Annotated in this window: 104 protein-coding genes, 5 tRNA genes and 2 pseudogenes (1 of these 111 only partly in view); 69 read left to right on the top strand and 42 right to left on the bottom strand. The window is 55.1% G+C overall.

Annotation, left to right across the window (positions count from 1 at the left end):
• Positions 1 to 58: 58 nt before the first annotated feature.
• Both bamC and purC read left to right on the top strand, forming a co-directional pair.
• The gene (bamC, locus tag YERSI8AC_RS18575) at positions 59 to 1,042 is read left to right on the top strand and encodes an outer membrane protein assembly factor BamC (RefSeq protein WP_022522118.1); all 984 of its coding nucleotides are present in this window, start codon (positions 59 to 61) and stop codon (positions 1,040 to 1,042) included.
• A gap of 32 nt (positions 1,043 to 1,074) precedes the next feature.
• The gene (gene purC, locus YERSI8AC_RS18570; RefSeq protein WP_022522119.1) at positions 1,075 to 1,791 is read left to right on the top strand and encodes a phosphoribosylaminoimidazolesuccinocarboxamide synthase; all 717 of its coding nucleotides are present in this window, start codon (positions 1,075 to 1,077) and stop codon (positions 1,789 to 1,791) included.
• Positions 1,792 to 1,806: 15 nt separating this feature from the next.
• Here the strand turns inward: purC and tsaA are convergent, their stop codons facing one another.
• Positions 1,807 to 2,544, bottom strand: a complete 738-nt coding sequence (gene tsaA, locus YERSI8AC_RS18565; protein WP_022522120.1) for a tRNA (N6-threonylcarbamoyladenosine(37)-N6)-methyltransferase TrmO — start codon at positions 2,542 to 2,544, stop codon at positions 1,807 to 1,809.
• A 140-nt stretch (positions 2,545 to 2,684) separates the two neighbouring features.
• On the opposite strand from tsaA, the gene YERSI8AC_RS18560 reads away from it, so the two are divergent.
• A complete protein-coding gene (locus YERSI8AC_RS18560; RefSeq protein ID WP_022522121.1) occupies positions 2,685 to 3,209 on the top strand; it encodes a GNAT family N-acetyltransferase in 525 nt (174 codons plus the stop codon).
• 3 nt (positions 3,210 to 3,212) lie between these two features.
• On the opposite strand, the gene nadC is transcribed toward YERSI8AC_RS18560, so the two are convergent.
• Complete coding sequence (gene nadC / locus YERSI8AC_RS18555) at positions 3,213 to 4,067, bottom strand: carboxylating nicotinate-nucleotide diphosphorylase (RefSeq protein WP_022522122.1); 855 nt, start codon at positions 4,065 to 4,067, stop codon at positions 3,213 to 3,215.
• Between the two features lie 112 nt (positions 4,068 to 4,179).
• On the opposite strand from nadC, the gene ampD reads away from it, so the two are divergent.
• The 8 genes and pseudogenes from ampD (at position 4,180) to YERSI8AC_RS18515 (ending at position 14,108) form a co-directional block, all read left to right on the top strand.
• Positions 4,180 to 4,761, top strand: coding sequence for a 1,6-anhydro-N-acetylmuramyl-L-alanine amidase AmpD (ampD, locus tag YERSI8AC_RS18550; protein WP_022522123.1), 582 nt, complete (start codon positions 4,180 to 4,182; stop codon positions 4,759 to 4,761).
• A gap of 532 nt (positions 4,762 to 5,293) precedes the next feature.
• Positions 5,294 to 7,966: a pyruvate dehydrogenase (acetyl-transferring), homodimeric type gene (gene aceE / locus YERSI8AC_RS18545; RefSeq protein ID WP_159180195.1), complete on the top strand. Its 2,673-nt coding sequence runs from the start codon at positions 5,294 to 5,296 to the stop codon at positions 7,964 to 7,966.
• A gap of 58 nt (positions 7,967 to 8,024) precedes the next feature.
• Positions 8,025 to 8,214, top strand: a pseudogene (locus YERSI8AC_RS18540) (biotin/lipoyl-containing protein); the annotation flags it as partial.
• Between the two features lie 38 nt (positions 8,215 to 8,252).
• The gene (gene aceF / locus YERSI8AC_RS18535; RefSeq protein ID WP_159180194.1) at positions 8,253 to 10,298 is read left to right on the top strand and encodes a pyruvate dehydrogenase complex dihydrolipoyllysine-residue acetyltransferase; all 2,046 of its coding nucleotides are present in this window, start codon (positions 8,253 to 8,255) and stop codon (positions 10,296 to 10,298) included.
• A 446-nt stretch (positions 10,299 to 10,744) separates the two neighbouring features.
• Positions 10,745 to 11,398, top strand: a complete 654-nt coding sequence (gene adk / locus YERSI8AC_RS18530) for an adenylate kinase (protein ID WP_009287421.1) — start codon at positions 10,745 to 10,747, stop codon at positions 11,396 to 11,398.
• 133 nt (positions 11,399 to 11,531) lie between these two features.
• Entirely contained in the window at positions 11,532 to 12,230 is a 699-nt protein-coding gene (gene tsaB, locus YERSI8AC_RS18525) for a tRNA (adenosine(37)-N6)-threonylcarbamoyltransferase complex dimerization subunit type 1 TsaB (RefSeq protein WP_022522127.1), read from the top strand.
• Entirely contained in the window at positions 12,227 to 12,946 is a 720-nt protein-coding gene (locus YERSI8AC_RS18520; protein ID WP_022522128.1) for a class I SAM-dependent methyltransferase, read from the top strand. The genes tsaB and YERSI8AC_RS18520 overlap by 4 nt, the downstream gene beginning before the upstream one ends.
• Positions 12,947 to 12,986: 40 nt before the next feature.
• Positions 12,987 to 14,108 (top strand): phospholipase D-like domain-containing protein, encoded by a 1,122-nt coding sequence (locus YERSI8AC_RS18515; RefSeq protein ID WP_159177291.1) that lies wholly within the window; start codon positions 12,987 to 12,989, stop codon positions 14,106 to 14,108.
• A gap of 49 nt (positions 14,109 to 14,157) precedes the next feature.
• On the opposite strand, the gene YERSI8AC_RS18510 is transcribed toward YERSI8AC_RS18515, so the two are convergent.
• A complete protein-coding gene (locus YERSI8AC_RS18510) occupies positions 14,158 to 14,817 on the bottom strand; it encodes a YecA/YgfB family protein (protein WP_022522130.1) in 660 nt (219 codons plus the stop codon).
• Positions 14,818 to 14,880: 63 nt separating this feature from the next.
• Between YERSI8AC_RS18510 and YERSI8AC_RS18505 the strand changes: the two genes are divergently transcribed.
• The 3 genes from YERSI8AC_RS18505 to YERSI8AC_RS18495 all read left to right on the top strand — a co-directional run bounded on the left by YERSI8AC_RS18505 (position 14,881) and on the right by YERSI8AC_RS18495 (position 18,511).
• Positions 14,881 to 15,429, top strand: coding sequence for a SprT family zinc-dependent metalloprotease (locus YERSI8AC_RS18505; RefSeq protein WP_027958146.1), 549 nt, complete (start codon positions 14,881 to 14,883; stop codon positions 15,427 to 15,429).
• 193 nt (positions 15,430 to 15,622) lie between these two features.
• Positions 15,623 to 17,572, top strand: coding sequence for an acetate--CoA ligase (gene acs / locus YERSI8AC_RS18500; RefSeq protein WP_159177290.1), 1,950 nt, complete (start codon positions 15,623 to 15,625; stop codon positions 17,570 to 17,572).
• 276 nt (positions 17,573 to 17,848) lie between these two features.
• Positions 17,849 to 18,511, top strand: coding sequence for a response regulator (locus YERSI8AC_RS18495; RefSeq protein WP_007113812.1), 663 nt, complete (start codon positions 17,849 to 17,851; stop codon positions 18,509 to 18,511).
• 38 nt (positions 18,512 to 18,549) lie between these two features.
• On the opposite strand, the gene YERSI8AC_RS18490 is transcribed toward YERSI8AC_RS18495, so the two are convergent.
• The 4 genes from YERSI8AC_RS18490 to YERSI8AC_RS18475 form a co-directional block, all read right to left on the bottom strand.
• Positions 18,550 to 22,491 carry a hybrid sensor histidine kinase/response regulator gene (locus tag YERSI8AC_RS18490; protein ID WP_027958145.1) on the bottom strand — a complete coding sequence of 1,314 codons (3,942 nt, stop codon included), beginning with the start codon at positions 22,489 to 22,491 and terminating at the stop codon, positions 18,550 to 18,552.
• 106 nt (positions 22,492 to 22,597) lie between these two features.
• Positions 22,598 to 23,107 carry a hypothetical protein gene (locus YERSI8AC_RS18485; RefSeq protein WP_022522135.1) on the bottom strand — a complete coding sequence of 170 codons (510 nt, stop codon included), beginning with the start codon at positions 23,105 to 23,107 and terminating at the stop codon, positions 22,598 to 22,600.
• Between the two features lie 135 nt (positions 23,108 to 23,242).
• The gene (locus YERSI8AC_RS18480) at positions 23,243 to 25,024 is read right to left on the bottom strand and encodes a sodium:solute symporter family protein (protein ID WP_009287414.1); all 1,782 of its coding nucleotides are present in this window, start codon (positions 25,022 to 25,024) and stop codon (positions 23,243 to 23,245) included.
• Between the two features lie 6 nt (positions 25,025 to 25,030).
• The gene (locus YERSI8AC_RS18475; RefSeq protein WP_007113808.1) at positions 25,031 to 25,291 is read right to left on the bottom strand and encodes a DUF4212 domain-containing protein; all 261 of its coding nucleotides are present in this window, start codon (positions 25,289 to 25,291) and stop codon (positions 25,031 to 25,033) included.
• A 708-nt stretch (positions 25,292 to 25,999) separates the two neighbouring features.
• Here YERSI8AC_RS18475 and YERSI8AC_RS18470 point away from each other — a divergent pair.
• The 3 genes from YERSI8AC_RS18470 (at position 26,000) to ttcA (ending at position 29,537) form a co-directional block, all read left to right on the top strand.
• Complete coding sequence (locus tag YERSI8AC_RS18470; protein WP_159177289.1) at positions 26,000 to 27,847, top strand: DUF294 nucleotidyltransferase-like domain-containing protein; 1,848 nt, start codon at positions 26,000 to 26,002, stop codon at positions 27,845 to 27,847.
• A 5-nt stretch (positions 27,848 to 27,852) separates the two neighbouring features.
• Entirely contained in the window at positions 27,853 to 28,506 is a 654-nt protein-coding gene (locus YERSI8AC_RS18465) for a DNA polymerase III subunit epsilon (protein ID WP_159177956.1), read from the top strand.
• A gap of 110 nt (positions 28,507 to 28,616) precedes the next feature.
• On the top strand, positions 28,617 to 29,537 hold the full coding sequence (gene ttcA, locus YERSI8AC_RS18460) for a tRNA 2-thiocytidine(32) synthetase TtcA (RefSeq protein WP_159177288.1): 921 nt from the start codon (positions 28,617 to 28,619) through the stop codon (positions 29,535 to 29,537).
• On the opposite strand, the gene fnr is transcribed toward ttcA, so the two are convergent.
• From fnr to ccoN, 11 genes are all read right to left on the bottom strand, one after another.
• The gene (fnr, locus tag YERSI8AC_RS18455; RefSeq protein WP_159177287.1) at positions 29,530 to 30,276 is read right to left on the bottom strand and encodes a fumarate/nitrate reduction transcriptional regulator Fnr; all 747 of its coding nucleotides are present in this window, start codon (positions 30,274 to 30,276) and stop codon (positions 29,530 to 29,532) included. The genes ttcA and fnr overlap by 8 nt on opposite strands.
• Before the next feature lie 84 nt (positions 30,277 to 30,360).
• Positions 30,361 to 31,794: an oxygen-independent coproporphyrinogen III oxidase gene (gene hemN, locus YERSI8AC_RS18450; protein ID WP_159177286.1), complete on the bottom strand. Its 1,434-nt coding sequence runs from the start codon at positions 31,792 to 31,794 to the stop codon at positions 30,361 to 30,363.
• A gap of 78 nt (positions 31,795 to 31,872) precedes the next feature.
• A complete protein-coding gene (locus tag YERSI8AC_RS18445; protein WP_159177285.1) occupies positions 31,873 to 32,565 on the bottom strand; it encodes a sulfite exporter TauE/SafE family protein in 693 nt (230 codons plus the stop codon).
• Entirely contained in the window at positions 32,562 to 32,807 is a 246-nt protein-coding gene (gene ccoS / locus YERSI8AC_RS18440; protein WP_022522224.1) for a cbb3-type cytochrome oxidase assembly protein CcoS, read from the bottom strand. Before ccoS ends, YERSI8AC_RS18445 begins: the two co-directional genes overlap by 4 nt.
• Positions 32,804 to 35,284 carry a heavy metal translocating P-type ATPase gene (locus tag YERSI8AC_RS18435; RefSeq protein WP_159177284.1) on the bottom strand — a complete coding sequence of 827 codons (2,481 nt, stop codon included), beginning with the start codon at positions 35,282 to 35,284 and terminating at the stop codon, positions 32,804 to 32,806. The genes ccoS and YERSI8AC_RS18435 overlap by 4 nt, the downstream gene beginning before the upstream one ends.
• On the bottom strand, positions 35,281 to 35,814 hold the full coding sequence (locus YERSI8AC_RS18430) for a FixH family protein (RefSeq protein WP_009287410.1): 534 nt from the start codon (positions 35,812 to 35,814) through the stop codon (positions 35,281 to 35,283). Before YERSI8AC_RS18430 ends, YERSI8AC_RS18435 begins: the two co-directional genes overlap by 4 nt.
• A gap of 6 nt (positions 35,815 to 35,820) precedes the next feature.
• Positions 35,821 to 37,257, bottom strand: coding sequence for a cytochrome c oxidase accessory protein CcoG (gene ccoG / locus YERSI8AC_RS18425; RefSeq protein ID WP_159177283.1), 1,437 nt, complete (start codon positions 37,255 to 37,257; stop codon positions 35,821 to 35,823).
• A gap of 221 nt (positions 37,258 to 37,478) precedes the next feature.
• Positions 37,479 to 38,408, bottom strand: coding sequence for a cytochrome-c oxidase, cbb3-type subunit III (gene ccoP, locus YERSI8AC_RS18420; protein WP_159177282.1), 930 nt, complete (start codon positions 38,406 to 38,408; stop codon positions 37,479 to 37,481).
• Positions 38,405 to 38,629 (bottom strand): CcoQ/FixQ family Cbb3-type cytochrome c oxidase assembly chaperone, encoded by a 225-nt coding sequence (locus YERSI8AC_RS18415; protein ID WP_022522227.1) that lies wholly within the window; start codon positions 38,627 to 38,629, stop codon positions 38,405 to 38,407. The genes ccoP and YERSI8AC_RS18415 overlap by 4 nt, the downstream gene beginning before the upstream one ends.
• Before the next feature lie 3 nt (positions 38,630 to 38,632).
• Positions 38,633 to 39,241 carry a cytochrome-c oxidase, cbb3-type subunit II gene (gene ccoO, locus YERSI8AC_RS18410; protein WP_022522228.1) on the bottom strand — a complete coding sequence of 203 codons (609 nt, stop codon included), beginning with the start codon at positions 39,239 to 39,241 and terminating at the stop codon, positions 38,633 to 38,635.
• 19 nt (positions 39,242 to 39,260) lie between these two features.
• Complete coding sequence (ccoN, locus tag YERSI8AC_RS18405) at positions 39,261 to 40,685, bottom strand: cytochrome-c oxidase, cbb3-type subunit I (RefSeq protein WP_159177281.1); 1,425 nt, start codon at positions 40,683 to 40,685, stop codon at positions 39,261 to 39,263.
• Positions 40,686 to 40,849: 164 nt separating this feature from the next.
• On the opposite strand from ccoN, the gene YERSI8AC_RS18400 reads away from it, so the two are divergent.
• From YERSI8AC_RS18400 to YERSI8AC_RS18375, 6 genes are all read left to right on the top strand, one after another.
• The gene (locus tag YERSI8AC_RS18400) at positions 40,850 to 41,617 is read left to right on the top strand and encodes an alpha/beta fold hydrolase (RefSeq protein ID WP_159177280.1); all 768 of its coding nucleotides are present in this window, start codon (positions 40,850 to 40,852) and stop codon (positions 41,615 to 41,617) included.
• A 71-nt stretch (positions 41,618 to 41,688) separates the two neighbouring features.
• Positions 41,689 to 41,764: transfer RNA gene (locus tag YERSI8AC_RS18395), tRNA-Val, on the top strand.
• Between the two features lie 73 nt (positions 41,765 to 41,837).
• Positions 41,838 to 41,914 (top strand) — tRNA-Asp (locus tag YERSI8AC_RS18390).
• A 40-nt stretch (positions 41,915 to 41,954) separates the two neighbouring features.
• Positions 41,955 to 42,031 (top strand) — tRNA-Asp (locus YERSI8AC_RS18385).
• A 66-nt stretch (positions 42,032 to 42,097) separates the two neighbouring features.
• Positions 42,098 to 42,173: transfer RNA gene (locus YERSI8AC_RS18380), tRNA-Val, on the top strand.
• A gap of 77 nt (positions 42,174 to 42,250) precedes the next feature.
• A tRNA-Asp gene (locus YERSI8AC_RS18375) sits at positions 42,251 to 42,327 on the top strand.
• Positions 42,328 to 42,437: 110 nt separating this feature from the next.
• On the opposite strand, the gene YERSI8AC_RS18370 is transcribed toward YERSI8AC_RS18375, so the two are convergent.
• From YERSI8AC_RS18370 to glcD, 4 genes are all read right to left on the bottom strand, one after another.
• Positions 42,438 to 42,842 carry a heme-binding protein gene (locus tag YERSI8AC_RS18370; RefSeq protein ID WP_022522231.1) on the bottom strand — a complete coding sequence of 135 codons (405 nt, stop codon included), beginning with the start codon at positions 42,840 to 42,842 and terminating at the stop codon, positions 42,438 to 42,440.
• A gap of 85 nt (positions 42,843 to 42,927) precedes the next feature.
• The gene (gene glcF, locus YERSI8AC_RS18365) at positions 42,928 to 44,160 is read right to left on the bottom strand and encodes a glycolate oxidase subunit GlcF (protein ID WP_041158886.1); all 1,233 of its coding nucleotides are present in this window, start codon (positions 44,158 to 44,160) and stop codon (positions 42,928 to 42,930) included.
• Positions 44,161 to 44,174: 14 nt separating this feature from the next.
• Positions 44,175 to 45,269: a glycolate oxidase subunit GlcE gene (glcE, locus tag YERSI8AC_RS18360; protein WP_159177279.1), complete on the bottom strand. Its 1,095-nt coding sequence runs from the start codon at positions 45,267 to 45,269 to the stop codon at positions 44,175 to 44,177.
• Between the two features lie 74 nt (positions 45,270 to 45,343).
• The gene (gene glcD / locus YERSI8AC_RS18355) at positions 45,344 to 46,843 is read right to left on the bottom strand and encodes a glycolate oxidase subunit GlcD (RefSeq protein ID WP_027958133.1); all 1,500 of its coding nucleotides are present in this window, start codon (positions 46,841 to 46,843) and stop codon (positions 45,344 to 45,346) included.
• A 205-nt stretch (positions 46,844 to 47,048) separates the two neighbouring features.
• On the opposite strand from glcD, the gene glcC reads away from it, so the two are divergent.
• A complete protein-coding gene (gene glcC, locus YERSI8AC_RS18350; protein WP_159177278.1) occupies positions 47,049 to 47,828 on the top strand; it encodes a transcriptional regulator GlcC in 780 nt (259 codons plus the stop codon).
• A 40-nt stretch (positions 47,829 to 47,868) separates the two neighbouring features.
• Complete coding sequence (locus tag YERSI8AC_RS18345) at positions 47,869 to 48,393, top strand: gamma carbonic anhydrase family protein (protein ID WP_022522236.1); 525 nt, start codon at positions 47,869 to 47,871, stop codon at positions 48,391 to 48,393.
• Between the two features lie 95 nt (positions 48,394 to 48,488).
• On the opposite strand, the gene YERSI8AC_RS18340 is transcribed toward YERSI8AC_RS18345, so the two are convergent.
• Positions 48,489 to 50,180 carry an L-lactate permease gene (locus YERSI8AC_RS18340; RefSeq protein ID WP_022522237.1) on the bottom strand — a complete coding sequence of 564 codons (1,692 nt, stop codon included), beginning with the start codon at positions 50,178 to 50,180 and terminating at the stop codon, positions 48,489 to 48,491.
• A 378-nt stretch (positions 50,181 to 50,558) separates the two neighbouring features.
• On the opposite strand from YERSI8AC_RS18340, the gene YERSI8AC_RS18335 reads away from it, so the two are divergent.
• The 3 genes from YERSI8AC_RS18335 to YERSI8AC_RS18325 all read left to right on the top strand — a co-directional run bounded on the left by YERSI8AC_RS18335 (position 50,559) and on the right by YERSI8AC_RS18325 (position 52,591).
• A complete protein-coding gene (locus tag YERSI8AC_RS18335) occupies positions 50,559 to 51,251 on the top strand; it encodes a glutathione S-transferase family protein (RefSeq protein ID WP_159177277.1) in 693 nt (230 codons plus the stop codon).
• 113 nt (positions 51,252 to 51,364) lie between these two features.
• Positions 51,365 to 52,054: a glutathione binding-like protein gene (locus YERSI8AC_RS18330; protein ID WP_022522239.1), complete on the top strand. Its 690-nt coding sequence runs from the start codon at positions 51,365 to 51,367 to the stop codon at positions 52,052 to 52,054.
• Positions 52,055 to 52,234: 180 nt separating this feature from the next.
• Positions 52,235 to 52,591: a phasin family protein gene (locus YERSI8AC_RS18325; RefSeq protein ID WP_022522240.1), complete on the top strand. Its 357-nt coding sequence runs from the start codon at positions 52,235 to 52,237 to the stop codon at positions 52,589 to 52,591.
• Between the two features lie 78 nt (positions 52,592 to 52,669).
• On the opposite strand, the gene YERSI8AC_RS18320 is transcribed toward YERSI8AC_RS18325, so the two are convergent.
• Positions 52,670 to 54,028, bottom strand: a complete 1,359-nt coding sequence (locus tag YERSI8AC_RS18320) for a uracil-xanthine permease family protein (protein ID WP_159177276.1) — start codon at positions 54,026 to 54,028, stop codon at positions 52,670 to 52,672.
• Between the two features lie 119 nt (positions 54,029 to 54,147).
• Complete coding sequence (gene uraD / locus YERSI8AC_RS18315; RefSeq protein ID WP_022522242.1) at positions 54,148 to 54,684, bottom strand: 2-oxo-4-hydroxy-4-carboxy-5-ureidoimidazoline decarboxylase; 537 nt, start codon at positions 54,682 to 54,684, stop codon at positions 54,148 to 54,150.
• A gap of 163 nt (positions 54,685 to 54,847) precedes the next feature.
• Here uraD and uraH point away from each other — a divergent pair, with 163 nt between their 5' ends.
• The 3 genes from uraH to YERSI8AC_RS18300 are packed head-to-tail and all read left to right on the top strand — an operon-like array spanning position 54,848 to position 57,169.
• Positions 54,848 to 55,201: a hydroxyisourate hydrolase gene (uraH, locus tag YERSI8AC_RS18310; protein WP_022522243.1), complete on the top strand. Its 354-nt coding sequence runs from the start codon at positions 54,848 to 54,850 to the stop codon at positions 55,199 to 55,201.
• Positions 55,202 to 55,216: 15 nt separating this feature from the next.
• A complete protein-coding gene (locus tag YERSI8AC_RS18305) occupies positions 55,217 to 56,419 on the top strand; it encodes a urate hydroxylase PuuD (RefSeq protein WP_159177275.1) in 1,203 nt (400 codons plus the stop codon).
• 15 nt (positions 56,420 to 56,434) lie between these two features.
• Positions 56,435 to 57,169, top strand: a complete 735-nt coding sequence (locus YERSI8AC_RS18300) for a GntR family transcriptional regulator (RefSeq protein WP_159177274.1) — start codon at positions 56,435 to 56,437, stop codon at positions 57,167 to 57,169.
• Between the two features lie 89 nt (positions 57,170 to 57,258).
• On the opposite strand, the gene YERSI8AC_RS18295 is transcribed toward YERSI8AC_RS18300, so the two are convergent.
• From YERSI8AC_RS18295 to YERSI8AC_RS18285, 3 genes are all read right to left on the bottom strand, one after another.
• Positions 57,259 to 57,555 carry a type II toxin-antitoxin system RelE/ParE family toxin gene (locus tag YERSI8AC_RS18295; protein WP_022522246.1) on the bottom strand — a complete coding sequence of 99 codons (297 nt, stop codon included), beginning with the start codon at positions 57,553 to 57,555 and terminating at the stop codon, positions 57,259 to 57,261.
• Positions 57,555 to 57,809 carry a type II toxin-antitoxin system ParD family antitoxin gene (locus tag YERSI8AC_RS18290; protein ID WP_159177273.1) on the bottom strand — a complete coding sequence of 85 codons (255 nt, stop codon included), beginning with the start codon at positions 57,807 to 57,809 and terminating at the stop codon, positions 57,555 to 57,557. Before YERSI8AC_RS18290 ends, YERSI8AC_RS18295 begins: the two co-directional genes overlap by 1 nt.
• 155 nt (positions 57,810 to 57,964) lie before the next feature.
• Positions 57,965 to 58,396 (bottom strand): acetyltransferase, encoded by a 432-nt coding sequence (locus YERSI8AC_RS18285; RefSeq protein ID WP_159177272.1) that lies wholly within the window; start codon positions 58,394 to 58,396, stop codon positions 57,965 to 57,967.
• A gap of 153 nt (positions 58,397 to 58,549) precedes the next feature.
• Here YERSI8AC_RS18285 and YERSI8AC_RS18280 point away from each other — a divergent pair.
• The 3 genes and pseudogenes from YERSI8AC_RS18280 to YERSI8AC_RS18270 form a co-directional block, all read left to right on the top strand.
• A pseudogene (locus YERSI8AC_RS18280) lies at positions 58,550 to 59,056 on the top strand (transposase); the annotation flags it as partial.
• A 153-nt stretch (positions 59,057 to 59,209) separates the two neighbouring features.
• Positions 59,210 to 59,953 (top strand): SIR2 family protein, encoded by a 744-nt coding sequence (locus YERSI8AC_RS18275; protein WP_159177271.1) that lies wholly within the window; start codon positions 59,210 to 59,212, stop codon positions 59,951 to 59,953.
• Positions 59,954 to 60,105: 152 nt separating this feature from the next.
• The gene (locus YERSI8AC_RS18270; protein WP_159177270.1) at positions 60,106 to 60,744 is read left to right on the top strand and encodes an HAD family hydrolase; all 639 of its coding nucleotides are present in this window, start codon (positions 60,106 to 60,108) and stop codon (positions 60,742 to 60,744) included.
• A gap of 431 nt (positions 60,745 to 61,175) precedes the next feature.
• On the opposite strand, the gene nadS is transcribed toward YERSI8AC_RS18270, so the two are convergent.
• The 3 genes from nadS to YERSI8AC_RS18255 form a co-directional block, all read right to left on the bottom strand.
• Positions 61,176 to 61,463: a NadS family protein gene (gene nadS, locus YERSI8AC_RS18265; protein WP_159177269.1), complete on the bottom strand. Its 288-nt coding sequence runs from the start codon at positions 61,461 to 61,463 to the stop codon at positions 61,176 to 61,178.
• 1 nt (position 61,464) lies between these two features.
• The gene (locus YERSI8AC_RS18260; RefSeq protein ID WP_022522251.1) at positions 61,465 to 61,797 is read right to left on the bottom strand and encodes a type II toxin-antitoxin system RelE/ParE family toxin; all 333 of its coding nucleotides are present in this window, start codon (positions 61,795 to 61,797) and stop codon (positions 61,465 to 61,467) included.
• 167 nt (positions 61,798 to 61,964) lie between these two features.
• Positions 61,965 to 62,681 (bottom strand): hypothetical protein, encoded by a 717-nt coding sequence (locus YERSI8AC_RS18255; RefSeq protein WP_159177268.1) that lies wholly within the window; start codon positions 62,679 to 62,681, stop codon positions 61,965 to 61,967.
• 112 nt (positions 62,682 to 62,793) lie between these two features.
• Here YERSI8AC_RS18255 and YERSI8AC_RS18250 point away from each other — a divergent pair, with 112 nt between their 5' ends.
• Positions 62,794 to 63,330, top strand: a complete 537-nt coding sequence (locus tag YERSI8AC_RS18250) for a hypothetical protein (RefSeq protein WP_159177267.1) — start codon at positions 62,794 to 62,796, stop codon at positions 63,328 to 63,330.
• A gap of 125 nt (positions 63,331 to 63,455) precedes the next feature.
• Here YERSI8AC_RS18250 and YERSI8AC_RS18245 read toward each other — a convergent pair whose 3' ends face one another.
• The 3 genes from YERSI8AC_RS18245 to YERSI8AC_RS18235 form a co-directional block, all read right to left on the bottom strand.
• Positions 63,456 to 64,925, bottom strand: a complete 1,470-nt coding sequence (locus tag YERSI8AC_RS18245; protein ID WP_159177266.1) for an NCS1 family nucleobase:cation symporter-1 — start codon at positions 64,923 to 64,925, stop codon at positions 63,456 to 63,458.
• 29 nt (positions 64,926 to 64,954) lie between these two features.
• Positions 64,955 to 66,313 carry an NCS1 family transporter gene (locus tag YERSI8AC_RS18240; RefSeq protein ID WP_159177265.1) on the bottom strand — a complete coding sequence of 453 codons (1,359 nt, stop codon included), beginning with the start codon at positions 66,311 to 66,313 and terminating at the stop codon, positions 64,955 to 64,957.
• Positions 66,314 to 66,467: 154 nt separating this feature from the next.
• Positions 66,468 to 67,223 (bottom strand): aspartate/glutamate racemase family protein, encoded by a 756-nt coding sequence (locus tag YERSI8AC_RS18235; RefSeq protein WP_039859410.1) that lies wholly within the window; start codon positions 67,221 to 67,223, stop codon positions 66,468 to 66,470.
• 323 nt (positions 67,224 to 67,546) lie between these two features.
• Between YERSI8AC_RS18235 and puuE the strand changes: the two genes are divergently transcribed.
• The 6 genes from puuE to YERSI8AC_RS18205 all read left to right on the top strand — a co-directional run bounded on the left by puuE (position 67,547) and on the right by YERSI8AC_RS18205 (position 72,605).
• On the top strand, positions 67,547 to 68,482 hold the full coding sequence (puuE, locus tag YERSI8AC_RS18230; protein ID WP_009287395.1) for an allantoinase PuuE: 936 nt from the start codon (positions 67,547 to 67,549) through the stop codon (positions 68,480 to 68,482).
• 22 nt (positions 68,483 to 68,504) lie between these two features.
• Positions 68,505 to 69,380, top strand: a complete 876-nt coding sequence (locus YERSI8AC_RS18225; protein WP_159177264.1) for a MurR/RpiR family transcriptional regulator — start codon at positions 68,505 to 68,507, stop codon at positions 69,378 to 69,380.
• Positions 69,381 to 69,702: 322 nt separating this feature from the next.
• Positions 69,703 to 70,557 carry a transporter substrate-binding domain-containing protein gene (locus tag YERSI8AC_RS18220; protein ID WP_159177263.1) on the top strand — a complete coding sequence of 285 codons (855 nt, stop codon included), beginning with the start codon at positions 69,703 to 69,705 and terminating at the stop codon, positions 70,555 to 70,557.
• 8 nt (positions 70,558 to 70,565) lie between these two features.
• Positions 70,566 to 71,243, top strand: coding sequence for an amino acid ABC transporter permease (locus tag YERSI8AC_RS18215; RefSeq protein ID WP_022522259.1), 678 nt, complete (start codon positions 70,566 to 70,568; stop codon positions 71,241 to 71,243).
• Positions 71,240 to 71,896 (top strand): amino acid ABC transporter permease, encoded by a 657-nt coding sequence (locus YERSI8AC_RS18210; RefSeq protein WP_022522260.1) that lies wholly within the window; start codon positions 71,240 to 71,242, stop codon positions 71,894 to 71,896. Before YERSI8AC_RS18215 ends, YERSI8AC_RS18210 begins: the two co-directional genes overlap by 4 nt.
• Positions 71,877 to 72,605: an amino acid ABC transporter ATP-binding protein gene (locus YERSI8AC_RS18205; protein ID WP_022522261.1), complete on the top strand. Its 729-nt coding sequence runs from the start codon at positions 71,877 to 71,879 to the stop codon at positions 72,603 to 72,605. The genes YERSI8AC_RS18210 and YERSI8AC_RS18205 overlap by 20 nt, the downstream gene beginning before the upstream one ends.
• 11 nt (positions 72,606 to 72,616) lie before the next feature.
• On the opposite strand, the gene YERSI8AC_RS18200 is transcribed toward YERSI8AC_RS18205, so the two are convergent.
• Positions 72,617 to 74,065 carry a YfcC family protein gene (locus tag YERSI8AC_RS18200; RefSeq protein ID WP_159177262.1) on the bottom strand — a complete coding sequence of 483 codons (1,449 nt, stop codon included), beginning with the start codon at positions 74,063 to 74,065 and terminating at the stop codon, positions 72,617 to 72,619.
• A 247-nt stretch (positions 74,066 to 74,312) separates the two neighbouring features.
• On the opposite strand from YERSI8AC_RS18200, the gene YERSI8AC_RS18195 reads away from it, so the two are divergent.
• The 7 genes from YERSI8AC_RS18195 (at position 74,313) to YERSI8AC_RS18165 (ending at position 80,548) form a co-directional block, all read left to right on the top strand.
• A complete protein-coding gene (locus tag YERSI8AC_RS18195; RefSeq protein ID WP_027958098.1) occupies positions 74,313 to 75,143 on the top strand; it encodes a bifunctional allantoicase/(S)-ureidoglycine aminohydrolase in 831 nt (276 codons plus the stop codon).
• Between the two features lie 136 nt (positions 75,144 to 75,279).
• The gene (locus YERSI8AC_RS18190; protein WP_022522264.1) at positions 75,280 to 75,768 is read left to right on the top strand and encodes an ureidoglycolate lyase; all 489 of its coding nucleotides are present in this window, start codon (positions 75,280 to 75,282) and stop codon (positions 75,766 to 75,768) included.
• A gap of 118 nt (positions 75,769 to 75,886) precedes the next feature.
• Positions 75,887 to 77,362, top strand: a complete 1,476-nt coding sequence (pyk, locus tag YERSI8AC_RS18185) for a pyruvate kinase (protein WP_022522265.1) — start codon at positions 75,887 to 75,889, stop codon at positions 77,360 to 77,362.
• Positions 77,349 to 78,125, top strand: coding sequence for a molybdate ABC transporter substrate-binding protein (gene modA / locus YERSI8AC_RS18180; RefSeq protein ID WP_022522266.1), 777 nt, complete (start codon positions 77,349 to 77,351; stop codon positions 78,123 to 78,125). Before pyk ends, modA begins: the two co-directional genes overlap by 14 nt.
• Positions 78,126 to 78,190: 65 nt before the next feature.
• Positions 78,191 to 78,859 carry a molybdate ABC transporter permease subunit gene (gene modB / locus YERSI8AC_RS18175; RefSeq protein WP_022522267.1) on the top strand — a complete coding sequence of 223 codons (669 nt, stop codon included), beginning with the start codon at positions 78,191 to 78,193 and terminating at the stop codon, positions 78,857 to 78,859.
• Complete coding sequence (locus YERSI8AC_RS18170; RefSeq protein ID WP_236557347.1) at positions 78,852 to 80,012, top strand: ABC transporter ATP-binding protein; 1,161 nt, start codon at positions 78,852 to 78,854, stop codon at positions 80,010 to 80,012. Before modB ends, YERSI8AC_RS18170 begins: the two co-directional genes overlap by 8 nt.
• Before the next feature lie 2 nt (positions 80,013 to 80,014).
• Positions 80,015 to 80,548 (top strand): DUF192 domain-containing protein, encoded by a 534-nt coding sequence (locus tag YERSI8AC_RS18165; RefSeq protein WP_022522269.1) that lies wholly within the window; start codon positions 80,015 to 80,017, stop codon positions 80,546 to 80,548.
• Between the two features lie 161 nt (positions 80,549 to 80,709).
• Here YERSI8AC_RS18165 and YERSI8AC_RS18160 read toward each other — a convergent pair whose 3' ends face one another.
• Together YERSI8AC_RS18160 and YERSI8AC_RS18155 are read right to left on the bottom strand one after the other, a co-directional pair.
• Positions 80,710 to 81,444 (bottom strand): ParA family protein, encoded by a 735-nt coding sequence (locus YERSI8AC_RS18160; RefSeq protein WP_041158869.1) that lies wholly within the window; start codon positions 81,442 to 81,444, stop codon positions 80,710 to 80,712.
• 117 nt (positions 81,445 to 81,561) lie between these two features.
• The gene (locus YERSI8AC_RS18155; protein ID WP_022522271.1) at positions 81,562 to 82,413 is read right to left on the bottom strand and encodes a DMT family transporter; all 852 of its coding nucleotides are present in this window, start codon (positions 82,411 to 82,413) and stop codon (positions 81,562 to 81,564) included.
• Between the two features lie 326 nt (positions 82,414 to 82,739).
• Here YERSI8AC_RS18155 and YERSI8AC_RS18150 point away from each other — a divergent pair, with 326 nt between their 5' ends.
• The 7 genes from YERSI8AC_RS18150 (at position 82,740) to YERSI8AC_RS18120 (ending at position 88,455) form a co-directional block, all read left to right on the top strand.
• Positions 82,740 to 83,627 carry a sugar phosphate isomerase/epimerase family protein gene (locus YERSI8AC_RS18150; protein WP_236557344.1) on the top strand — a complete coding sequence of 296 codons (888 nt, stop codon included), beginning with the start codon at positions 82,740 to 82,742 and terminating at the stop codon, positions 83,625 to 83,627.
• Between the two features lie 47 nt (positions 83,628 to 83,674).
• The gene (locus YERSI8AC_RS18145; RefSeq protein ID WP_159177260.1) at positions 83,675 to 84,574 is read left to right on the top strand and encodes a hydroxypyruvate isomerase family protein; all 900 of its coding nucleotides are present in this window, start codon (positions 83,675 to 83,677) and stop codon (positions 84,572 to 84,574) included.
• Between the two features lie 36 nt (positions 84,575 to 84,610).
• The gene (locus YERSI8AC_RS18140) at positions 84,611 to 86,299 is read left to right on the top strand and encodes a GMC oxidoreductase (protein ID WP_159177259.1); all 1,689 of its coding nucleotides are present in this window, start codon (positions 84,611 to 84,613) and stop codon (positions 86,297 to 86,299) included.
• Positions 86,296 to 86,955, top strand: coding sequence for a gluconate 2-dehydrogenase subunit 3 family protein (locus tag YERSI8AC_RS18135; RefSeq protein WP_022522275.1), 660 nt, complete (start codon positions 86,296 to 86,298; stop codon positions 86,953 to 86,955). The genes YERSI8AC_RS18140 and YERSI8AC_RS18135 overlap by 4 nt, the downstream gene beginning before the upstream one ends.
• Before the next feature lie 17 nt (positions 86,956 to 86,972).
• Positions 86,973 to 87,776 carry a 3-keto-disaccharide hydrolase gene (locus tag YERSI8AC_RS18130; protein WP_053856998.1) on the top strand — a complete coding sequence of 268 codons (804 nt, stop codon included), beginning with the start codon at positions 86,973 to 86,975 and terminating at the stop codon, positions 87,774 to 87,776.
• 134 nt (positions 87,777 to 87,910) lie between these two features.
• A complete protein-coding gene (locus YERSI8AC_RS18125; protein ID WP_159177258.1) occupies positions 87,911 to 88,183 on the top strand; it encodes a CopG family ribbon-helix-helix protein in 273 nt (90 codons plus the stop codon).
• Positions 88,180 to 88,455: a type II toxin-antitoxin system RelE/ParE family toxin gene (locus tag YERSI8AC_RS18120; protein ID WP_027958085.1), complete on the top strand. Its 276-nt coding sequence runs from the start codon at positions 88,180 to 88,182 to the stop codon at positions 88,453 to 88,455. Before YERSI8AC_RS18125 ends, YERSI8AC_RS18120 begins: the two co-directional genes overlap by 4 nt.
• A gap of 413 nt (positions 88,456 to 88,868) precedes the next feature.
• Here the strand turns inward: YERSI8AC_RS18120 and YERSI8AC_RS18115 are convergent, their stop codons facing one another.
• Genes YERSI8AC_RS18115 through YERSI8AC_RS18105 form a run of 3 tightly spaced genes read right to left on the bottom strand, consistent with a single transcriptional unit; the run spans position 88,869 to position 92,401 of the window.
• Positions 88,869 to 90,095, bottom strand: coding sequence for a nucleoside permease (locus tag YERSI8AC_RS18115; RefSeq protein WP_159177257.1), 1,227 nt, complete (start codon positions 90,093 to 90,095; stop codon positions 88,869 to 88,871).
• Positions 90,096 to 90,137: 42 nt separating this feature from the next.
• Positions 90,138 to 91,220 (bottom strand): sugar phosphate isomerase/epimerase family protein, encoded by a 1,083-nt coding sequence (locus YERSI8AC_RS18110; protein WP_159177256.1) that lies wholly within the window; start codon positions 91,218 to 91,220, stop codon positions 90,138 to 90,140.
• Between the two features lie 2 nt (positions 91,221 to 91,222).
• Entirely contained in the window at positions 91,223 to 92,401 is a 1,179-nt protein-coding gene (locus tag YERSI8AC_RS18105; protein WP_022522281.1) for a Gfo/Idh/MocA family protein, read from the bottom strand.
• Between the two features lie 264 nt (positions 92,402 to 92,665).
• On the opposite strand from YERSI8AC_RS18105, the gene YERSI8AC_RS18100 reads away from it, so the two are divergent.
• The 12 genes from YERSI8AC_RS18100 to YERSI8AC_RS18045 all read left to right on the top strand — a co-directional run bounded on the left by YERSI8AC_RS18100 (position 92,666) and on the right by YERSI8AC_RS18045 (position 107,666).
• Entirely contained in the window at positions 92,666 to 93,664 is a 999-nt protein-coding gene (locus YERSI8AC_RS18100) for a LacI family DNA-binding transcriptional regulator (RefSeq protein WP_053857000.1), read from the top strand.
• 121 nt (positions 93,665 to 93,785) lie between these two features.
• Entirely contained in the window at positions 93,786 to 94,796 is a 1,011-nt protein-coding gene (locus YERSI8AC_RS18095; protein WP_022522283.1) for a DctP family TRAP transporter solute-binding subunit, read from the top strand.
• Between the two features lie 61 nt (positions 94,797 to 94,857).
• Positions 94,858 to 95,337, top strand: a complete 480-nt coding sequence (locus YERSI8AC_RS18090) for a TRAP transporter small permease (RefSeq protein ID WP_022522284.1) — start codon at positions 94,858 to 94,860, stop codon at positions 95,335 to 95,337.
• On the top strand, positions 95,327 to 96,634 hold the full coding sequence (locus YERSI8AC_RS18085; RefSeq protein WP_009287381.1) for a TRAP transporter large permease: 1,308 nt from the start codon (positions 95,327 to 95,329) through the stop codon (positions 96,632 to 96,634). The genes YERSI8AC_RS18090 and YERSI8AC_RS18085 overlap by 11 nt, the downstream gene beginning before the upstream one ends.
• A 324-nt stretch (positions 96,635 to 96,958) precedes the next feature.
• Positions 96,959 to 97,939, top strand: a complete 981-nt coding sequence (locus YERSI8AC_RS18080; RefSeq protein WP_022522286.1) for a TAXI family TRAP transporter solute-binding subunit — start codon at positions 96,959 to 96,961, stop codon at positions 97,937 to 97,939.
• Positions 97,940 to 98,096: 157 nt separating this feature from the next.
• Positions 98,097 to 100,691 carry a TRAP transporter permease gene (locus tag YERSI8AC_RS18075; RefSeq protein WP_159177255.1) on the top strand — a complete coding sequence of 865 codons (2,595 nt, stop codon included), beginning with the start codon at positions 98,097 to 98,099 and terminating at the stop codon, positions 100,689 to 100,691.
• Positions 100,692 to 100,702: 11 nt separating this feature from the next.
• Positions 100,703 to 101,131 carry a universal stress protein gene (locus YERSI8AC_RS18070; RefSeq protein ID WP_027958076.1) on the top strand — a complete coding sequence of 143 codons (429 nt, stop codon included), beginning with the start codon at positions 100,703 to 100,705 and terminating at the stop codon, positions 101,129 to 101,131.
• A 325-nt stretch (positions 101,132 to 101,456) separates the two neighbouring features.
• Positions 101,457 to 102,275, top strand: a complete 819-nt coding sequence (locus tag YERSI8AC_RS18065) for a DUF2189 domain-containing protein (RefSeq protein WP_022522289.1) — start codon at positions 101,457 to 101,459, stop codon at positions 102,273 to 102,275.
• 165 nt (positions 102,276 to 102,440) lie between these two features.
• Complete coding sequence (locus YERSI8AC_RS18060; protein WP_053857001.1) at positions 102,441 to 102,938, top strand: molybdopterin-dependent oxidoreductase; 498 nt, start codon at positions 102,441 to 102,443, stop codon at positions 102,936 to 102,938.
• Entirely contained in the window at positions 102,928 to 105,174 is a 2,247-nt protein-coding gene (locus YERSI8AC_RS18055; RefSeq protein WP_159177254.1) for a hybrid sensor histidine kinase/response regulator, read from the top strand. The genes YERSI8AC_RS18060 and YERSI8AC_RS18055 overlap by 11 nt, the downstream gene beginning before the upstream one ends.
• Positions 105,155 to 106,321, top strand: coding sequence for a nitric oxide-sensing protein NosP (nosP, locus tag YERSI8AC_RS18050; protein WP_022522292.1), 1,167 nt, complete (start codon positions 105,155 to 105,157; stop codon positions 106,319 to 106,321). The genes YERSI8AC_RS18055 and nosP overlap by 20 nt, the downstream gene beginning before the upstream one ends.
• Positions 106,290 to 107,666 (top strand): hybrid sensor histidine kinase/response regulator, encoded by a 1,377-nt coding sequence (locus YERSI8AC_RS18045; RefSeq protein WP_159177253.1) that lies wholly within the window; start codon positions 106,290 to 106,292, stop codon positions 107,664 to 107,666. The genes nosP and YERSI8AC_RS18045 overlap by 32 nt, the downstream gene beginning before the upstream one ends.
• Here YERSI8AC_RS18045 and YERSI8AC_RS18040 read toward each other — a convergent pair.
• Complete coding sequence (locus YERSI8AC_RS18040; protein ID WP_022522294.1) at positions 107,663 to 108,340, bottom strand: response regulator; 678 nt, start codon at positions 108,338 to 108,340, stop codon at positions 107,663 to 107,665. The genes YERSI8AC_RS18045 and YERSI8AC_RS18040 overlap by 4 nt on opposite strands.
• A gap of 116 nt (positions 108,341 to 108,456) precedes the next feature.
• Here YERSI8AC_RS18040 and exaC point away from each other — a divergent pair, with 116 nt between their 5' ends.
• Both exaC and adhP read left to right on the top strand, forming a co-directional pair.
• Positions 108,457 to 109,977 carry an acetaldehyde dehydrogenase ExaC gene (gene exaC, locus YERSI8AC_RS18035; protein ID WP_159177252.1) on the top strand — a complete coding sequence of 507 codons (1,521 nt, stop codon included), beginning with the start codon at positions 108,457 to 108,459 and terminating at the stop codon, positions 109,975 to 109,977.
• A 138-nt stretch (positions 109,978 to 110,115) separates the two neighbouring features.
• Positions 110,116 to 111,144, top strand: a complete 1,029-nt coding sequence (gene adhP, locus YERSI8AC_RS18030; protein WP_022522296.1) for an alcohol dehydrogenase AdhP — start codon at positions 110,116 to 110,118, stop codon at positions 111,142 to 111,144.
• 76 nt (positions 111,145 to 111,220) lie between these two features.
• On the opposite strand, the gene dauA is transcribed toward adhP, so the two are convergent.
• Positions 111,221 to 112,596: the 3' portion of a C4-dicarboxylic acid transporter DauA gene (gene dauA / locus YERSI8AC_RS18025; protein ID WP_022522297.1), read on the bottom strand. It continues 373 nt past the right edge of the window; only the last 1,376 of its 1,749 coding nucleotides appear in the window; the start codon falls outside the window, past its right edge — the gene reads right to left on this strand; its stop codon occupies positions 111,221 to 111,223.

The following is a 112,596-nucleotide window of genomic DNA, read 5'->3' as shown; positions in this document are numbered from 1 at the left end:
CTACCCAGCTCGCTTACCGTTGAGCTGGGTACCCGAATTGTTGACTTAAGGTGGCTTGATGAGCTCTGTGCTTGAAATACGTGCGCTTAAATGGGTTCCGCTGGCACTCGCAGCGGCTGTCGCGCTCTCTGGTTGTGCGCGGGATGGTTTTTACCACGACCGTAATTTGGACTACACCGAGGCCGCTCCGGCGCCGCCTTTGGTGCTGCCAGAGACCCGCAACACCCAGCGCTATCGCGATGCGCTGCCGGTTCCTCAAGCCGCCACCCAAGGTGCACGGCTTGACGAAGCAGCAGAGATTCGCCCGCCACAGTCATTGGCGATTGGCAGTGGGATGGAACCTGAGTATGTCGAGCGTCGCGAAGTGGGCGATCAAACCTGGCTAGTAGTGGCCGCCGACACCGGTACGGTCTGGCCGCAGTTGGAAGAGTTTGTACGTAGTCGTCAGTTGGAGGTGCAGCAGAGCAGTGCTTCTCAGGGCGTTATCGTCACGCCCCAGGCGGAAATTCGCCTGCAAAGTGCACTACGCGCAGGCAGTAGCGAAGTTCGCTGCGAACGCGGCGGGCAAACCATGGCGAGCTGCCTCGATGCGTTAGAGAGCCATTTAAGCGCGCGCAGTGCATCTGCCAGTGTCTCTTCTTCCTGGACCGCTCAGCGCCTCACCGGTGAGCAAACGCTGCAAATCCGCCAGCAGGACGACGAGTGGGAAGTGGTGATCCCGCAGCCGGTCGATCGGGTATGGGCAGAGTTGAACCACTATCTTGAGCTGGATTTTGCTCAGGAAGGTCAGCGTGATTTGCTGGCCGTCGACCCTGCCAGTCATGAGTTTATGGTTGAGTACATGACTGAAACCGAGCGCAACCGCAACCCGTTGCAAATCGTCTTCAGCCCGGATGTGCGCAAAATGTCCCAGCAGATTCGTCTTGCCCTGCAGCCTAACGGCGACCAGACGATTCTGCGTGCCATCAATGCCAGCGAGCGGGCATTCAGCGCCGATGATCAGCGCGAGCTGCTTGAGCGTGTCTCCGGCTATTTACGTTAATTTGTTGATCCTTGACCCCTTACGGAGCCCCCATGGAAAAGCGCCAAGAACTCTACGCCGGTAAGGCGAAATCTGTGTACACCACCGACGATCCGGATTTGTTGGTGCTCAATTTTCGTGATGACACCAGCGCCTTCGATGGCAAAAAAGTCGAGTCGCTGGCCCGCAAGGGAATGGTCAATAACATCTTTAACGCCTTCATTATGGAGCGGCTGCAGGAAGCGGGCATCCCCACCCACTTTGAAAAACAGCTCTCCAACACTGAGAGTCTGGTCAAAAAGATGCAGATGATCCCGGTGGAGTGTGTGGTGCGCAATATCGCCGCGGGTGGGTTGGTAAAACGTCTCGGCGTTGAAGAGGGAATTGCACTGACGCCACCCACCTTCGAGTTGTTTCTGAAGAACGACGAGAAGGGCGACCCGATGATCAATGAGTCGCTGGCGGAGACTTTCGGTTGGGCAACGCCTGAGCAGTTAGCCAAGATGAAGGTGCTGACCTTCAAGGTTAACCATATCCTCAAAGCGCTGTTTGCTGAGGGCGATATGCTACTGGTGGATTACAAACTTGAGTTTGGTGTATTCAAAGGCGAGGTGGTGCTGGGGGATGAGTTTTCTCCGGATGGTTGCCGTCTTTGGGACGCCAACACCCGTGAGAAGCTCGATAAAGACCGCTTCCGTCAGGGGTTGGGCGGTGTGATTGAGGCGTATGAGGAAGTTGGCCGCCGTTTGGGCATTACCTTTCCTGCTTAAGCCGGCGCGTCAGATTTATTGCTCGGCATAAGGTTCGATAGCCATCACCTCCAAGGTGGTGGCTTCGCCATTTTGGCGAGGGCAAAACTTAACGTCCACGTCGCGCAGGCGTACGCCGTAAAGACGCTCAGAATCCCTGTCCTTTTGCTTATAGGCGGGCCTGGGATCCTGGCTGAGTACCTGCTCAATTAATGCCAGCAGTGTGGCGCTGTCCTGGCGCTGAGCAAGCGTATCCAGTGCCGCTGGATGAAAGGTGACGTCCATGAGTGGCGGTGTTTCAGGGGCGAAACCGGCCAGTGCGTTAGGCTCGGATTCGGCCCAGGGCAGGTAGGGTTTGATATCAATCACCGGGGTGCCGCTGACTAAATCGCAGCCCTGGAGCTGTAGCGTAACGCCGTGCTGGGTGTCGATACCGACTAATCTCACCAGTGAGAGCCCCAGGCGGTTAGGGCGGTGGGTGCTGCGACTGGCAAAAACCCCCACCTTTTTATTGCCCCCCAGGCGTGGCGGCCTTACCAGCGGCGACCAGCGCTCGGGGCTTTGATGAAAAATAAAGCTCAGCCACAGGTGGCTGAAGTCTTCCAAACCGCGCACCGCGAGTGGGTCGTTGTAGGGCGCAGTGAGTACAAGCCGGGCATCGGCCGCGGGGGCGAGCCCCGGCTGGCGGGGAATACCGAATTTATCGGGGTAGTCGCTAACCACATGACCAATGGGCGTCAGCGTAAAGTGCTCGCTGTTAGGGGCATCGTCCATCACACTGCCTTCTGCTGGGGTTGATTCGCGTAGAATTGATCCAAGTAGTATAAAGCAGGCCAATGGCTTAAGCGTGACCAAATGGGGCGTGATCGAATGTGTCTTGATCAAATGATAGCTGAACAGCTCAGAGGTGACGCATGACCAATACCGAGGAGCAGCAAGCGCCAACCAGTACGCGAATAACCTATCGCGCGGCGCTAGCACGGGATGCCGCCGACCAAGCGGAAGTGTTTTATCACGCTGTTATGCAGGGAGCGGCCACGCATTACACGCTGGATGAGCGGCGTGCGTGGGCCAATGCGTTGCCCCGCGAAGGCAGTGCATGGGGAGTGCGCCAAGCGCTCTACACAACCCTAGTGGCTACCTGTGATGGTCGCTGCGTGGGGTTCCTGGAGTTGGATTTAGTCGCTGGGCGGGTTGAAACACTCTACGTATGGCCCTCATTAGCCGGTCGCGGTATCGGTACCACGCTGCTGGTACATGCCGAACGGCTGCTGCTTGAGCAGGGAAAGGGGCAAATCGAGATAGAGGCGAGTTCAATGCTCTATGAGCGCCTGCTGCGCCGTGGTTGGAAAAACCACGGCGAGGAGTGGGTCGAGCGAAGCGGGGAGCGACTGCTGCGTTATAAACTTTCCAAATCGCTTAATGCTGTCGAAACCTAATCATCAAACGCTATAGCTGCGGGTAATGCGCATGGAAAGATCGATCGAGGCGATGTCCTTGGTCAGTGCGCCGCTCGATATACAGTCAACACCGGTATCGGCAATTGCCCGCAGGGTGGCAGCATCCACATTGCCTGAAGCTTCCAGGGTGGCTCGGCCGCCGTTAATTTCCACGGCAACGTGCAGGTCTTCGATGGCGAAATTGTCGAGCATGACAATATCAGCTCCCGCGGCCAATGCCTGATCCAGCTCTTCAAAGGTTTCTACCTCGACTTCCACGGGCAGGTCGTTGGCTAACTTGCGCGCTTGCGCAACCGCCGATTGAATGCCTCCACAGGCGGCAATATGGTTCTCTTTGATCAAAAACGCGTCCCATAGGCCAATGCGGTGGTTGTGGCCGCCGCCGCAGGTGACCGCATATTTCTGCGCCAAGCGCATGCCGGGCAGCGTTTTACGCGTATCAAGCAGGCGAACGCCGGTGTCTTCAATCAGGTCGACATATGCGCGGGTGGCGGTGGCGGTGGCAGACAGCGTTTGCAATACGTTAAGCGCCGCCCGCTCGCCGGTAAGCAGGGCACGGGCGGGGCCCTCCAGGGTTAAGAAACACTGTTCAGCCTCTAGCTTATCGCCGTCAGCGGCGTGCCAGGTCAGGCTTACCCGACTATCCAGGCGGCGAAACAGCTCATCTACCCAGGGTGCGCCACACAGCACTGCGGTTTCACGGGTAATTACGTCGGCGCAGGCCCACTGGTGTTCAGGGATCAATTGCGCGGTAATATCACCCGGGCCAACGTCTTCTGACAGCAAGCGGGCGGCGCTGGCGCGGATTTCTTCAGCAAGAGCGGATTGATAATGCATGGCCGTGGATTCCCTGAACGTCGTCTTCGATGACGGGCATTGTAGTGAAAAACAGCGGTGAAGGTGAAAGAGAACAGAGAAAGAAAGCGCTAACGTAAAGGAGCCCTTGCCAGTGGAAAATAAACAACCCCTTGACGGGTGGTGGGAAAGCGCGCGTAAAGTCGTTTCACCGAACTGTGACCCTCGGCCCACCGGTGAGGTGTCGTTGCTAGTGATTCATGCGATCAGTCTTCCGCCTGGTCAGTTTAGTGGTAATGCTATTGAAGCGCTATTTACCAATCAATTGGCGGTAGACGAACATCCATTTTTCGCCGAAATTGCCCACTTAAGAGTCTCCGCACACCTGCTTATCCGTCGCGATGGTGAGTGCGTGCAGTTTGTTGATACAGATCAGCGTGCTTGGCATGCTGGGCGCTCCAACTGGTGGGATGCTCGCCAGCTAAGCTGGCGAAAGGCGCTCAACGATTTCTCGGTGGGGATTGAACTTGAAGGGGATGACGTTACCCCCTATCGCAAAGCACAGTATGACACTCTGGTGGAAGCAGTGGTGTGGCTAATGGCGCGCAACCCTCAGCTAGATAGCAGTCGTATTACCAGCCATGCCCATGTGGCGCCGCTGCGCAAAACGGATCCTGGTCCGGCGTTTGATTGGGCGTATTTCCAGCAACTGCTGACATCGCGTGTTGAGCGTTAGCGGTTCGATTACGTTTTTCCCTGTGTGCTAAGTATTTCACTAATAACGCAATAAAACGGTAGTTTAATTACATCGGATGACTATTTGGTCGCAATGGCAAATGCTCTATGAATTGCTTATGTTGCAGTGCAATAGTTTGTTTTCGATAGGCTTTTCCGCTGCGACGGAATTGGCAGCGTGGCGACTTTGAGGTATCTTCGCCTATACAAAAGGCTAACTTCTAAGAGAATTGTGTAGCTTTACTACATCAATAGTTACGTAGCTTGTTGAATGTAGAGCTAAAACCCCTATCCGGCGTTTAATCACCGGCTGAATGTTGGCGCGTGGTGTAGTGCCACGCCGCCGCCCCAGGCCCTTCAGGGTAGCGGGGATTTTTGTCATTTATCGTCATTCGGAGAGACCTCTATGAGTCTGGAGACAAGAGAAGATCTCGATCCGATCGAAACCACGGAATGGATTGATTCCCTGGAATCGGTATTGGATCGTGAGGGCGAAGATCGTGCCCGCTTTATCGTCATTCGGAGAGACCTCTATGAGTCTGGAGACAAGAGAAGATCTCGATCCGATCGAAACCACGGAATGGATTGATTCCCTGGAATCGGTATTGGATCGTGAGGGCGAAGATCGTGCCCGCTACCTGATGACCCGCCTGGCGGATCGCCTGCGCCGGGACGGCATGAAGGTGCCCTTCTCGGTGACGACCCCGCACCGTAATACGATCCCGGTTCACCGCGAAGCACCGATGCCTGGCGACCTGTTCATGGAGCGCCGTATCCGCTCCTTGATCCGTTACAACGCCATTGCCCAGGTGATTCGTAATAACCGCGCCAAGCCGGGCCTGGGTGGCCACATTGCCAGTTTTATGTCCTCGGCTACCCTGTATGACGTGGGCTTTAACCACTTCTTCCGCGCCCCTCAGGGCGATTTTGCCGGTGACCTGATTTATATTCAGGGCCACGTAGCACCGGGCATCTACGCACGTTCCTATTTGGAAGGGCGTCTATCGGAAGAGCAGATGGACAGGTTCCGCCAGGAAGTCGATGGCGATGGCCTCTCGTCCTACCCGCACCCGTGGTTAATGCCGGACTACTGGCAGTTCCCCACGGTCTCCATGGGGCTTGGCCCGATTCAGGCTATCTATCAAGCGCACGTGATGAAGTACCTGCATCACCGTGAGCTGAAGGATATGTATGACCGCAAGATCTGGTGCTTCATGGGCGACGGCGAGTGTGACGAGCCGGAATCCCTGGGCGCCATTTCACTGGCCGGTCGCGAAAACCTCGACAACCTGATCTTCGTCATCAACTGTAACCTGCAGCGCCTTGACGGCCCTGTACGCGGCAACTCGCGGGTGATGGACGAATTCGAAGGCGTCTTCCGTGGTGCGGGCTGGAACGTGATCAAGGTCGTTTGGGGGCGTCACTGGGATCCGCTGTTCGAGAAGGATAAGAAAGGCATCCTTCAGAAACGCATGGACGAAGCGGTCGACGGCGAGTACCAGAACTACAAAGCCAACGGCGGCGCTTACACCCGTGAGCACTTCTTTGGCAAATATCCAGAAACCGAGGCGATGGTCAACGACCTCTCCGACGAAGATATCTGGAAGCTCAACCGCGGTGGCCACGATCCGTTCAAGGTTTACGCGGCGTATAACGAGGCGGTTAACACCTCCAACGGCAAGCCCACGGTCATCCTGGCGCACACCGTTAAAGGTTACGGTATGGGCAGCGGTGATGGCGAAGCGGCCAACGAAGCGCACCAGGTCAAGAGCATGGAGTATGAAGCGCTCAAGACCTTCCGCGACCGCTTCGGTATTCCGTTAACCGACGAGCAGCTCAAAGACGTGCCGTACTACAAGCCGGAAGACGACTCTCCCGAGCTCAAGTACATGCACCTGCAGCGCGAGCGTCTGGGCGGCTACCTACCCAGCCGTCAAAGCGACTTCGAGGCGCTGGAAATCCCCAGCCTCGAAGACAAGACCTTTGCCTCGCAAATGGGCGGCTCGAAAGGGCGTGAAGTCTCGACCACCATGGCGTTTGTGCGGGTGCTTAACGGCCTGGTCAAAGATAAGACGCTGGGCAAGAAGGTGGTGCCGATTATCCCTGACGAAGCGCGTACCTTCGGTATGGAAGGCATGTTCCGTCAGTTGGGTATCTACACCTCGGAAGGTCAGAAGTACGAGCCAGTGGATAAAGGCCAGATCATGTTCTACCGCGAGGATCAGAAAGGTCAGATCCTCGAAGAGGGCATTACCGAAGCAGGCGCCATGTCGGCCTGGATCGCCGCGGCGACCTCCTACAGCAACAACAACGTCACGCTGCTGCCGTTCTACATCTACTACTCGATGTTTGGCTTCCAGCGTATCGGCGATCTGGCCTGGGCGGCGGGTGACCTGCAAGCCCGTGGCTTTATGGTCGGCGGCACCGCCGGGCGCACCACGCTTAACGGCGAAGGCCTGCAGCACCAGGATGGCCACAGCCTGATTCAGGCCTCCACCATCCCCAACTGCCGCAGCTACGACCCGACCTATGCCCATGAAGTCGCCGTGATTCTGCAGGATGGTCTGAAGCGCATGTTCACCGACAAGGAGAACTGCTTCTACTACCTGACGGTGATGAACGAGAACTACGAGCACCCGGTGCTGGAAAACGTGCCCGCCGACGATATCGTTAAAGGCATGTACCTACTGCGCGAAACCAAGGGTGACAAGGGCCGCGTTCAGCTGCTGGGCTCGGGCACCATTCTGCGCGAAGTGGAAGCTGCCGCTGAGTTGCTTGAGAACGATTGGGGCATCGGCGCCGACATCTGGAGCGTGACCAGCTTTAACGAGCTGCGTCGTGAAGCGCTGCTGCTGGATCGTGAAGCCTTCCTGAACCCAGACGCCGAGGCCAACAAGCCTCACGTCACACAGTGCCTGGAAGGGCGCGACGGCCCGGTGATCGCGTCGACCGACTACATGAAGCTGTATGCCGATCAAGTGCGCGCCTGGGTACCTGGTGACTACACTGTACTGGGTACCGATGGCTTTGGCCGTTCAGACACCCGTGAGAAGCTGCGCTACTTCTTCGAAGTAGATCGCTACTTCGTGACCGTGGCGGCGCTACGTGCGCTGGCTGAGCGTGGCGAGATTGATCGCAAGCAGGTTGGTGAAGCGCTTAAAAAGTACGGCATTGATGCCCATAAGCCTAACCCGCTGACTAGCTAAACCGCTGACCGGTGGGCGGTGGCCCACCGGCTCGATCCGATTTGGAAGGAGCGCGACCTTGAGTAGCGAAATCATCAAAGTTCCCGATATCGGCGGCGATACCGATGTCGAAATCATCGAGATTGCGGTGTCAGAAGGCGACGTCATTGAAGCGGAAGACACCCTAATCACGCTGGAATCCGACAAAGCCAGCATGGACGTACCGGCCCCGAAAGGCGGCAAGGTACTCCAAGTGCTGGTCAAAGAAGNGCCCACCGGCTCGATCCGATTTGGAAGGAGCGCGACCTTGAGTAGCGAAATCATCAAAGTTCCCGATATCGGCGGCGATACCGATGTCGAAATCATCGAGATTGCGGTGTCAGAAGGCGACGTCATTGAAGCGGAAGACACCCTAATCACGCTGGAATCCGACAAAGCCAGCATGGACGTACCGGCCCCGAAAGGCGGCAAGGTACTCCAAGTGCTGGTCAAAGAAGGCGATAGCGTCTCGGAAGGGGACGATATCGTTGAGCTGGAAGTCGAAGGTGGTGGCGACGAGCAGCAAGAGAAGAAGCAAGAGAGCTCGTCTGACAGCCAGCCTGAAGAGGCCCCAGCGAAGCAAGAGAAACCCAAAGAGCCGTCTCAAGAGCAGAAGCCCGCGGCTAAAAAGTCAGCCGGCGGTAAGCAGACGGTGGATATCAAAGTGCCCGATCTCGGCGGCTCGGACAGCGTCGAAATTATCGAAGTCGCGGTCAGCGAAGGCGATGAGGTTGAGGCCGAAGACACCTTGATCACGTTGGAGTCTGACAAAGCCTCCATGGACGTACCTAGCCCCTATAGCGGTAAGATCGTCAGTTTTACCGTGAAAGAGGGCGACACGGTGTCTGAAGGCGATGTGATCGGCCAGATGGAGATCGTCGGCGAAGGCGGCGACAGCGAAGACGCATCGGAAGAGAGCTCTTCTCCAGAACCGTCCTCTAGCCAAGCCAGTAGCGAGCCGGAAGAAACGGCTGAAGATGATCAGGAAGAGGCCGCTAGCGGCGAGCCGGAGCGCAAAGAAATTCGCGTACCGGATCTTTCTGGCTCCTCTGATGTGCCGATTATCGAGATCGGCGTAGCGGCAGGTGACGAAGTCAACGAAGAAGACCCGTTGATCACCCTAGAGTCTGATAAAGCCTCTATGGACGTGCCCAGCCCCTACAAAGGCAAGCTTCTTGAGCTGACCGTTAAAGAGGGCGACACCGTCTCTGAAGGCGATGTGATCGGCTATATGGAAGTGGCGGGTGCCAAAAAAGCGGCACCGAAAAAGGCCGCACCAGAAAAAGCCTCGCAGAGCAGTGACAGCAAGGACAGCGCTAAACCGTCTGAATCTCCGGCCGGTACCCCCAGCCCGGAAGCACAGATGGCTGCCCATAAGCCCCGGGATGGCAAGCTGGTGCACGCCGGCCCTGCGGTACGCATGCTGGCTCGTGAACTAGGCGTCGACTTGGGACTCGTTAAACCCAGCGGCCCGAAAGATCGCGTGCTCAAAGAGGACGTACAGTCCTACGTGAAGCAGGCGATTGCCAATCAGGGTAAAGCCCAGCCAGGTGCGGCAGCCGCGGCTACTGGCGGCGCGGGTATTCCGCCCATTCCGGAAGTCGACTTCAGCCAGTTTGGTGAAGTGGAAGAGAAGCCGATGGGGCGTCTGCTCAAGATGGGCGCGACCAACCTGCATCGTAGCTGGCTCAATGTGCCCCACGTTACGCAATTCGACGAAGCGGACATCACCGAGCTGGAAGCTTTCCGCAAGGCGATGAAGGCGGAAGCGGAAGCCCAGGGCGCCAAGCTAACGCCGCTGCCGTTTATGGTCAAAGCCTGTGCCTTTGCGCTGCGTAAATTCCCGCAGTTCAATGTCAGTCTGAAGGGTGACGGTGAAACCCTGGTATGGAAGAACTACGTCCATATCGGTATTGCCGTGGATACGCCTGACGGTCTGATGGTGCCAGTAGTGCGCAACGCCGATAACAAATCCTTGATCGAGATTGCCAAGGAGATGGCGGAGCTAGGCAAGAAAGCCCAGACCAAAAAGCTCAAGCGCGACGAGATGACCGGTGGCTGCTTCACCATTTCGAGCCTCGGTTCGATTGGTGGCACGGCGTTTACACCGATCGTTAACGCGCCGGAAGTGGCTATTCTGGGCGTGTCCAAAGCGCAGATGAAGCCGGTTTGGGATGGCAGCGCCTTCCAGCCGCGCCTGATGATGCCGCTGTCGCTCTCCTACGATCACCGTGCGATCAACGGCGCTGATGCGGCACGCTTTACTGCCTTCCTGGCCGATGTGCTGACCGACATTCGTCGCTTACTGCTGTAATTGGTAGCGATGTGCTTTCACAAGCGGCGCCCCTAGGGGCGCCGCTTGTGTTTACTAGGAGCCTCTGATTAACGTAATGAGCGAAGGTCAGGCAAGGCAAAAATCAACGAAAAAAGGATCGGATTCGCGCGCGAATTTACGGGGTGTAAATGAGCATTTTGATCGGACTCGCGCACGAGGCGATTTTTAACGCCGTATGGTCGAGCGCTCTAGTTAATCAGAGGTTTCCTAAACGTAAATGCTGCCTAAACCTCTAGCAGGGCGACCAAAGTGGTAGATTTAGGGCATTTGGCTGTTTTAATTTAAAAAAATTGAAATAAAAGCGGGTTTCTCAGGCTTTTGGGGAGTTGTGTCGCTTGAGAGGCGCGGTTATTGTCAGTTAACAGAATTCACATACTCATTTTTCGAACTCTTTTTTCATACCAAGAACTTCAAGGAGCAGTGCCATGCGTTTAATCCTGTTGGGTGCCCCCGGCGCGGGGAAGGGGACTCAAGCTCAGTTTATTTGTGAGCAATTTAAGATTCCTCAGATTTCCACCGGGGATATGCTGCGCACGGCCATTAAAGATGGCACAGAGCTGGGCTTGAAAGTAAAAGAGATCATGAACAGTGGTGGCCTGGTGTCTGATGACATCATCATTGACTTGGTCAAAGAGCGCATCAGTCAGCCCGACTGCGAGAACGGCTTTCTGTTCGATGGTTTCCCACGCACGATCCCCCAGGCCGACGCCATGAAAGAGGGCGGCGTTAAGCTGGATCACGTGGTGGAAATTGCCGTACCCGATGAAGAGATCGTTAGTCGCTTGGCGGGACGCCGTGTGCATCAGGCATCGGGCCGGGTTTATCACGTTGAGCACAATCCGCCCAAAGAACCAGGCAAAGATGATGTGACCGGTGAAACGCTTATTCAGCGTGAAGACGATCAAGAGTCCACGGTGCGTAATCGCCTATCCGTTTACCACGATCAAACGGCCCCGCTGGTCGATTACTATCAGCAGTGGGCCAAACAGGATCCCCAGAGCGCGCCCCAGTACCATCGCATTGAAGGCGTTGGCAGTGTGACGGATATTACCCGCCAGGTTAAAGAAGCCCTTAGCTGATAAGAGCCCCCAACTGATAATAATCCTTAGCTGATTTTACGCCTTTGCCGATGGCCCGCCTAATGCGGGTCATCGTCGTATTGGTGTGACAAAGGTATAATGCCGCAACCTTTCTTTCGAGTGGCCACTTGCTATGCCGTTACATCTGCTTGCCCTGGACGCCTCTTCAAGCGCCTGCTCTGCAGCCTTACTGCGCCAGGGTGATTCGGGCACTGAGTGCCTGGCGCGCTTCGAGATGACGCCTCGCGCCCATACCCGTCGGTTGTTACCTATGGTGGACGAAGTGCTTGCCGAAGCGCAGGTAACCCCTTCCCAGCTTGATGCCGTAGCGTTTGGCCGAGGGCCGGGTTCGTTTACCGGACTGCGTATCGCGGCGGGGGCAGCCCAGGGGTTGGCGTTTGGTTTGGATTGCCCGTTGCTGGGGGTGTCTACTTTGGAGGCGCTGGCCCTTCAGGCCCATCGTCGCTATCACCTCCGCCACGTGGTGACTGCCTTAGATGCCCGCATGGGCGAGGTATACGCCGCGACGTGGCACTGCCTTAAAGATACCATCACACCGATGAGCGCCGAGGCGGTGCTGGCCCCTGAAGCACTTCGCCTGCCAGGCGACGAAACCGACTGGGTAGGTGTAGGCAGCGGCTTTACGCTGTGGGAGCGCTTCACTGTCGATGTACAGCTCAGCATGCCCCAACATTTGGATGATTTAGAGCCCCGCGCCGAAGAGATGGCGTGGCTGGCGGCGCGTGATTTTGCCGCTGGGTTGGGGCAGGCCGCGCACTTGGTTCAGCCGGTTTATCTGCGCAACGACGTTGCCTGGAAAAAGCCCGCATGAGCGATGTTGAGGCCGATGTTGAGAGCATCGTTCTGCCTGACGGCCTGCGCTTGGTGCAGGGCGATGAGGGGTTGGCGCTGGTCGGTGATGAAAAACGCTACGGCAAGCCGCTCAGCGTTGATTTTGTGGCGGGCAAAGCGGCCCATCGGCGCCGCTTTGGTGGTGGGCGTGGTCAGCTGGTCGCAAAGGCCTGTGGGCTTTCCAAGGGCGTGACGCCCTGCATCGTTGATGCTACGGCAGGGTTGGGGCGGGATGCGTTTGTATTGGCCAGCCTAGGTGCCCAGGTGTTGTTAATTGAGCGGGTTGCAGCGATTGCAGCGCTGCTGGAGGATGGCCTGAAACGTGCCTCCAGGCATAGCGATACAGTGGATATTGTTGCCCGCATGACACTGCGTCATGGGGATGCGGCTCAATCCCTGGCTGAATTGGTTGCCAGTGCTCACTTTTCACCGCAGGTGATACACCTGGATCCAATGTTTCCCCATCGTGAGAAATCAGCGTTGGTGAAAAAAGAGATGCGTCTGTTCCGCGAGTTGGCTGGTGATGATAACGATGCCCCGCGATTACTAGAAGCGGCGTTGGATGTGGCCACTCATCGCGTGGTGGTTAAGCGCCCCCGTAAGGCGCCGCCTATTGCGGGGCCAGTGCCGCAACATACCCTTGAGGGTAAAACCAGCCGCTACGATCTGTATGTACATCGCTCATTAGCACGGTAGCTCGTTAGTGTACTTATCAGTGGCTAAGCAAGGAGCACCCATGCAGAACGCGTGGCGAGAAGGTAATCGATTTACGCTGCTGCCGGAGGCCTCACGCTTTCTGCCCGCTATGTTTGAAGCGGTGCATAATGCGCGGCACTATGTGCTGGTAGAGCTCTACTTGATGGAATCAGGGGAGCTTGCAGATCAAGTCATTGAGGTATTGACTGATGCAGCGCAGCGCGGTGTTCGCGTCTGTTTACTGCTGGATGGCTATGGCTCGATGGGTCTCTCCGGGAGTGATCGCCAGCGCCTGAAGCAGGGCGATGTTCAGCTGCGCTTTTTTAACCCCATCGGTTTCCACTCTTTAGCGCTGAACCTGAGCCGTGACCATCGCAAAATAATGGTTATTGACGGCGAGCTGGCGTTCACCGGTGGCTTTGGCGCGGTGGATGAGTTTTTGAATGCCTGGTACGAAATTGCCCTGCGTATTGAAGGGCCGGTGGTGGCCGATTGGGAACTGCTGTTTCGGCGCCTATGGCATTCGCGGCTGACCCGCGTCGAGAAGGGCGATAGACGCGTGGCGGCTCTCCCAGAGCGTCGTGAGCCTCAGGCGCTTACCAATGGCGTGCCTGGGCGGGCGATGTCGGCGCGTGGCTATCGTTATCAAGCGATTCGCCACTCATTGCATTATCGGGTCAGCCAGGTAAATGAACGACTCTGGTTATGCACACCCTATTTTGTGCCCACCTTTGCCCTGCGTCGGCGTTTGGTTCGGGCGGCTCGCAGAGGGATAGACGTACGCTTACTGCTACCGGGGGCAAAGCATGATCATCCCAGCGTTCGCTTTGCCGGTCAGCGCTTTTATCACACCATGCTCAAGGCTGGGGTGCGCATTTTTGAGTTTCAGCCGACCTTTATCCACGCCAAATTTGTGCTCGCCGATGAGTGGGTGAGCATTGGTTCGTGTAACTTTGACCACTGGAATCTGCACTGGAACCTAGAGGCAAACCAGGAAGCAATGGATCCGAAGCTCGCGGCGGACGTGCGCGAACTGTTCGAGCGAAACTTTGCCGCCAGCCAGGAGGTAGACGCCGCGGCCTGGGCGGCGCGCCCCTGGAGGCAGCGCGCCCGTGAGTGGATCTATGGCGTGCTGGATGCCGTTGTAACGCGACTTAAATAAGAGTAACGCGACTTAAATAGTGTCTACGCTAACTACTTAGCCTAAGCACCTAGCGCTTTTTACCTTTTGCAGGCGTTTTTTTACGCGGTTTGGGTTTGGGCGTTTCCGGTGGCACGCGGTAATGCAGGTAAAGATCCAAAACCAGTTCCGGCAACTGCACTACCAGCGACTCCTGGCGTTCTTGATCTTTAGCCAGCTCGGCCAAGTCCGGCTCATCGTCGAACAGCCCGGAGAGCAGCATAAACGGCAGCAGCAGGGCGGCTGCGGCCTCTTCATCGTCCTGGAACCAAGCGCTCTCGTCGCTGAAGACGCCTTCCATAAAGCCCGCACACCAGTCGCCTATGGGGGTTTCCTCGGCGGGTTCTCCTCCCAACGTTAGTTCAAACGGCAGTTCCGGTAAGCCGCCTTGCTCGAGTACCGCCACCGCGTTGTCGCGTAACAGTGTGAGCAGGGTAATAATCTCATCACGCTCGGCGTCATCGGCGTAGCGAGGCTCACCCTGAAACAGCTCAGTCAGCCACTGGGTCGCCGGTACTTCGCTGGGTGCCACGGCAAGGGCCACTAAAAAGCCATGGGTGGAAATAAGATCCAGGGCGTCTTCATCGACTTGATCCGAGTCAAGGAAGTCGTCCAATCTATCCAACTGCTCATCCTCGAGCAGTGGCTGCGGTGGCGTGTTCGTTTCAGGCGTATCGCTGCGCTCTGCCATGAGTAAAGCCTCGTTAATACAAACGTTCATCAATGGTTACCTATAACGGCTAGTTTATCACTAATGAAGACGTCACCACTGCCTCCTTGGCCTGCCACTGAATTGGCGGCTATGTCGGAAACAGAGTTGCATCAGGCCGCGCGAGTTCGCGTCGAACAAGCGTGGCAGCGCTGCTGTGAAGTGTGCCCAGCGCTGCCAGCCCCAAATGTGTGGTTTAACCTGCGCGGCGCTTCGGCCGGCCAGGCGCATCTTGGCCACGGCGGGTTACGCTTGAACCCGGTGTTACTGAGAGAGAACCGCACGGCGTTTTTTGATGAGGTGATTCCCCACGAAATGGCTCACTGGCTGGTGTTTCATTTGGACAACGGCCCGCGTTTAAAACCCCACGGCCGCGAGTGGAAAACGGTCATGCGCGACCTTTTTGGTTTAGTTCCCAGTGTTACCCATCGGTTTGATATTAAGCAGGCGCAGTCCGCACCTTATCGTTACCAATGCGATTGCCGCTTTCATCAATTTACCCCAAGACGTCATGCTTTAGTGGTAAACGGGCGTCATTATCGTTGCCGACACTGCGCTAAGACCTTGGTCTACAGGCCGGAAGTCGTCTCGTGATTTGTTTATAAATGTTTGTTTTTTAAATAAAAAATGATAATACCAATGTCTAAAGGGAAGCCTGCGCGAGGAGGTTTATGCTAGGGGAACATTAATGGCAGCCGATACGCCCGATAATGGTCAATAAGCCCATAAATAATCGTATCGACTACAGTTTCTTAGAGAGTGCATTTTCACGGACAGAGGCAATTTTATGAGCGATCAACAGAAGGTCTATCCGGTGCGCGATGATTTCGCCGCCAATGCCTGGGCCGATAAAGCCAAATATGAGGCCATGTACCAGCAGTCGATAGACGACCCGGAAGGCTTCTGGGCTGAGCAAGCCAAACGCCTCGACTGGATTAAAGCGCCCAGCAAAATTAAAAACACCTCCTTTGCGCGTGACAATGTCGATATTCGTTGGTTTGAGGATGGCCTGCTTAACGTCAGCGCCAACTGCCTTGACCGCCATCTGGATAAGCGCGGTGACCAGACAGCGATCATTTGGGAAGGCGACAACCCCGATGAGTCCAAACACATTACTTATCGCGAACTCTATGCACGCACGAACCAGCTAGCCAACGCGCTGAAAGAGCTGGGTATCGGTAAAGGCGATACCGTTACGCTGTATATGCCGATGATTCCCGAAGCCGCCATGGCTATGCTGGCCTGTTCGCGCATCGGGGCCGTTCACTCGGTTGTCTTTGGTGGCTTCTCGCCGGACGCCGTTGCCCAGCGGGTTATTGGCGCCGACTCCAAGCTGGTGATTACCGCTGATGAGTCGGTGCGCGGTGGTAAGCACGTACCGCTGAAAGAGAACGTGGACGCCGCGCTGACCCGTGACGGCACTGATGTGTGCAAAAACGTCCTGGTGGTGAAGCGCACCGGCGGTGAGATCGAGTGGAAAGAGGGTCGCGATGTCTGGTTTGACGAGCTGGTCGACAAGCAGTCCAACGAGTGTGAACCGGAAGCCATGGGCGCCGAAGACCCGCTATTCATTCTCTACACCTCGGGTTCTACCGGTGCGCCTAAAGGCTTGAAGCACACCACCGGCGGCTACCTGACCTACGCCGCCATGACCCACCAGTACGTGTTTGACTATCAAGAGGGTGAAATCTACTGGTGCACCGCGGACGTTGGCTGGGTTACCGGGCACAGCTATATCGTTTATGGCCCCTTGGCCAACGGTGCGACTACCCTGATGTTTGAGGGTGTTCCCAGCTATCCCACCCATGGCCGTATGGGTGATATCGTTGATAAGCACAACGTTAATATTCTCTATACTGCGCCCACCGCGGTGCGTGCTCTGATGGCCCATGGCGAAAACGTCATGGACTCCAGCAAGCGCGATAGCCTGCGGCTGTTGGGCTCCGTGGGCGAACCGATTAACCCGGAAGCCTGGGAGTGGTTCTACCGCGTTATCGGCAACGAAAAATGCCCGATTGTGGATACCTGGTGGCAAACCGAAACCGGCGGCATCATGATTGCGCCGCTGCCGGGCGCTACGCCGCTTAAACCTGGCTCTGCGACCGTACCGTTCTTCGGTGTGAAGCCCGCGCTGGTCGATAACGAAGGCAATAAATTGGAAGGCGCCACTGAAGGCAACCTGGTGATCCTTGACGCCTGGCCGGGTCAGGCGCGCTCTATTTGGGGTGACCACGAGCGCTATGTTCAGACTTACTTCTCGACCTACGACGGTATGTACTTCACGGGTGACGGCTGTCGCCGCGATGAGGATGGCTACTACTGGATCACCGGGCGTGTGGACGACGTGCTGAACGTGTCGGGTCACCGCATGGGCACCGCCGAGATTGAGTCCTCTCTGGTAGCGCACAGCGCCGTTGCAGAAGCAGCCGTTGTTGGTTTCCCGCACGATATTAAGGGACAAGGCATCTATATCTATGTCACCCTGAGTGACGGTATCGAGGCGACAGACGAACTCAAAAAAGAGCTGACCCAGTGGGTGCGCAAAGATATTGGCCCGATTGCTTCTCCGGATGTCATCCAGTGGGCGCCAGGTTTGCCGAAAACCCGCTCGGGTAAAATCATGCGCCGCATTTTGCGCAAGATTGCCGCCAATGAGTGTGATGGTTTGGGTGATACCAGTACGCTGGCCGACCCGTCGGTGGTCGATGAGCTGATTGAGCATCGCGCCAACCAATAATGGCGACAACGCGATAGGCTGTTTAGCCCAATAGAGCTTGTGTGCCGACTCAAAGCCGTGCCGACCTGAGTAGGTCGGCACGGTTGTGTTTATAGAGGCGCGTTTATAGATAAGCGTTTATGGACACGTGTTTCGCTTGTGTGAACGATCTATTATAAATTGTGCATGTGATGCTTGGGCATGATGAAGCCCATGGGGTACCATGCTTCACAACCGTAAGAGCCTAGCGTCGCGGCGGCAGACAACCCCGCTGCTCGAGGAACCGGAGGAATATCCATGGCAGTAGCTCATAAGTTTATCGTCGCTGACGATCACCCGCTGTTTCGTGCAGCGCTGACCCAAGCGTTACGCCAGTTGGCCCCCCAGGCGGAAATTGTCGAAGCGGACACCATGGAAGCCACCACTGACGTGGTGAATCGCCACCCAGATGCCGATTTGATTCTGCTGGATCTGCATATGCCGGGAGCCCATGGCTTCTCTGGTTTGATCCAACTGCGTGGTCAAATGCCTGATATCCCCGTTGCGGTAGTGTCTGGTAGTGATGAACCCTACGTGGTTCGTCGTGCTATTGACTACGGCGCTTCGGGTTTTATCCCTAAATCATCGTCTCTACAACTAATTGCTGAAGCCGTCGGCGAAATTCTGCAGGGCGAGGTGTGGTTACCTGAGGCGTTGGCCAACGTGCTGGAAGAGACCAGCGAAGAAGAGTCGCGTTTTGCCGAGGCGATTGCTTCGCTAACGCCCCAGCAATTCCGCGTCTTGAATATGCTGACCGAAGGCCTGCTGAATAAACAGATTGCTTATGAACTGAGCGTCTCTGAAGCCACGATCAAAGCCCACGTGACCGCGATTCTACGCAAGCTGGGCGTACACTCACGTACCCAGGCGGTTATCGCGGCTCAGAAGCTTGAAGTCGAGCCGCCGAAAGTCGTTTCCTAAGCAAGTAGCAAGCAACGACTGTGTTAACCGCGGCGCGCTTAGCGCGCCGCCCGATTGGCCTGCAACGTGCGCGTCAATAGTGCCCGTAGTGCCGCCGGTTTAACGGGCTTCAGCAGCAGTTGATAACCCGCCCGCTTGATCTCTTCAGCCACCGCTTCGGTACGGTCAGCGGTAATCACAATCCCTGGTACCGCCCCCTCAAAACGTTCGCTGAGTGCTTCCAGCGCCATTAAGCCGGTGACTTCGTTATCCAGGTGGTAGTCCGCCAGAATAGCGTCAGGGTCGCCATCCATATTGCGTAGGATCGATTTGGCCCCGCCGATACTGGTGGCGGTAAACACCTCGCAGCCCCAGCCGCTAAGCATGGCGGTCATGCCTTCCAGAATCAGCGTCTCGTTGTCGATGCATACAATCCGCGTACCGCTCAGCTTATGGCTGCCGCGCCGCGCATGCGGCTCAAGCTCGGTGCTGGTTGACTCGTGGGCGGTGACAATCGGTACGCTGACTGAGAAAACCGCGCCTTTGCCTACCGTTGAGCGTACCTTGATAGGATGATCCAGCACCCGGCTCATACGGTCGGCAATGGAGAGTCCTAGCCCCAGCCCTTTCTCGCTCTCTTTGTGGCGGGAGACCTGATCCAATCGGCGGAATTCCTGAAAAATTTCGCTCAATTTAGACTCGGGAATGCCAGGGCCGCTGTCCCAAACTTCAATAGAGAGCCAACCGTTTTGGCGACGGCAGCCCAACAGCACGCGCCCCTCTTGAGTGTAGCGAATCGCATTGGATAAGAAGTTTTGTACGATACGGCGCAGCATTTGAGGATCTGAGTCCACCCAAAGCTGGGTAGGCACGACTTCCAAATCTAATCCGCGATCGTCCGCCATCACCTCAAATTCGGCGCGTAACGGGCGGAAGATATCCGCTAGGGCAAAGTGACTGCGGCGGGGCGTTAGGGCGCCTGCGTCCAGCTTGGAGATATCCAGCAGGGTGCTTAGCAGTTCCTCGGCGGCCTGCAGCGAGTTATCGATATGGCCAACGATGCGCTGGGTGTCGGTCGTAGTCACGTTCTGCATCAGCGCGGAGGTAAATAGCCGTGCCGCGTTAAGCGGCTGCAGCAAGTCGTGGCTGGCCGCGGCCAAAAAGCGCGTTTTGGAAGCGTTGGCATCTTCTGCGAGCTGCTTAGCCTGGCGCAGGGCGAGCTCTGCCTCGGCGCGTACCCGGTTCTCCTGGCGCAACGCCGCGTTGGCTTCAGAGAGCGCCTGGGTACGCTCACGCACGCGCTCTTCCAGGGTTTCATTGGTCTCTTTAAGGGCAATTTCAGCCTGACGGCGTTCGGTAATATCCTGATAGAGCGCAAAGAAGCCCAGGATCGCCTGGCTGTCACCAAAGTGCGGCGTGTAAGTGACCAGCATATAGCGCATGGCCTCATTCACCCGCAGCGAGACTTCAAAGCTGACCCGTTCGCCGTTCAAGGCGCGTGCGACCCATGGCGCGCGCTCCTCCGCCTGCTTAATTGGCAGCACATCTTCAAAGCGGCGACCAATGACCGCGTTGCGGTCAATATTGAACGCCTGCTCGTAGGCTCGGTTAGTAAATAGGTAGCGGCACTCTTTGTCGAAGTAGGCAATCAACGCGGGCACGTTATCGGTATAGATACGGATATTGTTTTCCGAGCGAATCAAAGCCTCTTCGATGCGCTTTTGTTGGGTAATATCCTGGTAGGTATACACAAAACCGCCGCCAGGCATTGGGTTGCCCTGCACTTCCAGCACGCTGCCGTCCTGGCGGTAGCGCACATAGCGGTGGGGTTGGCCTTCGCGAATATTGTCAAGCAGTAGCTGCACGTGCTCTTCCGGGTCACCCGGACCATACTCGCCGTTGTGGGCGTTATAGCGAAAGATACGGTCTATGGGGGCGCCAACGCGAATCAGGTGGTCAGGGAAGCGGAAAAGCTCAAGGTAGCGCTGGTTCCACACCACCAGGCGAAGGTTCTGATCGACCACGCTGATGCCCTGGTTAATGTTTTCAATGGTGGCCTGGAGCAGCGCCCGGTTGAACTCCAGCACTTGGGAGGCTTCATCGACAATCGAAATCACATCCGAGATGCCGATACCGCGCCCCTGAAGTGCCGAGTTGACCACGATGCGTGCCGATGAAGCGCCAAGCACTGAAGCCAGAAAGCGTTCAGTGAACTGAATAATATCGATTGAGGCGCGAGTGCCGTCGTCCAGCGGTTTACCCACCCGGCGGGCGTAGTCTTCAAAGGCGCGATCGACCTGGCCCGCGCCTAGAAAACGTTCACAAAGGACTTTTAAATCGCCCACGGTGGTCGCCCCGGTCCAGGGGCGGTTGACCGAGGTCTGGCGTGTTTCCACGCTATCCACGAACAGTGAGGCCTGAATACGCTCGACCACTCGCTGTGAGGTAACTTGGGAAACGAAAATGTAGCAGAACAGGTTTACCCCGAGTGACAGCATCACTCCGTGGGTAAAGCTGTCACCTAAGTTGAGGCCGAATAGCGTCGTGGGCGATAGCCAATTGAGCCCCAACGGGCCGCCGTCAAGCCAGCCAGTCGGCAGCACACCAGCATTGATCATCGCGGGCATAAGCAGGCTATAGGCCCAGATGGCGAAGCCCGCATTCATACCGACAATCACCCCAAGCCGGTTGCCGCGCTTCCAGTAGAGGCCGCCAATCAGCGCTGGGGCAAATTGCGAGGCAGCGGCAAACGAGAGCATGCCAATCGAGGCCAGCGAGGTAAATTCGGCAATCAGCTGGTAGAAGCCGTAGGCCATGGCCAGTACGGCAACAATGGTTAAACGCCGCGCACGTAGCACCAAGCGCCCATAATCCCGTGCCTTGGTATCAAACCAGCGCAGCCGGAACAGCGCCGGGATAACGATTTCGTTGGAGATCATGATCGACACGGCCACGGCGGCGACAATTACCATGCCCGTGGCCGCCGAGAAACCGCCGATAAATGTGAGTAGCGTTAACCATTGGTGGCCCGAGGCCATGGATAGAGCCAGTACGTAGGTATCGGGCTCTACGCCGCTTTCGGAAAACAGCAGCAGACCAGCGGCGGCTAAGGGCACCACAAAAAAGGCAATGGCCAACAGGTAAAGTGGAAACAGCCAGCGCGCTTTCGTGGCGTCGTCAGGGTGAATGTTTTCCACCACTGCCACATGGAACTGGCGGGGAAGACACAGAATCGCCAGCATCGCGAGCAGCGTTTGGGCCCAGAAACTTTGGCCAAAATCCTGGTTGGCCAGCTGGCGCTGGAGTTCGAGCTGGCTTTCGGCATGCCCCATCAGCTCACCCAGGCCATCAAACATACCCCAGGTAACAAAGGCGCCAAGCACCACGAAGGCGAGCAGCTTGACCAGCGATTCGAATGCCACGGCGTGGATTAAGCCTTCGTGGTGTTCGGTGGCATCGGTGTGGCGGGTGCCGAATAGAATCGCGAAAATTGCCATCACAATGGCCACATAGAAGGCCGTGTCGCCAAACAACGGCGTATGGGTCACATCGGTGGCATCGGTAAGAACGCTAAAAGTAGTGGAAACTGCTTTTAGCTGCAGGGCAATGTAGGGCAGGGTACCGACCAGGGCAACCAGACTGGCAAAGGCGGCCAGCGACTGGGTTTTGCCGTAACGGGAGGCAATAAAATCGGCAATCGAGGTGACGTTTTGATGTTTGGCAACGCGGATCATTTTGGCCAGCACCGGCCAGAAGAGTAAAAACGTTAAAATCGGTCCGACGAAGATGCTCGCAAACGACCATCCCGCGGTGGCTGCCTGGCCAACCGCGCCGTAAAACGTCCACGAGGTGCAGTAAATGGCCAGTGCCAAGCTATAGATGATCGGACGCCGACGGGTGGCGCCGTGGGTACGCGCGCGGCGATCACCGTACCAAGCGATGCCAAATAGAACGGCAATGTAGAGTAACGAAACCGCTACCAGTAGCCCGCCGTGAAACATGCCTTTCTCCCCGCCAGAGTGTTTAACGTGCGCCAGTCAAAAGGCTTCATTCTAGGCGAAACAACGGGTCGTGTACGACCGTTTGTACCACGGGCTGTTTATTTGTCTAGGCGCATACGTTGTTGAGTAGCGGTGATGTTTCGCGCAGCGTGCGTATCTCTTCGAGGATAGGGTCGCGGGAGTCTTTATCCAGGGGCACTAGCTCACGGCTCTCGCAGTTGAGTAGATAGGGCTGGGTGATCAAAATATCGGTGTGATGGCGCTCAAACTGATAAAGGATAAATTCCGCTAAACGGGTGTCATCCTGCTCGGTAATACGGATGTTCTCGCTATCCACCATGCTGAATTTGGTGATCATCGGAATGGCAAAAGTCCATGGGCGCCATACCGCCGTGCTGCTTTCGGTTGAAATGACCGTGGCGGTCTCGGGCAGTTGTGCCTGCTTGTGGTCAAACCAGCTGTACTCCACCTGAACTTGATAACCCAGCATACCCAGTCCGCCACACACCGGGACTATCCATTTGGGTAAACGTTTGCCGCTCAAATTGCGCAGTATCAGGCCAATCCCGGCTGCCGCAAGGCCTGCAAAAACGGCGGCGATCAAGTGCCAAATCATAATTTATCCTTTCAAAAAGCCGTCTATAAAAGCTATCTATAAAAGCCATCGGGCCTCCCTAAGGAAGCCCGATGATGAGGTCGATTCCAAAGCGTTATCGCCGTATGGCGATAACGCATCAGGAAGGAGTATGACTTAGTGGTCTATCGCCATGCCAGCACCTTTCGGATAGCGAACGCTTTCCACCAGATCCTGAATTTCCTGCGGCGGTGCAGCTGTCACTCTGGAAACCGCAAAGGCAACGGCGAAGTTGATCATCGCGCCTACGGCACCGAAGGAGAGCGGCGAGATGCCAAAGATCCAGTTATCCGGCGTGTTTGCCAGCATATTGGTATCCGGCACGAAGAACCAGCCCAGGTAGGTAAAGATGTAAAGCAGGGTGCAAATCAAGCCCGCCAGCATACCGGCGACCGCTCCTGAGCTGTTCATCCGCGTGGAGAAGATACCCATCATCAGCGCGGGGAACAGTGATGCACCGGCGATACCAAAGGCTAATGCCACCGTTTGTGCTGCAAACCCCGGCGGATTAAGCCCCAGGTAAGTGGCCAACAGGATGGCACCACCCATGGAGATTCGCGCTGCCAACATCTCGCCTTTCTCGGTGATCTTGGGATTGATCATGGTCTTGATCAAGTCGTGGCTGATCGCCGACGAGATCGCCAGCAGCAAGCCTGCAGCTGTCGAGAGTGCTGCGGCGATACCACCCGCTGCAATCAAACCAATAACCCAGCCGGGAAGATTGGCAATTTCCGGGTTGGCGAGTACCAGTATGTCATTATTGACGGTTAGCTCGTTGCCTTCCCAGCCACGATCAGAGTAGTCGGCAGCATCATTATACATTTGGATACGGCCGTCATTGTTGAGATCGTTGAAGGTGATAAGGCCTGTTTCTTCCCATGTACGAACCCAATCAGGGCGTTCTTCGTACAGAATCGGGTTTTGCGCAGCCTCTTCGTAGTTTTCAACCTGCCCCGCCATCTCTGGGTACACAGTGGTCGCCAGATTCAGACGTGCCATTGAACCGACCGCAGGAGCCGTGAGGTAAAGCAGGGCAATGAACACCAGCGCCCAGCCAGCAGACCAGCGAGCATCGGCTACTTTCGGGACGGTGAAGAAGCGAATGATAACGTGGGGTAGACCGGCAGTACCGACCATCAGCGACAGGGTAAACAGCACCATGTTGAGTTTGTTGTCCACATCGGCGGTGTAGTCGCGGAAGCCAAGTGCGCTAACCACGTCATCCAATTTAGCCAGCAGCGGAATGCCGGATTCAGTATGCGTGCTGAACATACCGAACATCGGAATCGGGTTGCCGGTTAGTTGGAAGGCAATAAACACCGCAGGAATGGTGTAAGCGATGATTAGCACGATGTACTGGGCTACCTGGGTATAGGTAATGCCTTTCATACCACCAAATACGGCGTAGAGGAAAACGATCAGCGCGGCTAACCAAATACCCCAGGTGTTGCTGACTTCAAGGAAGCGAGAGAACGCTACGCCCGCACCGGTCATTTGACCGATAACGTATGTAACCGACGCCACAATCAAGCAGACGATAGCCACTAAGCGAGCGGTGTTGCTGTAGAAGCGGTCGCCGATAAAGTCAGGCACGGTGAACTTACCAAACTTACGCAGGTAAGGTGCTAGCAGCATCGCGAGGATAACGTAGCCACCAGTCCAGCCCATCAGGAAAGTAGAGTTGGCGTAGCCGCCTGAGGCTAGCAGGCCCGCCATGGAAATGAACGATGCAGCTGACATCCAGTCCGCTGCGGTGGCCATGCCATTGGTGATCGGGTGAACCCCGCCCCCCGCGACATAGAAGTCTTTCGTTGAGCCGGCGCGCGCCCAAATCGCAATGCCTATATACAAGGCAAAAGAGGCGCCGACGAACAGTAAGTTAATTGCAAACTGGCTCATACCGGCTTACTCCCCAAGGCCAAATTTTTGATCGAGCTTGTTCATCTTCCAGGCATAGAAGAAGATCAGCACGATAAACGTTAGGATTGAGCCCTGTTGTGCAAACCAGAAGCCAAGATCGGTACCGCCAACCGGAATACCGGCGAGCAGCGGGCGAAAAAGGATAGCGCATCCGTAAGAAACAAATGCCCAAACAGCCAGGCATCCGAAAATTAAGCGGACGTTTGCTTTCCAGTATTCAGCAGCGTTGGTTTTGTCATCTGCCATTGTGTTGCTCTCCACTTGTGATTTTTAAGGTTGGGAAAGTTCACGAGGAATAGCGTGTGACCCATCAGGGCAATCGCACGTCTAAAGCCACCCTATCGATAGGAGTGGTGAGTCAGCTTCTGTTAGCACATCACCTTATTATTCGATATGAAATGTCGAGTTAGTTAGTGACGTGCGATTACCCTGCATGACTCATTGTTAATACTGGGCAATAAACGTCAAAAAATAAATCCCAGACTTTGGTATCAATAAACGACGAATTGGCTTTTGGTAAGATGCATGTTATTGAAAATACGAGTTTTTAGAGGCTGTTTAAGCGAATTTTGTAGGCGTTTGAAGAGCTATAGGACGATAGTCTAGTGAGCAAATAAAAGCAGTTATTGGCTACTTTAAATACATGTCCTGGGTTTTGCCGGAAGCACGGTTAGTAAGTGTCGATACTTTGGTCGTGTATCAAAAGTCGCTTCGACTTTAGCGTGATAGCTAAAGGTATAACAACGTTCTACTTGCTACTTGGGAAGTGAATCCTTTATACCCGTACAGCCACCTTCATATAATAATCGATAAACGTTTTTGAAGCGCTGGAGTAGGTCAGTTTATGTGGGTCAGTATCGAATCACGATGTTTATTTGTTATTTCTTATGTCTGCTTGCTCGCCATTAGGCAAAAAACGGTTAGTCGCAGTCTCGTTTAATGAGGTCATACGCCATGGTCGATGTGGATCTATCCCAACTGCCGTTTACGCTCCTTGACGATGAGGGGCGTGACCACATTCGTCGTGGCATTGACCTGGCCTATTTTGATCGTGACGAAATCATTTTAGAGACTGGCCAAGCGGGTGAGTTCGTTTATCTGATCCATAAAGGCGAAGTGGCGGAAATCGATCCTACATTGCCCTCATCTACCGCGCGTATTGGTCACTACACGGCAGGGGACCTGTTTGGCGCGATCAGTATTCTCAACGGTAAAAGCCGCTACCGCTTTAAGGCTGAACAGGAGTGCCTGTGTTACCTAATGCCTAAAGCACTGTTTCAGCAGCTGTGTCGCCACTATCCTGATTTCAGCAGTTTTTTTCGCCAATCGCTGACCCATAAGGCGCGCCTGATGACCGAAAAGCGCGCCGAAGGTGGCGTCACCATGTCAGGCTTTATGCTGGCCAAGGTAAGCGAGTGCATGCGTGCGCCACTGCTGATGGCAGCGACGACCGATATCGCTAGCGCTGTAAAACAGCTCAACGAAAGTCACGCCGACAGCCTGCTGGTGTCGACCCAGGACGACACCCTCGGCATGGTGACCAAAACCGATCTGCTCAACGCCTTAGTGCTAAAGGGCAGCGCGGTAACATCATCGGTGGATAAGATCGCCCATTTTAACTTGGTGACCGTCGCACCGGATCAGTACTTATTTGAAGTATTGGTGCTGATGACCCGCCATAAAGTGGCGCGGGTGGTAGTGATGGAGCAAAACGTCTTGAAAGGCGTTGTAGAGCTCACCGACGTGCTTAGCTACTTCTCAAGCCGCAGCTATGTGGTGAGCCTGCAGATCGAGCAGGCGACCAACTTAGAGGCGCTTTCGGCTGCCAGTCAGCGCACCCCGGAGCTGGTCAAAGCGCTGATGGCCCAGGGCGTTAAGCTGCGCTTTGCGATGGATCTGCTTGCGGCACTAAACGGCCGTATTATTAGCAAGGCCTGGGAGTTCACTGTCGATAAGCGCTATCACGAGCAGAGCTGCATGATGGTGATGGGCAGCGAAGGGCGCGGTGAGCAGATTCTAAAAACGGATCAGGATAACGGCTTGATTCTTGCCGATGAAACCCAGTGGCCTGATCTTGCCAGCCATATGCAAACGCTCACCGATACCCTGATTCAGCTTGGTTACCCGCCGTGCCCCGGCAACATTATGGTGTCTAACCCCGAGTGGGTGGCCACGGTATCCCAATGGAAAGGTAATATTGCCAAGTGGGCCAGGGAGCGTGATGGCGATAGCCTGATGAAGCTGGCCATTATGCTCGATGCTCATGGCGTGGCGGGCAACCCGAGCTTGCTTGAGAGCGTGCGCGATGAGCTGTTTGAACGCTGCTCGGGCGATGAGCTGCTGCTTTCCTATTTTGCCCGCACGGCGCTGCGCTTTTCGACGCCGCTGACGCTGTTTGGTTCGCTGAAAAAGCCTCAGCACGGTATCGATATCAAGAAAGGCGGTATTTTCCCTATCGTGCACGGTGTCCGCACCATGGCGCTTGAGCGGCGCATCAAAGCCACCTCGACGTTTGATCGCTTGGATGCCCTGGTTACTGACGGCCGGTTGGATCGCCGTTTTGCCGATGACCTGGGCGAAGCGTTGGCGCTCTTTTCTGAGCTGCGCCTCAAGCAGCAGCTAAGTACGCTGGAAACTTCTGCGGATGCGAAAGAAACTAACGCCCAAAGCAGCAGACGCGCTAACCGTGTCGTGGTGCAGAACCTCTCTTCCCTGGAGCGCGACCTGCTGCGCGAAGCGATGCATATTGTCAAAGACTTTAAGCAGCGGCTTTCCCACCGTTACCATTTGGAGTATTCGTGAGCGGAATGCGGCTGTTAGATCGACATGTGACGCTATTTAGCGGCTCGCTGCGCACCTTGTTAAGGCGTGAAAGTGACCGGCGTCGTTGTGCAGACTCCCCCTATGCCTGGCTGTTTCAGCCCTATATGGGCGAAGAGCTGGTGGCACTCGCCTGCACCGCAACGCCCACGCAATCATCACCTGTGATCAGCGTGGCGGCAGTGGTGCTGAGCCATCAGCAGGTGCATACCAGCCGCGCTTTTGTGATCACCCTTGGCAGCGCGAAGCAGCCCGCGAGCGCAACGCTGCGCCGTCATCACTTGCTGTGCGAGGCGGGGGAGATACTGCTACCAAACAGTGATAACTTGAGCGCGCTAGTAGAATTTATCGGCAATCGGCCCATCGTTGGCTGGCAGTTAGAGAAGCGCATTGGAGCATTGAATGCACTGCTCAGTAAGCGGCTGAATTTTGCCCTGCCCAACGCCCAGGTCGATGTGGCAAAACTGCATCAGCGCCAACTGCGCCGTTTGCACCCGGAGGTCGAAGCGCCCAGCAGCTTCGCCCAGGCGTTGGCATGCTGGCAAGTACCCGTCATGGGCAAGCAGAGTGTGCTTGGAGAGGCCACCGCCAGCGCACTGCTGTATATGCGCCTGCAGCGTATTATGGCGCAGGCTGCTTAGGGAGGAGCGACGAGTAGTTGGGTCAAGGCGAAGAGTGTTGTTAGAATAGCGCCCAATTATTTATTTGTAGCGCCTCTTCTCTTCACCATACCCTCGGCAGTGCTTATACCATGCAATCTCTTGATCACTTTGATCCTGCTCACCTTGATACGGTTGGAGCCACCCCAGCTAACGCTGAGCACGACCAGCCTGAGCTGGCTGATGCGAAGCAGAAGCGTGAATTTAACAAGCTGCAAAAGCGTCTGCGCCGAGAAGTGGGCAATGCGATCATTGATTACCAAATGATCAATGAAGGTGATCGCGTAATGGTCTGCCTCTCCGGTGGAAAGGACAGCTACACGATGCTGGAGATTTTGCGCAATTTGCAGCGCAATGCGCCGGTCAATTTTTCGCTGGTAGCGGTCAATCTGGATCAAAAACAGCCGGGTTTTCCCGAGCACGTATTGCCTGCGTATCTGGATAAGCAGGGCGTGGAGTACCACATTGTCGAGCGCGATACTTACTCGGTGGTAAAAGAGAAAACCCCGGAAGGTAAAACTACCTGCGCGCTTTGTTCACGGCTGCGGCGCGGCTCGTTGTATGGCTTTGCCGAAGAGATTGGCGCCAATAAGATAGCCCTGGGCCATCACCGGGAAGATATTCTCGAAACGCTGTTTCTCAATATGTTCTTTGGCGGCAACCTGAAAGCGATGCCGCCAAAGCTGCTATCCGATGATGGGAAGAATATCGTTATTCGGCCGTTGGCCTACTGCAAAGAAGCGGATATTGCTGAGTTTTCGCGGCTGATGGAGTTCCCAATCATTCCCTGCAACCTGTGCGGCTCCCAGCCTAATATGCAGCGTCAGGTGGTCAAAGAGATGCTCGCCGAGTGGGACAAAAAGTTTCCCGGCCGCCTGGAGAGCATGTTCAAGGCTGTCACCAACATTTCCCCTTCCCAGTTGGCTGACCGCAGCCTGTTCGATTTTGAAGGCCTTGAGGCCAAGCAAGCAGAGCTACTGGCGGGGCGTATCCAAGCCTTTAACGTCAGCTAGCTGTTTGTTCTTCCTCTTCGGCGAGGGTAATCAAGCGCGGCATATCGAGAATGTTGACCTCTCGCCCGGAAACCGCCACCACGCTTTGTTGCTGAAAGCGGCTTAAAATGCGGCTGACGGTTTCCACCGCTAAGCCCAGGTAGTTGCCAATATCGGCCCTCGGCATTGAGAGGCGAAAGCTGTAGGGCGAGTAGCCCCGGCGACGAAAACGATCCGAAAGGGTAATCAAAAAGGTGGCCAGCCGTTGATCGGCGGTTTTGCGCGAGAGTAGGCGCATCATGCGTCGGTCATCGCGTAACTCTTTGCTCATGCTCCGATACAGCTGGCCACGTAGCTCAGGGATCTCTTCTGAGAGCAAATCCAGGCGGTCAAAAGGAATCTCGCAGACCGTGGTCGTTTCCAGGGCGATAACGCTACCGGGGTAATGCTCTTCGTCAATGCCATCCAACCCCACCAATTCACTAGGCAGGTAGAAATTGGTTAGCTGCTCGCTGCCGTTACCTTCGGCGGTGACCTGTTTCAAACTGCCCGAACGGACTGCGTAAACGCTGGTAAAGGTGTCGCCCTGACGAAACAGCGGCTCGCCTTTTTTGAGTGGTGCACGGCGACGAATAATAGCGTCGAACTGCCCCATATCGTCCAGCTCAAGGGCAAGCGGCAAGCACAGAGAACTCAAGCTGCAGGTTTGGCAGCGAGTTTCGTGGAGTAGTGAGCGACGACGGCTCATGGGTTCCAACATGCGTTGCTCCTTGAGTGGGTCACACTTATCAATTAGAAAATCCTTACTTATTATAGTCGCTTTAGCATGCCTGCAATAAGGTGATTAAACAATCTTAGAATACCGTTGTCCCGTTTGCCCGGAAAGGTGGGTATCAAACGCCATCGCTATATGGCGAATCAGCAGCCGCCCCATCGGCGTGGCGTTAAGCTGATCACCGCTGCGGGTCAGCAGGCCATCCTGTTCGGCGCTCTGCAGGCGCTCGAGCGCTGGCGCAAAGTAGCGGGGGGCATCGATGTTCCAGCGTTGACTAACGGCGGCCAGGTCAATGCCCATATCGCACATCAGCCGCTCAATCACATCCCGGCGGATCAGGTCGTCATCACTTAAGCGTATGCCACGCACGGTGGCAAGCTGCCCCTGATCCAGCGCCGCTTCGTAGCGGGCCAGATCGCTAGGATTCTGCGCATAGACGTCATCAATACGGGAAATCGCCGATACGCCAAGCCCGATTAAGTCGCACTGAGCATGGCTGGAGTAGCCCTGGAAGTTGCGCTGCAGCGAGCCTTCGCGCTGGGCAATAGCCAGGCTATCGTCAGGGCGGGCAAAGTGATCCATACCGATATGCACATAGCCAGCTGCGGTGAGCATTTCGATGGTGGTGCGCAGAATCGCTAGCTTCTCTTCTCCGCCTGGCAAGTCATCGACATTAATGCGCCGCTGCGGGGCAAAACGCTCGGGCATATGCGCGTAATTAAACACAGAAAGGCGCGCCGGGTTGAGCTCGATCACCTGGCGTAGGGTGTTGGCAAAGCTCTTTTCAGTCTGAAATGGCAAGCCATAAATTAGGTCGAGATTGAGCGAGCGAAAGCCCAGGCGATGCGCCTCCTCCATCAGCGTTTCGGTAAGTACCCGAGGCTGGATACGATTAATCGCTTTTTGCACCAGTGGACTTAAATCCTGAACGCCCAAGCTGATGCGATTAAAGCCGAGGGATTCGAGATGGCGCAGCGTAAACACATCCGCTTCGCGAGGATCTATTTCAATCGCGTAATCGCGATCAGCAGACGACGAAAGACCAAAACGGGCGTCCAGGCGATCAATCAGGTCACCCATCTGATTCAAGCTGAGAAAGGTTGGCGTGCCCCCGCCCCAATGCAACTGCTCCACCGGTCGTGATGTATCCAAATGGCGTGCGGTCAGCACCATCTCGCGGTCAAGCCGGGCTATATAGGGCTCGGCAAGGGCAGTGTTTTTGGTAGCGATTTTATTACACGCGCAGTAGAAGCAGATCTTGCGGCAGAAGGGCACATGAACGTACAGCGAGAGCGGACGCTTACTGGCATTGCTACGCTCCAGCGCCTGGGTCAGGTCGCCAGGGGTAAATTGGTCGTGAAACGATAGCGCTGTTGGGTAGGAGGTGTAGCGTGGGCCGTTGGTGTCGTAGCGACGCAGTAACGCTTCGTCCCACACCGGCTGCATAGGGGCTGCGGCAGCAGCGGGTGCAAGAGGCAAGGCAGCAGGGGTATGAACGGGCATGAAGGGGCGCTCCGACGTTAGGATATGCCGCTAGCCTAACCCGTGGTGAGGAGGTAAATGTTGAGCCACGTCATGCTATTAGAGGTTGTGTACCGAAAGTGTCCACAGTTGCCACAGCGCAAAAGCGATAATTGTCAGCGCTGCCACGCTGCGGGTCGCGGGGTGACGTATCAAATGGCTGAGCTGGCGGGCAGCCAGGCCAGTGGCAAGCAGCGCAGGTAGGGTGCCAAGCCCAAAGGCGCCCATGAGTAGAGCGCCCTGAAGCGGGTCGGCAATCGCTAAGCTCCAGGCCAACATGGAGTAGACCAACCCGCAGGGGAGCCAGCCCCAGAGCGCTCCCAGGGCGAAGGCTTGGGGAATATGCACTACGGGCATCAAGCGACGCCCCACGGGTTCGATAAAGCGCCATAGTCGCCGGCCAACGGCCTCCACTTTGAGCAGCCCTTTCCACCAGTTGGCGATATACAGTGCCATTAAGATCAGCATCAGCGCGGCAAATATCTGCAGCAGCAGGCGTGCCGTAGCAGAAAGGGAAAACAGCGTGCCTAGCAGTGCCACCAGCGTGCCTGCGCTCATATAGCTAACAATGCGGCCTGTGTTGTAGCTGAGCAGCAGGCCTCCCATGCGCGCCGGATGACGCATGCTGGGGGGAACTGCAAAGGTGAGCGCGCTCATAATGCCGCCACACATACCAATGCAGTGGGCGCCGCCCATCAAGCCAAACACAAACGCCGCCATTAGCGGCGGCAGATCAAGCCCCGTTGGATTCATGGCCGAGGCTCTTGGTCGTCGGGTGTGTCTGCCGCTGATGGTTCGGAAGATTTTTGCTTTGCCTGCTGATGCTGGCGGCGCTGCTCAGGGCTAAGATCGTTTTCATCCTCATCAAATAGAATGCGGTGCGCTGGGCCTTCTAGGTCATCGAACTGATCATTTTTCACCGCCCAGAAAAACGCCCAGACGGCGAGGCCCAGCAAAATCAGGGAAAGCGGGATCAGCAGATAAAGAATCGTCATGCGGCCACCGGTGTTGAAGTGTCTAGCGTTGGCGCGGGCTGAGGTCGCCAGCGCGACAGTCGCAGGGCATTACCCACCACTACTAGCGAGCTAAGCGACATTCCAATTGCGGCTAGCCAGGGCGGCACCAGACCCATTGCCGCCAGCGGCAGCGCCGAAAAGTTGTAGCACACTGACCAAATCATGTTCTGGCGCATGATACGCCGGGTGGCGCGGGAAATCTCGATGGCCTCAAAAATCCGCATCAGACGTGGGCTGAGCAGCACTGCGTCGGCGCGAGTGCGGGCTAGATCCGTTGCGCCATTCATGGCAATCGCCACATCGGCACCGGCTAACACCGGCACGTCGTTAATGCCGTCACCAATCATCGCCACGGTTTCGCCTGCGGCTTGAAGCTCTTTCATCCGGGCCAGCTTGCCTTCTGGGCTGGTGCCCGCATGCCAGATGGCAATATTGAGCTGATCGGCCAGGCTTTCCACTGCATCCTCGGTGTCACCAGATAGCAGCTCCACGCTTAAGCCCAGAGCCTGGAGGGCTTTGATCGTGGCGGCAGCGTCGTCGCGAACGCCATCGTGCAGGCCAAACCAGGCGCGGGGTGCACCGTTTTCACTAAGCAGCAGCCATTGGCCTTTGGCAGGCGCCGCCATGACGTTATCCACGGCGCTATCTATTGCGCTAGCCATTGCAAATTCGGGCTTGCCCAACCGCCAACGAGCGCCGTTTAGGCTCCCTTCGAGCCCTTGCCCGGTGTGGCTGTGAATATCTTTGGCTTGCAGGGTAGCCTCTCGGAACGGCCGAAAGGCGCGGGCGATCGGGTGTTCCGAGTGGGCTTCAAGGGCGGCGGCAATGGCCCGTGCATGCTCGGCGGTTAATTCACCAAAGGGCTGGGTTTGGGTAAGGTGCATTTCGCCGCGGGTTAGGGTGCCGGTTTTATCAAAAATCACCCGGGTAACGTTAGAGAGCGTCTCCATGGCATCGGCGCGGGTGATCAAGACGCCGCGCTTTCGCAGTTGGCCATGACCAGCTGCCAGTGCCGCGGGAGTGGCCAGCGCCAAGGCACAGGGGCAGGTCACCACTAGCACCGAAAGTAGTACCCAGAGCATCCGTGAAGGGTCGATAAACCACCAGGCGAGGGTCACGCAAGCCGTTACTACCAGCAGGCGCAGCACGAATAGGTGTGCCATGCGCGCAGCCATCTGGGCCAGCCGTGGGCGGCTGGCAAAGGCACGGTCGGTCAGATCGACGATACCCGCTACACGGGCATCGCGCCCTGTGTGGGTAACCCTTATCACCAGCGGGTTTTCCATGTTTTGGCTACCGCCGGTAATGCGGTCGCCCACTCGGCGGGTTACTGGTAGGTATTCGCCGGTCAGCATTGATTCGTCCAGGCTCGATTCACCCTCCTCGATGATGCCATCGGCAGGCACGCCATGGCCGGGCTTGATCAATACGCGATCGCCGGGAGTGAGTTCGCTGGCGGGCAAAATGCGCTCGCTGCCGTCACTGTCCAGCCGTGTGGCCGAAATCGGCAGCACGCCGCTCAGCGCATTGCCGCTATGCCCGCTGCGGCGCCTGGCGCGACTCTCCACGTAGCGGCCAAACAGCAAAAAGAAGGTGAACATGGTCACCGAGTCAAAATAGACCTCGCCCACGTCAAACAGCACCGCATAGCTGCTGGCAAGATACGCCCCGCCGATTGCCAGTGACACCGGCACATCCATGCCCAGTACGCCGGTGCGCAGGTCGCGCAGGGCGTTGCGGAAAAACGGCTGGGCGGAGAAAAACACCACTGGCGTGGCCAGGGCAAAGGAGAGCCAGTGGAACAGTGCGTAGAAGTCTTCGCTGATTTCACCGGAGCCGGAGACATAGATCGGGATCGAGAACATCATCACCTGCATCATGCCGACGGCGGCAATAATCAGCCGACGTACGTTCATGCGCTCTTCATGCTGCAGGCGCGCCTGGGCCTGGTCTGGCTCGTAGGGCTGGGCCTCGTAGCCAATCGCGGCCAGTTCGGCCAGCAGTTGCGAGAGCTTCAGCTGCTGAGGATCCCAGCTCACCCGCAGGCGGTGGTGAGTTAAGTTCACGGCGCTGGTGGCAATTCCCGTTAAGGCATTCAGGCGGTGCTCGATCAGCCAGGCGCAGGCAGCACAGGTAATGCCTTCGATGGCGAGGGTCGCTTTGACGTTGCCCTCATCGCCGTCGGGGTGAACAAACTGTGCCTGAAGTCCGGGGTCGTCAAACACCGACCAGGTATCGGCTTTGGCAGCCTGGTGCTCATCAGGGCGTTCGGGCAGTTCGGTACGGTAGCGGTAGTAGCTTTCAAGGCCCCCATCGACGATGGCATGGGCCACCGCTTCGCAGCCAGGGCAGCAGAGCGGATGGGCATGATCATCAAGGGTAATCGACCAGGGCGCCCCAGCGGGCACCGGGTTACCACAGTGGTAGCAGGGCGCGGCAGTCGTTACGTCGCTCATTCGCTTGCTTTGCGTCCTCCCGGCAGTAGTGTGACGCTGTCTTCATCGGGGAATGTGGCTTCACCGGTAAGGCGCCAATCGGCATTTTCCAGCGCGGGCTGAATCTGCAGATACCAGCGGTAACGCAGGTTGTCAGGGCCTTGTGTGATATAGCGGCCGTCACGGACATGCTCAAGTACGAAGGATTGATCACGATCATCTTCGGTAGGGAAGATAAAATCCAAATAGAGTTTGTCGGGACGCGCATCGCCGCTTAAATCAATCACAATATCGCTGGTAAGCGGATCAAGGCGTAAATCTGCGCTTAGGTTTAACTCTCTGGCACGGTCTTGCTTGGCAAGCACCATATTGATGGCTTTGCCATGCTTGTAATAATCCTCCTGAACAACCATGCCATCGAAGCTTTTAACCGACATAACGGCAAAGGTAATACTAAACATAATGGATGAGAGCAGAATGCCGATTAAAAACCACGGCCAAAACTGCTTATACCAAGGCGTCACCTTATCGCCAGAGGGTAGGGATGACATAGTTGCTTATCTCCTAATATTGCCCAGGAAGCTGGTTTCGCGCTCGATACGAATATCCGCATCCTGTTTAGCCTGCAGCGTGAATACAATGGGGTGGCTGGGTTGCTGTAAATCGTCGGGATCGGCGGTCACGGTGACGGCTTCGAAGCGCGACTCCCCCGCGGGTACGCTAATAGTACTGCTGTCTAGAGTGAGGCTGGGCAATCCAGCAACGCTTAGCTGGTAGGTGTGGTCTTGATCATCCAGGTTGCGAATGGTCAGGCTAAATACATTGCTAATCTGACCGTCGCGGGTCATTTGGTAGAGCTGGGTACGCTCGCGTTCAGCGTCAAAATTGAGCGGCATGCGGTCGTTAATGGCCCAGGCAAAGGTGCCCACCATCAGCACCAGAGCGGCGAAGTAGCCGAGCAGGCGCGGGCGCATGATATGGCTCTTTTTGCCTTCCAGAGCATTTTCGGTGGTGTAGCGCACCAAGCCCCGCGGGTAGCCCATTTTATCCATCACGCTATCGCAGGCATCGATACAGGCGGCGCAGGTAATACACTCGTACTGCAGTCCATCGCGGATATCGATGCCGGTAGGACAGACCTGCACGCAAAGGTCACAATCGATACAGTCGCCATAGCCTGCCTCGCGGGCTTCTAAATGGCTTAGGTTTTTTTTGCGATGACCACGGGGTTCGCCACGTGATTCATCGTAGGAGACGATCAATGTGTCGCGGTCAAACATGACCGATTGGAAACGCGCATAGGGGCACATGTAGATGCACACCTGTTCGCGCAGCCAGCCCGCGTTGAGGTAAGTAAATACCAGGAAAAAACCAACCCAGAAGTAGGACCAGCCGTGAGCTTCAAGGGTGGGGAGCTCTGTCACTAAATCACGAATCGGCGTGAAGTAACCCACAAAGGTAATGCCGGTGGCGAGGGCAATGAGCAGCCAGGCCGTGTGTTTAGCCCCCTTGCGCCAAGCTTTGTCGGCGGTCATCGGTTGGTTATCGAGTTTGATGCGCCGATTGCGCGAGCCCTCGATACGGTGTTCAAGCCAAATGAATAGAAATGTCCAAACGCTTTGCGGACAGGTGTAGCCACACCAGACCCGACCCGCAAAAACGGTAATAAAAAATAGCCCAAAGGCGCAGATAATCAGCAGCCATGACAGCAGGATGAACTCCTGCGGGTAAAACGTGGCGCTAAAAATATGGAATTCACGGTTAGGCAGGTCGAATAGAATTAACGGCCGACCACCAATGTTAATCCACGGTAAAAGAAAAAATGCCAGCATTAACGCCCAGTTGGCACTGCGCCGTAGCTTTTGGAAAACGCCTTTAATTTCGCGCACGTAAATGTGTCGCCGCTTGGCGTACATTTCTTGGGTAACCGTTTCAGAGGGAACGTGATGTCCCACCGGATTCGGCGTGACGTCTTGGCTTGGTATCTTTTCCATGGCGATATTCCCGGCTCAGAAGGCAGGAGAGGTGGCACCTTATCTTCAACTAAACGAAATGCTCAGTTAAATCACGTGCTTTGTTAAATATGATGCTTAGTCGCGGTCTAGGTGTTTCGTTAATATTGTATCGGGTTGGGTATAAAGAAAGGGTGCGGTTTGGGGCCGCACCCTTGCTTGGCTAGCGTTGCTGACGGTAACTGCTATCTGTCAGCGGTCAATCAGTCCGCTAAGCGCAGGCTATACACATAGGCGGCAACCAGGTGAACACGCTCTTCACCAATATAGGCCGCTTGCGCAGGCATATGACCGTTACGACCGTTACGCAGCGTTTGACGGATAGAGTCACCGACTTCCTGGCCGGGTGCCAGATAAAGCCAAGTGTTATCGGTCAGGTTGGGTGCGCCGAGAGCCGTGTTACCCGTGCCGCTGGGGCCGTGGCAGGCAGCACACACCGCCATAAAGGTGCTTTCGCCCTGTTCAGCCTGCGCCTCGTCATGCTCTTCATTAGACAGCGAAAGTACGTATTGCGTCAGGTTCTCAATATTCTCCTGCCCCAGTTGCTGCCAGGAGGGCATTAGGCCGTTACGGCCATTATTGAGAGTGGCCAAAATATTTTCTGGCTCACCACCGTATAGCCAATCGTCGTCGGTCAGGTTAGGGAAGCCGTAGCCACCCTGAGCGTTTGACCCGTGACACACTGCGCAGTTGTTTTGGTAGATACGTTCAGCGACCTGCATCGCCTCCGGATCTTCGGCAAGCTCAGGAATGGGCACCTCCTGATACTGGGCAAAAATCGGCGTGAAGCGCTCTTCGGCTTGAGCCACTTCCTCTTCCCACTGCCCCTCTTGCGACCAGCCCAATATCCCCGCGTAGTTGCCCAGGCCGGGATAAAGCACCAAGTAACCCAGTGCAAAGACCACCGTTAAAACGAATAGCTGGAACCACCACTTTGGCAGCGGGTTGTCATACTCTTCGATGCCATCGGCGGCGTGGCCGGTGGTTTCAACGTTCCCGTCCGCGTCAGGCGTTTTATCGGTACGGCGGTTGGCCAGCAGTATCCATACGCTCAACGCAATCGTGCCCAGCGTAATGATAATGATCCAGGCGCTCCAGAAGCCGGATAGGGAGTCACCCCATAGATTACTCATATATTCTTATCTCCCCTGTCGTCGCGGGAATGCGCTTCGCTGTCGCGTTCACGCGAAGCGTGCTTGTCACTGGTCGGTTGCTCATCGTCGTCTGCAAAGGGCAAATTAGCCGCTTCGTCGAAATCTGGCTTGCGTCGCTTGGAGTACGCCCAGAGGGCAATGCCGATAAACGCGAAAATCAAGATCAGCGTGATGAGACCGCGAAAAGTTCCCGTATCCATAACTTAGCGAGTGCCCTCGAGCACGGTTCCGAGCTGCTGTAAGTACGCGACCAGGGCCGTGATTTCCTGGGTGCCGCGTACGTCGTCAGTAGCGTTGGCGATATCTTCGTCGGTATAGGGCACGCCCAGTTGACGCAGCGTACGCATCTTTTGGGGAGTGGCATCACCATCGAGGGTGTTTTCAAACAGCCAGGGGTAAGCCGGCATTACCGATTCAGGGACTACATCCCGGGGGTTGTAGAGGTGAGCGCGGTGCCAGTCGTCGCTATAGCGGCCGCCAACACGCGCTAGGTCTGGCCCGGTGCGCTTGGAGCCCCATAGGAAGTTGTGCTCATACACCTGCTCGCCCGCCACATTGTAGTGACCATAGCGCTCGGTTTCCGCACGGAACGGGCGCACCATTTGCGAGTGACAGCCCACACAACCTTCGCGGCGATAGATGTCACGGCCTTCCAGCTCCAGGGCTGACAGCGGCTCCAGGCCTTCAACCGGCTCGGTGGTCTGCTTCTGGAAAAACAGTGGAACCACCTCAGCCAAGCCGCCGAAACTGATCACGACAAGGATCAACACGGCAAGCAGGCCAACGTTCTTTTCGACAATCTCGTGTTTCATTGGTCTCAACTTCCCCGGTTTAAGCAGCTTGTGGCGCTGAATGGCTGATGGCCTCACGACGCTTAACGGTCATGTAAACGTTGAACGCCATGATCAGCATGCCGGTGACCCAGAAGAGGCCGCCGATTAAGCGAACAAAGTAGCCCGGCGCGCTGGCTTCAACGGCTTCAACAAAGGTGTACATCAAGGTGCCGTCAGGGTTGATCGCCCGCCACATCAAGCCTTGCAGAATACCGTTAACCCACATGGAGGCGATGTATAGCACGGTGCCGATCGTGGCCAGCCAGAAGTGCACGGCGATCAGGTTGACCGAGTACATTTCAGTGCGACCAAAGACGCGCGGGATCAGATGATACATTGAGCCGATGGTGATCATCGCTACCCAGCCAAGCGCGCCGGAGTGAACGTGACCAATGGTCCAGTCAGTGTAGTGCGAAAGCGCGTTGACGGTCTTAATCGCCATCATCGGGCCTTCAAAGGTAGACATGCCGTAGAACGACAGAGCAACCACCAAGAAGCGTAGCGTGGGATCCGTGCGCAGCTTATGCCAAGCCCCTGATAGGGTCATCATGCCGTTGATCATGCCACCCCAGGAGGGAGCCAACAGGATGATCGACATAATCATACCCAGCGACTGTGCCCAGTTCGGCAGCGCTGTGTAGTGCAGGTGGTGAGGGCCTGCCCACATGTAGATCATGATCAATGCCCAAAAGTGGACGATTGAAAGGCGGTAGGAGTAGATCGGACGCTCAGCCTGCTTCGGCACGAAGTAGTACATCATGCCCAGGAAGCCTGCAGTCAGGAAGAAGCCTACCGCATTGTGTCCATACCACCACTGCACCATCGCATCCACTGCTCCGGCATAGATCGAGGTGGAGTACATGGGGGTCACTGGGATGGCCGCGTTGTTGACGATATGCAGCACCGCAACGGTCAAAATAAACGCCGCGAAGAACCAGTTCGCCACATAAATGTGCGACGTGGTGCGTTTTTTGATCGTCATTAGGAACACAATGGCGTAGCTGATCCATACGACCGCGATCAAAATATTGATCGGCCACTCAAGCTCAGCGTACTCCTTGGTCGTGGTGTAGCCCATGGGCAGGGACACTATCGCTGAGATAATGACCGCTTGCCAGCCCCAAAAGGTAAAGGCCGCTAACTTGTCAGAGAAAAGCCGTGTCTGACAGGTACGCTGGACAACGTAGTACGACGTGGCAAAGAGCGCCGAACCGCCAAAGGCGAAAATTACGGCGTTAGTGTGTAACGGACGCAGGCGCCCAAAGCTAGTCCAAGGTAGGCCAAGGTTCAGTTGCGGCCAAACCAGTTGCGAGGCGAGGATGACACCCACTGTCATTCCCACAATGCCCCACACAACGGTCATAATCGCGAACTGCCGAACCACCTTGTAGTTGTAGGTCGGGTGTTCAAATGCTGTGCTCATGTCATGTTCCCATCGAACGCGGTTAGGGGGTAACCCGTGGCATTTTGCACGGGTGCGACCACCCGCTTGATGATGCAGGTCAAGATCCGACCAAGATTCTAGCGCAGCCAGGGCTTAACCTGAACACACCAATTGGTTAAAGACTGAATTATCAGGAGCGATAGGTGTCACATTACGTTTTGTCTGGGTATATCGAGGTGCCTCCCAAGGGGTTAAAAGAGGCGCTTAAGCGCCAGCTAAATAGCGCCTTTCTGGTGCAGGGCATGGGGCCGTTAACTGTTCATGGTCACGCCAAGCTAGGTCGGTTGCTGTTTGCCCATGGCGCAGGGGCTGGTCAGCAGTCACCCTTCATGCGTCAATTTGTCACCTCGCTGGCGGCTCAGGGTGTTCAGGTTTTATGTATTGATTTCCCCTATATGCAGCAGATGCAGGAAACCGGCAAACGTCGACCGCCGCCGCCTATCGCCCAGACCCTTGATCAGTTTGCCCAATGGTATGCGCTACTTGCTGACCTATTTGACGAACCGCTATGGATTGGAGGCAAATCGATGGGCGGCCGAGTGGCGACCCTATTTGCCAGTGAACAGCCATGCAAGGGCACTGCGCCGGGTGTAGTGATAGCAGGTTACCCATTTCATCCTACTAAAGCGCCTGACAAGCTTCGTTTGGATCACTGGCCCAAGATTGCCTGCCCCATGCTGATTTTACAGGGTGAGCGTGATCCTTTCGGTACTCGAGACGAGGTAGCCGGCTATACACTGCCGCCAAACGCGCAGCTTGCTTGGCTGACGGATGGCGACCATGACTTTAAGCCGCGGCGATTTTCTGGCCTGACCCAAACGGTTTTGATTGACGAGGCTACCCAAGTTGCGGCATCCTTCGTCCGCGCTCATGGCACAGGCCTTACGCAAGAGAGTAACGCGCTGGTTTAGAATACGATTTTTAAACGCGGCATGTTGACATTCGGTAAGCCTTCTGTAGAATGCAGCGCCACGTGACCAGCGGGTGGTTAGCTCAGTTGGGAGAGCACCAGCCTTACAAGCTGGGGGTCACTGGTTCGAACCCAGTACCACCCACCATCTTAAGTTTTTGAAAGATGGTCTGGAAGTGTGAAAGTAGTACCTAGTACGACCTGTATTTGATGTGCATAACGGACCGGTAGTTCAGTCGGTTAGAATGCCGGCCTGTCACGCCGGAGGTCGCGAGTTCGAGTCTCGTCCGGTCCGCCATCATCAAATCAACGTCTGCTAATAGTTGTTATCGCAATTCGGACCGGTAGTTCAGTCGGTTAGAATGCCGGCCTGTCACGCCGGAGGTCGCGAGTTCGAGTCTCGTCCGGTCCGCCACGATAACTGCTAAGCTAAGCTGGTAAGAAAAAGTTGGTAAGCACAGCAATTACTTACCAATGGATTGGGTGGTTAGCTCAGTTGGGAGAGCACCAGCCTTACAAGCTGGGGGTCACTGGTTCGAACCCAGTACCACCCACCATCGTCTACCCTTTGGAAGCGCCTCTGAACCGCTTATAAATGTTAGCTTCGATGGTTGTTTTAAAAGTGCTTTAACGTGGACCGGTAGTTCAGTCGGTTAGAATGCCGGCCTGTCACGCCGGAGGTCGCGAGTTCGAGTCTCGTCCGGTCCGCCATTAAGCATTTGAGTTGTTAGCAATATATCGGCATTGGCCGAACGAATTCAAAAAAAGCCCGGATCATTGATCCGGGCTTTTTCGTATGTCTGCATCTTAAGTTGCAGCTGTTAGCCCGTAATCGCGGCAACGCCTGCTTTGGCAACCTGCACATCCTGGTCGGGTTTTACGCCGGAAATGCCCACGGCACCTACCACATGACCGTCAACAGTAATCGGCACGCCACCTGAAAGCAGGCCTTGCAGCGGTGCGGTGACGAACGCAGTGCGGCCGCCATTAATCATCTCTTCAAACACCTGGGTCTCTTTACGACCTAGCGCCGCACTGCGCGCTTTTTGCGTAGCGACTTCGGCGCTGAAAGGGGCTGCGCCATCCAAACGCCGCAGCGCTAACAGGTGGCCGCCGTCGTCGGTTACTGCGATGGTCACCGGCCAGCTGTTGCTGTCAGCCTCTTTCTGAGCGGCGTCGAGTACGTTGATCACATCGCTCTGAGCGAGAATGGCTTTTGTTTGCATGTTTAAATCCTTGTTAAGGGATGAGTGAAAATAGCCGCGCTGTTAAAACCTGCGCGGCTTGGGGTTAAGGGGTAGTGGTGAAGCGTTAAGTGAGCGCTGCATCGACGATCTCAACCCAGTGGCGTACCGGAGTGCGATTGGCGCCCGCCAAGTGGGTTTGGCAACCGATATTAGCCGTCACGATCATCTCTGGGTCTCCGGCCTCCAGCGCATTGAGCTTATTGTCGCGCAGTTGGGTGGCCAGTTCGGGTTGGGTGATTGAATAGGTACCCGCCGAACCGCAGCAAAGATGCGCATCCTGCACCGGAGTTAGCGCGAAGCCAAGCTTGCCCAGCACGCCTTCGACCGCACCGTTAAGTTTTTGGGCATGCTGCAGCGTACAGGGGCAGTGGAACGCCAGTCGTTGCGATGCGTTAACGTTCAAGGCGTCCAGCGGCTCATCGCGTAGGATTTCGACAATATCTTTGGCTAGAGTGCTCACCTTTTGCGCTTTAACGGCGTAGTCAGGGTCATCCTTGAGCATGTAACCATACTCTTTGACAAAGGCGCCGCAGCCACTGGCGGTTTGAACGATGGCTTCGGTGCCTTGCTCAATGTACGGCCACCAGGCATCAATATTGGCGCGCATGCGTGCACGGCCATCGTCCTGGGCATTAAGGTGGAAATCAACGGCGCCACAGCAGCCCGCTTCAGCCACCGGCGTTACGCTTATACCAAGCCGATCAAGAATCCGCGTGGTGGCAGCATTGGTATTGGGTGATAGCCCCGGCTGAACGCAGCCTTCCAGTATCAATACCCGCCGGGTATGGCGGTTGGCATCCGGGCGTGCGCCTGCATCTATCGGCGCTGCGGGCATTTTATTACGCAGCTTGCTAGGCACCAGTGGTTTAAAGGTTTGCCCCAGCTTTAGCAGCGCTTGGAAACGTTTGGGCTCGACCATCATTTTTCGCAGCGCATAGCGCTGGGCCCGCTCACCTGCCGGGCGAGGAACGCGCCGCTCAATTTCGGCACGGCCAATGTTGAGCAGCTTGTGGTACTCCACGCCGGAAGGGCAGGTGGTTTCACAGTTAAGACAGGTAAGGCAGCGATCAAGATGAAGGCGCGTCTCATCGGTTACCTGATCGTCATCGTCGCGGCTCTCCAGCAGCTCTTTCATTAGATAGATACGCCCACGAGGGCCATCGCGCTCATCGCCTAACAACTGGTACGTCGGGCAGGTGGCGTTACAAAAACCGCAGTGCACGCAGGTGCGCAGTATGCGATCTGCTTCTTGAATATGCGGCTTCTGAAGGTCGGCATCGGTAAAGTGCGTCTGCATGTCAGCTCTCCTGATTAAAACGCCGCATAAAGACGACCGGGGTTAAAAATGCCATGGGCATCCAGCTCCGCCTTTAGATTGCGATGATATTTCTCCACCACTGCATTGAGCGGTGTGAATGGATCTGCGGCGCCGCCCTGGAGCTGAGGTGTGTAGCAAGTGGCGTGGCCACCTACTGCGCGACAGGCATCGCGCAGGGTGCTGGCATCCAGGGTGGTTTTCAGCCAGCGCTGGCTGCCCGCCCAGTCGTAAAAAATGTCGGCCTCGGGAATATCCAGCGCCAGCGGCGCGGTGTTGGGCGGTAGTGACAGCCGCCACAGCGATTGGTCAGCGCTACAGGTGAAAAATGCGTGAGTATGGTCGCGCAACTCTTGCCAGAAGCCAGCATCAAGTGGCTCGCCACCTAGACTTGCCTGGGTTGCGGCCACAGAGCTTTTGCCGCCTTCCAAGCGCAAAAACAGCTCGCCGTGATGCCAAGCGGCGGCGGTAATCGGTAGCGGTTTTCGGCCCAGCTCGGCGAGTTTTTTAAGCGCCTCTCCCAGCCCAATGGTTAAGCGCAGGCTGTGAGTCGCGGTGGGAATAGGCAGCACTTTAAAGGAGATGTCGGTCAATACGCCGAGCGTGCCCTGAGCGCCTGCCATCAGGCGCGACAGGTCGTAACCGGCGACATTTTTCATCACTTCGCCGCCAAAGCGGAGGAGTTTACCCTCTTGGGTGATTATTCGCGTGCCCAGCACAAAGTCACGGGCTGCGCCTGCCCAGGGACGGCGTGGGCCAGAGAGGCCGGTGGCCACGGCACCACCAATGGTAGACGCTTCACCAAACATGGGCGGCTCAAAGCCCAGCATTTGGTGTTTCTCTGCCAGTACTTCCTGCAGGTCGCTAAGCCGAGTGCCAGCGCGCACGGTCACTACCAGTTCCACTGGGTCATAGCTCACAATGCCACTATGTTCGGCCATCTGCAGTGCTTGGCCTTCCACCGGTCGGCCATAAAAGGCGCGGGTATCTCCGCCTACAATGCGAAGCGGTGTGCGTGCGTCATAGGCGCTGCGTACCTGTTCACACAGGGTATCAGCGATATCGCGGTCAGCAATCGCTCGTTCGGTCATGGTCTTTCCCACTATTGGTCTTTTCCATTATTCGTTTTGGCTAATTATTGTCTTAGCTTCGGCTTGTCTCGCTGCTAGAAGCGCGGTAGCTCCGGATGCGGTAGTTCGTTGTTATGCACATGCATAGCACCAAACTCGGCGCAGCGGGCCAGCGTCGGAATATTCTTGCCGGGGTTAAGCAGTCGCTGTGGATCAAAGGCAGCCTTCAAGGCATGAAAAACGCTGATTTCATCCGCCTGGAATTGGCTGCACATTTGATTGATCTTTTCGCGCCCAACGCCATGTTCGCCAGTGATCGAACCGCCCGCGGCCACGCATAGCTCAAGAATCTTGCCGCCCACCTCTTCGGCAAGCGCCAACTGGCCTTCTTTATTGGCATCAAACAGGATCAGCGGGTGCATATTGCCATCGCCGGCGTGGAACACGTTGGCCACCGCCAGGCCACTCTCTTCTGAAAGTGCGGCAATGCCTTTCAGCACGCGGGGGAGCTCTCGGCGGGGGATGGTGCCATCCATGCAGTAGTAATCAGGTGACATACGGCCCACTGCAGGGAAGGCATTCTTACGCCCAGCCCAGAACTTGGCGCGCTCGGCTTCATCCCGGGCCTGTTGGATATTGGTGGCCCCGGCGGCTTCCAGTACGCGGCGAACGGTGTCGCAGTCGTCGTCCACGTCGGCTTCAACGCCATCCAGTTCGCAGAGTAGAATCGCCTCGGCATCGAGGGGGTAGCCAGCTTTGACAAAATCCTCGGCGGCTTTGATGGCGAGTTTGTCCATCATCTCCAGGCCACCAGGAATAATGCCTGCGGCAATGATATCGCCGACGGCGCGACCGGCTTTCTCGACATCGTCGAAGCTTGCCATCAGTACTTTGGCGGTTTCCGGCTTGGGCAGTAGCTTGACGGTAATTTCGGTGACCACGCCGAGCATGCCCTCAGAGCCGTTCATCAATGCCAGTAGGTCAAAGCCTGGCGCATCAAAAGACTCAGCGCCCAGCGTCATGTGCTCGCCCTCGATCGTGAGCACATCGACGCGCATCACGTTATGCACCGTTAGGCCATATTTTAAGCAGTGTACGCCGCCGGCGTTTTCGGCCACGTTACCACCGATAGAGCAGGCAATTTGTGAGGAGGGATCCGGCGCGTAGTAAAGGCCATAAGGCGCAGCTGCTTCGGAAATCGCCAAGTTGCGCACACCGGGTTGAACTCGCGCCAAGCGGGCCTCAGGGTCGACTTTGAGAATTTGGTTAAAACGCGACATTACTAAAAGTACGCCCTGTTCCAGCGGCAGCGCACCGCCGGAAAGTCCAGTACCCGCGCCACGAGTGACCACAGGCACGCCAAGCGCATGGCAGCGCTTGAGCAGCTCTTTCACCTGATCAAAGGTTTCAGGCAGCGCCACCAGCATCGGCAGCACGCGATAGGCCGCCAGCCCATCGCACTCAAAGGGGCGCAGGTCTTCTTCGCGATGCAGCAGCGTCATATCAGGAACGGCTTGCTGCAGGTCGGTTAAGACTTCGCTTTTATCGCGCCGAACCAGTGCACCGTCCAGGCGCTCATCAAAGAGGATATTCATTAAGACATCCCATGCTTATTATCGTTAAAGGTAAATGCTAAAACGGTCTGTAGATAACATGGCCTCAATTTGGGCTTTTTTTACCCGCCTGTCTAGGCTGTGGTGCATTGGTCTGACCAGTAATTAGTCGACTGTGTTGTCTTCTTTGTTTAGTACTGGGTTAAGTACTGGCAAGCTGGACATAAAGCCCATCAGGAGAGCTAACATGCCAGAGGAGAATCAAGCCTTGTCACCCGGGCTGCGAATGCCGGATCAGGTGGCTACCCGGCTTGAGCGTTTAATTCTTGATGGCGTTTTTCGGCCCGGCCAACTGCTTCCTTCTGAGAGGCGGCTGTGTGATCGGCTGGGCGTCTCACGTGCTTCGCTGCGTGAGGGGTTGAGAATTCTGCGCAGTAAAGGAATTATCGATACCCGCCAGGGCCATGGCTCTACGGTCGCCACACTTTTACCAGTGGGTAACCAAAGCCCATTGATGCATCTGTTTAAAGATCACCCGCGCACGCTGTTTGATCTGTTAGAAGTGCGCGCCCTGCTGGAAGGGGAGTCGGCGCGGTTAGCCGCGAGCCGCGGCACATCCGCCGATCGGGTGCTGATCACTCGGCGCTATCGCGAAATGGCCGACTACGCGGAAAGTGCAGAAAGCATTGATGTCGAGCGTCTAGCGCGACTTGATCACGCCTTTCACCTGGCGGTCTCCCAGGCGTCCCACAACCCGGTGTTGGTGCATACACTGCAGAGCCTGACCGATTTACTGCTCAGCTCGGTGTTTGCCTCGGTCAAGCACCTTTATCACTTGCCAGCCCCCAGGACGATGATCAATCAGCAGCATGCGCAGTTGCATGAGGCCGTAGTCAACGGCGAGGCGGAGCAGGCAGAACAGGTGGCACTAGAGCACCTCTCCAGCATTAGCCAACTGCTGCGTGATTTAGAAGAGGAGCACGAACGGCTAGAACGCTCCTCCATGCGACTTGAAGATTGGCAGTAGTTCAATCATTAATACATCAACAACAACCCAGGAGATCAATGTGGCCATTTATCAATACGGTGAGTATCGGCCTGATATTCAGGACGAGGTCTACATCGCGGAAACGGCGGATGTTATCGGCCAAGTGACCTTAAAAGCACATTCAAGCGTCTGGTATCAGGCCGTGTTGCGCGGCGATAGCGATCATCTTGAAATAGGCGAAGAGAGTAATATTCAGGATGGTGCGGTTCTCCATGCTGACCCAGGCTTTCCGCTTAAAGTAGGCAAAGGGGTGACGGTCGGGCATCAGGCTATGCTGCATGGCTGCACCGTAGGCGATGGCTGCTTAATCGGTATACAGGCGGTAGTACTCAATGGCGCGGTGATTGGTGAGAATAGCCTGGTGGGTGCCGGTGCCTTTATTAAGGAGGGCGCGGTGTTTCCGCCTAACTCGTTAATCGTTGGCTCGCCTGCCAGGGTGGTGCGGGAGCTTTCTGATGAGGCCGTTGCGGGTATGAAAAAGAATGCCCAGGGCTATGTCGAGCGCGGTAAACGCCACAGCCAGGAGCTAAAGCGAATAGACTGACGCTAGCTGGCTAGATTGATCTCACCAAAACGACAAAACCCCCAGGTTTAGGCCTGGGGGTTTGTGTTTCTAGCGTAGCGTATACGACCACTACATCACATCAATGGGTCCGTGACGCCAATAACGTAGAACGCAATCAGTGCGATGGTACCGGCAAAGATGAGGTAGTAGATGGTGGGCAGAATCGTCTTACGCAGCGTGGCGCCTTCACGGCCTAACAGCCCGACCGTTGCTGACGCCGCAACCACGTTATGGATGGCAATCATATTACCTGCCGCCGCACCCACGGCCTGCAGCGCTACCATCATGGCCGTAGAGAGGCCCAGGGTTTCAGCAACACTAAACTGGAACTCCGCCAGCATTAGATTGGATACCGTGTTGGAACCTGCAATAAAGGCGCCCAGCGCTCCTACCGCTGGGGCAAAGAAGGGGTAAATGCCGCCTACGCTACTGGCCACCGCCTGGGCCATCATCACCGGCATTGAGACAAGGTCCGCACCGTTAACGCCAGAGTTGATCAGGATGCGCACCATTGGCACGGTAAAGATCAACACGAAGCCAGCACCAAAAATCGTTTTGGTTGATTCAGACACCGCCGCGCTAATCTTTTGCGGGTTCATGCGATGTAAGAAGTAAGTGGCAATCACCACGGCAATAATAATACCGCCCGGCAGGTAGAGCGGCTGAACACCACCACTGACACCCGCTTCACCAAGGATATTGTTCCAACTGAGGTTAATGGAGGTCAGGGCGTTACGCAGCGGCTCGATGGTGCGAGAGGCCACCAGGAACAGAGCGAGAAGTACATAGGGTACCCAGCCTTTAAAGGTGGACATTGGCGCTCTGCCGACAACGTCATCAAGTTTGATTTGCAGGTTGCCGATCCACTCGTCTGGCCAAGAGGAAGACTCGGGGAAGTCCCAGGTGTCTTTAGGCAACAGGAAACCACGTTTGGCGGCAGGTACCACAATCGCCAAGCCGACCATGGCACCGATCATTGACGGGAACTCAGGGCCCAGTAGTACGCCTACCAGCATGTAAGGCACCACGAAGCAAACGCCGGTAAAAATGGCGAAAGGGGTAATCGATAGCCCCTCTTTCCAGGAGCGGTTGGCACCGAAGAAGCGCACCATCACCGTGACGAGAATTAGCGGCATCAAAATGCCCACGATACCGTGAGTAATCGCCACTTCGCTGGTGACTAGCTGGAAGAACACATCCCAGCTGGAGCCTACCGAGTCGAGTTCGGCGCTAATACCTGCACGATCCAGGCCGCTGCCCACGCCGACCACAATAGGCGTGCCCACCGCGCCAAACGAGACCGGCGTTGATTGAATCATCATACCCACGACCACAGCAGCAAGCGCCGGGAAGCCAAGAGCGACCATTAGCGGTGCAGCTACCGCGGCGGGCGTACCGAAGCCTGAGGCCCCTTCGATAAAACAGCCGAACAGCCAGGCAACAATCAACGCCTGTACGCGGCGGTCGGGGCTAATGCCTGAAAAACCATTACGGATAGCCGTAATACCGCCGGAGTGCTTAAGCGTATTAAGCAGCAGTATGGCGCCAAAGATGATCCATAGGAGACCCGCAGTTTGAATCAGGCCTTGAATGGTCGACGCCGCCACGCGGCTAAAGGACATATCCCAAGCGGTTAAGCCAATGATGGCCGCGGTCAGGAAAACAATCGGCATCGCTATCTTGGCAGGTATTTTAAACCCTATGAGCAAAATACCGGCCAGCAACAGCGGCAGGAAGGCCAGAAGTGCAAGTATCGTTTCATTCATGGAAGGAACTGCCCCTTGTTATTGATTTGGTATGCTCCGCAATAACCGTCTGGCAGTCGTACCGCCAGTCGGGTGTAGGTGAAAGATACGATTAGGCTAATCATATGACTACATTGGAAAATTGGTCTTACCACTTAAGTGCTTGTTTGATAGCTGGTGTTGCACGGCTTTTATTTTCTTATATATATGTTTTTAAATGGTTTTTTGGTAGTCGGGGGTAAGTCTAAAGGCGCTGAGTCATTAGACTAATAGACAGTACAGTTGCCAGCGAAAGGATGAGTACAGAACTCGCTAGTTGCGTCGTAGTTGGCTTACGCTCATTGTTATCGGCTGAAATGCTGTGTACTCACTATGATCAACCACACGGAGGTTATGGCAGTGGCAATGACTCTTTATGATCTGTGCGGCCGGGACGAACGGCTCCGCTTCTCACCTTACTGCTGGCGCGTACGTATGGCACTCGCCCACAAAGGGCTGGAATTCACCTTCGTAGCGTGGCGATTCCTCGATAAGAAAGCGCTGGCGTTTGCCGACTACGACAAAGTACCGGTGCTGTGCGACGGTGATCAGGTCGTTACCGACAGTTTCGAGATTATGCGCTACCTGGATAAGGCGTATCCCGAGGTACCCGTGTTGGGTGAGGGCGTCAGCTATCAGCGGGTATTACTGTTCAAATACTTTGTTGAGCGCAGCGTAAACCCTGCGCTATTCCGCATTATCGCCATGGATTTATTTGCAGCCGTCCACCCAGACGACCGTAGCTATTTCCGCGAAACACGCGAAGCGCGGTTTGGTTGCACGCTGGAAGAGTTCCATCAGCCCGAGCAGGGTAAGCAGCAGCTCAAGCAGGCGCTGGCACCGGTACGTGACCTGCTGCGGGAGAGCGCTTTTTTAGACGGTGACGCACCCAGCGGCTCAGATTACCTGCTGTTTGGCAGTATGATGTGGGCTCACGTTGTATCGACACAGGCGGTAGTAGAGCCTGGCGACCCGGTGGATGAGTGGTTCAAGCGTATGCTCAACGTGCACAATGGGGCTGCCAGTAATGCCCTGACCGTACGCGATATATAACGCCAACGGCGCGATATGACTAATAGGGCGGTACGCTAAGGTACCGCCCGATAAATTTTGAAAGCTTGGTGGCTCATTGCGAGTGAATCAAGGTTTTCATCAAGGAGATGGCAATGATTGACCTGTATTATTGGACAACACCTAACGGCCATAAAATCTCCATCATGCTCGAAGAAGCCAATCTGGCGTACCGAGTGAAGCCGATTAACATTGGCCGAGGCGAGCAGTTTGATCCTGAATTTCTCACTATCGCCCCCAATAACCGAATTCCTGCCATTGTCGATCACTCCCCGCAGGATGGTGGCCAGCCGCTATCGATGTTTGAGTCGGGCGCTATCCTCGAGTACCTGGCCGATAAGAGTGGCCTCTTCTTACCCTCTGCAGGCCGCGAGCGCTATATCGTATTGCAGTGGTTGCACTGGCAAATGGGTGGGCTAGGGCCCATGGCAGGCCAAAACCATCACTTTTGCCACTATGCGCCGCAAAAGATCGATTACGCCATTGAGCGCTACGTGCGCGAAACCAATCGGCTTTATAGCGTGCTAGACCAACGCCTGGCGCATCACACTTATGTCGGTGGCGATGACTACTCGATTGCTGACATGGCGATCTATCCCTGGATTGTTCCCTGGGAAAAACAGCGTCAAACCTTGGAAGAATTTCCTGACTTGGAGCGCTGGTTTGACATGATCAAAGCACGCCCGGCCGTACGCCGAGCTTATGCATTGGTCGAAGACGTCAATCCCCAAGCCGGCGTGGAAATGGATGAGCAGGCGCGTAAGCACTTGTTCGGTAACCGCTAGTAGCAGGCTGCTGTCAGCCGTTCTAACTATTTGTGAGTGAGCAGGCGCAGCATGAGGAAAAATCATGTTGCGCTGCACAAAAAGCACTGCTAGCTTTAAGGACAGCAGAGGCAAAAGCCTGGCTAAGAACCGCCTAATCAAGGCGTGTTTATGTGCTAGCTCACTCTTGGAGGTACTATTATGAACAAAGCGACTGAGAAAACCACGCAGCAGTTTGATTCCGTTTTTGTTTCACCGATGCGTTCTTACACGCTGACAGCGCTCGATTACTATGATCAGCTGGTGAGTGCACAGTTAGATGCAGCCCGTGCCTACTCGGACATGGCGATTGCGCAAGCGCGCACTTGGCTTGATGTCAAAGACCCCGACAGCTTCAAAAAAGCCATGGAAACCCAGCAAAAAACGGCTGGCGAATTTATGGAACGAGTGAAGGGCGACACGGAAAAAGTAACTTCCATCGGCCAAAGCTTCGCTCAAGACAGCCAAAACATGGCAGAAGAGACCACTAAGAAAGCGGTAGAGACCGCCAAGCAGTAATTTAACTGTACCACCGCTTTAAAACGCCGCGCCCCGAGGGTGCGGCGTTTTTATTTGCACCCGCTCATCAGCGCATGATTAACGGTTTTGATACTCCGCTTCGGCCTTGGCCAGTTTGGCACGTCTGTCAGGTTTGCCTGGTAAAATGGCGTCTAGTAATAAAGCGGCGAGGGCGGCAGGCACTAAGCCCGACTTAAGCAGCAGCCCTAGCTGCCCCGGCATGGTTTCTGAAATCTCCTCGACGGCTGGCAGACCGATACCCAGGCTTAGCGAGACGGCAATTATCAGCATGTTGCGCTGATCCAGCTCGCACTCTTTGATAATTTTAAGACCCGCCGATGCGATCATGACGACGCCCGCACCGCCAAGAACCGCAGGCGGCATGGCGGCCACCAGTCCTCCCAGCTTGGGAAATAGGCCCATGGCGATTAATAGCAACCCACCGATGGTAACCACGTGGCGACTCACCACGCCGGTGAGGGTAATCAAACCAACATTTTGAGCGTAAGCGGTGTTGGGCAGGGTATTGAAAACCGCTGCCAAGGAAGTGGCTACACCATCGGCCATCACTCCGCCGGAAAGCTCGCGATCCTGCGCCGGGCGGCCAGCCCCTGTGGTCGTAATTGCAGAGATATTGCCGATCGTTTCTAACCCGACCACGAACATAATCAGCGTCATGCCAATGATTGCGGTGCCTGAAAACGTCATGCCGTATTCCAGCGGCTTGGGGAATGCAAACCAGGCAGCGTTACTCAGTGACGTAAAATCAACTATTCCAAGGGCAATGGCTACTATGTAGCCAGCCAATAAGCCAAATAGAATAGAGGACGCTTTGATAAAGCCCCGCCCATATTGATGAACGGCAATCGTCATGCTGAGTACAAAGAGCGCCAGCAACAAGTTGCTGGGTGATGCAAAGTCATCCGCCCCCACACCGCCCGCGGCGTAATTGAGGCCGACCGGCATCAATGTAATCCCGATCAATAGCACCACAATGCCGGTGACTACTGGAGAGAACCAGTGGCGAATCTTCTTTAAAAACGCGCCGAGCACAATTTGCAGCAGCCCTGCTACAAAGGAAGCGCCCAGAACGGCGGGCAGGCCAAACGCTTTCGCCAGCGGTAGCGCCACCGGCAAGAAGCCAAAGCTAGTGCCCTGCACAATCGGTAGGCGTGCGCCTATCGGGCCGATGCCGATGGTTTGTACCAGCGTGGATACCCCCGCAACAAACAATGCCACCTGAATTAAAAAGATCTGTTCCGCCGGGTTAGCGCCGATCACACCAGCAATAATAATCGGCGGTGTCACGTTGCCAGCGAACATGGCCATGATGTGCTGGAGGCCTAGCGGGATCGCTTTTGATAACGGCGGCATCGCATCGGGGTTTTGATTAATGGTACGCGAAGGCCGCGTTTTGGCATCGGGCGGTGTGGACATAGAGAGCCTTTATTCGCTGTGGGTGACATTGTTTTCTTCTTGCATCCATTAGCTAATAAACGTGTATACAAGAAATAAATGCAATAGCCCGGTCAACGAATAGTCTTCAACGCTTCGTTTTATTGCTCGGCCCGCGCCCTTAACCGAAAGCGCGCAATGCGAATAATTTGCTCAATCGCCGTTTGGCGCTCGGTAGCCGCATCGTTGTTCAGGCGCTCCTCGAAGGCTGCTAATATGGCATGTCGATCCAGCCCTTTAACGGCAATCACAAACGGAAAGCCAAACTTCTCCTTGTACGCCACATTAAGGTATTCAAAGCGCGCAAACTCCTCAGGGCTGCACTGATCAAGCCCCGCACCTGCTTGTTCGCTGGTTGAGTCTTGGGTTAATTCACCTGCCATAGCGGCTTTGCCTGCCAGGTCAGGGTGCGCCTGAATCACCTTAATTTGATGTTCGTTGCTCGCCTGCTGCAACATAAGCCCCATCAGCTCGGCCAGTGCGTCGGGTGTATCATGGGCTTCAGTCAGGCCGTGCTGCCAGGCAGCTTCAGCCACCCAGGGGGAGTGCTCATAAACATCCCCATAGTGATGAGTCAGCATTTCAAGGCTGCACTTGCTAGGCGCGGGTGAAAGCAGTAACGGTTGCGGTGTGGGCACTGGAACTCTCCTAAGCGGTGTAGTTTTTTACAACATACGTGATTCAAAGCAAACGTGGATCTAAACGTGCAGGGTTGGAATTACTGTATACAATAAATATCAGTAACGGTACTCTTTGACCAATAGGTCAAGTAACGTCATCAATAATCAACAAGGAGCGGCTATGGGACGTTTAACCACCCACGTACTGGATACCGCCAAAGGTCAGCCCGGTCAGGAGATTACCATTGAGGTGTTTCGCCTTGCCGGCAGTGAGCGCCAGCATCTGAGTACCGTGATCACCAACAGTGACGGGCGTTGCGATGCGCCCATTTTAGAAGGTGATGCGCTCACGCCAGGCGAGTACGAACTGGTGTTCCATGCCGGTGACTACCTGCGTGCCCAAGGCGTTGAAGCGGCCGAGCCGCGCTTTCTAGATGTTATCCCGCTGCGCTTTGGCGTTGCGGATGCCAGCCAGCACTACCATGTGCCGCTACTTCTCTCGCCTTATGGCTACTCAACTTACCGCGGTAGCTGATAAGGGACTTCCGTTATGCAAGCGTATCTAATCGATTTTGTTAATTTGCTGCTGCGCTGGGTGCATGTGATTGCGGCCATCGCCTGGATCGGCGAGTCGATCTATTTTGTAATGCTGGATAATAGCCTGCGCACACCGAAAGCTGAGGAAGACCGCCAGAAGGGTGTGTTTGGCGAAATGTGGTCGGTGCATGGTGGTGGTTTTTACCACAACCAGAAGTACGCTACCGCACCTGCCAAGTTACCCAATGATCTGCACTGGTCATTCTGGAAAGCTTACACCACCTGGCTTTCCGGCTTTGCGCTGTTTGTGATTCTCTACATGGTCAATCCAGGCTTCTATCTGGTAAACCCCAATAGTCCCTGGGAGTGGGCAGCCAACATGACGGGCTGGCAGGCCAACGTGCTGGCGCTGGCATTTTTGCTGGGCGGCTGGGTCGTTTATAACGAGCTGTGTAAGCGCATTAGCCCCAATATGGATCGCGACGGCCTGCTCAGTGTCGCTGTTGCTGTAATGATGGTGGTCGTTGCCTACCTCAGCACGCAGATGTTCACCGGCCGTGCTGCCTTTCTGCTTACAGGTGCGGTGATGGCGACGGCAATGTCAGCCAACGTCTTCTTCTGGATTATTCCCGGCCAGCGCCGCATGGTAAAAGCCATGAAGGCAGGCGATGCCCCCAATCCTTTGGATGGCAAACGCGGCAAGCAGCGCTCGGTGCATAACACCTATTTCACGCTACCGGTCGTGTTGTTGATGGTGAGTAATCACTACTCCTTTATCTACTCCCACGAGCTTGCCTGGGTCGTGATGGTGCTGTTTATCTTTGCCGGTGCTTTAATCCGTCAATTCTTTGTATTGATGCATGCAGGCAAAACCCAGCCAGCGTATCCCGCCGTTGGGGTAGGGCTTATTCTGTTAGCGTTTTGGGTGGCCGCACCAAGTTCATCGTCGCCTAGTGGAAATGAAGGCGCGCAAGGGCCGGATCAGGCGCAAATCACCGGTTTGATTGAGCAGCACTGTGTTCAGTGTCATGCTCGCAACCCTGAGCATGCTGGTTTTTCAGCACCGCCCGCGGGGATTGCTTTCGATAGCTGGGATGAAATCCTCGGGCAAAAGGCACAAATTCAGCAGGTCGTGACCAGCCGCTATATGCCGTTAGGCAATATGACCAACATGAGCGATGAAGAGCGCGATATGATTGCCGCTTGGGAGGAATGATCAGAGAGGATAGCTATGAGTGATGCGCAGGCGCCGGAAAAACGGCGCGCTCCTGCTAAAGAAACGAAAAATAGCAAAGAGGGCGATGAACGCCACGACGCCATTTATCGCTCCGTGAGCGATGCCATTGTCGAGCAGCGTTTAAAGCCCGGCGCACGGTTGCGCGAAGATGCGCTGGCGGAAGTCTTTGGCATTAGTCGCACCGGTATTCGTAAAATCCTGCAGCGCCTGGCGCTGGAGCAGTTAGTCACGCTAACACCGCGCCGTGGCGCCAGTGTTACCCGGCCCACCGCCGATGAAGCCAAAGACGTGTTCGATGCCCGCCAGTTAATCGAGTGCGGATTAATGCCCGACGTAGCTCGGCGAATGAGCGAAAAAGAAGCAGCAGAATTGCGCGAAATGGCCCGACAGGAACGCCAGGCCCTGCGCAGCGGCCAGCAGAGCGTGGCTATTCGATTATCGGCCGACTTCCATGTGCGTTTAGCGCAGCTCTCAGGCAACGCCACCCTGGCAGAGTTTGTTGAACGTCTCTGTTCGCGTTCTTCACTGATACTCGCCGTCTACGGCCACCGCGGCCATCTGGGCTGTGAATCCCACGATCACGACGACCTGATCGGCTACCTGGAAGCAGGCAACGGCGATCGCGCCAAAGCCTTTATGAGTCGCCACCTAAAAGCCATCGAAGCATCGCTCTCCATGGTTGAAGAGGAAGAGAACGTGCCGGATTTGCAGCAGATATTTGGGGGTTGAGTGTGGCGGCTTTAAGCTGCAGCTTGTTGGGCGGCAACGGAACGGGGCTTGATGGAGACCTTGAAGCTGCGCCGAAAATATAGCGCCCCCTACTCCAGAAGCCTTTCCGGTGCATCCATGTCCTCGTGAAGCACACGAACAACGAGCACTTCCGAGTCATGCAGTTGATAAAAAACAGCGTGGTGCTCGACCTGTAATCTGCGATAACCAGAAAAAACATGGTCGTAGTTCGCGCCAAGTGATGGATGATCAATCAGCCGTTTCATGCCGGTCTCAAGCCGATCCAGGTAATTATCCGCCTGATCAACGCCCCATTCCTCACAGGTATACACCCAAATTCCAATGAGATCAGATTCCGCCTTTGGCGTGACATTCAATTCAAGCACTAATCAACCGCCTTGATCCGCTTACGGCCAGCCGCCTTGATAGCCGATATATCCAGGGGGTTCGGGTTCCCGCTTGACTCACCCTCAACGAGGGCTTGCCTTAGCATGGAAAGACGTTGCTTGGCCTGCTGATCCCTTCGGATGAGATCGCGAATGTATTCACTATCGTTGCCAAAGTGGCCGCTTTCAATCTGGGCTTTCACCCAGCCGTTTTGCTGTTCAGTCAGCGTGATGGTTTTCCGGTGCATGCTCATGGCTGATGCTCCAAACATGGGAGAGGTATGACATTATCATACTTACCCACCTCCTGAATCAATGCTCCTCTTATTGTGGCCAGCACGCGCTGCTTTGTAGTGAAGGCGAAGCCGCAACGAACAAGACGTCGCCGTGGCTGGCCTTGTTAAATTTTTTATAGCGCCATATGCAACAGTGGATAGGCTTTACCCTGCCCATCGACCGGTGAGCGACCTGTCACTTTAAAGCCAATATACTGGTAAAAACCAAGCGCCTGAACATTCTGTTCATTGACGTCGACCTTTGACGCTCCCTGCTCATCAATAGCATTGACAGCTAACATGGCACCAACGCCTTTTCCGCGCGCATCTGGTGCAATGAACAACATCTCAATATTACCGTCATGAACGCCGCAGAACCCTCGGATTTCACCATGACCATTTTTAGCGCACCTTAAATCAATGGCGTCAAAATACTGCTCCAAGATTAACGGCTTTAACTCTTGTAAATCTTCTTCAGCTAGAAAATCATGGGTTGCTCTGACCGAGGCTTCCCAGATTTCTAGCAGCTTAAGGTGATCTGCTTTTTCTACGGTCTCAATTTTCATCACTAAAGCTCGATCGAAAATTTAACACTGCGCACAACGGTGCCCTTGCAATGGAGGCGCAGCCGCCGTTGCGCGCAGCGTTGAGCCTGTAGAAAAAACCCGCTGACGGCTAAGTTTTGGTAGGATCGAGAAAACAGACGAGGAGTGGTCAGCATGCCGCGCTTCAAGGCTTATAACCACGATCAAAATGCCATGGTGGTGATCAACTACCAAGATCAACTCCAGCCCGGCACCTTTGAGCACGCAGTGCATTACCTGATCGAGCACAAGCTCGACTTATCCGTTTTCCATCCCAAGTACCGCAACGATGCGACCGGTCGGCTGGCCTATGATCCGGCCATCCTGCTTAAGATTACCCTGTTTGCTTACTCAAAAGGCATCACCTCCAGTCGCGAGATGCAGTGGAGCTGCGAGACCAATATTATTTTCAAAGCCCTTTCCTGCGATACCGTGCCCCACTTCACCACACTGGCAAGCTTCGTCAGTCGGCATGCCGATGAGATTGAAGCGCTGTTCGAACAAGTGCTGCTGGTGTGCCATGAACAAGGCTTGCTGGGTAACGAACTCTTTGCCATTGACGGCTGCAAGATGTCCTCCGATGCCTCTAAGGAGTGGTCGGGTACGTTCAAAGAATTGGGCGAGAAGCGGGAGAAACTAAGAGGACAGTTGGGCGCTAAAGTGGCTAAATGCCGATATTAAGATTACTCAGCCAGATGACCGGCTGGGTAAATAAATAAGGACAACAGGCGGTGGAAACGGCTCGAAATCGGTTTTTTCTACAGCCTCGTTAGAAATTATCTGACTTGAGGCCATGTGAGAAAATCAAAGAAAAAGAAAAGAAGAATCCAGCCCTACACAATCGAGAAGCAAGCTCCACATTTAAAGGGACTAAATCGAAAAGGTAAGCTTTCAATCTTTTTGGGAGCAGGTATATCGGTGAGTTGTGGGTTACCAGATTGGGGAGGCCTACTAACTTCCTTACATGAAGTTGCTGATGCTCGAGAAGCTCACTACGCTGATGACGATGATGTGGCTAATATGGCTCGAGCTGTCTTTGCAGAGAGCTTTAACTCCGTTGTGGCGGACTGTTTGTATAGAGACGGACTAGAAATAAGCGAAAGCGCTTTAGCTATAGCAAAGTCAGACGTAAGAAGCATGGTTTGCTTCAATTTTGACGACGTTATGGAAGAAATTTATCAATCCGAATGTATTCAACACAGAGTGGTCTTGAATGGCGAGAAATTTAACCTTAATAACGACCATGTAACGATATTTCACCCACATGGATATTTAGGCCGCTTTGACTCAAAGGACGAGCAGCAGAGAAGCAAAATCATCTTGTCTAAGTCAGACTACGAGGATCTATATCATCAACATTACTGCTTAACTAACTTGATTCAGCTGTCTATGTTGATGGCAAAAACTGTGTTATTCGTGGGAATGTCAATGACAGACCCGAATATCATTAGATTATTGAAAAAGGCAAGAGAAGCTGGCGTTTGGAATTGGCACTATGCTCTTATGAAAGTGGAGAATGAAGAATACGTTATAAGTTAAACCAAGCGCCTTAGAGCTATTGGTGTTGATCCTGTTTGGTATAAAGAATATTGTGATGTCCCAAGAATCATTCAGCGTCTCAGTGTATGAAGCAAGGAGATGCTAACAAAGCAATGCGCGTGATTGCGGCGTTATAAGCCAAGGGGTAGGTTGTGCACCTAGTTTTATTCGACATAGACGGAACGCTGGTCGAGTCATACGATTTCGATACGGAATGCTTTCAAGCAGCTGCCAAGGATGTATTGGGTGTGACTATTGGCCCCGACTGGAGCCGCTATCATCACGTGACCGATTCTGGAATTCTCACCGAGGTGATTGAAGAATTGGGTCTTCAAAGTGACAGCGAGCGAATCACAGAGGAAGTTAAAAAACGGTTCGTGTGTCGAGTAGCGGATTATATCTCTTGTCACGATGTATCGTCGATCTCCGGAGCCTATGAGTTTTTGTCGCAGCTCGCTGGACGTCAGAATATCGCGGTCGCGTTTGCCACTGGTGGCTGGAGTGAATCCGCGAGAATGAAGCTTGCTGCTGCAGGTCTCAGCTTTCCATCTATACCACTGGCCTCGTCCTCAGATCACTACAGCAGAATAGAGATTATGCGATTGGCCGAAAGGCGCGCGGGTAACGACTACTATGACGCTATAACCTATTTTGGAGACGGGCCTTGGGATCAGAAAGCATCTGAAGCACTGGGCTACAACTTTGTCTCAGTCGGAAACCGTATTTCTAGCTCTCAATCGATTCGAGATTATACTGAAGCCGATGTGGCCTTTCGATACATTGGCTTATAACCAGACCATGCACCGGATGCCAAACCCTCCGCTTCGCTATGGTTTTGTCACCGGTGATGGCGGGCGTTGAGCCTGTAGAAAAACCCCGCTGACGGCTAAGTTTTGGTAGGATCGAGAAAACAGACGAGGAGTGGTCAGCATGCCGCGCTTCAAGGCTTATAACTACGATCAGAACGCCATGGTGGTGATCAANATTGAAAAGTTGGCGAATTACGGCCACATGGCCGCGTCATGAAGGGCTTAGAGCGGAGTAAGTTGCTTTTTAAGAGCAAAAGGCCGTCTTCAACAAGCTTTAGTTGGGCGCTAAAGTGGCTAAATGCCGATATTAAGATTACTCAGCCAGATGACCGGCTGGGTAAATAAATAAGGACAACAGGCGGTGGAAACGGCTCGAAATCGGTTTTTTCTACAGCCTCGTTAGCATTTTTATCTCACGCGCTAAGAGCCTTCAATACGGCTTGAGGCTCTTTAGATACGACGTTCAATAGCACTAGAGCGGGGCCGTGAGGCGCTCGGTCACCACGCTCCCAATGGCGCAGTGTACTAACGCTGATTCCAAAGGCTGAGGCAAACTCATTCTGGGACATCCCCAACTTGGAACGTATCTTCTTGACCTCTACTGGCCCGAATTCATGCACGATCGCTTTTTCAACCCGACCGTTGGAGTATTCAATTGCCTCATCCAGGCCCTGCTTGATACTTGTAAATGCGCTACTCATATTAATCACCATATCTTTCAAGCAACAGGTTGGTAAGCTTGCTCAGTTCATTACGTTCAGACTTTGAGATATTCGCTTTCTCGCCCTTGCCGAAAACGGTCAAAAGGAACAGCGGTACGCTTCCATTGTGATAGTAGTAGATAACCCTTACCCCACCACTTTTGCCCTTACCTTGCGCCGACCAGCGAAGCTTCCTAATACCTCCTGTGCCTTGCACGATGTCCCCGGCCTGAGGATGAAAAGCTAAGTAGTTAACAATACTCATCTTCTCCTCATCCTTGAGGAGGCTTGACGCTCGCTTGATAAATTCAGGGAGTTCGACAATGGTCTGCATAGACTTAAGAGTAATCCATTGGATTATAGTGGTCAAGAGGTGAAGAGAGGACGGAAATGTAAACGCCACAAGGCAAGTGTGGTTGGGGAATGGTATAGAAGCGGCAATGGAGAGAGTGGCTGGCGGCCATCAGCCGTGAATTGCCGCGAGTTCATATGTTCGCTGTTTCAAAATACAGAGTACACATTAAAAACTAGAGTCTCGATGTGGCCGGATACGCGATTTTCTCCGATTCTCAGGCTGTTTGGGTGCCCGCAGCCATTCCTGAAGGTTAAGCAACCCTCTAACTCTTGCTTTACGCTTTTGCCAATAATTGAAGCGGATTCACATATCACCAAGAAATTAGCTTCCTTCATTCTTGCCAGGTCATCTTTAGTTTTAGCAGGCTTCCACTTCGGATCCTGTTTCAACGCGGCAGCATTGAATTCAGACAAATAATTGCTAACTACATGGTCATATAGCACCGATACCGCTCCGACCCATGAAAGCACGACCGCTGCTCTATAGTTATGTGCCTCAAAGCACTCGATAGCTTCTTCGACGAACGCTTGAGTATTTTTTGAGCTAATTTTGGAAGCCAGAGTTCTTAAACTGCTGGATAATTGCACGGTAGGGCCGCCACCTAATTGCTTTACGTACGCACGGCCATCGGATGTTAGTTCCCAACCCTCAGGGCTACGGATAGTTTTTCCAGTATGGCGGGCTAATATTGATGAAAAATTTATTTTTTTTGCCCCCTTTAGTCCAACCGAGGCGGCAATTTCCTTAACAGCTTTCACTTGTTTGGGAGCATGTGCATCGTAGGCAAGGCATGCTAGCGCTTTGTCTTTCTTATCTATTTCAGGGTTAGCCACGATTTCTTTCAATGCGATCTTATTGAGCAACGTTTTTCCCCTGCAAACTAAATAAGACATGATGTTGTTAGGTGCATGTTGACATACATGAGCTCATGTTTAAACTGCATAATAAATGTCAAAATATTGGAGTCTCAACGTCATGAATGACAACACGACCGACCCACTTCTCGAAATTGAAGCTATGAGAAGCCTCGCCGAGGCCTTGACTCCTTTGGACGAGGCATCATGTGGCCGGGTCTTGCGTTGGGCTGCCGACAGGTTCGGAGTAGAGGTGAAGGCAACCAGCCTTGGTGACTCCAACTACGAAAAAACGGGCGAGTCGGGCATTGTTGAGGACGAAACTGACGAGAAAGACGAGCCATTGGAGTTCAACGAAATATCGGACCTGTACGCTGCGGCTAGACCGACTAATGACCCGGAAAAAGCACTCGTTGTCGGCTACTGGTTTCAATCGGTGCAAGGTCAGAACGATTTTGACGCAGGCCGTGTGAACAAAGAGCTTAAGCACCTTGGGCACGGAGTAGGTAATATAACAACTGCCATGACAAGTTTGATTGGAAGAAAACCGGCTTGTGCAATGCAAACTAGGAAGTCTGGCAGCTCTCAGCAAGCCAGAAAGAAGTACAAGTTAACCCACGAGGGCCTGCGCAAAGTCAGAGACATGGTTAGCGGTTAATTCCGACTTGGGTAGGTTGTGATGCTATGCCCACATAACGTGTTTCATGAAATATCAAAAAGCGCCATCGGCAAAACCGATGGCGCTTGTATGAGTTTCTAATCAGCTAGTTACGACCCGTTTGTCTACTGTTGAGCCAATACAGGCTCAGCCTTAAACTGCCTCATCAACCCATAGTAGAACAGCCCACCCAAGCCTGCACCAATCAGCCAGCCGTAACCACCTAGGCTCGATAGCGCGGGTACCAACACGGTAGAAAGCGAGAACAGCGCCGCCCCGCCAAAGGCGATAAGCGCACGAGTGTTCCAGCCGTTCACATAGTAGTAAGCGCTACCCGGCGCTGATGAGAAGAGCTCCTGCATGTTCAGGTGCTGACGCTTAATCAGGTAGTAATCGACTACGATAATGCCGTAGAAGGGCGCGACGATGGCCCCTAGCGCATTTACAAAGCCGGGAACGCCAATCTGGCTGATGACCGAAAGCCATAGCGCGCCGACAAAGAACGCAATCACTGCGGTAATCAGGCCGCCCATCTTGAAGCTGATTTTGCTGGGAAACAGGTTGGCAAGGTCGTAGGCGGGGGGAATGAAGTTGGCGACCAGGTTGATACCTACCGTGGCGGCAAAGAAGGTTAGTGCGGCGATAATCGTCAGCGGCAGCGAATCTACACGCTCGACGATATCGGCGGGGTTGGTCAGCGCCTCGCCAAACAGCACTAGAGTGCCAGCGGTAATAATCAGTGCGATAAACGAGAAAAACGCCACGTTGAGCGGCAAGCCCAACAGGTTGCCGAGCTTCATCTGGCGTTCGGTTTTCACAAAGCGGGTGAAGTCGCCGAAGTTGATCACCACCGCTGCGAAATACGCCACCATGGTGCCGACAATCGCCATAAAGGCGGCGATTGAGCTGCCGCTGGTTTCACTGCCACCGCTGAAAATGGTGCCAATGGCAGGAATCAGCTCACTTCCCGCTTGATACCAAACAATGATCATCAGCACCAACATCACCACGTAGACCAACGGGCCCGCCCAGTTGAGGAAGTGCTTAATGCGCTCAATGCCTTGCCAGAAAATCGCGATTTGAAACAGCCACACAATGACGAACGACACCCAGGCCACGCCGGAAAGCCCCAGGAAGGTGCTGCCGCTGCCTGCGCCAAAAAAGGCCGTAATCAGCAGGGTGACGGCGGTGGAGGCGAAGTAGGTCTGCACGCCATACCAGAAAATTCCCACGATGGCGCGCAGCATCGCGGGTAGGTTTGCGCCGCGTACCCCCATGCTGGCGCGTACCATCACTGGGAAAGGGATGCCGTATTTAACGCTGGGCTTACCGGTGAGGTTGACCAGAAACATCACGATAACGCCCGCCAGAATAATCGCCGCCATCACCGCCCAGCCGTTCAGGCCGTAGGTTAAAAACAGCGAGGCGGCGAGGGTGTAACCAAACAGGCTCTGGATATCGTTAGACCAAACGTTAAATATCTCAAAGGCGCCCCAGTTACGATCCTGGGGCTTAAGCGGGGCGAGATCCTCGTTATAGAGCGTGGGATCTATATGCTTAATATCCAGGTCACTAACGTCGTTACTCTCTTTCATCTTATTCGCTCTTCGGTTGGCAAAGGGAGTTACTGGCTAAAGCGCTGGCAGGGAGCCCAGTACTTCATAAGCAGGTAGTAGGTAACACCTGCGGGTATCAGGCTGGCGTACCACGAGATCGCCGAGAAAGAGAGCGCCGCCACAATGCCCACTGCCGTGGCGATGAAAGCGGCTAAGTTAATACCCTGGTAAGGCCCGTTAACGTCATACAGCTTGTTGATATCCAGCGTGCGGCGGCGAATCACATAATAATCGACCACCAGAATGGCGAAGATCGGGCCTAGGAAGGCAGAGTAGGTTTGCACAAATAGCTGCAGGCCCGCAGCGGAGCCCGGCTGAACCAGTTTCCAGGGGAAGGTGGCGAAAGCCAGCAAGCCAACGATCACCGTAGCGACCGAGAACTTGATCTTGAATACGTCCATCAGCACGTAGGTGGGCGGTACCACGTTGTTGAGTACGTTGGTGGTGACCTGGGCGAAGGCGATGAATAGAAGGGTAGTCATCAGCAGCGGGGTGTTGTCGACGGCGTTGGCAAACACCTGAATAGGGTCGGCGGTGCCGGTGGCCTGGGAGACCATATAGCCGATCAAGCCCATAAACAGCGTGCAGGGTAGAATCGACATGGCGTAGATAGTGGTCAGCAGGCTTTGAGCCGTGCCCTTTTTGTGCTCGCGGGAGTAGTCGCTGACGTTGAGCATCATGGTGCTGTAGATGCCCAGGAAGAGCATGGTCGCGCCCCAGAACGGCATGCCCCAGGAGCCTTCCATGGTCAGCAGGCTGGCGGAAAGCTCATCGCCATAGCGCTGCACCGTGGCGTAGAACATATACACCAGCGAGGCGAGGATAAAGGCGCTGCCGATATTCTCTAACCACTTGATGCCCTGGAAACCCATTACCGAAAGACCAATTTGCAGAAACTGGAAGGTAATGAAGTAGAAGATAAGGTTGTCGAAGCCGAACAGGGTAGCCGACACCATATTGAGTGCCCCGGCGCCAATCCAGCTTTGAAAGCCGTACCACACTACCGCTGGCACTGCGCGTACCAAGCCCGGTAAGCGCGTGCCCGTAAAGCCGAACGCGCTGCGCGCCTGCACCATAAACGGAATGCCATACTTGTAGCCCGCGGCCCCGTTAATGGCCAGGGCAATACCGATCACAAAGCAGCCGATGGCAATCGCCAGGGTGGCTTGTAACAGGTTCAGGGTGCCGACTACGCTTGAGCCCATGGCAAAGGTGCCAATGGAAACGCAGCCACCGAACCAAGCCAGGAAGTAGGAGCCGCGCCCCATGATTCGGGTGTGTTGAGGGGCCAGGCTTTCTGCCCCCAGTGCTTTTGATCCAGCAGCGGATCGTTCTTCTGACGCAAGAGCCGAGGTTGAAGCGCTCATGTTGTCGTCCTCGCAAGATTGTCGGTTTTTATTAATCCCCGATTAGGTATCGGGAAACGCTTGCGGCGTGGCGTGCTAATGGACGTACTTTTTAAAACTCTATTTAAGCTATTGTTATTAGATGTTGTTGAGTCACTATTATTTTTTGGAACTGTTATGACTTAAGCGGTAGCGCAAGATCAGAAAGCTCAGAAAACTTACCGGTAAAGATCTTTGGCCGTGGGTAGGCAAGATCGCCGTGTTTGCTGGTATGCAGCCCTAAACTGACCAGCGATTCCGCCAGTTTCAGCGCGGCGGTAACACCTTCTACTACCGGCAGGCCCACTTCGCGGCTGATCTCCTGGGTCAAATTCGCCATGCCGCCACAGCCTAAAACGATGGCGCCGATACCGTCCTCATCCCTGGCGCGGCAGCACTCTTCGACGATGCGGGTAAACGCCACTTCAGGATGGTGCTCAAGATCCAACACCGGAATTTCAGCGGCACGTATACGACGGCAGTGGTGGCTAAAGCCGTACTGCTGAAGCAGGTGCTCGGCGATAATGCCGGTGCGGCCCAGGGTGGTGACAATTGAAAAGCGTGTACTCACCAGTGTGGCGAGATGAAACGCTGCTTCGGCGATGCCGATTACCGGCGCACGGGTTAGCTCCCGCGCTGCGAGCAGGCCTGGGTCACCAAAACAGGCCACCACATAGGCATCGATGCCGCCTTCGCATTCGCCTTTTAGAACTTCTTCGGCCACTCCTACCGCACTGATCACTTCGTCGAAATGGCTCTCGATAGAAACCGGGCCAGCGTCCGGCTGTGAAGCGCTCACCGTGGTGCCAGTGCCCGCCTGCTGCTGCGCTGCCTGATGAATAGCAGCGGTCATGGAGGACGTTGTGTTGGGGTTAATAATGCGTATATGCACGATAGCTATTCCGTGTGTAAACAATATGGCATTTCTTGTATACAAAAATAGGGCGGTTTTCTACGTGGCGCAAGGGACTAATGAGCAATCGGCAATAAAAAAGCAGCTGATAAAACTTGACCATTTGTTCAGGATTCAATGGCTTAACGCCTTTTAAACTAAGAAACGCTATTAGCGTCAGGGGATTAGCGGTTGACCGCGTTGCGGTTGGTTATGAATGTCGCTATTTTGTATACAAATATTTTTCTGTATTGCTGGGCGGCTATTTGCCAGTGATCTGCCAGGGCTTGTATGAATGGTTTGTATGAATCAAGGAGCTAGCTATGTCGTCGTCACCTAAGGGCCACTATCCCCGCGATTTGATCGGTTATGGACGCAACCCGCCCCACGCCAACTGGCCAAACAAGGCCAAAATTGCCGTTCAGTTTGTGCTCAACTACGAGGAGGGCGGCGAAAACTGCGTGTTGCACGGCGACTCAGGCTCCGAGCAGTTCCTATCGGAAATTATCGGCGCACCGGCTTATCCGGATCGCCACTTGAGCATGGAGTCGATCTACGAGTACGGCTCCCGCGCCGGGGTATGGCGCATTCTGCGCGAGTTTGAAAAACGCGATTTGCCGCTCACGGTGTTTGGCGTTGCCATGGCGCTGGAGCGCAACCCGGATGTCGCCCTGGCATTTAAAGAGCTGGGCCACGAGATTGCTTGCCATGGCTATCGCTGGATTCACTATCAGGAAGTGCCCGAGCACGTTGAGCGCGAGCATCTACAGCAGGCCATGGAGATTTTTCAACGCCTCTATGGCGAAAAACCCCAAGGCTGGTACACCGGTCGCGATAGTCCCAATACCCGGCGCTTAGTGCTAGACGAAGGCGGTTTCCTTTACGATAGCGACTACTACGGCGACGACTTGCCTTTCTGGACGCAGGTGACCGATAGTCAGGGCGGTGACCACAACCATCTGATTGTGCCCTACACGCTGGACAGCAACGATATGCGTTTTGCCGCGCCGCAAGGTTTCAATACGGCGGATCACTTCTTTACCTACCTGCGCGATGCCTTTGATGTACTTTACGCAGAAGGGGAGGAGGCGCCCAAAATGCTCTCGGTGGGCATGCATTGCCGTTTATTGGGTCGCCCTGGGCGCTTTCGCGCCCTGCAGCGCTTTTTGGATTACATCGAAACTCACGACCGTGTGTGGGTGGCCCGGCGGGTTGATATTGCCCGTCACTGGGCAGAGCACCACCCTGCAACTCGTTAATTAAGCAGTTTAATAGGATGCTATGACGCCGCATATCGGACAGCGAATTACCGCCCAGTTTGACACGCTAACTGCCCAGGAGCAGCGGGTGGCGAGCTTTATCCTCGATCACTTTGATGATCTTGCGGTGTATAGCGCCGCTGATTTGGCGCGTTTGACCGGGGTATCCAAATCGACGGTTAGCCGCCTATTCAAGCGGCTGGGGTTTGAAAGCTACCGCACCGTTAAAGACCACGCCCGCCAGCTACGGAACCTGGGCGTGCCTTTGGTGATCGACCCCAACGCCATGCAGGAAGAGGCCGGGGCGCCGTTCCAGCGCCATCTGCAGCGGGAGCAGGATAATCTGCAGCGCTGCTTAAACGGCATTGCGGCGGATCAATTTGCTGCACTGGTAGAGCGGCTGGATAGCGCGCGTCATGTGGTCGTGATCGGTTTTCGTAACAGCTACCCGCTAGCGCTGCATTTTCGTCAGCAGCTGATTCAGGCGCGCACCCAGGTGCGAGTGGTTCCTCACCCAAACCAGTCGTTAGCGGAAGAGATCGTCGATCTCACCGACCAGGACATGGTGGTGCTGTTTGGTTTTCGCCGCCGCCCAGCGGCATTTGCTTCGCTAATTGACGCACTTGAGAGCTCACCTGCCAAGGTAGCCTTACTGGCTGACCCCACCGCGGTCAATTTCGCCTCACAAGTAACGTGGTTTTTTGAAACGCCGCTGGAAAGCCTCTCCGCCTTCGATAGCTACGCTGCCGCCAATAGCCTGATCTGCCTGATTGCCAACGGCGTGCTGCACCGTCGCCTTGCAGAAGGTCGAGAGCGAATCAGCGCGATCAGCGATGTTTACGCTGATCTTAGTGAGCTGGAAGCGCCTACCATGAGCGTGGATTGGAGCTCCCAGTAGGCTGGGCTTCCTTTCATGGTGCATCTCGTCCTATTGATGGATGAAAACTGCACCAATACATTGCACTTCCCTCCTTTTAAATCCTCTTCTTAATGCGGCAGTCGCTGCGTTGTGGCTTCGCGTGCCCGCTAAGTTGCTGTTCTAAAAAACGTTAGCCACTTCTGGTATCTCTGTTGCTGTTAGGTGGTCAAGTGAAACGAAAGTTTCTTTGTAAGATTTTATGCAACAAAGCTTTCACTCGCTCTGCATCCCTTGCTAATTCCATTACGGCTATTCACTGACCAACATGCCCTTGCCAGGCTGCCCTTGTTAGGAGAACACCATGAAATCGCTATCGCACCGCTTCAATCACTCTTTCTCTAACCAATTCAAACGCCTACAGTCCGGTGTTTTAGCCACAGGGCTGAGTGCCGTCGTTGCCCTTGGTGCTATTACCACTAGCCCAAACGTTCAGGCGGATGCGCTAGAAGATATCGAATCACGCGGCACTATCCGGGTCGCTGTCCCGCAAGATTTCCCACCGTTTGGTTCAGTAGGTACCGACCTACAGCCGCGCGGCTACGATATTGATATGGCCCAATACCTCGCTGACGAAATGGGCGTTCAGCTAGAACTGATTACCGTGACTAGCGCTAACCGTATCCCTTACTTACAGACCGGCCAGGCGGACCTGGTGATCTCTAGCCTGGGTAAGAACCCGGAGCGAGAAGCGGCAATTGATTTCTCTGACGCCTACGCGCCGTTCTTTCTAGGCGTGTTCAGCGCTGATGAAGATGAAAGCGTGGAAGGCCCAGAAGGCCTGGCCGATAAAACCATCGGGGTAACCCGTGGCGCCGTGGAAGATATGGAGCTTTCCAATATTGCCCCGGACTCCACGACGGTGCAGCGCTTTGAAGATAACGCCACCACCATTTCTGCGTTTCTTTCCGGTCAGGTCGATTACGTAGCCACCGGTAACGTAGTCGCCGCCGAAATCGCCGAACGAAACAGCGACCGTGCGCCCTCGCTGATTTATCAGCTCAAAGATTCACCCTGCTACGTGGGCATGAATAAAAACGAGCCAGCGTTAATGGAAGAAGTGAATCGCCTGATCGCACAAGGCCTGGAAGATGGCACCCTGAATGAGCTATCTCAGCGCTGGTTCAGTGCCGACCTGCCTGAAAACTTCGGTAGCTGAGGTTTAGCATGGGGCCAACACTCGATTTTCTTACCCTGTTGCCCTACGCCAGTGAGCTCCTCAAAGGTCTTACCACCACGGTCGTTTTGACCGTGGTGACCACCTTGACGGGGCTAGCGCTGGCGGTGGCAGTGGCGTATTTACGTGTCAACGCGCAGCCATGGGTGCGCTGGGGGCTAGGCGGCTACGTCGAAGTAACCCGCAATACGCCCTTCATTGTGCAACTGTTCTTTATCTTCTTTGGACTGCCGGGGCTCGGCATTAAAATTGATGCCATTACCGCGGCGTTTATTGCCATGACGCTCAACCTGGCCGCTTACAGCGCCGAGATTCTACGCGCCGGTATTAGCGCCACGGCGAAAGGGCAGTTAGAAGCTGGGCGTGCACTGGGCATGACCACACTGCAAAGCTATCGCCATATCGTGCTGGTGCCCGCGTTTGCCAGGGTATACCCCGCGCTGATCAGTCAGTCGATCATTGTGATGCTGGGTTCGGCGGTGGTGTCGCAAATATCGGTATTTGACCTGACCTATGCCGCTAACTTTATCCAATCGCGCAACTTTCGCAGCTTTGAAGTCTACCTGCTGATCACGCTGGTCTATTTGCTCCTCGCCTTCGGCATGCGGCGCAGCTTTATGCTGGTTGGCAAGCGGGTATTCGCCTATCAGCAAGGAGAACAACGATGATTGAGTTCACCTTCTGGGACATTCTGCGCAACCTGCTGCTGGCAACCCGCTGGACCATTGTGCTGTCGTTGATTGCCTTTGTGGGCGGTGCGACGGTGGGACTGCTACTGACCTTTATGCGCCTCTCCAGCAACCGCTGGCTGCAGCGCTTAACGTCTCTTTATGTTGACCTGTTCCAAGGTACGCCGCTGTTGATGCAACTGTTTTTGATCTTCTTTGGCGCTGCTGCCATGGGGCATCCGATCTCTGCCTGGTTGGCGGCTTCCATCGCACTGACACTATTCACCAGTGCTTTTCTATGTGACATCTGGCGCGGCTGTTTAGAGGCGGTTGCCAAAGGGCAGTGGCACGCGGCGCGGGTGCTGGGCATGAACTACTTCCAGACCATGCGCCATGTGATTCTACCCCAGGCGCTGCGGCTTTCGATTCCGCCCACGGTGGGTTTCTCGGTACAGGTCATCAAAGGCACGGCGCTGGCCTCCATCATCGGCTTTGTCGAGCTGACCAAGGCGGGCACCATGCTCAATAACGCCACCTTCGAACCCTTCACCATTTTTGCCCTTGTGGCTCTGCTTTACTTCGCGCTGTGCTACCCACTTTCCTGCTACGCGCGCTATCTGGAGAAAAAGCTCTATGACGCTGGTTTACGTTGATAACGTTCATAAAGCCTTTGGCGACCTGGAAGTGCTTAAAGGTATCAACCTTTCAGTTGCGCAAGGCGAAGTGGTGGCGATTATTGGCCGCAGTGGCTCGGGTAAAAGTACCCTGCTGCGCTGCCTGAATCAGCTGGAAAAACATGACAGCGGCGAGATCACCATTGCCGATAAGCAGCTCGATGCGGCGTCAATGTCGCCCAAAGAGCTGAGTGAAAACGTCGGCATGGTATTTCAAAGCTTCAACCTGTTTCCTCATAAAACCGTGGGTGAGAACGTCTGTTTGGCGCCGCTGGTGGTGCGTGGCGAGGAGAAAGCCGAGGTCGAGAAAGTCGCCCGCGAAGTGCTTGAGAAAGTGGGGCTCTCCGACAAATACGATGCCTACCCGGCGCAGCTTTCCGGTGGGCAGCAGCAGCGGGTCGCCATCGCTCGGGCGCTGGCCATGCGCCCCAAAGTGATGCTCTGCGATGAGGTGACTTCAGCACTTGACCCTGAGCTGGTCGGGGAAGTGCTGCGCGTATTGGAAGCGTTGGCGGCCGAGGGCATGACGCTGATTCTGGTCACCCATGAAATGAGCTTTGCACGTGATGTGGCCGACCGCGTGGTGTTTATGCACCAGGGGCGCATCCATGAAGAGGGCGCCCCCAGCGAGCTATTCAGCAACCCACAAACGCCGGAGCTAAAGCAGTTTATCTCTGCCGTGCTCTAGTCGATCCACTTCTAGCCGGTCCACTGGGTTGCCTGGGCGAAAATAAGAAAGCCCAGAGCAATCACTATCCAGACGCAAAAAAGTGGGAAGAAGAATTTGACCCACTTTTGCCACGGCACACCCGCCAGCGCCAGGGTCGCCATAAAGTAGCCTGAGGTCGGGTATAAAATATTGCCGATACCGTCACCCAGTTGGAAGGCCAGCACTGCCGTTTGGCGGGTGACGCCAATGATGTCGGAGAGCGGTGCCATCAGCGGCATGGTGACCAGGGCCTGGCCGCTACCGGAGGGGACGATGAAATTGAAGCCTAGCTGGGCGAAGAACATGCCAATCGCCGAAAGCAGGGTGGGCAGGCCACCGACGAGGTTGCCAAGCCCAAACACCAGCGTGTCCATGATTTGACCATCTTCCAGCATCACGGCAACACCGCGTGCGACGCCGGCGATCATGGCGCCGACCAGCACGTCTCGGAAGCCCTGGTTGAAGCCTGCGCATATTTCATCGGTATCGAGACCCGCAATAAGGCCCACTACGATGCCCATAATGATAAACAGGCCTGCCATTTCCATCATGAACCAGCCTTGCTGCAGTACGCCATAGACGAGTACCGCGAAGAAGGCGAAGGTGGCGATGGCCGCGAGCTTCTGGCGAGCGGTGGCGATTAAGGCAGGGCTATTGTCAGCATGTTGATAAAGCGAGCGTTTTTCGGATTCGCTAGTGTCACTGCTCAGCAGGCTAAGCGAAGGTGTTTGGTGCACCATACGGGCGTAACGCATAACGAAGAAAATGGCCGCGGCTAACATCACCACAAACGACACAACGCGCAAGCCATAGCCGGAGTAGAGAGGAAGGTCTGAGAGTTGCTGCCCAAGGCCGGTATTGATGGGGTTGAGCACACCCGTCGTGAAACCGACCGTGGTAGCGCAAAGTGCCACCGCCGCGGCTGTGACTGAATCAAAGCGCAAGGCAATCATCAGCGGCAAGATGACCGGCACATAGACCAGCGCCAACTCTTGGGTACCGATAACCGTCGCTATGAGGGCAAAAACCGTCATCAACACGGGGATAGTGAGCAGGTTCTGTCGCGCAAAGCGGCGCGTTAGCTTGTCCACACCTATTTCAATAATGCCGGTGCGCCTTAGCACCATGAACATACCGCCGATCATGAAGGTGAAAAAGACAACTTCACCGGCACTCATTAAGCCATTCGGGATCGCCAGCATAAAGTCGACGATGCCAACTGGTGACGAAGCGATCTGCTCATAAGAGTTCGGGTCGATAGTGATGCGCCCATTCGGGCCAGGAACACGCTCGAACTGCCCGGCCGGCACAAAGTGCGTTGCTATCGCGGCCAGGGCGATAAATATGAACAGAACCGCGTAAATGTCAGGGATCCGGCACCAGCTTTTCTTGGGCGTGGGGCGATCTGAGGAAGACGAAGAGGGGGTGTGTTGGGACATGCTATGCCTCGCGTTTGTTATAAGTAGCTGACCTGAGCAGCGGTTAGCGGGCGTCACGCCGCGCCGAGGTTGCTGTTTTTGGACATGCTCGTATGATCTTAGAATTATGAAACAAAAGTTTCTAAAGAAGTTACTATTGGGAGGAGTGTTTCACAAGAGCTTTGTTAAAGATTGCTTTATTGTGGTTAGCTAATCTTGTATACAAGATGAATAACTTGTGTTTTTACTAAGTCAAATAGGTTTAAAAATGCCAGCTACTTACTACGCTCCCACCGGCGGGCACCCGCCGCAAACGCAAATCACCGCTGATCGCGCCGTGTTCACTGAAGCGTATGCGCTGATCCCCAAAGGCGTGATGCGCGATATCGTCACCAGCAATCTCCCCTTTTGGGAAGGCACTCGTCTGTGGGTGCTGGCGCGGCCGCTGTCGGGGTTCGCCGAGACGTTCTCCCAGTACATTATGGAAGTCCAGCCCCAGGGCGGCAGCGATAAGCCCGAGCCTGATCCTCAGGCGGAAGGCGTGTTGTTTATTGTGGAAGGTGAGTTAACGCTTACTTTGTCAGGCGAGCGCCACACCCTGCAGCCCGGCGGTTATGCGTTTATTCCCCCGGGCAGTTCGTGGCAAGTGCGCAACGAATCTAACGCGCCGGTACGTTTCCACTGGGTACGCAAGGCCTATGAGTTTGTGGAAGGGCTCGAGGTGCCAACGGCGTTTGTCACCAACGAGCAGGACATTGCGCCTATCGAAATGCCGGGCACCGAAGGACGCTGGGCCACCACACGCTTTGTCGACCCTGCGGACGTTCGCCACGATATGCATGTCAATATCGTTACCTTTCAGCCCGGCGGCGTAATTCCTTTCGATGAAACCCATGTCATGGAACACGGCCTTTACGTGCTCGAAGGCAAAGCGGTTTATCACCTGAATCAAAACTGGGTAGAAGTAGAAGCCGGGGACTTCATGTGGCTACGCGCTTTCTGCCCCCAGGCCTGCTACGCCGCTGGCCCCGGGCCATTCCGGTATCTGTTGTATAAAGATGTTAATCGTCATCCTGCTCTTCGTCTGGGGGCTCGTTAAAACTGGTTGCGCTAGCTTTTCAAGCAGGCAGCTTTAAAGGGTCGCGCGAGCTAAAGCTGCCTCCCACTAGTGCATTTATCAGGCTGGCAGTGGCCATGCCACGCTGAGTAACAAAGAACTTTAGAAGGACACAACAATGCTAGAGCTAAAAGCCGAGCCGTTGACCGCAGAGGCCTTCGCCCCTTTTGGCGATGTGATTGATGCGCGCACCTCCGCGTCGTTTCCCATCAACGCCGGGCGCACTCAGCGCCACCATGATCTTGCCAAGGTGGAAACTCTAGGCGAAAACGCTCACACGCTGATTAATATCTTCGTGAGCCAGCCGATTACACTGCCGTTGGAGCTAACGTTTTTAGAGCGTCACCCCCAGGGCAGTCAGGCGTTTATGCCGCTGCACCAGGAGCGCTTTATTGTGGTGGTAGCCCCACCGGGGGAACATATTAACCCTGCAGACGTGCGAGCGTTTGTCACCGATGGCCGCCAAGGGGTGAATTACCGCGCTGGCACTTGGCACGCCATTCAATCGGTGCTGGAGCGCGAAGGCGAGTTTTTGGTAGTGGATCGCGGCGGTGATGGCAATAATTGCGATGAGTTTCCTCTCACGATCACCGTGACGTTGACTTAAACCAACCCTCTGCGTTGCACTGCTGTCATATAGAGCGCGTTAAACTGGTAAGCTAGGGTTACTGGATAGAGTTACTTAATAAAAGTCACTACACGCTAAATTGCATGGTTGGAACATTATGAACGCACTGCACTTCTCCTCGATCCGTCGTACCAAAATTGTCGCCACCCTTGGGCCTGCCAGCGACCGGGAAGGCGTATTGGAAGCCATGCTCAAGGCGGGTGTCGATGTGGTGCGTCTTAACTTCTCCCATGGCACAGCGGATGATCACCGCCGCCGACTAACCGAGGTACGTGAAATCGCCGCCAAGCTAGGCCGCAGCGTCGCGGTGTTGGGTGATCTGCAGGGGCCCAAAATTCGTATTGCACGGTTTAGAGATGGGGCTGTGGTGCTTAAAGAGGGCCAGCCGTTTATTCTCGATATGGCGCTGGATGGCGATGCGGGCGATGTGCATCAAGTCGGCTGCGACTATAAGACCTTGTCCCAAGACGTGACCGCCGGTGACCGCCTGCTGTTAGATGACGGACGTTTGGTGCTGGACGTGGCCCGTGTTGACGGCCAACAGGTGCATACCACCGTGGTAGTGGGTGGCAAGCTCTCTAACCATAAAGGCATCAACAAGCAGGGCGGCGGACTCTCCGCTCCGGCATTGACTGAAAAAGATAAAGAAGACCTTAAGACCGCCGTTGAGATTGGCGTCGATTACCTGGCCATTTCTTTCCCCCGCCATGCTGAAGATATGCTCGAAGCACGCCGCTTATTAGGTGAGGCGGGTAAAGAGATTGGCCTGGTGGCCAAAGTCGAACGTGCCGAAGCCGTAGCGGATGATGCCACCCTGGATGGCATTATCGAAGCTTCTGAGGCGGTCATGGTGGCGCGCGGTGATCTAGGCGTAGAAATTGGCGATGCCAAGTTGGTCGGCGTGCAAAAGCGCATGATCAAACGAGCACGTTCGCTAAATCGTGCGGTCATTACCGCCACGCAAATGATGGAGAGCATGATTTCAGCGCCACTTCCCACCCGCGCTGAGGTGTTTGACGTGGCCAACGCGGTGCTGGATGGCAGCGATGCGGTCATGCTCTCGGCGGAAACCGCGGCGGGCGACTACCCGCTGGAAACCGTAGAAGCCATGTCACGTGTTTGCCTGGGAGCTGAGCGGGAAAAAACCGCCCAGGAGTCCGGTCACCGTATTCATGAAGGCTTTTCCCGCCCTGACGAGACCATTGCGCTCTCCGCCATGTACGCGGCCAACCATATGACCGGCATTACCGCGATTGCCTGTATGACCTCATCGGGCTATACACCGCTGATCGCTTCGCGCATTCGTTCGGGCCTGCCGATTGTCGGCTTGGCGCATAATCCCATTGCCCAACGCCGCATGGCGCTCTACCGCGGTGTTGTTTCGCTACCGTTCGATACCTCCGAAATGAGCGCCACCGAGCTAAACGACCGGGCCCTCGAGATGCTTGTCAAGACCGGTATCTCCAAACCTGGCGACCATGTAATCCTAACTCGCGGCGACCATATGAACGCCCATGGCGGCACCAATACCATGAAGGTAATGGAGATTACTGACGAGCATGCTAAAAGCTAAATTAGCCCATGGGTTGCTGCTCGCCTGCTTGCTTCTGATAGGTTCCCCTGCGCAGGCGGAGGCGCCTATCGTGGCGGCGGCCTCTGATCTACAGTTTGCGCTGACAGAAGCCGCCGAGCAGTTTCAGCAGGAAACCGGCCACGCCCTACGGCTAAACTTTGGCTCGTCAGGCAACTTCCGGCGTCAAATTGCCCAGGGCGCGCCCTTTGAGCTCTATCTCTCTGCTGACGAGCGCTACGTTCAAGCGCTTTATGAGGAGGGCTACACTCAAGATGAGGGCGTGATTTACGCCATTGGTCGTTTAGTGTGGCTGCAGCGCGCAGGGCGTGGTGATTTACCTAACGAGGAGACGCCGCTTGAAGCGGTTAAAACCGCGTTAGAGGCGGGGACTACTGAGCGCATCGCCCTGGCCAACCCTGAACACGCCCCCTATGGCGTGGCGGCGCGGCAGGCGCTTGAGTACGCCGGGCTTTGGGAGCAAACAGAGCCGCTGCGGATACTGGGCGAAAACGTCTCCCAGGCGGCGCAGTTTGCGCTCTCCGACGATGCGCGCGGTGGGCTGGTGGCTTACTCCTTGGCGCTGGCTCCCACACTAGGTGAGCGAAGTGAGTACATACTCATTCCTGAGGCTTGGCATAGTCCATTACGCCAGCGCATGGTACTGACCAACCAGGCTGGGGAGATTGCCACGGCCTTCTATCAATGGTTGCAAGAGGACGAGGGACAATCCATTTTGCGTACCTATGGTTTTAACGCTGAATAAGGGTTTTAACGCCGAATAATGGCTTTAGCGTCGAATGATGAGCGCTTCTTAATGGATGACATTTAATGGATTGGTCGGCGCTTTCGGTCTCGTTACGTCTCGCGGCATTTACCTGTCTCATCTTACTGCCCATTGCCATTTGGCTAGGTCGCTCTCTGGCCTATGCGCGTTTCCGCGGCAAAGGGCTATGCGAAGCGCTGATCGCACTACCGCTGGTATTGCCGCCTACCGTACTGGGCTTTTATCTGCTGTTGAGCTTTGGCCGCGACGCGCCAGTGGGCTCGTTTTGGGCAGCAATGACCGGTAGCGGGCTGAATTTCACTTTCACTGGCATACTATTGGCCTCCCTGATCGCCAATTTGCCGTTTGCCGTGCAGCCCATTCAGCGTGCCTTTGAACATGTGCCCCACAACCTGCGTGAAGCGGCTTGGTGCAGTGGGCTAAGCCCTTGGCAGACGCTGCTGCGCATCGAGCTGCCCTTGATGTGGCCAGGCATTATGTCAGCGGCAGCGCTTACCTTTGCCCATACGCTGGGCGAATTTGGCGTCATCTTGATGGTGGGTGGCGCCATTGATGGTGAAACCCGCACTCTCGCCATTGCCATCTATGATCGCGTCCAGGCCTTCGATGAACAGGGCGCTGCACAGATGTCGGCGCTGTTGCTGTTGGTATCGTTTATTACCTTGGGGCTCGTCTATGGTCTGGCCGGGCGCAGGCGGTGGGTACGTGGCTGATTCGCGCATCACAGAGCCGGTCTCTGGGCCGATTGCAGGGTTGAGCGTGGCGGTCAATCAAACGGGGCCGATTCCACTGGCCGCCGAGTTTGTTTGCCAACCCGGTGAACTGCTTGCGCTGGTAGGGCCATCGGGCAGCGGCAAAACCACGCTGCTGCGCACCATTGCCGGGCTTTATCGCCCCCAGGGCGGGCGAGTGGAGTGCGCTGGAGAGGTTTGGTTTGACGCCGAGCGTAAGCATTCACTCTCGCCCCAGCGTAGACAGGTCGGCATAGTGTTTCAGGACTATGCGCTATTTCCGCACCTAACCGCCTCACGAAATATTCAGCTCCCTCTGCGCCACCTGCCCCAACCGCAACGCCGTGAACAGGCCGAGCAGTGGCTAGCCAAGGTGCGTTTAGACGGGCTGGGCAAGCGCTACCCCAACGCGCTTTCGGGGGGCCAGCGCCAGCGTGTGGCGCTGGCCCGTGCCTTGGCCCGCGACCCCAAAGTGCTGTTACTCGATGAGCCGTTTTCGGCGGTGGATCAAGTGACCCGGCGGCGGTTGCAGCGCGAGCTGGCGCTGCTGCGTCAGCAGATCGACATCCCTATTGTACTGGTGACCCACGACCTGGAAGAAGCCGCCGCGCTGGCCGACCAAATCTGCGTGTTGCATAACGGCGTCAGCCTGCAACAAGATGCTCCTGATGTGCTTTTTCGTCGGCCGTTGTCGCCGCTGGTGGCGCGCTTGTTAGACCGCCATAATCTGTTTGAAGGGATAGTGGTGGATGAGGGCGGCAAGCGTCGGCTGCGGTGGGGCGAAAATTATCTAGAGGTAGCCGAGGGGCTAGATAATCTGACGCTGGGTGAAACAGTCACCTGGTACTTGCCGCCCTCCGATATTGTGCTTCACCGTCGCGGCCGTCCTTCACACGGCGAGCGGGAGAACCCGGTCGTTGCCACCGTTAGCGAACTGGTCGTACTGGGCGGCATCACTTCAGTTTCGCTAAGCGTCGATCACGGCGATATGTTACGTTTTGATATTGCCACCCATGCCGCCCGGCGTAATCAGTTAACCAGCGGCGCCGTGGTGAAGGTTTCGCTGCTGGCAGCAGGCATTTACCTTTTGCCAGGCCACCAAGTTCGCGCAGATGCGCATGACAAAAGGAAGTAAGCATGGATCCCACGCGTCGCACGCTGCTTAAGGCGTCTTTACTGTTACCGATGGCGGCGCTGTTGCCGATGTCGCTACTCAGCTCGTTTGCTTGGGGGCAGGCGTCTGCACAAGAGATGCAGACGCTGGCGCTGGCTATTCACAGCGAGGGCGGCCCACATCGTCTAGAGGTTGAAGTGGCGGAAACGGCTTCTCAGCGTCAGCGCGGGTTAATGGGGCGTGAGAGCTTGCCCGAAAAAAGTGGCATGCTGTTTCGCTTTGAGAACGAGCAGTCGGCCAACAATGCCTTTTGGATGTATCGCACGCTAATCCCTCTGGATATTGCCTTTATCGATAGCGATGGGCGGATTGTGGCGATTAATACTATGCAGCCCTGTGAATCCTCGTCGCCGAGCGACTGCCCCTCTTATCCTGCAGGTGCGGCTTATCATTCAGCGCTAGAGGTTAATGGCGGCTATTTTGCTGAGCGCGGTATCAAAGTAGGGGACTGTGTTTCTATTCCTGAAGAAGTCGGTTTCTGCCAGCCTGGAGATTAAACTGGGCGGCGGCGAAACCTGACCACGATCAGGGCTATACCCTCGACCACTAAGCCGCCGCCGACTCGTTTATGCACGCCTAGGCTGTCGTCCATTAACAGCGCGCCGGTACCTCTTCCGCCTGCTGCAAGCCAATTAACAGCAGAGCGAAGCTCAGAAGGTCATTGTATACGCTGCGCGATCTCTCGCCACAGCGCGGTGTAGGCGCGACTGCCCCGACTGCTGCGGGCGAAATGCCCGACCGGAGCGCGTTCGATACCCATACGCTCGACCTCACTGGCGTTGGGCACGGTCGTCGATAGGCGCCTCGGCCAGCGTTCGCTGAGACTCTCCATCACCTGGCGGTGCAGGGTCTTGCGACGGTCGGCGAGGGTCACGAATGGCCAGATCGGGCAGGCATGGTCGACCGCGTCGAGATGACCGTCCAGTTGCTCAAGAGTGCGCAACGACAGGGTGGTCGGTACCATCGGCACTAGCAGGGCATCGACGCTTGAAAAGATCTGCTCGGCGAGTGCCGACAGGCTCGGCGGGCAGTCGAGTATCACCAGGTCGTAACTGCTCATCACCGGCTTGAGGATCTTACGCAGCCGGCTGGGTTTGCGGGTTTCCATCGACGCTTCCAGGTCACGCGAGCCCAGCGCCGCTGGCAGCAGGTCGAGCCCTTCGATGTCGGTCTCGCGGATCGCCCGGTCGAGATCGGCCTTGCCCTTGACCAGTTTGCCGACGCCACCACGCACTTTGGGTTTGCTGCGTAGATAGAAGGTGGTGGCGGCCTGCGGATCGAGATCCCACAGCAATACTCGCCTGCCGTCGCGTGCCGCTTCGGCGGCGAGGTTGACGGCGGAGGCGGTCTTGCCCACGCCCCCCTTGATACTGTAAAGCGCCAGCATCTGCATAGGGAACTCCCGGCTTGGTGACTGTTCAGTCTAACTGATTGGCCTGAGTGGATATGTGACGTTTCGATGACGGCGCTGCTGCCGATGTCGCTACGCTGATTTCCCTCGATATGACCTTTATCGGCGGCGGCGAAATCTGATCACAATCAGGGCTATACCCGCGACCACTAAGCCGCCGCCCACTAGTTTATGCACGCCTAGGCTGTCGCCCATTAACAGCGCGCCTAGGCCGACTGCCAATACCGGTACGAGTAGCGTCATGGGTACCACGCGATTAACCGGGTGACGGCGTAAAAGCGCATACCAAATCCCGTAAGCGACAATCGACGACATTACGGCGGTGTAAATCATCGCCCCCCAGCCTAACCAAGTTGCTTGCTGCATCGCCTGCCACTGACCGCTCTCAAATAGCCATGACCCCAACCCTACCTGAGGCACCGCGAACAGCGCCACCCAGCCTGCCAACGCCATCGGCGCAATGGGCGGGCCACGCTTGATCAACAGCTGCGACACCGCCCAGCCCATGGCACTGCACAACAGAATCGCCAGTGGTAAAGGAGAGGGCAGCGTTGGCCCACCGGCCAGTACGACTACCCCAGCAAAAGAGAGTAGCAGCCCGACAATCCGTTTGGGGCCTAGCTTCTCTTTTAGAAAGATGACCGCTAGCAATGTGGCAAAGGGCGTGCCCATCTGTACTAAAAGCGCGCCGGTACCTGCTTCTGCATGCTCCAAACCAATAAACAGAAGAGCGAAGTGGAGGCTGCCGAAGGTGATGGATAACAGTAGCAAAAACGGCAATTGCACTCGCGCCACCGGGTAGAAGGGCACCAGCAGAACTGCGACCAGCATAAAACGTAGGGTGGTCATTAATAGCGGCGGCAGCTCCGCTACACCGACCTTGATAACAATGATATTCAGCGCCCAAATGGCGATAACAAAGAGGCCGAGCAGCAGGTCGCGTAGTGGCACGTTGATGTCCGTTGGTGGATGGAAACGATAGCCATTGTATCAGCTTGGGAGACGGCAAAAATAATAGTGAAATGAGTTGCAGGTAAGCGTCGCTACTGCTTGATACCAAAGTATTAGATTTTTCTTTAATAGTCTATATGTTGTTGATAACCAATTGGTTGTGAATTGACTTGTGTGAGTATTAAGTCCTTTTTGTCCCCTTAAAAGCGGTAAAAAAAGCGGCTGACTTGCACATTTTACTGAGATGTTCTAAAAAAATGTAACCGATTACATTTTTGCGTCGGCGCTTTCACAATATATAACAATCCAACAACAATGAGGTGGATATGGATACCCCGCTACGCCCAAAGCGTTTGAGTTCACAGGCTCTGCTGGCTGCTAGTGCAGTGGCGCTGTCAGTGCTGAGTGTGCCTGGCGTTGTTCAAGCTCAACAAAGCAGCACAGCAGAATTACCCATTGCTGTTCAAATGTATACGCTGCGTGATTTTGGCAATTTGGAGGAGCAGTTAGCCGCCGTAAATCGAGCGGGAATCTCTGCCATTGAGACGGTGGGCACCCAGGACGTGACAGCCGAAGAACTCAACGCTTTGTTAGAAGAGCACGCGCTTGAGGTGATCTCAAGTCATGTGCAGCTAGACGATTTGCGCAATCGCTTAGACGACACGGTGGCTTTCAATCAGGCGGTGGGTAACGACACCTTAACAATGCCTTATCTAGCCGAGGACGCACGCCCTAGCGATGCCGAAGGCTGGCAGGCGCTGGGTAAAGAGCTAGGTGATATTGCCGCTGAGCTAGATGCCGAAGGTTTCCGCTTGGCGTACCACAACCATGATTTCGAGATGGAAGTGTATGACGGTAAAACCGCGTTAGAGCATCTGTTTGATGCGGCTGGATCTGATCTGCTGGCGGAATTGGATATCGCCTGGGTGGCACGTGGCGGGTTTGACCCGGTTGAGTATGTCTCGCGTTTCGATGGCCAACTGTTTGCTGTACACGCCAAAGATAATGCTCCAGAAGGCACCGCCGAAGAAGAGGGCGGTTTCGCCACACTCGGGGAAGGTGTACTGGATTGGGATGCAATCTTGCCCGCCATCGAGGCCGCTGATGTTGAGTGGTACATCATCGAACACGATATACCACTAGACGCAGAAGCGGTGATTACCGAGGGCAACAGCTTCTTACAGGAAAAACTGACAGCGCTTCGAGAAGAGTAATGCACGCTTAGGCCATCTCATTTAGATGACGAACGCGAGGATGCTTTATGAAGCGCTACCTTATTGATCGGCGTAGCTTGCTGCGCCACAGCGTTACCGGTGCTATTGGTCTGGCGGCGCTACCTCAGATTGGCTCTCGAACCCTGGCTGACGATATGCCTTCTCAGCGGGCGCTAAAAGGCAATATCCATCATTCAGTCGCTCGTTGGACATTCGATTTTCTATCTTTGGAAGAGCTTTGCCAGCTTTCAACTGAGTTGGGCATTACGGCGATTGATCTGGTGGGGCCAGAAGAGTGGCCTGTGCTTCAGCGGTATGGGCTCGACTCTTCCATGTGTAATGGCGCTGAGTTGAGCCTTGAGGATGGCTGGGGCGATACCCGCTTTCACTCAGAGCTGATTGAGCGATACCTCCATCATATCGATTTGGTCAGCCAAGCGGGCTACACCAATCTCATTTGTTTTAGCGGCAATGCCCGGGGTATGAGCCCTGAACAGGGTTTGCAAAATGCCGAAATGGGGCTGAAGGAGATTCTTGCCCAGGCAGAGGCAAAAAGCGTGGTGCTACAGATGGAGCTGTTCAACAGCAAAATCGACCACCCCGACTACCTTTGCGATAACTCTACCTGGGGGATTGAGCTTTGCCGCCGCCTCGATTCACCCAACTTCAAACTGCTCTACGACATCTATCACATGCAGATTAGTGAAGGCGATGTCATTCGCACCATCCGTGAAAACCATCCGTTTTTCGGCCATTACCATACGGCCGGTGTGCCGGGGCGGCATGAAATAGATGACACCCAAGAGCTCAACTACCCTGCGATCTGTCGCGCTATAAGAGATACCGGCTTTAAGGGTTATATCGCCCAGGAATTTCTCCCTGACCGGACTAGCCAACAGGCAAAAATAGCATCACTGCAGGCGGCTATTCAGCTCTGCGACGTGTGATGCGACTCTAAAAACAACACAGTAAGGAAGATAATCATGCCAGATAATCACTACGATGCCATCGTGGTTGGCTCAGGCATTAGCGGCGGCTGGGCTGCTAAAGAGCTAACCGAGAAGGGGCTAAAGGTTTTACTGCTCGAGCGTGGGCGCAATATTGAGCACGTAAAGGATTACCACAACGCCGACAAAGAGGCGTGGGATTATCCCCACCGCAATGAGCCGACCCAGGAAATGATCGCTAAACACCCCGTGCTCAGGCGCGACTACCCCCTTAACGAAGCCACCATGGGCATGTGGGCGGATGAACAGGCCAATCCCTACGTGGAAGAGAAGCGCTTTGACTGGTTTCGCGGCTATCACGTAGGGGGGCGCTCACTGCTTTGGGGGCGGCAAAGCTATCGGCTCAGCCCTATGGACTTCGAGGCCAACCAGCGTGAAGGTATCGCCATTGATTGGCCGATTCGCTATGAAGATATCGCCCCGTGGTATGACTATGTGGAACGCTTTGCCGGTATTGCAGGTACTCAGGAAGGGCTAGATATTCTTCCCGATGGCGAGTTTCTGCCGCCAATACCGCTTAACTGCGTGGAAAAAGATGCCGCCAAGCGTATTAAAGAGGCCTTTGGTGGGCAGCGCCATCTTATCCACAGCCGAGTCGCCAATATTACCCAGCCAAAGCCGGAACAAAATCGCGTCAACTGCCAATACCGCAATAAATGCTGGCTGGGTTGCCCTTATGGTGCCTATTTCAGCACCCAGTCCGCCACGCTTCCCGCGGCGGTGGCCACAGGTAATCTAACGTTACGGCCATTCTCGATTGTCAGCCAGGTGCTGTACGACAAAGACCGTCAGCGGGCGCGGGGCGTTGAGGTGATTGACGCTGAGACCCATGAAGTCCATGAGTACACCGCTGATGTCATCTTCCTCAATGCGTCTACGTTCAACACTACCTGGATTTTGATGAACTCCGCCACCGATGTCTGGGAAGGGGGCTTGGGCAGTAGCAGCGGCGAACTGGGTCACAACGTGATGGATCACCACTTCCGCTGCGGTGCCAGTGGCGAAGTGGAAGGCTATCTCGACAAATACTACTTCGGACGCCGTCCTGCGGGCTTTTACATTCCGCGCTTTCGCAACGTAGGCGATGAGCAGCGAAACTACGTGCGCGGGTTTGGTTATCAAGGCGCGGCGAGCCGCGAGGGCTGGGATCGCGAAATTGCTGAGCTCAATATCGGCGCTGATTTAAAGCAAGCACTTAGCCAGCCAGGCGGCTGGACGATCGGTATGACAGGCTTCGGCGAAATGCTGCCCGATCACGATAACCGCATCTCCCTTGACCACAGCGTTCGCGATAAATGGGGGCTGCCGGTGTTGTCGATCAACGTGGAACTCAAGCAAAACGAGCGCGATATGCGTCGGGACATGGTTCAAGATGCGGTCGACTTACTTGAGGCCGCGGGCGTGAAGAACGTCAAAGGCGACGTAGGCGATTACGCGCCAGGCATGGGGATCCATGAGATGGGCACCGCGCGTATGGGCCGTGACCCGAAAACCTCAGTGCTCAATAGCCACAACCAAGTATGGGATGCGCCCAATGTGTTTGTCACGGATGGCGCCTGTATGACGTCATCCTCTTGTGTAAATCCTTCTCTAACCTATATGGCGCTTACCGCTCGGGCGGTGGACTATGCGGTGGAAGAGCTGAAACGGGGGAACCTGTCATGAATCGTCGCGAATTACTCAAAATGATCGCCCTGACGACCGGTACCGCGATGATTGGAGGTAAATCCCTATTTGCCTTTAGCGATGCAGGCCAGTCAGACCACCCCTTTAGCAGCCGCGATGTAGAGCGACTGGACGAGCTTGCCGAAACCATTCTGCCTAGAACCGATACCCCAGGTGCTAAAGACGCTGGCGTCGGGGAGTTTATGGCCCTGTTCGTCAGCGACTGCTATACGCCCTCAGAAAGAGAGGTGTTCTATTTTGGTTTAGCGCAGCTTGAGGCGCGTAGCCGAGCGGCTTACGAACGTGATTTTATAGCGCTGAGTGGCGAGCAGCGGTTAGAGCTCATAACCGAGTTGGATCGCGAAGCGATGGCGCACGCCCAGCAACAGGCTCGTAGAGAGCAGCCAACCCCTGCTGAGGAACTGACCGCAGAGACCCAGACTGCGCAAAATCAAACGGCGGAAACCCAGTCATCCCAGGAGCACGCGGATAGCGAGGAAGCGCTTCCACACTACTTCACTATGATGAAGCAGCTAACGCTGTTCGGCTTCTTCACCTCAGAAGTTGGCGCGACTGAAGTCTTGCGCTACGAAGCGGTGCCAGGCCGCTACGAGGGCTGCGCGCCTTATAACGGCGAGCCTGCTTGGGCTACTTAATGGAGCGGAGAGCATTGATGAAAAATCAGCAAACCTACGATTTACAAAGTCGCGCCTATGCCCCAGCGCTTTGCTTACTGGTCTGCGGCAGTTTGTTGGCATTCGACAGCGCGGCACAAGAAGACGCCTCGAAAGAGGCGCTGACACCCGAGCAGCAATCTACCAAAACCGAAGTGTGGGAGCCTGTGCCTCCTTTGGTTTCAGTGCCTGAGACGGGCGTTCCCTCCGATGCCATCGTGCTATTCGATGGCGCCGATTTAGACGCATGGGAATCTGAAGAGGGCGGGCCAGCCGAGTGGCACGTGGAAGAGGACGTGATGACGGTGAATCGGGGCGCGGGAGGAATACGCACACGCCAGGATTTCTGCGACGTGCAGCTCTACCTGGAGTGGCGAGCACCGGCCGATATCGATGGCATGGAGGGTCAAGATCGTGGCAATAGCGGCGTCTTCCTGCAAGAGCGTTATGAAGTGCAAGTGCTGGACTCCTATGACAACCCGACCTATCCCAACGGCCAGGCGGCATCTATCTACAAACAGCATATTCCGTTAGTCAACGCATCCCGCCCGCCTGGTGAGTGGCAGAGCTATAACATCCTCTACACCGCGCCACGTTTTGATGATGAAGGCGCCCTTGAATCGCCTGCCTACATCACCGTTCTGCATAACGGTGTAGTGGTTCAGCACCATGCTGAAGTGCAAGGCACCACCGAGTGGATTGGCGAACCCAATTACGAAGAAGCCCACGGCTGCGCACCCATTTACCTGCAGGATCACGATGCGGACGTTAGCTTTCGAAACGTTTGGGTGAGAGAGTTATAGTCAGGCGCTTTTAAGCACCCTCAGCGAGCAAGCCCAGTCTTCTGATGCTAGATATATCGGGGACTGGGCTTTTTTGTATCGCCCTCATTGACTATGCTGTAATACATTGTAGTCGTTGGGGTGAGGATATAGATATGGGTGTCACTACAGTTCGTCTTCAGACAGACGTTGAACAGCATCTGGAAGCTATCGCGAGCAGGCTCCACCGGAGCAAAGGCTGGGTGATCAACCAGGCGTTGTCGGAATACATCGAGAAGCAACAGCTTGAGCAAGAGCGCTGGAGGCAAACGCTGGAGGCAATGGAGTCTGCCGCACAGGGGAAGGTGGTTGATAGCAGCGAGGTTCATCGTTGGCTCAATAGCTGGGGAACGGAAAATGAGCAGGATGCGCCGAGGTCGGATAGGTGAAACTGGTTTACACGAATGAAGCCATTGAAGATTTGCAGCGCCTTAGAGAGTTCATCGCCATCCATAATCCATCAGCAGCAGGCCGGATAGCAGCTGAGCTGGTCGGCAAAATCGACTTACTGCCAGACTTCCCTAAAATGGGAACGCCGGTTGAAATGGCACCGGATTCTGTTCGTGACATGGTCTTTGGTAAGTACGTTATCCGCTATTCAGTACATCCGAGCGTCATCATTATTCTGCGCGTATGGCACGAACTGGAAGGTGAGCGTTAGCCATTAAGCCAGCTGCGATTCCCGGCTATGGCAAAATAGAAGTGAAAAGAAAGCGGATTTGGTTATGTATTTACGTTTAACCGAAAGGGAGTTTTATGGACGGCTTTTTTGAAGAGATAGGCAGGGGGGTTTTTAGGGGAATAGGTTACATACTGGCAGAGGTATTCTTTAGAACAATTTGTTACTGGGTTGGTTGGCCAATCTGTAAACTAGTTACTTTGGGAAAATATCCTTCGGCTTTTAAAGTGATATATCTCGATGAGCATAGGAGTCGAGCCGACGGCGCTTTGTGTGCAGTAGTGGGTTTGCTTGCGTTGATTGTGTTGGCTCTGTATCTGTTAGGACAGTTTTCGTACAAAGCTTAGTAAGCCGGGTGCCGCCAATACACCCGGCTGTTATTATGCTCTATCCCCTTACACGTTAGGCTTAACCGTTACGCTTTTGTCGTTTTTAAAGGTGAGGTAGAACAACACCAGCACCGCGATAGCAAATACCGCTGGGAACATCCAGATGCCTTGCCAGTCGTGCGCGCCGTTGGTGGAGAAATGGTCGGTAATCTGACCGGCTACCCAGAAGCCTATTAGCATGCCTACCCCGTAAGTGGCCAGCGTGATCATGCCCTGGGCAGAGCTTTTAAACTTCTCCCCTGCGCGGGCATCGGTGTAGATTTGGCCGGTCACGAAGAAGAAGTCGTAGCACACGCCATGCAGTGCAATACCAATCAAGAGCATAAACACCATCTCATCGGCGTTACCGAACGCAAACAGCGCATAGCGTAGCGCCCACGCCAGCATACCGATCAGCAAGGTTTTCTTGATACCAAAGCGATGAATAAAGACCGGTAGCAACAGCATAAACAGCACTTCCGATACCTGGCCCAGGGTCATTTTGCCGGTTGGATTGGTCACGCCGATCTCTGCCAGAAAAGGGTTGGCGTTTTGGTAATAAAATGCCAGCGGAATACAAATCAGAATAGAGGCGATAAAGAAGATGGCGTAGTTGCGGTCTTTTAGCAGGGCCAGTGCATCTAGCCCTAGTACTTCTTTTAAGCCAACCGGGCCGTTTGCTTTAGGCGGCGTGGCGGGCAGGCTAAAGCTGTATAGGCCTAGGGCTAATGATGCGATAGCGCACATCAAAAAGGTGTTACGCAGCATGCCGTCGGCGATGCCTTGCGAAGAGTCCCAGGCGAATAAGTAACTGATACCCAAGCCCGCGATAATCCAGCCAATGGTTCCCCACACGCGGATTTTAGCGAACTCCTGGCTTGGGTCGCTCATTTGGCGGAAGGAGACCGAGTTAACCAGCGCCAGTGTCGGCATATAGATAATCATATACATCAACACCAACGGGTAAAACGTACTGAAATCGCTGGCGACATACAGGCCGTACATTAAAGCAGCGCCCGCCAAGTGCAGAACACCGAGAATACGCTCGGCGTTGAAATAACGGTCAGCGATCAAGCCAATAATGAAAGGGGCAATAATCGCTCCCCAGGATTGGGTGGAGAAGGCCATGCCAATCTGGCCACCGCTAGCGTTGAGATTATTGGCCAGGAAGGTGCCCAGGGTGACAAACCAGCCGCCCCAGATAAAGAACTGCAAAAACATCATGATGCTGAGTCGTGTGCGTATCATAGCCATGACGTGATCCTTTGTTGTGGTTGTGATTAAAAAAACAGTCAATTAACGGTGTGAAGGAAGACCAAGAATTCGACGGTTGCGCGAAACACTGGTAGTGACACCGGCAAAATCATCAAAAGCGCGATCGGCGGGTTGAATCAGATGGGCTTCGATAAAAGGTGCGCCCTCTGCAGCGCCTTGGGCGGCGTCTTTAATGCAGCACTCCCACTCAAGCACCGCCCAGCCATCAAATCCGTACTGCGTCAGGCGGCTAAAAATCCCGCTGAAATCGATCTGCCCATCGCCTAATGAACGGAAGCGTCCAGGGCGCTCTACCCAACCCTGGTAACCGCCATAAACGCCGCTGCGGCCATTGGGGTTAAATTCAGCGTCTTTAACGTGGAACATGCCGATACGCTCGTGGTAGCGGTCGATAAACTCGAGATAATCCAACTGCTGCAGCAGTAAGTGACTGGGGTCATAAAGAATTTTCGCCCGTGGATGGTTGTCCACTGCCGCCAGGAACCGCTCGAAAGACGCACCGTCGTGAAGATCCTCGCCAGGGTGAATCTCAAAGCACAGATCAACACCTGCCTCATCAAAGGCATCCAGAATTGGCCGCCACCGCCGGGCCAGCTCGTTGAACCCTTCTTCGACTAGCCCCTCAGGACGTTGGGGCCAGGGGTAAACAAAGGGCCATAGCAGCGCCCCGGAAAACGTCGCGTGAGCCGTTAAACCAAGCCGTTGGCTGGCTTTGGCAGCCAGCTTTAGCTGCTCAATGGCCCACTCGGTACGCTCCTGCGGCTTGCCGTGTAGCTCAACAGGCGCAAAATCATCGAATAAGTCGTCGCAAGCGGGATGCACGGCGACCAGTTGGCCCTGTAAGTGGGTAGAGAGTTCACTGATCACAACGCCGGCTTTTTCACAGCGGGCGTTTAACTCATCACAGTAACTTTGGCTTTCAGCGGCCTTGTGCAGGTCGATAAAACGACTGTCTGCAGTGGCAGTGGGTAGCTGAATGGCTTGATAGCCGTGTTCGGCCGCCCAACGAGCGATACCGTCGAGGCTATCGAAAGGCGCTTCGTCGCCGATAAACTGGGCCAGGAAAATGGCGGGCCCGCGGATGCCTTGATGGGTGTTGGGCATGATTAGGCTCCCGTTAGTTGAGTGGCAGGCAGTGGCGTCCATTTCTGTTCGCTTTTGGCGCTGGTGGTGACGGCCTCGATAAACGCCATGCCACGTAGCCCGGAGGCCATACCGGGAACGCCCTCAACGTCGCCTTGCTTGCCTTGATGAATGGCGTGGGCAAAGTCGCGGTAAAGGTTGCCGAGTGCTTCCAGATACCCCTCTGGGTGGCCGCCGGGTAGGCGCAAGCGTTGCATCGCGCTGGGGAAAAGGTCGGGTTGGTCGATGCCCGCACGGAGGGTGCGCATCGGTGCTTGAAGCGGGCGGTAGAACAGGCTGTTGGGCTCCATTTGGTGCCACTCCAACGCCCCTTGGTCGCCGTAAATACGTATTTTAAGTGCGTTTTCTTCCCCGCTGCAGATCTGGCTGGCAATGAGGGTTCCGCTGGCACCTTGTTCAGTGCGCAGCAGTACATCGCCATCATCGTCTAATTGGCGGCCATCGGCGTGGCTGGCAAGCGAGGCGCAGAGAGCGCTAACACGATGTCCGGAAATAAACTCGGCGAGGCCGAAAGCATGGGTGCCAATGTCGGCCATGCAGCCGCTGATACCTGCGAGCGAAGGGTCGGTGCGCCACGCGGCTTGTTTATTACCCTGCTGTTCTAAACGCTCGCCTAGCCAGCCCTGAGGATACTCCACATGAATTTTGCGAATGCTACCTATTTGGCCCTCGCTCACCATTTCTCGGGCTTGCCATACCATGGGGTAGCCTAAGTAGGTATGCGCCAAGCCATACAGGCAGCCGCTGGCATGCCAGCTTGCTGCTAAGCGCTGAGCTTCTTGGAGTGATACTGCCGCCGGTTTTTCGCAGAACACATGAAAGCCTGCCTGCATGGCCGCTTCCGCGATCGGCACGTGAAGATGATTAGGCGTTACGATCACCAATAACTGCATGCGTTGTTCGGCGGGAAGTTGCTGCTCGCCTTCCAGTAATTGCTGCCAGTCAGCGTAAATACGCTCGTCGGGGAGGTGGCACGCTTCGCCAGTCAGTTGGTTGTTATCCGCCGAGCGGCTAAAGGCTCCACATACCAGCTCGCAGGTATCGTCGAGGCGAGCAGCTAAGCGGTGAACTTGGCCGATAAACGCCCCTTGTCCGCCGCCGATCATGCCTAAGCGGATGCGGGGTTGATTGGGTCGCGGCATAGAGAGGCTCCTGCTTTAATAAAGCGTTTGATTTTTCAGGTGGCGCTTGGTCAGGCTGTGCGAGTATAGTCGGCAATGTAACCGGTTACATTTGGCTTGAAATTAGGGCTTCACGCTATAAGCGTCAATGCGACAAAGGTCTATCGGTGCGCGCGAAGGGTTGGGAAATCGCGCGCTGAGTTTAACGCTGGGATACGTTAAGCTGAGATGAATAATGCCGCGCAACCATCTGCTTACGGCGATTACCTAGTGATAAGGGAGGCCATGACCAATATACGTAAGGTCGCCGAGTTGGCGGGGGTATCGGTAGCGACCGTATCACGCGCGTTAAAGTCGCCGGATATCGTCTCACCGGCCACCCGGGAAAAAGTGCTGAAGGCCGTTGATCAAGCGGGCTACAAGCCTAATTTGATGGCGGTTCAGTTTCGCTCTCAACGTACTTATAACTTAGTGGTATTGGTACCCACGATCGCAAACACCTTTTTTGCGCGGGTAATCAGCGGTATTCAGGAAGCTGCCCAAGAACGCGGCTACGGCGTTCTGCTGTGTAATACGCTTGGTAATGAGGCGATGGAAACCCAATACGCCAGTTTAGTCAGTACCCGCCAGGCGGATGGCGTAATTCAACTGCGTGCTTTTAACCCTTTTTCTGAAAAGGCGTTTCCTGCTGGGGCGGTATTGCCCATGATCAATGCCTGCGAGGTGCTGGACGATGCGCCCTGTCCCACCGTCAAACTCGATAACCGCGCGGCAGCCCGGGAGGCCACCGAGCACTTGATCTCCCTGGGGCATCGTCGAATTGGCATGATTAAAGGGCCTCGGCGCAGCCCCTTGACCCGTGATCGCCAACAAGGCTACCAGGATGCGTTGAGCGCAGCGGGCATTCCGTTAGATGAGTGCCTGCTTTGTCCTGGCGATTTCACGCCACGTTCTGGTTATCAGGCGGCTGAAACGCTTATGGCTTTAGCGGAGCGCCCCTCCGCCATTTTTTGTGAAAGCGATGAAATGGCCATAGGCGCTATAAGCCGTATCAAAGAAGCGGGCCTGCGGGTGCCGGAGGATATTTCGGTGGCAGGCTTTGATGATATTGCGTTTGCTTCTTACAGCGACCCGCCGTTGACGACGATTGCCCAACCGGCGGAAGCCTTCGGACGCGAAGCTGTTGCGATGTTGATCGAGGTGCTGGAAGGAAGGCAAGTAGACAATTTGGTGTTGCCATATACCCTGGTCTCAAGGGCCAGTACTGCAACATGCCGACCTTAGGCGACTTCCTTTCGCGCCCTAAGTGCATACAATAAGTGGGGCTTTCTCGAAAAGCTTCACAACTGCTGTCCACGCACACCACTAAACGCACATCATAAAAATAGCTAAAAAAGGATCTACCATGACGCTGACACGCCCAATGGCTCGTTTAACCGCTGGCTTGGCCGGTGCGGCTCTGCTGACCGCCTCCCTTTCTGCACAAGCACGCGAACTCTCGGTTTCTACGGTTTTGTCTGACGCTTTCCCCTGGGGGCAGGCGGCTGAGAAGTGGGCCGAACTAGTTGAGGAGCGTAGCGACGGCGAGTTAACGCTGCGCGTTTACCCCAACTCTCAACTGGTTTCCGGTGACCAAACCCGCGAATTCTCCGCAATGCGCTCCGGGTTGATTGATGCCGCTGTGGGCTCGACCATCAACTGGTCGCCCCAGGTGCCGGAACTTAATCTATTCTCTTTACCGTTCTTCATTCCCGATGAAGCCGCCGTTGATGCGGTTACCGGTGGTGAAGCAGGGGAGTTGGTTTTTGAAGCAATCGAATCTCGTGGCGTTATCCCGTTAGCCTGGGGTGAAAACGGTTTCCGCCAGGTTTCCAATTCTCGCGGGCCGATTAGCCAGCCAGACGACTTGGACGGCCTGAAAATCCGCGTTGTTGGCTCGCCGCTGTTCCAGGATACCTTCTCGGCATTGGGCGCCGACCCCACCCAAATGAGCTGGACAGACGCTCAGCCTGCGCTGACCACCGGCGCCGTTGATGGCCAGGAAAACCCACTCTCTGTGTTTGACGTCGCGCGCATTGATCAAGTCGGCCAGGAGCATTTGACACTCTGGAACTACATGAATGACCCACTGATTTTTGCGGTCAATCAGCAGGTATGGCAAACATTGAGCGAAGAGCAGCAAACCCTGCTGCGCGAAACCGCGGTAGAAGCGGGTGAGTGGGAAATCACCATGACCCGTGAAGAAGAGGGCGAGCGGCTTGCGGCGATTCAAGAGCGCGGCGTCACAGTAACCGAGCTTTCCGATGAGCAGTACCAGGCGTTTGTCGATGCCACCCAGTCCGTTTACGAAAAATGGGCGCCGCGGATTGGTGAAGAGGTGGTAGAGGCCGCACAAGCCGCTATCGACGCGCGTTAATTACTTTTGATGTTCAAACTCCCGGCCTTGAAGGCTGGGAGTTTTTTGCTGTGAGGCTGCCATGAAAGGCTTTCCTGATGCGCGCCCTGAACGTTGGCTGGGCGCGCTGGCATTAATCATTATCTCATTGATTAGTCTTGGTAATGTGATTACTCGCTACTTAACCGGCGGCTCTTTTTCATTTACCGAAGAGTTTTCTGTGTTTTTGTTGGTAGTCCTGACCTTTGCCGGTGCCTCGGTGGCGCTGCGGCGTAACCGCCATATTCGTATTGGCTTTTTGGAACGGGCATTGCCGCTCAAGTACCGTCGTGCACTGATCCTTTTTCAAGCGCTTGGCGGTGCCACCGTGCTGGGTTTGATCACTTGGTATGGCGGCAAGATGGCCTGGCAAGAGTATCAGTGGGAGTCGCTGTCACCAGGGCTTGGCTTGCCTCAGTGGTGGTATTTAGTCTGGCTGCCCGTGCTTTCTGCGGCCATGGTGTGGCGCTTATGCCAGCAAACCGCCGACCGTTTAACGGGGAGGCTCACCGATGAGCCCTGATGTGTGGATGATACTGGCGTTTGCGGGGCTGCTGATAGCGGGGGTGCCGGTAGCGTTTTCGCTGGCGCTCTCCGGGGCCGTTGGCATCGTGCTGGGTTTGTCGCCGGACATGCTCGCAACGATGGGTACCAATACCTATAACAGTATTGCCAAGTACCCTTTGATTGCGATTCCGCTGTTTATCTTAACCGGGCTTATTTTTGAACGTTCCGGTGTAGCGCTGCGTTTAGTGCGTTTTGCCCAGGCTTTGATTGGCCCGCGCCACGGTGGCTTAGCCTTGGTGGCGGTGCTGGTGTGTATGATTATGGGCGGAATGAGTGGCTCAGGCCCTGCTGATGCCGCGGCGGTTGCGATGGTGATGCTGCCGAGTATGACCAAAGCGGGCTACCCCAAGCCGTTTTCCGCCACGCTGATTGCCGCCTCTGCCTCGACGGCGATTCTCATTCCCCCTTCAGTGGCGCTGATTCTTTACTCGATCGTGGTGCCGGGCGTCGATTTACGCGCACTTTTCGCAGCAGGTTTATTTCCCGGTATTCTGGCGGGGCTGGCGCTACTGGTGCCCGCTATGCTCGTTTCCAAACGCTACGGTTGGGAGGGCGGCACACCCATAGAGGGGGCTGAAAGGCTAAGTGTGCGCTCCACTTTTAAACAGGCGATACCGGCGCTGTTTGCCCCGGTGCTGATTTTGGGGGGGTTGCGTTCAGGGCTGTTTACACCCACCGAAGCGGCCGTGGTAGCCGTTGCTTATGGTGCGATTGTCGGTTTGTTTCTAACCCGCGAGCTGTCGCTGCGTGATTTATGGGAGCTATTGGGTGAGGCGGCGATTATTTCCGGCGTGGTGATGCTGATTATCGCTCTGGCGGGGATTTTTGCCTGGGCAGGCACCATGCTGGGCACCTTCCGCCACTTGGCGGAATGGATTATTAGCCTGACCGATAACGGCGTTTTGCTGCTAATCCTGGTGATGTTAGCAGTGTTGGTCGCTGGGATGCTGTTGGATGCGATCTCGATTTATTTGATCATGATGCCGATTTTGATCCCCGTGATGCAGCATTTTGAGTGGAACCCGGTGTGGTTTGGGATTCTGTTGGCGATGAATATTGCCATTGGCCAATTTACCCCGCCGGTGGCGGTGAATTTGATGGTGACCACCGAAGTGGCCAAAATTCGCTTGGAGCAGACCATCGGATGGGCGCTGCTGTTTGTCGTTGCAATGGGCTGTGCGCTAGCGCTAGTGGCAATCTTCCCCGCTATCGCGCTATGGCTGCCGCGCGTTTTGGGCTATAACGTTGATTAATTTTGCTGACCCTTTTGCGTACCTTATGCAAAGGCGGTATAGCAGTTAACGTTCCCTAAACGATGAAGACCGCTACACTGAGTATTAGACGACAGCGAAATTCATTATTTAGCGTATTACATTTCGCTAATTAGGTTTTTTTCGCTAAAGTAATGCTAGTAGGCAGCTTATGGGTCGCCTGTAACCGTTTGTCTAGAAAATAGAATGTCTTGAAAACGTTTTGGAACAAGGGCACCTGAGGGAACGGTTCATCAGGTGAGACCAAAGCGTGCGATGCTCGTAACATCAAATACGCTCACAACATCAATACAAAGAGGTGTGTTCATGAAACGCCATGTATTTTCCACTACTGCTTTCTCCGGTGCGCTACTTGCCGCCGCTGCTTTCGCCTCACCGGCAATGGCACAGGATGACGAGCAATTCATCACCATTGGCACCGGTGGCCAAACCGGCGTTTACTACGTCGTGGGTCAGTCGATCTGTCGTTTGGTTAATCGTCTCGAAGACGCCGATATTAAGTGTAATGCACCTTCCACCGGTGGTTCTGTCGCCAATATCAATGGCATCAAGTCCGGCGAATTGGACATGGGTGTCGCTCAATCCGATGTTCAGTATCAAGCCTACAACGGCACTGGGAATTTCGAAGGCGAGCCCTACGAAGAGCTGCGTGCGGTGTTCCGTGTCCACGGTGAGCCGTTGACGCTGCTTGCGCGGGCTGATTCTGGCATCGAGACGCTCGATGACTTGGAAGGCAAGCGTGTCAACATTGGTAATCCAGGTTCGGGCCAGCGCAACACCATGGAAGTGGTGATGGAAGCCAAGGGCTGGACTGAAGACACCTTCTCGTTGGCATCTCAGCTTGATGCTGCCGAGCAAGCGGCGGCACTCGCTGATAATAACGTCGATGCCATGGTATACGTGGTTGGCCACCCCAATGGCTCCATCCAGGAAGCCACCACCACCGTTGATGCTCGTCTGATTCCGTTGAACGACGAAGACATTCAAGGCATCGTCGATGAATATCCTTACTACGCCGCATCGGTAATTCCGGGTGGTCTGTATCGCGGCAATGACGAAGATGTCGAAACCTTCGGCGTGGCAGCGACCTTTGTCACCACCGCTGAGGCTGACGAAGAAGTGATCTATCAGACCGTCAAGGCGGTTTTTGACAACTTCGATCGTTTCAAGCGTCTGCATCCGGCCTTCGAAAATCTTGATCCAGAAGAGATGGTGAGTGAAGGGCTTTCCGCACCGTTGCACGATGGGGCAGCGCGTTACTACCGTGAACAAGGCTGGATTGAGTAATCCAGACGCCTAAGGTGATACTACCTTAGTAAGAAATGCGCGGTTACCTCAGGGTGCCGCGCATTTTGGTTTAGAATGTTGATAGGGCGTTTAAAATGTTGATAGGGCATTTCGATATGGCAATGATGCGTCAATCGACTCGGAGCGGGGCAGGCAGATGACAGACGATAAGAACAGGCCTTCGGGAGCCGGAGTAGACTTGGAGGATATGGTCGCCTCTAGCGACACAGGAGCCCGCAAGCCAGCCGGCATGCCCGGAAAGCTTTTGGTAAGCATTGCGGCAGTGTGGTCTCTTTTTCAATTGTGGATCGCTTCGCCAGTGCCCTTCGTCCTTGGGTTTGGTGTATTTAGTGCCACTGAGGCGCGTTCTATTCACTTGGCCTTTGCGCTTTTTTTGGCGTATATGGCTTATCCGGCACTCAAGCGCTCCCCGCGCGACCGTGTTCCGATTCAGGATTGGGTGCTTGCAGCGGCGGCGGCCTTCTGTGGCGCTTACATGTTTATGTTTTACGAGCAGTTATCCCAGCGCCCCGGCGCACCGATACTGCAGGACGTTATTATTGGCATCGCAGGGATACTGCTGCTGCTCGAGGCGACACGTCGAGCGCTTGGCCCGCCGTTAATGATTGTAGCGTCGGTTTTTCTTCTCTATAGCCTGGCTGGCCCTTGGATGCCGGGTATTCTTTCCCATGGTGGGGTGAGCCTCTTTGGCTTGATTAATCACCAGTGGTTGACTACGCAGGGGGTCTTCGGTATCGCTCTGGGGGTATCAACCAGCTTCGTGTTTCTGTTTGTGTTATTCGGTGCTCTGCTCGATAAGGCGGGTGCTGGCAATTACTTTATCAAGGTGGCGTTCTCACTATTGGGCCACTATCGCGGCGGACCAGCGAAAGCTGCCGTGGTGGCCTCGGCCATGACCGGTCTGATTTCCGGCTCCTCGATTGCCAATGTGGTGACCACCGGCACCTTTACCGTTCCGATGATGAAACGTGTCGGATTTTCCGCGGAAAAGGCGGGCGCTGTTGAAGTGGCGTCATCGGTCAATGGACAGATTATGCCTCCGGTGATGGGGGCGGCCGCTTTCTTGATGGTCGAGTATGTGGGCATCTCTTATGTCGAGGTGATCAAGCATGCCTTCCTTCCCGCGCTGATCTCCTATATTGCGCTGGTCTACATCGTTCACCTTGAGGCCCTCAAGGCCAACATGAAGGGGCTGCAAAGCAGTAACCCACCTAAGCCGCTGGTCAATAAAGTGATTGGCTTTCTCGGTGGCTTGCTACTGATGATGGGCACCGCCCTGGCTGTTTATTACGGCCTTGGCTGGCTCAAGCCGGTACTGGGGGATGCGACCCCCTGGGTGGTAGCCGTTGGACTTTCGGTCATTTATATCGCCCTGCTCAAACTGGCGGCCGGTTACCCAGAGCTCGAGCTCGATGACCCTAACCAACCGATCTTTACACTGCCCCAGACCAAACCGACGGTGCTGGTTGGCTTGCAGTACATCCTGCCGGTTATTGTGCTGGTGTGGTGTCTGATGGTGGAACGTTTATCGCCAGGACTGTCGGCTTTCTGGGCCACCGTTTTCATGATTCTCATTATTCTGACCCAGCGCCCCATTACGTCAATCTTTCGCGGACGCAGCGATATGAGGGCGGATCTGCGTGAAGGCGCGATGGATCTTTGGAATGGCCTGGTCACTGGTGCCCGCAACATGATCGGCATTGGCATTGCCACGGCCACCGCCGGTATCATCGTCGGTGCCGTCTCCCAGACCGGGGTGGGTCTGGTGCTAGCCGAAGTGGTGGAAACGCTGGCCATGGGCAACTTGATGCTAATCTTGCTGCTTACCGCTGTGCTTAGCTTGATCCTCGGCATGGGGCTGCCTACGACAGCAAACTACATCGTCGTATCGGCACTACTGGCACCGGTCATCGTCAACCTGGGCGCTCAAAATGGCTTGCTGGTACCATTGATTGCGGTACACCTGTTCGTGTTCTACTTCGGCATCATGGCCGACGTTACCCCACCGGTGGGGCTGGCCTCCTTTGCGGCGGCGGCAGTATCCGGTGGCGATCCCATTCGAACCGGTTTCCAGGCGTTCTATTACAGCCTTCGTACAGCGGCGCTGCCGTTTCTGTTTATCTTCAATACCGATCTGCTACTCATCGATGTGACCTTCCTTCAGGGGGTGTTGATCTTTGTGGTGTCGACCATCGCCATGTTGATCTTCGCTGCCGCGACCCAGGGCTTTATGATTACGCGCAACCGCTGGTATGAGTCTATCGTGCTGCTGCTGATTGCGTTCACGCTGTTCCGGCCTGGTTTCTGGATGGACATGATTCATGATCCCTACGAATCCATCCCACCCGCGCAATTCGTCGAAGCGCTGGGTGATGTGGATGAAGACTCCACTTTGCGTTTGCAGATTGCGGGTCTTGATGATTATGGCGATCCCATGACCACTTACATGACATTACCGGTACCTGAAGGCGAAACAGGTCAGGAGCGGCTCAATAACCTGGGCATGGAGCTATTTATTGAGGATGGCACGGCAACCGTTGATATGGTGACCTACGGCAGCCAAGCGGCAGAGCTCGGTTTCGACTTCGATCAAGAAATCATCGAAGTTCTGGCCCCCGTCGACCGCTGGACTAAGGAGCTAATGTGGATTCCTGCCTTCTTGGTCTTTGGGTTGATCGTATTGATGCAGCGTCGGCGTCGCGATAACACGCAAGCTGCCGCCACCGCATGAAGGAGAGTGCCATGTATAGCAAGATCATGTTGCCGGTGGATTTGAACGAGGAGTCTTCCTGGTCGAAGGCGCTGCCCACAGCCCTGACGCTATGTCGAACTTTTGGCGCCTCGCTTCATGTGGTGACGGTACTGCCGGACTATCGTATGCCCATGGTGGGCTCCTACTTCCCCAAGGACTTCTCCAAAAAAGCGCATACAGCGATCACTGATGCGCTCCATGACTTTATCAAGACGAATGTGCCCGACGACATTCAGGTACAAAGTGTCATTGTGGATGGCTCACCTTGGGAGGCCATTATCAAAGCCGGTAAGAAACTGGACGTCGATCTAATCGTCATGGCTTCCCACAATAAGCGTAAGTTTGTCGATTATGTGCTCGGCCCCAATGCAGAGCACGTTGTGCACCATGCCAAAATGTCGGTAATGATTGTGCGCTAGACATTCAGAGCGTCACGTACGGAAAACCCAAAACTCCGGGCAGCTGCTCGGAGTTTTTTATGGCCGTCCGTCGCGCGTCTTGACTATATCGGTTTTTACTAACGCAGCAATTTAATTGGCGGTTCACAGCTGTTTCGTGGATTTTTTGTACGCGCATCTCAAAGCGTCGCCCCAAACAGCGTTGGTCAGCTACATTAAGAGGGTATTAACAAATAATGTTAAGCCATTAATTTAGTGTTAATACCGTCAACGGGTAATGAGTGTTGATGCCTTAGAGGTAAATCCTGAATCCAGGGTCTATATCAGGAACAACAGGAGTGATGCCATGAATGCGGCTACAACAAAAACAAACCACCATGCGGATCAACCCAGCGTTAAAATCACTATTAACAAGGTTGGATTGGATCGACCCAGGGCGTGGTTGGCTGCTGGCGTAGAGGATTTTCGCCGGGCAACGGTAGTGAGCCTCTCTTATGGCATGTTTTGGGTGGGGTTGAGTATTGCCATTACTCTTGGCGCCTTCACCATGGGCTACTGGTACTGGCTGCTGCCCATGATTGCCGGGTTTATGTTTATTGGCCCGCTGGTGGCAGTAGGCTCTTATGGTATTAGCCGAGCGTTGGAACGTGGACAAGTACCTAACCTAGGTGATGCGTTTGGAAGCTGGAAGCCCCATGCTGGTCAGCTGGCGATGATGGGCGTCATGATGATGATCTTCTTCCTCGCTTGGATTCGTTTGGCCACGCTGCTGTTCGCACTATTTTTCGGTTTTGAAGTGCCTAGTCCCGCGTCGCTCTATACTGCGCTGCTGACCACCTCAGAGGGCCTGGGCATGTTGGCAGTGGGCACAGTTGCAGGCGGGATTTTAGCCTTTGGCGCCTTCGCCATAAGCGTTGTAGCGATTCCTACCTTGATGGATCAAGACCTAACCTTTATGGAGGGGATAGAAGCTAGCGTACGCTGTGTCGCGCGTAACTTTCGCGTGATGCTGTTATGGGCGGTGATTCTTACCCTGTGCGTTCTGGTTGGCGTTATGACGTTTTACATTGGTCTTGCACTTATTTTGCCTGTGCTAGGGCATGCCAGTTGGCACGCCTACGAAGATTTGGTGCGCTTTGAACCCTTCGAGAAAATCAAATCGTAACCCTAGTGTGAACAGTAAATAACGTTTCAGTGACGAAAAAAACAGTATTTGCCCTGACCTGCTTAAGGAGATGGCGTAACCTTTACGCTGTCTTCTTTTATTGTTCCTGGGAGCTATAACCAGCGGGCAACCTTGCGTGAGGTGTTTACTGTGAAAGCGTGGTTAATGGGGTGGGCCGTGCTGATGTTCAGCGCTCCCCCGGTGGGGCTTGCTGATTCAGTCGATGAACTAGACGTGCCTAACGGGCCCGTTATTTTGACCGTCAGTGGTAACATAGACCTTACCAATGTGGGGAGTGAAGCGCAGTTTGACCGGGCCATGTTAGCGGCTTTACCACAGTATGAATTTGATACCAGCACGCCGTGGACAGAGGGCCGCAGCCACTATAGTGGCCCTTTAATGCGTGATCTTTTGGCGCTATTAAGCTCCGACAGTGATGCGGTTCACGTTTCCGCGCTGAACGGTTACGAAGCCGAAATACCGGTCAGTGATTTTATTGAGCACGATGTCATCTTAGCCATCGAAAAAAACGGTGAGGCGATTCCGATTCGCGAATATGGCCCTTTGTGGGTGCTCTACCCCTTTGATCAAGATGAAGTGCTGTTAAGCGAAAAAATCCGCTTTAGAGCGGTATGGCAGGTTATGCATATTAATGTTCTCTAGCGCTCCTAGTGCGCAGGCTTCCAACCTACTGCGTTATCCTCGCCGTTTTAAGCTCGTTGCCATTGTCGCGGTGTTACTGTTCGCTGCGGCGTTGGTCGTCGCTACCTTGGCCGCTTGGCGGCAGGAAAATCTAACCCAAAGCCTGAGGGAAGATACCGCCTGGGTTGTTTATAAGCTGGATCGTGATGCGGTACAGCTACTTAATCATTTATTGGCGGCAACCCGCGAGCCGATAACTCCGACGGCTCACGAGGAGCTAAATCTTCGCTTTGAGCTACTTTATAGCCGTATAACGCTGCTTAACGACGGCGAAGTCAGCAACTTGTTGCAGCAGATCGATACCGCCCGTGAGCTACTGGAAGAAATTCAGCAGCAGCTTGATGTGCTGGATATCATATTCGAACCCTACGGCGTGTTTGATCAACTGCCGATAGCAGCGCTGGAAGATGAGCTACAGGTACTAACGCAACTGACTGAACGCCTGGTTATTGCTATTAACGGCTATTTAGCCGAATCGGCGACGGAGGAGCGTGCCCAGCTCAGCCTGCTTTACAAGTTGCTGATGAGCCTGATTATTGGCATGAGCTTAGCGGCGTTTCTGGTGATTGCTTTTTTGGTGCGTGAAATGCGTGAGAGTGCGGCGATAAGGCGGAGCCAGGAGCAGCTTGGTCGGCAGCTGGAAGTCACCGCCAAACAGGCTCAGGCGGCGAATCAGGCAAAGTCAGACTTTTTAGCCATGGTCAGCCATGAAATTCGCACGCCGCTGAACGGTGTTATCGGCATGAGTGAGCTGCTGCGTGAATCCGCCAGCCCCGCTCAGGTAGAAGATTACGCTCATACGATCCACGACAGCGCCAACCAATTGCTGGCGATGATCAATGAAATTCTCGATTTCTCAAAAATCGAAGCAGGGCACTTAACCCTTGAAACATCGCCTACGGAACTCAAGCCGCTGGTCGATAGTGTTGTCGTGCTATTTGCGCCCCGAGCAAAAATGAAAGGGTTAACGCTATCGGTCAATGTCGATGCACTGGTGCCTGCCTGGGTGCTTGTCGATGCAGGTCGGCTGAGGCAAATTTTGCTTAACCTAATTGCCAATGCGATTAAATTCACTGATCACGGTGATGTCAGCGTACGAGTCTCTTCGACGGTGGAGCAGTTACTGTTTGAGGTCAGTGATACGGGCTGTGGTCTAAGCGAACAGCAACAGCAGCGTCTATTTGAGCCTTTTCAGCAAGCGGATGAATCGGTGGCACGTCGATTTGGTGGTACCGGGCTAGGGCTGGCAATTTGCAAACGGTTAAGCGAAGCCATGCAGGGGCGATTAGGGGTAAAAAGCCAATTAGGCCAAGGTAGCACTTTCTGGTGTGAGTTGCCCTTGATCGCCGCTGACCCCGTATCCAGAACGCTGCCCCCATCCCCCAAACGGGACTTTACCGGCACAACACTGCTGCTGGTAGAGGATAATGCCGTTAATCGCAAAGTCGCGATGGGCTTGTTGGCGCGCTTAGGTTGCGATGTCGTCTGGGCCGAGAATGGCCATGATGCCTTGGCCATGGCCGAATCCCAACAAGTGCATTTGATCTTTATGGATATTCAACTGCCCGATATGGATGGCCTGGCAGTCACCCAGCGTTTGCGGGAACAGGGTGGCTGGCTGGCCAGTGTGCCGATTGTTGCCATGACGGCCGGGGGGGCTGAAGATGACCGTAAACGCTGCCTGGCGGCGGGCATGGATGATTACATCACTAAGCCACTGTCGCTTGCGGCGCTAAGTAACGTGTTGGCATTACAACTTTTTGCAACCCCAGACGCAACGCCTTTACAGGCATTAGCGGTCTCTCCTCCGTTAACCAAGCAGCAATCACTCCTTAACAGCGATACCCTTGGCATGCTGAGAACGACGCTAGGGGAGGCGAGCGTTACACAACTGATCATGCTATATCATCAGCAAGTAAGCGATTACTCCGCTCAGTTGGCTGCGTGTTTAGCCGCTACTCCCCTAACGTCAGAGCAGACACAGCAGGTTGAGCGGCTTGCCCACCAACTGCGCGGCGAGTCATTGAGTATGGGCGCCGACCAGCTTGCCGAATTGGCGAAGCAGCTTGAAAAATTAGCTGAAACGCAACATGCGACATCCAAGCAGCTTGATGATGCGTTCTGCGCGTTAAGACTTGCAGCGGCGCATACATATGCCGCACTAGAGAGGTGGTGCCGTGACCACTTATCAGGTTGAGCAGGGTATTCTTACTGCGGCCAGTCAGCAGGCTAATGCTTGCCAGGCAGCGGCGGAGTTAGCCGACGCTTTACAGCACGAACACTTGGGGTTCGTGCTGTTCTTCTGCAGCGCGGAGTATGATTTAGCTGCCCTAGCAGACGCGCTGGAAAGTAGTTTTCCCACCACGCCGCTAAGTGGCTGTACGACGGCTGGGGAAATAACCCCTGGAGGCTATGACCGCGGTTCCATCGTGGCGATTGGGTTTGATCGCCGACTGTTTGCCATTGAAACGGCGCTGATCGACGACCTGGAGCATTTTGAACTAGCCAACGCTCAACCGCTGGTCGATACGCTGTTGGAGCAGTGCCGCCAACAAACCATCGCGCCGATTAACGAACACAGCTTTGCGCTGACGCTATTGGATGGCTTATCCAGCCGTGAAGAGCAGGTGCTCGCTACCTTAGATGCCGCCCTAGGCCGTATCCCCAGTTTTGGCGGCTCGGCGGGTGACGACAATCACCTTAGCCATACCCATGTGTATACCGCTGGGCGCTTTTATACCCGTGCAGCAGTGGTGGTGATGATCAACACCCGGTTGCCTTTTGAAGTATTTTCAACCCACCACTTAATACCATTGGCCCACAAACTCGTAGTGACCGAGGCTGACCGCGAACAGCGGCGGGTGATAGAACTCAACGGGTTGCCTGCCGCCCAGGTATATGCCGAACTGGTAGGTAGTGCGCCTGCGCAGCTCAACGCTGGCATTTTTGCCCGTCATCCATTAGCCGTACGCATCGGCGGCCAGCACTACGTGCGCTCTATTCAGCGTGTTAATAGCGACAGTAGTTTGAGCTTTTACTGCGCGGTGGAAAACGGCATTGTACTGACCGCCATGCAGCCTACGCCGCTACTGGATAATCTCAGCGTGATGCTTGCTGGAGTAGGTGCCCGCCTAGGCGCGCCGAGCATGATTATTGGCTGCGACTGTTTTCTACGCAGGATGGAGCTCGAGGCGTTACAACAGTTGGATCAGGCATCGCAGTTGCTGCGCCAGGCAGGCGTAGTGGGGTTCAATACGTACGGTGAACAGCATCATGGTATGCATGTGAATCAAACGTTTACGGGGGTGGCGTTTGGATCTCTTCCAACTAACCACAAACACTGACGCGGCGGATGTCGCGGCGCTGCGGGAAGAGAACCGTCGCTTGCGTAAAGTGTGCCAAGCGCTGATGGAGCGGGTGGAAACGGGAAGCGGTGCCGACCCCGCGCCCTATGCCGCGTTTGAACGCTCAGTGTTACTTGCCGAACAGGTGCGTGAGCGCACTGATGCGCTGCACCGCACCTTAGACGAACTGAGCCAGGTCAATACGCGCCTACTGGCCGCGAAGGCCGAAGCCGAAGCCGCTAACCTCTCCAAAACGAAATTTCTGGCGGCGGTCAGTCACGATTTGCTTCAGCCACTCAATGCCGCCCGGCTGTTTGCCAGTGCGTTAGAAACCCACTCGCTTCCTGATACCTCACAAGCTCTGGTCGGCCATATTGGCCGTTCGCTGAAAGATGTTGAAGGCTTGATAGGAACGCTAGTGGATATCTCGCGTTTGGACGCAGGCGTACTCCACGCCGATAAAGCGCCCTTCGCGGTGAGCACGCTGCTAGATGCGCTGGCAGAGGAGTATCGCCAAGTGGCCGGGGTGCGGGGGCTGACACTGCACTACGTGCCTTCCAGTGCGGTGGTCGAGTCGGATCTAGCGTTGCTGGCGCGAGTGATCCGCAACTTCTTAAGCAACGCGGTGCGCTATACCGAGCAGGGGCGCGTGCTGCTGGGCTGTCGGCGGAGACGAGATGGCCTGGAAATTATGGTGGGCGATACCGGCCCCGGGATCCCTGAGCAGCAGCGGGAAGCGATCTTTCTGGAGTTTCGCCGCGCTAATCAGCCCAATAGCTCCCACAGCCGCGGTTTGGGGTTGGGTCTAGCCATCGTTGACCGGATCAGCGCCATGCTGGGACAACCGATCTCGCTCGCCTCTAGCCCTGGCGCGGGTGCGCTATTTTCGGTCACCGTACCCTACGCGACGGCCGCGCCGCCTGCAGTGGCGAGCACTCATTATACGCCGCTGCCTGACGTTGCAGAGGATCCGCTAAGCGGCTGTGTCATTTGGGTGATTGATGATGACCTGGCGATTATAGAAGGTATGCAGGCGCTGCTGGGCAGTTGGGGGTGCCGAGTGCGCGCCGCCGCCACGGTGAGTGCGTTGGAGGCTGCCAGCGACGGTGAGCGACCGTCAGTATTGCTGGTGGATTATCATTTGGGCGATCACCGCGAAACCGGCATTGAGTTGGCCGCGCGACTGCAGCGCCGTTATCCAGGCTTGGCAGCGGTGGTGATTACTGCCAATCACGAGGCGGAGATTAAGCGTGCAACCCGCGAAGCGGGCATGTACTGCCTGCTCAAACCGTTAAAGCCCCTGCGGCTGCGCATGCTGCTAGCCACACTGCTCAATAAAGCCTAACGCGTGCGGTTGGCCCGGTGAAAGCTTAGATCTTCCTCGCCTGCGATAACAATGGCGTGAACCCGACTCGTGGCATTCAGCTTGCGCAGAATCGCCGAGACATGGGTTTTGACGGTCGTTTCGGCAATCAACAACTCCCGGGCAATATGCTTGTTCGACATGCCTGTCGTCATGCACGCCAACACCTCTAACTGCTTATCGGTTAAACGCGCCAACCGCTCGCTGGTCGATGAAGCATTTGCAATGGGTGGCACCGCAGAAGTGCGCGGTGCTGGGCGACGCATGATATCGGGCGGCAGGTAGAGCTGGCCTTCAAGAATCTGCGTTAACGCCGCCAGCAGCGCTTCCCGGGGTGTGGATTTGGGAATATAGCCCACCGCGCCGAGGGTAATGGCATCGAGTACCAGCTGGCGCTCTTGATGTGCAGAAACAATCGCCACCGGCAACCAGGGAAATGCCTCTCGCAGTGCTGTCAGCCCCTCTAAGCCTTCCGCATCCGGAAGGCTTAAATCCAGCAGCAATAGATCTAGCTCTGTTTGCGCTTCAATCAGCGTTATTGCATCAGCAAGGCTCTCTGCTTCCAATAGCAGGCTGCCTGCCAAGCCCCCGCTAATCACGGTTTGTAGCGCGTCTCGGAATAGCGGATGGTCATCCGCCACCAACAGGGAATACATGGCGTCTCCTACCAAGGGATGAGGGCTAATCCTGCCATCGGGCTATATCGCCATTTGCTTTAGTGAACAACACTGTCAATGCACCTTTAATAATCATAATACTCAGGAGCAATACAATGATCTACGCCAACCCTGGTGATACCGGTTCTGTGGTGTCATTTGAAAAACGCTATGGCAACTATATCGGCGGCGAATTTGTTGACCCGGTGAAAGGCCAATACTTCGATAATATTAGCCCCGTCAATGGCCATGTCTTCTGCGAAGTCCCCCGCTCAACGGCAGAGGATATCGATAAAGCGCTGGATGCGGCCCACAAAGCGGCACCTGCCTGGGGGAAAACATCCGCCCAAGAGCGCAGTAATATCCTGCTGAAAATCGCCGAGCGTATTGAGCAAAACCTTGAAGCCCTCGCGGTGGCTGAAACCTGGGATAACGGTAAAGCCGTACGCGAAACTCTCAATGCGGATATACCGCTGGCCGTTGACCACTTCCGCTACTTTGCGGGCTGTTTACGCTCCCAAGAGGGCACCGCGGCAGATATTGACGCCAATACTGTCTCCTACCATTTTCACGAGCCGCTGGGCGTGGTGGGGCAGATTATTCCTTGGAACTTCCCAATACTTATGGCTGCCTGGAAGCTGGCACCTGCACTGGCGGCGGGTAACTGCGTGGTCTTGAAGCCTGCAGAGCAAACGCCTGCCTCGATTCTGAAGGTGATGGAAGTGATCGGTGATCTGCTGCCGCCTGGCGTGCTCAATATCGTCAACGGCTTTGGCGCTGAGGCAGGGCAGGCGTTGGCAAGCAGCAAGCGCATTGCCAAGATCGCCTTTACCGGCTCTACCCCTGTTGGCTCGCATATCTTGAAATGCGCGGCGGAAAACATCATTCCCTCTACCGTGGAGCTAGGCGGCAAATCCCCCAACATCTACTTTGCCGACATCATGAACGCCGAACCGACCTTTATTGATAAAGCAGTCGAAGGCTTGGTGCTGGCGTTCTTTAACCAGGGTGAAGTGTGTACTTGCCCGTCACGTGCGCTGATCCAAGAGAGCATGTACGAGGAGTTCATGGCCAAGGTCATCGAGCGTACCAAAACCATCAAACGCGGCAATCCTCTGGATACCGACGTGCAGGTGGGGGCTCAGGCCTCTCAAGAGCAGTTCGATAAAATCATGTCCTATATGGATATCGCCCGAGATGAAGGCGCGGAATTCCTCACCGGCGGTAATAAAGAGACCATGGACGACAGCATCAACGATGGTTACTACATCCAGCCCACGCTGCTGAAGGGTAACAATCAGATGCGCGTCTTCCAGGAAGAAATCTTTGGCCCGGTGGTGGCAGTCACTACCTTCAAGGATGAAGAAGAAGCGTTGGCGATTGCCAACGACACCGAGTTTGGTTTGGGCGCAGGCGTGTGGAGCCGCGATATCAACGTCGCCTTCCGCATGGGCCGAGGCATTCAAGCCGGACGTGTATGGACCAACTGCTACCACCAGTATCCCGCCCACGCAGCTTTTGGTGGCTACAAGAAATCTGGCGTTGGCCGCGAAACTCACAAAGTCGCCCTCGAACATTACCAGCAAACCAAAAACCTGCTGGTCAGCTACGACATCAATCCGCTGGGCTTCTTCTAACCCGCCACGTTTTTCTATGTATAGCTAGCCCACACCGCCCGGCATCAGCCGGGCGGTAATTGTCAGTCCCCTGACGCTGACTCTACCGATAAGAGCAGTGCTTAAACTGCCGTATCGAAAACTATTAGGAGTTGCATCATGGATAGCACAATGCGCGCGGCGGTCGTTCGTGAGTTTGGCCAGCCGTTGGTCATAGAAGAAGTTGACGTACCTCGCCCCAAGCAGGGCGAAGTGTTGATGAAAGTGGCGGCCTCTGGGGTTTGCCATACCGATTTACACGCCGCCCACGGCGATTGGCCGGTAAAACCCTCGCCGCCGTTTATTCCAGGGCACGAAGGCGTTGGACATATTGTGGCGGTGGGTGAAGGTGTTTCCCACGTCAAAGAGGGTGATCGTATTGGTGTGCCCTGGCTCTACTCGGCCTGCGGCTACTGTGAGCACTGTTTAGGCGGTTGGGAGACGCTGTGCGAGTCCCAGCAGAATACCGGCTACAGCGTTAACGGCGGGTTCGCGGACTACACCTTAGCGGATGCAGGCTATGTAGGGCGATTACCGGATGCCGTTGATTTTATTGAAATAGCCCCGGTGTTGTGTGCAGGGGTAACGGTTTATAAAGGCTTGAAAATGACCGATACCCGCCCCGGTCAGTGGGTGGTGATTTCGGGGATAGGTGGGCTTGGCCATATGGCGGTGCAGTACGCCAAAGCGATGGGGCTGAACGTGGCGGCTGTTGATATCGATGACGGTAAGCTAGCCCTGGCTGAGCGTTTAGGCGCCACGGTAACCGTTAACGCCATGAAAACCGACCCAGCGGCCTACCTGAAGAAAACCACTGGTGGTGCTCACGGGGCCTTGGTGACAGCGGTGTCGCCGAAGGCGTTTGATCAAGCGCAGAATATGCTACGCCGCGGCGGAACACTGGTGCTCAATGGCCTACCACCCGGCGACTTCCCGCTGCCAATCTTTAGCACAGTGCTCAATGGCATTACCATACGTGGCTCTATCGTTGGTACGCGCAGCGATCTGCAGGAAGCGCTGGATTTCGCTGCCGAAGGCAAGGTTAAGGCCACGGTCGCAACCGATACGCTGGACAATATCAACGATGTCTTCCAGCGCATGATCGACGGCAAAATCGAGGGTCGTATCGTATTGGATATGGCGAGCTGACATCGTTCTAGTGTCGTATCTCAGGGGGAGGCAACTCCCCTTTTTAACTTCGGCAGTGTCACTGCTCAGGCACGATTTAATCCCCGCCGTTCCCCTGTTGGCCCAACCAACGGCGCGCCATTCGCTCTGCGTGGGCAAGGTTACTGACAACCGCTAACTGACCTGCTTCGCGCTTAATGCCCGCGCGTTTGAGTTTCAGCGCTATGCGCGGTGACAACCCTACAAATATTACCCCCACCCCATGCTCGCCCAGCTCGCGTCGCAGCGTATCCAGCGCCACCATGGCGGTGGTATCCAGGCTGGGTACATCGCGCATATCCAGAACGACGATTTTTACGCTGTGGTCAATCACTCTGAGTGTGGCAATGGCCTTTTCTGCTGCGCCAAAAAACAGCGGTCCGCTTATCTTATAAAGGGCTACTTCCGGCGGGAAGTGTTCGCTGGTGTTGGGTGCCGCCAAGCGTTGGGTATGAGTCAGCTGTGCCATTCGGCGAATAAACAGCGCGGCGGCTAGGCCAATACCCACGGCCACGGCAACCACCATGTCAAAAACAACCGTGAGTACGAAACAGATCACCAACACCCAAACATCGCTGGCGGGGGCGCTTTTCAGCGTATGCATAAAGTGGTGCGCCTCGCTCATGTTCCAGGCGATGATGAAGAGCAGGGCAGCCAGAGCGGCCATGGGTACATATCCCAGTACTCCCGCGAGCACGACCACGGCAAGTAGCACTACGACTGAGTGCACCACTGCAGCGATAGGTGAAAAGGCACCGCTTTTGATATTGGTCGCGGTGCGGGCAAGGGCCGCCGTGGCGGTAATGCCGCCGAAGAAGGGCACCACCATATTGCCCAGCCCCTGGCCAATTAGCTCGGCATTAGGATCATGGCGGGTGCGAGTTAAGCCATCTGCTACCACGGCACACAGTAGCGACTCAATGGCCGCCAGCAGTGCAATCGCCAGTGCCGGGCCAAGCAGAGCCTGAATCAGCGCAAAGTCGATCTCAAGCGGCGTGCCATCGGCACCAGGGAAATGCCACGGTGCGATAAAGCCAGGCGCGAAGGGAGGAATGCCACTGCCGCTTTCGCCCTGATACTCCCAGCTAAAGCGCGAGGCGATAGTATCGACCTCGACACCACCCACCAGCAGCAGGGCGGCAACCAGGGTACCCACCGCCAAGCCAACCAGCGGGGCAGGAACTGGCGTATTCAGGCGGGGCCAGATTAACAGCGTTGCCAAGGTCACAAGCCCGACGCTGATTTCAGCCAGTGACAGAGTGGGCAGTGCTCGACCAATCAGCATGAGGTTACGCAGAGTACTATCGCCGAGCTCGACCCCGGCCAAACCGAGAAAATCGGGCAGTTGCAGCAGCGCAATGACGACGCCAATGCCCGCTGTGAAGCCAAGAATGACCGGGTAGGGGACGTACTGAATCAGACTGCCCAGCCGCG

It is taken from the genome of Halomonas sp. 113 (assembly GCF_904067645.1).
GTDB lineage: Bacteria > Pseudomonadota > Gammaproteobacteria > Pseudomonadales > Halomonadaceae > Vreelandella > Vreelandella titanicae.
This window is presented reverse-complemented; position numbering and strand designations above follow the sequence as displayed.

Bases quoted from the DNA above. Each gene is read 5' to 3' on its own strand.
- YERSI8AC_RS18285 (WP_159177272.1), bottom strand. From the start codon at position 58,396: ATGAAAATTGAGACCGTAGAAAAAGCAGATCACCTTAAGCTGCTAGAA.
- YERSI8AC_RS18220 (WP_159177263.1), top strand. From the start codon at position 69,703: ATGAAATCGCTATCGCACCGCTTCAATCACTCTTTCTCTAACCAATTC.
- YERSI8AC_RS18080 (WP_022522286.1), top strand. From the start codon at position 96,959: ATGAAACGCCATGTATTTTCCACTACTGCTTTCTCCGGTGCGCTACTT.
- YERSI8AC_RS18470 (WP_159177289.1), top strand. From the start codon at position 26,000: ATGGTCGATGTGGATCTATCCCAACTGCCGTTTACGCTCCTTGACGAT.
- adhP (WP_022522296.1), top strand. From the start codon at position 110,116: ATGGATAGCACAATGCGCGCGGCGGTCGTTCGTGAGTTTGGCCAGCCG.
- YERSI8AC_RS18465 (WP_159177956.1), top strand. From the start codon at position 27,853: ATGCGGCTGTTAGATCGACATGTGACGCTATTTAGCGGCTCGCTGCGC.
- YERSI8AC_RS18510 (WP_022522130.1), bottom strand. From the start codon at position 14,817: ATGGCAGAGCGCAGCGATACGCCTGAAACGAACACGCCACCGCAGCCA.
- acs (WP_159177290.1), top strand. From the start codon at position 15,623: ATGAGCGATCAACAGAAGGTCTATCCGGTGCGCGATGATTTCGCCGCC.
- YERSI8AC_RS18430 (WP_009287410.1), bottom strand. From the start codon at position 35,814: ATGTCATCCCTACCCTCTGGCGATAAGGTGACGCCTTGGTATAAGCAG.
- modB (WP_022522267.1), top strand. From the start codon at position 78,191: ATGGATTGGTCGGCGCTTTCGGTCTCGTTACGTCTCGCGGCATTTACC.
- YERSI8AC_RS18240 (WP_159177265.1), bottom strand. From the start codon at position 66,313: ATGAGCGCTTCAACCTCGGCTCTTGCGTCAGAAGAACGATCCGCTGCT.
- YERSI8AC_RS18065 (WP_022522289.1), top strand. From the start codon at position 101,457: ATGAATGCGGCTACAACAAAAACAAACCACCATGCGGATCAACCCAGC.
- ccoN (WP_159177281.1), bottom strand. From the start codon at position 40,685: ATGAGCACAGCATTTGAACACCCGACCTACAACTACAAGGTGGTTCGG.
- exaC (WP_159177252.1), top strand. From the start codon at position 108,457: ATGATCTACGCCAACCCTGGTGATACCGGTTCTGTGGTGTCATTTGAA.
- YERSI8AC_RS18505 (WP_027958146.1), top strand. From the start codon at position 14,881: ATGAAGACGTCACCACTGCCTCCTTGGCCTGCCACTGAATTGGCGGCT.
- hemN (WP_159177286.1), bottom strand. From the start codon at position 31,794: ATGCCCGTTCATACCCCTGCTGCCTTGCCTCTTGCACCCGCTGCTGCC.
- YERSI8AC_RS18320 (WP_159177276.1), bottom strand. From the start codon at position 54,028: ATGTCCACACCGCCCGATGCCAAAACGCGGCCTTCGCGTACCATTAAT.
- YERSI8AC_RS18340 (WP_022522237.1), bottom strand. From the start codon at position 50,180: ATGAATGAAACGATACTTGCACTTCTGGCCTTCCTGCCGCTGTTGCTG.
- purC (WP_022522119.1), top strand. From the start codon at position 1,075: ATGGAAAAGCGCCAAGAACTCTACGCCGGTAAGGCGAAATCTGTGTAC.
- YERSI8AC_RS18160 (WP_041158869.1), bottom strand. From the start codon at position 81,444: ATGCAGATGCTGGCGCTTTACAGTATCAAGGGGGGCGTGGGCAAGACC.
- aceE (WP_159180195.1), top strand. From the start codon at position 5,294: ATGAGTCTGGAGACAAGAGAAGATCTCGATCCGATCGAAACCACGGAA.
- YERSI8AC_RS18435 (WP_159177284.1), bottom strand. From the start codon at position 35,284: ATGAGCGACGTAACGACTGCCGCGCCCTGCTACCACTGTGGTAACCCG.
- YERSI8AC_RS18250 (WP_159177267.1), top strand. From the start codon at position 62,794: ATGAATGACAACACGACCGACCCACTTCTCGAAATTGAAGCTATGAGA.
- fnr (WP_159177287.1), bottom strand. From the start codon at position 30,276: ATGTTGGAACCCATGAGCCGTCGTCGCTCACTACTCCACGAAACTCGC.
- YERSI8AC_RS18085 (WP_009287381.1), top strand. From the start codon at position 95,327: ATGAGCCCTGATGTGTGGATGATACTGGCGTTTGCGGGGCTGCTGATA.
- YERSI8AC_RS18370 (WP_022522231.1), bottom strand. From the start codon at position 42,842: ATGCAAACAAAAGCCATTCTCGCTCAGAGCGATGTGATCAACGTACTC.
- tsaA (WP_022522120.1), bottom strand. From the start codon at position 2,544: ATGGACGATGCCCCTAACAGCGAGCACTTTACGCTGACGCCCATTGGT.
- YERSI8AC_RS18225 (WP_159177264.1), top strand. From the start codon at position 68,505: ATGACGCCGCATATCGGACAGCGAATTACCGCCCAGTTTGACACGCTA.
- YERSI8AC_RS18150 (WP_236557344.1), top strand. From the start codon at position 82,740: ATGGATACCCCGCTACGCCCAAAGCGTTTGAGTTCACAGGCTCTGCTG.
- ccoO (WP_022522228.1), bottom strand. From the start codon at position 39,241: ATGAAACACGAGATTGTCGAAAAGAACGTTGGCCTGCTTGCCGTGTTG.
- YERSI8AC_RS18445 (WP_159177285.1), bottom strand. From the start codon at position 32,565: ATGAATCCAACGGGGCTTGATCTGCCGCCGCTAATGGCGGCGTTTGTG.
- YERSI8AC_RS18305 (WP_159177275.1), top strand. From the start codon at position 55,217: ATGCAAGCGTATCTAATCGATTTTGTTAATTTGCTGCTGCGCTGGGTG.
- YERSI8AC_RS18190 (WP_022522264.1), top strand. From the start codon at position 75,280: ATGCTAGAGCTAAAAGCCGAGCCGTTGACCGCAGAGGCCTTCGCCCCT.
- nadS (WP_159177269.1), bottom strand. From the start codon at position 61,463: ATGAGTAGCGCATTTACAAGTATCAAGCAGGGCCTGGATGAGGCAATT.
- YERSI8AC_RS18140 (WP_159177259.1), top strand. From the start codon at position 84,611: ATGCCAGATAATCACTACGATGCCATCGTGGTTGGCTCAGGCATTAGC.
- YERSI8AC_RS18485 (WP_022522135.1), bottom strand. From the start codon at position 23,107: ATGATTTGGCACTTGATCGCCGCCGTTTTTGCAGGCCTTGCGGCAGCC.
- YERSI8AC_RS18090 (WP_022522284.1), top strand. From the start codon at position 94,858: ATGAAAGGCTTTCCTGATGCGCGCCCTGAACGTTGGCTGGGCGCGCTG.
- YERSI8AC_RS18215 (WP_022522259.1), top strand. From the start codon at position 70,566: ATGGGGCCAACACTCGATTTTCTTACCCTGTTGCCCTACGCCAGTGAG.
- YERSI8AC_RS18200 (WP_159177262.1), bottom strand. From the start codon at position 74,065: ATGTCCCAACACACCCCCTCTTCGTCTTCCTCAGATCGCCCCACGCCC.
- YERSI8AC_RS18070 (WP_027958076.1), top strand. From the start codon at position 100,703: ATGTATAGCAAGATCATGTTGCCGGTGGATTTGAACGAGGAGTCTTCC.
- YERSI8AC_RS18095 (WP_022522283.1), top strand. From the start codon at position 93,786: ATGACGCTGACACGCCCAATGGCTCGTTTAACCGCTGGCTTGGCCGGT.
- YERSI8AC_RS18515 (WP_159177291.1), top strand. From the start codon at position 12,987: ATGCAGAACGCGTGGCGAGAAGGTAATCGATTTACGCTGCTGCCGGAG.
- bamC (WP_022522118.1), top strand. From the start codon at position 59: ATGAGCTCTGTGCTTGAAATACGTGCGCTTAAATGGGTTCCGCTGGCA.
- ttcA (WP_159177288.1), top strand. From the start codon at position 28,617: ATGCAATCTCTTGATCACTTTGATCCTGCTCACCTTGATACGGTTGGA.
- YERSI8AC_RS18165 (WP_022522269.1), top strand. From the start codon at position 80,015: ATGGATCCCACGCGTCGCACGCTGCTTAAGGCGTCTTTACTGTTACCG.
- YERSI8AC_RS18490 (WP_027958145.1), bottom strand. From the start codon at position 22,491: ATGTTTCACGGCGGGCTACTGGTAGCGGTTTCGTTACTCTACATTGCC.
- glcF (WP_041158886.1), bottom strand. From the start codon at position 44,160: ATGCAGACGCACTTTACCGATGCCGACCTTCAGAAGCCGCATATTCAA.
- YERSI8AC_RS18135 (WP_022522275.1), top strand. From the start codon at position 86,296: ATGAATCGTCGCGAATTACTCAAAATGATCGCCCTGACGACCGGTACC.
- YERSI8AC_RS18300 (WP_159177274.1), top strand. From the start codon at position 56,435: ATGAGTGATGCGCAGGCGCCGGAAAAACGGCGCGCTCCTGCTAAAGAA.
- YERSI8AC_RS18105 (WP_022522281.1), bottom strand. From the start codon at position 92,401: ATGCCGCGACCCAATCAACCCCGCATCCGCTTAGGCATGATCGGCGGC.
- YERSI8AC_RS18260 (WP_022522251.1), bottom strand. From the start codon at position 61,797: ATGCAGACCATTGTCGAACTCCCTGAATTTATCAAGCGAGCGTCAAGC.
- YERSI8AC_RS18325 (WP_022522240.1), top strand. From the start codon at position 52,235: ATGAACAAAGCGACTGAGAAAACCACGCAGCAGTTTGATTCCGTTTTT.
- glcC (WP_159177278.1), top strand. From the start codon at position 47,049: ATGCCAGAGGAGAATCAAGCCTTGTCACCCGGGCTGCGAATGCCGGAT.
- YERSI8AC_RS18520 (WP_022522128.1), top strand. From the start codon at position 12,227: ATGAGCGATGTTGAGGCCGATGTTGAGAGCATCGTTCTGCCTGACGGC.
- YERSI8AC_RS18480 (WP_009287414.1), bottom strand. From the start codon at position 25,024: ATGAGCCAGTTTGCAATTAACTTACTGTTCGTCGGCGCCTCTTTTGCC.
- YERSI8AC_RS18210 (WP_022522260.1), top strand. From the start codon at position 71,240: ATGATTGAGTTCACCTTCTGGGACATTCTGCGCAACCTGCTGCTGGCA.
- YERSI8AC_RS18125 (WP_159177258.1), top strand. From the start codon at position 87,911: ATGGGTGTCACTACAGTTCGTCTTCAGACAGACGTTGAACAGCATCTG.
- YERSI8AC_RS18115 (WP_159177257.1), bottom strand. From the start codon at position 90,095: ATGGCTATGATACGCACACGACTCAGCATCATGATGTTTTTGCAGTTC.
- modA (WP_022522266.1), top strand. From the start codon at position 77,349: ATGCTAAAAGCTAAATTAGCCCATGGGTTGCTGCTCGCCTGCTTGCTT.
- YERSI8AC_RS18475 (WP_007113808.1), bottom strand. From the start codon at position 25,291: ATGGCAGATGACAAAACCAACGCTGCTGAATACTGGAAAGCAAACGTC.
- ccoP (WP_159177282.1), bottom strand. From the start codon at position 38,408: ATGAGTAATCTATGGGGTGACTCCCTATCCGGCTTCTGGAGCGCCTGG.
- glcE (WP_159177279.1), bottom strand. From the start codon at position 45,269: ATGACCGAACGAGCGATTGCTGACCGCGATATCGCTGATACCCTGTGT.
- YERSI8AC_RS18415 (WP_022522227.1), bottom strand. From the start codon at position 38,629: ATGGATACGGGAACTTTTCGCGGTCTCATCACGCTGATCTTGATTTTC.
- nadC (WP_022522122.1), bottom strand. From the start codon at position 4,067: ATGCATTATCAATCCGCTCTTGCTGAAGAAATCCGCGCCAGCGCCGCC.
- YERSI8AC_RS18055 (WP_159177254.1), top strand. From the start codon at position 102,928: ATGTTCTCTAGCGCTCCTAGTGCGCAGGCTTCCAACCTACTGCGTTAT.
- puuE (WP_009287395.1), top strand. From the start codon at position 67,547: ATGTCGTCGTCACCTAAGGGCCACTATCCCCGCGATTTGATCGGTTAT.
- YERSI8AC_RS18060 (WP_053857001.1), top strand. From the start codon at position 102,441: ATGGGGTGGGCCGTGCTGATGTTCAGCGCTCCCCCGGTGGGGCTTGCT.
- ccoS (WP_022522224.1), bottom strand. From the start codon at position 32,807: ATGACGATTCTTTATCTGCTGATCCCGCTTTCCCTGATTTTGCTGGGC.
- YERSI8AC_RS18145 (WP_159177260.1), top strand. From the start codon at position 83,675: ATGAAGCGCTACCTTATTGATCGGCGTAGCTTGCTGCGCCACAGCGTT.
- YERSI8AC_RS18195 (WP_027958098.1), top strand. From the start codon at position 74,313: ATGCCAGCTACTTACTACGCTCCCACCGGCGGGCACCCGCCGCAAACG.
- ccoG (WP_159177283.1), bottom strand. From the start codon at position 37,257: ATGGAAAAGATACCAAGCCAAGACGTCACGCCGAATCCGGTGGGACAT.
- tsaB (WP_022522127.1), top strand. From the start codon at position 11,532: ATGCCGTTACATCTGCTTGCCCTGGACGCCTCTTCAAGCGCCTGCTCT.
- glcD (WP_027958133.1), bottom strand. From the start codon at position 46,843: ATGAATATCCTCTTTGATGAGCGCCTGGACGGTGCACTGGTTCGGCGC.
- YERSI8AC_RS18245 (WP_159177266.1), bottom strand. From the start codon at position 64,925: ATGAAAGAGAGTAACGACGTTAGTGACCTGGATATTAAGCATATAGAT.
- uraH (WP_022522243.1), top strand. From the start codon at position 54,848: ATGGGACGTTTAACCACCCACGTACTGGATACCGCCAAAGGTCAGCCC.
- adk (WP_009287421.1), top strand. From the start codon at position 10,745: ATGCGTTTAATCCTGTTGGGTGCCCCCGGCGCGGGGAAGGGGACTCAA.
- YERSI8AC_RS18075 (WP_159177255.1), top strand. From the start codon at position 98,097: ATGACAGACGATAAGAACAGGCCTTCGGGAGCCGGAGTAGACTTGGAG.
- YERSI8AC_RS18100 (WP_053857000.1), top strand. From the start codon at position 92,666: ATGACCAATATACGTAAGGTCGCCGAGTTGGCGGGGGTATCGGTAGCG.
- YERSI8AC_RS18560 (WP_022522121.1), top strand. From the start codon at position 2,685: ATGACCAATACCGAGGAGCAGCAAGCGCCAACCAGTACGCGAATAACC.
- YERSI8AC_RS18495 (WP_007113812.1), top strand. From the start codon at position 17,849: ATGGCAGTAGCTCATAAGTTTATCGTCGCTGACGATCACCCGCTGTTT.
- YERSI8AC_RS18130 (WP_053856998.1), top strand. From the start codon at position 86,973: ATGAAAAATCAGCAAACCTACGATTTACAAAGTCGCGCCTATGCCCCA.
- YERSI8AC_RS18330 (WP_022522239.1), top strand. From the start codon at position 51,365: ATGATTGACCTGTATTATTGGACAACACCTAACGGCCATAAAATCTCC.
- YERSI8AC_RS18110 (WP_159177256.1), bottom strand. From the start codon at position 91,220: ATGCCCAACACCCATCAAGGCATCCGCGGGCCCGCCATTTTCCTGGCC.
- pyk (WP_022522265.1), top strand. From the start codon at position 75,887: ATGAACGCACTGCACTTCTCCTCGATCCGTCGTACCAAAATTGTCGCC.
- YERSI8AC_RS18290 (WP_159177273.1), bottom strand. From the start codon at position 57,809: ATGAGCATGCACCGGAAAACCATCACGCTGACTGAACAGCAAAACGGC.
- YERSI8AC_RS18205 (WP_022522261.1), top strand. From the start codon at position 71,877: ATGACGCTGGTTTACGTTGATAACGTTCATAAAGCCTTTGGCGACCTG.
- YERSI8AC_RS18040 (WP_022522294.1), bottom strand. From the start codon at position 108,340: ATGTATTCCCTGTTGGTGGCGGATGACCATCCGCTATTCCGAGACGCG.